The sequence below is a fragment of the Streptomyces sp. NBC_00370 genome (genome assembly GCF_036084755.1).
Classification (GTDB): domain Bacteria; phylum Actinomycetota; class Actinomycetes; order Streptomycetales; family Streptomycetaceae; genus Streptomyces.
The window spans coordinates 4115685-4231027 of sequence record NZ_CP107968.1 but is presented as its reverse complement, the minus strand read 5'-3'; the positions used below and the strand labels follow the sequence as shown (position 1 = coordinate 4231027).

92 protein-coding genes and 3 pseudogenes (2 of these 95 cut by a window edge) are annotated in these 115343 nt (G+C 70.9%); 54 read left to right on the top strand and 41 right to left on the bottom strand.

Annotation, left to right across the window (positions count from 1 at the left end):
• Positions 1 to 1559: the 3' portion of an NHL domain-containing thioredoxin family protein gene (locus OHS57_RS18790; protein ID WP_328582743.1), read on the top strand. The gene continues 355 nt to the left of window position 1, outside the view; the window shows 1559 of its 1914 coding nt (coding positions 356-1914); its start codon lies off the left edge, out of view; the stop codon is at positions 1557 to 1559.
• A gap of 62 nt (positions 1560 to 1621) precedes the next feature.
• On the opposite strand, the gene OHS57_RS18785 is transcribed toward OHS57_RS18790, so the two are convergent.
• The 3 genes from OHS57_RS18785 to OHS57_RS18775 form a co-directional block, all read right to left on the bottom strand.
• On the bottom strand, positions 1622 to 1864 hold the full coding sequence (locus OHS57_RS18785) for a hypothetical protein (RefSeq protein WP_328582742.1): 243 nt from the start codon (positions 1862 to 1864) through the stop codon (positions 1622 to 1624).
• A gap of 147 nt (positions 1865 to 2011) precedes the next feature.
• Complete coding sequence (locus OHS57_RS18780; RefSeq protein ID WP_328582741.1) at positions 2012 to 3349, bottom strand: M18 family aminopeptidase; 1338 nt, start codon at positions 3347 to 3349, stop codon at positions 2012 to 2014.
• Between the two features lie 258 nt (positions 3350 to 3607).
• Entirely contained in the window at positions 3608 to 5434 is a 1827-nt protein-coding gene (locus OHS57_RS18775; RefSeq protein WP_328582740.1) for an acyl-CoA dehydrogenase, read from the bottom strand.
• Between the two features lie 197 nt (positions 5435 to 5631).
• Here OHS57_RS18775 and OHS57_RS18770 point away from each other — a divergent pair, with 197 nt between their 5' ends.
• Entirely contained in the window at positions 5632 to 6132 is a 501-nt protein-coding gene (locus OHS57_RS18770) for an SseB family protein (RefSeq protein WP_041987577.1), read from the top strand.
• 93 nt (positions 6133 to 6225) lie between these two features.
• Here OHS57_RS18770 and OHS57_RS18765 read toward each other — a convergent pair whose 3' ends face one another.
• Both OHS57_RS18765 and OHS57_RS18760 read right to left on the bottom strand, forming a co-directional pair.
• Entirely contained in the window at positions 6226 to 6840 is a 615-nt protein-coding gene (locus OHS57_RS18765) for a hypothetical protein (protein WP_041987578.1), read from the bottom strand.
• Positions 6841 to 6938: 98 nt separating this feature from the next.
• Positions 6939 to 7604, bottom strand: coding sequence for a hypothetical protein (locus OHS57_RS18760; protein WP_328582739.1), 666 nt, complete (start codon positions 7602 to 7604; stop codon positions 6939 to 6941).
• Positions 7605 to 7882: 278 nt separating this feature from the next.
• Between OHS57_RS18760 and OHS57_RS18755 the strand changes: the two genes are divergently transcribed.
• Entirely contained in the window at positions 7883 to 8836 is a 954-nt protein-coding gene (locus OHS57_RS18755) for a pirin family protein (RefSeq protein ID WP_328582738.1), read from the top strand.
• Positions 8837 to 9750: 914 nt separating this feature from the next.
• Here OHS57_RS18755 and OHS57_RS18750 read toward each other — a convergent pair.
• Positions 9751 to 10467 carry a class I SAM-dependent methyltransferase gene (locus OHS57_RS18750; RefSeq protein ID WP_328582737.1) on the bottom strand — a complete coding sequence of 239 codons (717 nt, stop codon included), beginning with the start codon at positions 10465 to 10467 and terminating at the stop codon, positions 9751 to 9753.
• An 896-nt stretch (positions 10468 to 11363) separates the two neighbouring features.
• Here OHS57_RS18750 and OHS57_RS18745 point away from each other — a divergent pair.
• The 3 genes from OHS57_RS18745 (at position 11364) to OHS57_RS18735 (ending at position 13589) form a co-directional block, all read left to right on the top strand.
• The gene (locus tag OHS57_RS18745) at positions 11364 to 12455 is read left to right on the top strand and encodes an LLM class flavin-dependent oxidoreductase (protein ID WP_328585102.1); all 1092 of its coding nucleotides are present in this window, start codon (positions 11364 to 11366) and stop codon (positions 12453 to 12455) included.
• Positions 12456 to 12460: 5 nt separating this feature from the next.
• Positions 12461 to 13090 carry an FMN reductase gene (locus tag OHS57_RS18740; protein ID WP_328582736.1) on the top strand — a complete coding sequence of 210 codons (630 nt, stop codon included), beginning with the start codon at positions 12461 to 12463 and terminating at the stop codon, positions 13088 to 13090.
• 61 nt (positions 13091 to 13151) lie between these two features.
• Complete coding sequence (locus OHS57_RS18735; protein WP_328582735.1) at positions 13152 to 13589, top strand: universal stress protein; 438 nt, start codon at positions 13152 to 13154, stop codon at positions 13587 to 13589.
• A gap of 432 nt (positions 13590 to 14021) precedes the next feature.
• Here the strand turns inward: OHS57_RS18735 and OHS57_RS18730 are convergent.
• A pseudogene (locus OHS57_RS18730) lies at positions 14022 to 15146 on the bottom strand (MerR family transcriptional regulator); the annotation flags it as partial.
• A 157-nt stretch (positions 15147 to 15303) separates the two neighbouring features.
• Positions 15304 to 15744 (bottom strand): hypothetical protein, encoded by a 441-nt coding sequence (locus tag OHS57_RS18725; protein ID WP_241778531.1) that lies wholly within the window; start codon positions 15742 to 15744, stop codon positions 15304 to 15306.
• Positions 15745 to 15904: 160 nt separating this feature from the next.
• Here OHS57_RS18725 and OHS57_RS18720 point away from each other — a divergent pair, with 160 nt between their 5' ends.
• The 4 genes from OHS57_RS18720 to OHS57_RS18705 all read left to right on the top strand — a co-directional run bounded on the left by OHS57_RS18720 (position 15905) and on the right by OHS57_RS18705 (position 19834).
• On the top strand, positions 15905 to 16744 hold the full coding sequence (locus tag OHS57_RS18720; RefSeq protein ID WP_328582734.1) for a hypothetical protein: 840 nt from the start codon (positions 15905 to 15907) through the stop codon (positions 16742 to 16744).
• A gap of 64 nt (positions 16745 to 16808) precedes the next feature.
• Positions 16809 to 17342 (top strand): DUF7144 family membrane protein, encoded by a 534-nt coding sequence (locus OHS57_RS18715; RefSeq protein ID WP_443042916.1) that lies wholly within the window; start codon positions 16809 to 16811, stop codon positions 17340 to 17342.
• 115 nt (positions 17343 to 17457) lie between these two features.
• A complete protein-coding gene (locus OHS57_RS18710; protein ID WP_041987591.1) occupies positions 17458 to 17715 on the top strand; it encodes a DUF2630 family protein in 258 nt (85 codons plus the stop codon).
• Positions 17716 to 17824: 109 nt separating this feature from the next.
• A complete protein-coding gene (locus tag OHS57_RS18705; RefSeq protein WP_328582733.1) occupies positions 17825 to 19834 on the top strand; it encodes an FUSC family protein in 2010 nt (669 codons plus the stop codon).
• An 83-nt stretch (positions 19835 to 19917) separates the two neighbouring features.
• Here OHS57_RS18705 and OHS57_RS18700 read toward each other — a convergent pair whose 3' ends face one another.
• A complete protein-coding gene (locus OHS57_RS18700) occupies positions 19918 to 20139 on the bottom strand; it encodes a hypothetical protein (protein ID WP_328582732.1) in 222 nt (73 codons plus the stop codon).
• Between the two features lie 209 nt (positions 20140 to 20348).
• Between OHS57_RS18700 and OHS57_RS18695 the strand changes: the two genes are divergently transcribed.
• The gene (locus tag OHS57_RS18695; protein WP_241778533.1) at positions 20349 to 21461 is read left to right on the top strand and encodes an AI-2E family transporter; all 1113 of its coding nucleotides are present in this window, start codon (positions 20349 to 20351) and stop codon (positions 21459 to 21461) included.
• Here the strand turns inward: OHS57_RS18695 and OHS57_RS18690 are convergent.
• Entirely contained in the window at positions 21404 to 23644 is a 2241-nt protein-coding gene (locus OHS57_RS18690) for an ATP-binding SpoIIE family protein phosphatase (RefSeq protein WP_041987598.1), read from the bottom strand. The genes OHS57_RS18695 and OHS57_RS18690 overlap by 58 nt on opposite strands.
• A 168-nt stretch (positions 23645 to 23812) precedes the next feature.
• Between OHS57_RS18690 and aspS the strand changes: the two genes are divergently transcribed.
• Both aspS and OHS57_RS18680 read left to right on the top strand, forming a co-directional pair.
• Positions 23813 to 25585 carry an aspartate--tRNA ligase gene (gene aspS, locus OHS57_RS18685; RefSeq protein ID WP_041987600.1) on the top strand — a complete coding sequence of 591 codons (1773 nt, stop codon included), beginning with the start codon at positions 23813 to 23815 and terminating at the stop codon, positions 25583 to 25585.
• Positions 25586 to 25816: 231 nt separating this feature from the next.
• Positions 25817 to 26635 (top strand): L,D-transpeptidase family protein, encoded by an 819-nt coding sequence (locus OHS57_RS18680; RefSeq protein WP_041987602.1) that lies wholly within the window; start codon positions 25817 to 25819, stop codon positions 26633 to 26635.
• Between the two features lie 76 nt (positions 26636 to 26711).
• On the opposite strand, the gene metG is transcribed toward OHS57_RS18680, so the two are convergent.
• Positions 26712 to 28316 (bottom strand): methionine--tRNA ligase, encoded by a 1605-nt coding sequence (metG, locus tag OHS57_RS18675; RefSeq protein ID WP_041987604.1) that lies wholly within the window; start codon positions 28314 to 28316, stop codon positions 26712 to 26714.
• Between the two features lie 216 nt (positions 28317 to 28532).
• Between metG and OHS57_RS18670 the strand changes: the two are divergent.
• Both OHS57_RS18670 and OHS57_RS18665 read left to right on the top strand, forming a co-directional pair.
• Positions 28533 to 28850, top strand: a pseudogene (locus OHS57_RS18670) (response regulator transcription factor); the annotation flags it as partial.
• Positions 28841 to 29647, top strand: a pseudogene (locus tag OHS57_RS18665) (sensor histidine kinase); the annotation flags it as partial. The pseudogenes OHS57_RS18670 and OHS57_RS18665, both read left to right, overlap by 10 nt.
• Before the next feature lie 15 nt (positions 29648 to 29662).
• Here the strand turns inward: OHS57_RS18665 and OHS57_RS18660 are convergent.
• The 3 genes from OHS57_RS18660 to OHS57_RS18650 all read right to left on the bottom strand — a co-directional run bounded on the left by OHS57_RS18660 (position 29663) and on the right by OHS57_RS18650 (position 34017).
• Complete coding sequence (locus OHS57_RS18660) at positions 29663 to 31261, bottom strand: VWA domain-containing protein (protein WP_328582731.1); 1599 nt, start codon at positions 31259 to 31261, stop codon at positions 29663 to 29665.
• Positions 31262 to 31436: 175 nt separating this feature from the next.
• Positions 31437 to 32480 (bottom strand): hypothetical protein, encoded by a 1044-nt coding sequence (locus tag OHS57_RS18655; protein ID WP_443043077.1) that lies wholly within the window; start codon positions 32478 to 32480, stop codon positions 31437 to 31439.
• Between the two features lie 58 nt (positions 32481 to 32538).
• Positions 32539 to 34017 carry an APC family permease gene (locus tag OHS57_RS18650; RefSeq protein ID WP_328582730.1) on the bottom strand — a complete coding sequence of 493 codons (1479 nt, stop codon included), beginning with the start codon at positions 34015 to 34017 and terminating at the stop codon, positions 32539 to 32541.
• A gap of 186 nt (positions 34018 to 34203) precedes the next feature.
• On the opposite strand from OHS57_RS18650, the gene OHS57_RS18645 reads away from it, so the two are divergent.
• On the top strand, positions 34204 to 36768 hold the full coding sequence (locus tag OHS57_RS18645) for an ABC transporter permease (protein ID WP_328582729.1): 2565 nt from the start codon (positions 34204 to 34206) through the stop codon (positions 36766 to 36768).
• Between the two features lie 132 nt (positions 36769 to 36900).
• Positions 36901 to 37299, top strand: a complete 399-nt coding sequence (locus OHS57_RS18640; protein WP_041987610.1) for an RNA-binding S4 domain-containing protein — start codon at positions 36901 to 36903, stop codon at positions 37297 to 37299.
• On the opposite strand, the gene OHS57_RS18635 is transcribed toward OHS57_RS18640, so the two are convergent.
• A complete protein-coding gene (locus OHS57_RS18635) occupies positions 37286 to 38977 on the bottom strand; it encodes a cytochrome c biogenesis protein CcdA (RefSeq protein WP_328582728.1) in 1692 nt (563 codons plus the stop codon). The two genes, OHS57_RS18640 and OHS57_RS18635, sit on opposite strands and share 14 nt — an antisense overlap.
• 234 nt (positions 38978 to 39211) lie before the next feature.
• Between OHS57_RS18635 and OHS57_RS18630 the strand changes: the two genes are divergently transcribed.
• From OHS57_RS18630 to OHS57_RS18615, 4 genes are all read left to right on the top strand, one after another.
• Positions 39212 to 40108, top strand: coding sequence for a D-alanyl-D-alanine carboxypeptidase family protein (locus tag OHS57_RS18630; RefSeq protein WP_241778534.1), 897 nt, complete (start codon positions 39212 to 39214; stop codon positions 40106 to 40108).
• 168 nt (positions 40109 to 40276) lie between these two features.
• Positions 40277 to 40834, top strand: coding sequence for a hypothetical protein (locus tag OHS57_RS18625; RefSeq protein ID WP_157874318.1), 558 nt, complete (start codon positions 40277 to 40279; stop codon positions 40832 to 40834).
• A 192-nt stretch (positions 40835 to 41026) separates the two neighbouring features.
• Positions 41027 to 42643 carry a pyridoxal phosphate-dependent decarboxylase family protein gene (locus OHS57_RS18620; protein WP_328582727.1) on the top strand — a complete coding sequence of 539 codons (1617 nt, stop codon included), beginning with the start codon at positions 41027 to 41029 and terminating at the stop codon, positions 42641 to 42643.
• The gene (locus OHS57_RS18615) at positions 42640 to 44103 is read left to right on the top strand and encodes a lysine N(6)-hydroxylase/L-ornithine N(5)-oxygenase family protein (protein ID WP_328582726.1); all 1464 of its coding nucleotides are present in this window, start codon (positions 42640 to 42642) and stop codon (positions 44101 to 44103) included. The genes OHS57_RS18620 and OHS57_RS18615 overlap by 4 nt, the downstream gene beginning before the upstream one ends.
• Before the next feature lie 23 nt (positions 44104 to 44126).
• Here OHS57_RS18615 and OHS57_RS18610 read toward each other — a convergent pair whose 3' ends face one another.
• From OHS57_RS18610 to OHS57_RS18600, 3 genes are all read right to left on the bottom strand, one after another.
• Positions 44127 to 45119 carry an ABC transporter substrate-binding protein gene (locus OHS57_RS18610; protein WP_328582725.1) on the bottom strand — a complete coding sequence of 331 codons (993 nt, stop codon included), beginning with the start codon at positions 45117 to 45119 and terminating at the stop codon, positions 44127 to 44129.
• Positions 45120 to 45218: 99 nt separating this feature from the next.
• Positions 45219 to 46094, bottom strand: a complete 876-nt coding sequence (locus tag OHS57_RS18605; protein WP_328582724.1) for a glycosyltransferase family 2 protein — start codon at positions 46092 to 46094, stop codon at positions 45219 to 45221.
• A gap of 187 nt (positions 46095 to 46281) precedes the next feature.
• Entirely contained in the window at positions 46282 to 46512 is a 231-nt protein-coding gene (locus OHS57_RS18600; RefSeq protein WP_041987617.1) for a hypothetical protein, read from the bottom strand.
• Positions 46513 to 46752: 240 nt separating this feature from the next.
• Here OHS57_RS18600 and OHS57_RS18595 point away from each other — a divergent pair, with 240 nt between their 5' ends.
• Entirely contained in the window at positions 46753 to 47628 is an 876-nt protein-coding gene (locus OHS57_RS18595) for a helix-turn-helix domain-containing protein (RefSeq protein WP_328582723.1), read from the top strand.
• A gap of 18 nt (positions 47629 to 47646) precedes the next feature.
• On the opposite strand, the gene OHS57_RS18590 is transcribed toward OHS57_RS18595, so the two are convergent.
• Positions 47647 to 48879, bottom strand: coding sequence for an acyltransferase family protein (locus OHS57_RS18590; RefSeq protein WP_328582722.1), 1233 nt, complete (start codon positions 48877 to 48879; stop codon positions 47647 to 47649).
• Between the two features lie 139 nt (positions 48880 to 49018).
• Between OHS57_RS18590 and OHS57_RS18585 the strand changes: the two genes are divergently transcribed.
• The 3 genes from OHS57_RS18585 (at position 49019) to OHS57_RS18575 (ending at position 50950) form a co-directional block, all read left to right on the top strand.
• On the top strand, positions 49019 to 49555 hold the full coding sequence (locus OHS57_RS18585; protein ID WP_041987622.1) for a GNAT family N-acetyltransferase: 537 nt from the start codon (positions 49019 to 49021) through the stop codon (positions 49553 to 49555).
• Entirely contained in the window at positions 49552 to 50196 is a 645-nt protein-coding gene (locus OHS57_RS18580; RefSeq protein WP_328582721.1) for a class I SAM-dependent DNA methyltransferase, read from the top strand. Before OHS57_RS18585 ends, OHS57_RS18580 begins: the two co-directional genes overlap by 4 nt.
• 235 nt (positions 50197 to 50431) lie before the next feature.
• On the top strand, positions 50432 to 50950 hold the full coding sequence (locus OHS57_RS18575) for a metallophosphoesterase family protein (RefSeq protein ID WP_328582720.1): 519 nt from the start codon (positions 50432 to 50434) through the stop codon (positions 50948 to 50950).
• A 30-nt stretch (positions 50951 to 50980) separates the two neighbouring features.
• On the opposite strand, the gene OHS57_RS18570 is transcribed toward OHS57_RS18575, so the two are convergent.
• The 3 genes from OHS57_RS18570 to OHS57_RS18560 form a co-directional block, all read right to left on the bottom strand.
• Positions 50981 to 51421 (bottom strand): TIGR03668 family PPOX class F420-dependent oxidoreductase, encoded by a 441-nt coding sequence (locus tag OHS57_RS18570; RefSeq protein WP_328582719.1) that lies wholly within the window; start codon positions 51419 to 51421, stop codon positions 50981 to 50983.
• A 7-nt stretch (positions 51422 to 51428) separates the two neighbouring features.
• Positions 51429 to 52256, bottom strand: a complete 828-nt coding sequence (locus tag OHS57_RS18565) for an LLM class F420-dependent oxidoreductase (protein WP_328582718.1) — start codon at positions 52254 to 52256, stop codon at positions 51429 to 51431.
• A 149-nt stretch (positions 52257 to 52405) separates the two neighbouring features.
• A complete protein-coding gene (locus OHS57_RS18560) occupies positions 52406 to 53419 on the bottom strand; it encodes a trypsin-like serine peptidase (RefSeq protein WP_328582717.1) in 1014 nt (337 codons plus the stop codon).
• Positions 53420 to 53749: 330 nt separating this feature from the next.
• Here OHS57_RS18560 and OHS57_RS18555 point away from each other — a divergent pair, with 330 nt between their 5' ends.
• The gene (locus OHS57_RS18555) at positions 53750 to 54286 is read left to right on the top strand and encodes a hypothetical protein (protein ID WP_052457069.1); all 537 of its coding nucleotides are present in this window, start codon (positions 53750 to 53752) and stop codon (positions 54284 to 54286) included.
• Positions 54287 to 54385: 99 nt separating this feature from the next.
• Positions 54386 to 54850, top strand: coding sequence for an SRPBCC family protein (locus OHS57_RS18550; protein WP_041995741.1), 465 nt, complete (start codon positions 54386 to 54388; stop codon positions 54848 to 54850).
• Between the two features lie 48 nt (positions 54851 to 54898).
• On the opposite strand, the gene nadE is transcribed toward OHS57_RS18550, so the two are convergent.
• From nadE to OHS57_RS18530, 4 genes are all read right to left on the bottom strand, one after another.
• Entirely contained in the window at positions 54899 to 55750 is an 852-nt protein-coding gene (gene nadE / locus OHS57_RS18545; RefSeq protein WP_328582716.1) for an ammonia-dependent NAD(+) synthetase, read from the bottom strand.
• Between the two features lie 147 nt (positions 55751 to 55897).
• A complete protein-coding gene (locus tag OHS57_RS18540; protein ID WP_328582715.1) occupies positions 55898 to 56932 on the bottom strand; it encodes a chitinase in 1035 nt (344 codons plus the stop codon).
• A gap of 132 nt (positions 56933 to 57064) precedes the next feature.
• Entirely contained in the window at positions 57065 to 58369 is a 1305-nt protein-coding gene (locus tag OHS57_RS18535; RefSeq protein ID WP_328582714.1) for an FAD-dependent monooxygenase, read from the bottom strand.
• A 93-nt stretch (positions 58370 to 58462) separates the two neighbouring features.
• Positions 58463 to 62044 (bottom strand): choice-of-anchor D domain-containing protein, encoded by a 3582-nt coding sequence (locus tag OHS57_RS18530; RefSeq protein ID WP_328582713.1) that lies wholly within the window; start codon positions 62042 to 62044, stop codon positions 58463 to 58465.
• A gap of 549 nt (positions 62045 to 62593) precedes the next feature.
• On the opposite strand from OHS57_RS18530, the gene OHS57_RS18525 reads away from it, so the two are divergent.
• The 5 genes from OHS57_RS18525 (at position 62594) to OHS57_RS18505 (ending at position 65788) form a co-directional block, all read left to right on the top strand.
• Complete coding sequence (locus tag OHS57_RS18525; RefSeq protein WP_157874319.1) at positions 62594 to 63031, top strand: helix-turn-helix domain-containing protein; 438 nt, start codon at positions 62594 to 62596, stop codon at positions 63029 to 63031.
• Positions 63032 to 63114: 83 nt separating this feature from the next.
• Positions 63115 to 63585: a hypothetical protein gene (locus tag OHS57_RS18520; RefSeq protein ID WP_052457072.1), complete on the top strand. Its 471-nt coding sequence runs from the start codon at positions 63115 to 63117 to the stop codon at positions 63583 to 63585.
• Entirely contained in the window at positions 63578 to 64825 is a 1248-nt protein-coding gene (locus OHS57_RS18515) for an MAB_1171c family putative transporter (protein WP_328582712.1), read from the top strand. Before OHS57_RS18520 ends, OHS57_RS18515 begins: the two co-directional genes overlap by 8 nt.
• Positions 64822 to 65607, top strand: a complete 786-nt coding sequence (locus OHS57_RS18510; RefSeq protein ID WP_328582711.1) for an oxygenase MpaB family protein — start codon at positions 64822 to 64824, stop codon at positions 65605 to 65607. The genes OHS57_RS18515 and OHS57_RS18510 overlap by 4 nt, the downstream gene beginning before the upstream one ends.
• Before the next feature lies 1 nt (position 65608).
• On the top strand, positions 65609 to 65788 hold the full coding sequence (locus tag OHS57_RS18505; protein ID WP_328582710.1) for a hypothetical protein: 180 nt from the start codon (positions 65609 to 65611) through the stop codon (positions 65786 to 65788).
• 31 nt (positions 65789 to 65819) lie between these two features.
• On the opposite strand, the gene OHS57_RS18500 is transcribed toward OHS57_RS18505, so the two are convergent.
• The 5 genes from OHS57_RS18500 to OHS57_RS18480 form a co-directional block, all read right to left on the bottom strand.
• On the bottom strand, positions 65820 to 66494 hold the full coding sequence (locus OHS57_RS18500; protein ID WP_328582709.1) for a response regulator transcription factor: 675 nt from the start codon (positions 66492 to 66494) through the stop codon (positions 65820 to 65822).
• On the bottom strand, positions 66491 to 67645 hold the full coding sequence (locus tag OHS57_RS18495) for a sensor histidine kinase (RefSeq protein WP_328582708.1): 1155 nt from the start codon (positions 67643 to 67645) through the stop codon (positions 66491 to 66493). The genes OHS57_RS18500 and OHS57_RS18495 overlap by 4 nt, the downstream gene beginning before the upstream one ends.
• On the bottom strand, positions 67642 to 68490 hold the full coding sequence (locus OHS57_RS18490; protein ID WP_328582707.1) for a CPBP family intramembrane glutamic endopeptidase: 849 nt from the start codon (positions 68488 to 68490) through the stop codon (positions 67642 to 67644). Before OHS57_RS18490 ends, OHS57_RS18495 begins: the two co-directional genes overlap by 4 nt.
• 156 nt (positions 68491 to 68646) lie before the next feature.
• On the bottom strand, positions 68647 to 69351 hold the full coding sequence (locus OHS57_RS18485; protein WP_328582706.1) for a DUF998 domain-containing protein: 705 nt from the start codon (positions 69349 to 69351) through the stop codon (positions 68647 to 68649).
• 74 nt (positions 69352 to 69425) lie between these two features.
• A complete protein-coding gene (locus OHS57_RS18480; protein WP_328582705.1) occupies positions 69426 to 70103 on the bottom strand; it encodes a hypothetical protein in 678 nt (225 codons plus the stop codon).
• A 172-nt stretch (positions 70104 to 70275) separates the two neighbouring features.
• Here OHS57_RS18480 and OHS57_RS18475 point away from each other — a divergent pair, with 172 nt between their 5' ends.
• The 3 genes from OHS57_RS18475 (at position 70276) to OHS57_RS18465 (ending at position 74945) form a co-directional block, all read left to right on the top strand.
• Positions 70276 to 71493 (top strand): HupE/UreJ family protein, encoded by a 1218-nt coding sequence (locus OHS57_RS18475; protein WP_328582704.1) that lies wholly within the window; start codon positions 70276 to 70278, stop codon positions 71491 to 71493.
• Between the two features lie 134 nt (positions 71494 to 71627).
• Positions 71628 to 73601: a purple acid phosphatase family protein gene (locus OHS57_RS18470; RefSeq protein WP_041987665.1), complete on the top strand. Its 1974-nt coding sequence runs from the start codon at positions 71628 to 71630 to the stop codon at positions 73599 to 73601.
• A gap of 258 nt (positions 73602 to 73859) precedes the next feature.
• Positions 73860 to 74945, top strand: a complete 1086-nt coding sequence (locus OHS57_RS18465) for a WxL protein peptidoglycan domain-containing protein (protein ID WP_328582703.1) — start codon at positions 73860 to 73862, stop codon at positions 74943 to 74945.
• A gap of 68 nt (positions 74946 to 75013) precedes the next feature.
• Here the strand turns inward: OHS57_RS18465 and OHS57_RS18460 are convergent, their stop codons facing one another.
• Entirely contained in the window at positions 75014 to 76486 is a 1473-nt protein-coding gene (locus tag OHS57_RS18460) for an arabinofuranosidase catalytic domain-containing protein (RefSeq protein WP_328582702.1), read from the bottom strand.
• A 264-nt stretch (positions 76487 to 76750) separates the two neighbouring features.
• Here OHS57_RS18460 and OHS57_RS18455 point away from each other — a divergent pair, with 264 nt between their 5' ends.
• The 3 genes from OHS57_RS18455 to OHS57_RS18445 are packed head-to-tail and all read left to right on the top strand — an operon-like array spanning position 76751 to position 81679.
• On the top strand, positions 76751 to 80548 hold the full coding sequence (locus OHS57_RS18455; RefSeq protein ID WP_328582701.1) for a CHAT domain-containing protein: 3798 nt from the start codon (positions 76751 to 76753) through the stop codon (positions 80546 to 80548).
• A gap of 20 nt (positions 80549 to 80568) precedes the next feature.
• Complete coding sequence (locus OHS57_RS18450; RefSeq protein ID WP_328582700.1) at positions 80569 to 80955, top strand: CATRA system-associated protein; 387 nt, start codon at positions 80569 to 80571, stop codon at positions 80953 to 80955.
• A gap of 46 nt (positions 80956 to 81001) precedes the next feature.
• The gene (locus tag OHS57_RS18445) at positions 81002 to 81679 is read left to right on the top strand and encodes a hypothetical protein (RefSeq protein WP_328582699.1); all 678 of its coding nucleotides are present in this window, start codon (positions 81002 to 81004) and stop codon (positions 81677 to 81679) included.
• Positions 81680 to 81736: 57 nt separating this feature from the next.
• On the opposite strand, the gene OHS57_RS18440 is transcribed toward OHS57_RS18445, so the two are convergent.
• Complete coding sequence (locus OHS57_RS18440; protein ID WP_041987677.1) at positions 81737 to 82108, bottom strand: hypothetical protein; 372 nt, start codon at positions 82106 to 82108, stop codon at positions 81737 to 81739.
• Between the two features lie 409 nt (positions 82109 to 82517).
• On the opposite strand from OHS57_RS18440, the gene OHS57_RS18435 reads away from it, so the two are divergent.
• Positions 82518 to 83435, top strand: a complete 918-nt coding sequence (locus OHS57_RS18435; protein ID WP_328582698.1) for a helix-turn-helix domain-containing protein — start codon at positions 82518 to 82520, stop codon at positions 83433 to 83435.
• A gap of 25 nt (positions 83436 to 83460) precedes the next feature.
• Here OHS57_RS18435 and OHS57_RS18430 read toward each other — a convergent pair whose 3' ends face one another.
• Entirely contained in the window at positions 83461 to 85809 is a 2349-nt protein-coding gene (locus tag OHS57_RS18430; protein ID WP_328582697.1) for an ATP-binding protein, read from the bottom strand.
• A 211-nt stretch (positions 85810 to 86020) separates the two neighbouring features.
• Positions 86021 to 88246: a CATRA conflict system CASPASE/TPR repeat-associated protein gene (locus OHS57_RS18425; RefSeq protein WP_328585101.1), complete on the bottom strand. Its 2226-nt coding sequence runs from the start codon at positions 88244 to 88246 to the stop codon at positions 86021 to 86023.
• 66 nt (positions 88247 to 88312) lie between these two features.
• Between OHS57_RS18425 and OHS57_RS18420 the strand changes: the two genes are divergently transcribed.
• From OHS57_RS18420 to OHS57_RS18410, 3 genes are all read left to right on the top strand, one after another.
• On the top strand, positions 88313 to 88699 hold the full coding sequence (locus OHS57_RS18420; RefSeq protein WP_328582696.1) for a CATRA system-associated protein: 387 nt from the start codon (positions 88313 to 88315) through the stop codon (positions 88697 to 88699).
• Entirely contained in the window at positions 88696 to 92064 is a 3369-nt protein-coding gene (locus OHS57_RS18415) for a CHAT domain-containing tetratricopeptide repeat protein (RefSeq protein WP_328582695.1), read from the top strand. Before OHS57_RS18420 ends, OHS57_RS18415 begins: the two co-directional genes overlap by 4 nt.
• 201 nt (positions 92065 to 92265) lie before the next feature.
• A complete protein-coding gene (locus OHS57_RS18410; protein ID WP_328582694.1) occupies positions 92266 to 92649 on the top strand; it encodes a hypothetical protein in 384 nt (127 codons plus the stop codon).
• A gap of 86 nt (positions 92650 to 92735) precedes the next feature.
• Here OHS57_RS18410 and OHS57_RS18405 read toward each other — a convergent pair whose 3' ends face one another.
• Positions 92736 to 94409 (bottom strand): esterase-like activity of phytase family protein, encoded by a 1674-nt coding sequence (locus tag OHS57_RS18405; RefSeq protein ID WP_328582693.1) that lies wholly within the window; start codon positions 94407 to 94409, stop codon positions 92736 to 92738.
• Positions 94410 to 94689: 280 nt separating this feature from the next.
• Between OHS57_RS18405 and OHS57_RS18400 the strand changes: the two genes are divergently transcribed.
• A complete protein-coding gene (locus tag OHS57_RS18400) occupies positions 94690 to 96066 on the top strand; it encodes a PP2C family protein-serine/threonine phosphatase (RefSeq protein WP_328585100.1) in 1377 nt (458 codons plus the stop codon).
• A 149-nt stretch (positions 96067 to 96215) separates the two neighbouring features.
• Here OHS57_RS18400 and OHS57_RS18395 read toward each other — a convergent pair whose 3' ends face one another.
• The gene (locus tag OHS57_RS18395) at positions 96216 to 98507 is read right to left on the bottom strand and encodes a PAS domain-containing protein (protein WP_328582692.1); all 2292 of its coding nucleotides are present in this window, start codon (positions 98505 to 98507) and stop codon (positions 96216 to 96218) included.
• A gap of 114 nt (positions 98508 to 98621) precedes the next feature.
• Entirely contained in the window at positions 98622 to 99398 is a 777-nt protein-coding gene (locus OHS57_RS18390; protein WP_328582691.1) for a TetR/AcrR family transcriptional regulator, read from the bottom strand.
• 125 nt (positions 99399 to 99523) lie between these two features.
• Between OHS57_RS18390 and OHS57_RS18385 the strand changes: the two genes are divergently transcribed.
• The 5 genes from OHS57_RS18385 to OHS57_RS18365 all read left to right on the top strand — a co-directional run bounded on the left by OHS57_RS18385 (position 99524) and on the right by OHS57_RS18365 (position 104476).
• Positions 99524 to 100579, top strand: a complete 1056-nt coding sequence (locus OHS57_RS18385) for a medium chain dehydrogenase/reductase family protein (RefSeq protein WP_328582690.1) — start codon at positions 99524 to 99526, stop codon at positions 100577 to 100579.
• Positions 100576 to 101253 (top strand): TetR/AcrR family transcriptional regulator, encoded by a 678-nt coding sequence (locus OHS57_RS18380; protein ID WP_328582689.1) that lies wholly within the window; start codon positions 100576 to 100578, stop codon positions 101251 to 101253. Before OHS57_RS18385 ends, OHS57_RS18380 begins: the two co-directional genes overlap by 4 nt.
• A gap of 29 nt (positions 101254 to 101282) precedes the next feature.
• The gene (locus OHS57_RS18375; RefSeq protein WP_328582688.1) at positions 101283 to 101954 is read left to right on the top strand and encodes an ABC transporter permease; all 672 of its coding nucleotides are present in this window, start codon (positions 101283 to 101285) and stop codon (positions 101952 to 101954) included.
• Between the two features lie 96 nt (positions 101955 to 102050).
• Positions 102051 to 102644 carry an SRPBCC family protein gene (locus OHS57_RS18370; protein WP_328582687.1) on the top strand — a complete coding sequence of 198 codons (594 nt, stop codon included), beginning with the start codon at positions 102051 to 102053 and terminating at the stop codon, positions 102642 to 102644.
• 161 nt (positions 102645 to 102805) lie between these two features.
• Positions 102806 to 104476, top strand: coding sequence for a serine/threonine-protein kinase (locus tag OHS57_RS18365; protein ID WP_328582686.1), 1671 nt, complete (start codon positions 102806 to 102808; stop codon positions 104474 to 104476).
• Between the two features lie 67 nt (positions 104477 to 104543).
• Here OHS57_RS18365 and OHS57_RS18360 read toward each other — a convergent pair whose 3' ends face one another.
• Positions 104544 to 104969, bottom strand: a complete 426-nt coding sequence (locus OHS57_RS18360) for a Rid family hydrolase (RefSeq protein ID WP_328582685.1) — start codon at positions 104967 to 104969, stop codon at positions 104544 to 104546.
• 128 nt (positions 104970 to 105097) lie between these two features.
• On the opposite strand from OHS57_RS18360, the gene OHS57_RS18355 reads away from it, so the two are divergent.
• Entirely contained in the window at positions 105098 to 105616 is a 519-nt protein-coding gene (locus tag OHS57_RS18355; protein ID WP_328582684.1) for a MarR family winged helix-turn-helix transcriptional regulator, read from the top strand.
• 12 nt (positions 105617 to 105628) lie between these two features.
• Here OHS57_RS18355 and OHS57_RS18350 read toward each other — a convergent pair whose 3' ends face one another.
• On the bottom strand, positions 105629 to 106138 hold the full coding sequence (locus OHS57_RS18350) for a GNAT family N-acetyltransferase (RefSeq protein WP_328582683.1): 510 nt from the start codon (positions 106136 to 106138) through the stop codon (positions 105629 to 105631).
• A gap of 75 nt (positions 106139 to 106213) precedes the next feature.
• Between OHS57_RS18350 and OHS57_RS18345 the strand changes: the two genes are divergently transcribed.
• The 3 genes from OHS57_RS18345 to OHS57_RS18335 all read left to right on the top strand — a co-directional run bounded on the left by OHS57_RS18345 (position 106214) and on the right by OHS57_RS18335 (position 110500).
• Positions 106214 to 107032 carry a DUF1963 domain-containing protein gene (locus OHS57_RS18345; RefSeq protein ID WP_328582682.1) on the top strand — a complete coding sequence of 273 codons (819 nt, stop codon included), beginning with the start codon at positions 106214 to 106216 and terminating at the stop codon, positions 107030 to 107032.
• Positions 107033 to 107131: 99 nt separating this feature from the next.
• Positions 107132 to 109531 (top strand): tetratricopeptide repeat protein, encoded by a 2400-nt coding sequence (locus tag OHS57_RS18340; RefSeq protein WP_328582681.1) that lies wholly within the window; start codon positions 107132 to 107134, stop codon positions 109529 to 109531.
• Between the two features lie 186 nt (positions 109532 to 109717).
• Complete coding sequence (locus OHS57_RS18335) at positions 109718 to 110500, top strand: polysaccharide deacetylase family protein (RefSeq protein WP_328582680.1); 783 nt, start codon at positions 109718 to 109720, stop codon at positions 110498 to 110500.
• A gap of 102 nt (positions 110501 to 110602) precedes the next feature.
• Here OHS57_RS18335 and OHS57_RS18330 read toward each other — a convergent pair whose 3' ends face one another.
• Positions 110603 to 112201, bottom strand: coding sequence for a cell wall-binding repeat-containing protein (locus tag OHS57_RS18330; RefSeq protein ID WP_328582679.1), 1599 nt, complete (start codon positions 112199 to 112201; stop codon positions 110603 to 110605).
• 811 nt (positions 112202 to 113012) lie between these two features.
• On the opposite strand from OHS57_RS18330, the gene OHS57_RS18325 reads away from it, so the two are divergent.
• Together OHS57_RS18325 and OHS57_RS18320 are read left to right on the top strand one after the other, a co-directional pair.
• On the top strand, positions 113013 to 114329 hold the full coding sequence (locus OHS57_RS18325) for a sensor histidine kinase (protein WP_328585099.1): 1317 nt from the start codon (positions 113013 to 113015) through the stop codon (positions 114327 to 114329).
• Between the two features lie 395 nt (positions 114330 to 114724).
• A protein-coding gene (locus OHS57_RS18320) for an ABC transporter ATP-binding protein (protein WP_328582678.1) crosses the window boundary here: on the top strand, positions 114725 to 115343 show its 5' portion. Its footprint extends 290 nt past the window's final position; 619 of the gene's 909 nt are visible here — the first part of the coding sequence; its start codon is at positions 114725 to 114727; its stop codon lies beyond the right edge, outside the window.

Sequence of the window (115343 nt, the reverse complement as noted above, 5' to 3'; positions counted from 1 at the left end):
GGGCCTGGCCCACGCTGGTCGTCGTCGACCCCGAGGGGTACGTCGTCGCGCAGCACGCGGGCGAGGGCCATGCGCACGCCATCGAGAAACTGGTCGAGGAGCTGGAGGCCGAGCACGCGGCGAAGGGCACGCTGCGCCGCGGCGACGGACCGTACGTGCCGCCGGAGCCGGTCGCGACCGATCTGCGGTTCCCGGGCAAGGCGCTGGTGCTGCCCTCGGGGAATCTGCTCGTCTCCGACTCGACCCGGCACCAGCTGGTCGAGCTGGAGCCGGACGGCGAGAGCGTCGTACGCCGCGTCGGCAGCGGTGATCGCGGCTTCCGCGACGCCACGGCCGTCGACGGCTCCTTCGCCGCCGCCTCCTTCGCCGAGCCGCAGGGGCTCGCGCTGCTGCCCGACGGCCGGGTGATCGTCGCGGACACCGTGAACCACGCGCTGCGCACGTACGACCCGGTCAGCGGCGCCGTCGAGACCGTCGCGGGAACCGGCAGGCAGTGGTGGCAGGGGTCGCCGACGGCGGGGCCCGCACGCGAGGTGGACCTGTCGTCGCCGTGGGACGTGGCGTGGTGGGCGGACCGGGTGTGGATCGCGATGGCCGGCGTCCACCAGCTGTGGACGTACGACCCGGCCACCGGCACCGTCGAGGCGGTGGCGGGGACGACCAACGAAGGCCTGGTCGACGGCCCTGCGGCCGAGGCGTGGTTCGCGCAGCCGTCCGGGCTCGCTGCGGCGGGGGACCGGCTGTGGATCGCCGACTCCGAGACGAGCGCGCTGCGTTACGTGGAGCGCGTCGCTGAGGAGCGTGCGGGCGAGGCGGGGAGCGGGGAGAGTGCGAGCGAAGCGGGGAGCGAGGGGTACGGCGCCGGATTCGTCATCCGTACTGCCGTCGGGTCCGGCCTGTTCGACTTCGGCCACCGCGACGGCCCCGGCGCCGAGGCGCTGCTCCAGCACCCGCTCGGCGTGACGGCGCTGCCCGACGGCTCGGTCGCCGTCGCCGACACGTACAACCACGCGCTGCGCCGCTTCGACCCGGCGACGGGTGACGTGACGACCCTCGCGACGGATCTGCGGGAGCCGTCCGACGCCGTGCTCGTCGGGGACGACATCGTCGTCGTCGAATCGGCCCGGCACCGGCTGACCCGGCTGCGGCTGCCCGAGGAGGCGGTACGGGTCGAGTCGGTCGCCCACCGTACGCAGCGCACGGCGACCGAGGTGGCGCCGGGTGCGTTCGAGCTGGCTGTGGTCTTCACCGCGCCGACCGGCCAGAAGCTGGACACCCGCTACGGGCCTTCGACCCGGCTGCTGGTGTCGGCGACCCCGCCGGAGCTGCTGGTCTCCGGGGAGGGCGCGGGCACGGACCTCAGCCGTGAGGTGGTGCTCTCCGACCAGGTCGCCGAGGGCGTCCTGCATGTGTCGGCGATGGCCGCGTCCTGCGACGACGACCCGGCGAACGAGTACCCGGCGTGCCATGTGCACCAGCAGGACTGGGGTGTTCCGGTCCGGCTCGCGGCCGACGGCACGTCACGGCTCGCTCTGGTCCTGGCAGGGATGGACTCCTGACGGGGTGTCAGTACGGAGTGTCAGTCAACATCGGCGACGCTGCCGATGGCTGACGGGGCGCCTCAGTAGCTGCCCGGACCTCCGAAGCCGCCGCCGGCGCCGCGGTCGTCCCGCTGGACGACGGTCTCGGACACGACCGCGCGCCGCCGCCTGGCGATGCTGGTGAAGGTGGCGATCCCGATGATGCCGACCGCCATCATGATCACGCCGACCAGGTCGATGTTGACGCTGTCCGAATGCCAGTCGGTTGCGAAAGTGAGGATCGCACCAACCCCGATAAGAGCGATACATCCGCCGATGCCCATGAATCCCGCCTCCTGATACGAGTGGTGGCCGTTCCGGGCCACTGCTCGGGTACCCCCGACTCGATCGGGCATGCGAGCGTTGGCGGTTGATCGGTCGTCAGGCGGGACGGAAGGTGTTCAGGGGGCCGTTGGCCGAGGTCTGTCCCCTCAGCCTTCCAGGAACGCGGCCAGCACGTTCGCCAGGAGGTACGGGTCGTCGGCGCCGCACAACTCGCGCGCGCTGTGCATCGACAGGATCGCCACGCCCACGTCGACGGTGGTGATGCCGTGCCGCGCCGCCGTGATCGGGCCGATCGTCGTGCCGCAGGGCATCGCGTTGTTGGAGACGAACGTCTGCCACGGGACGTCCGCCTTCTCGCAGGCGGCGGCGAACACGGCCCGGCCACCGCCGTCCGTCGCGTACCGCATGTTCACATTCACCTTGAGGATCGGGCCGCCGTTGGCCCGGGGGTGGTGCGTCGGGTCGTGCCGCTCCCCGTAGTTGGGGTGCACGGCGTGGCCGGTGTCCGAGGAGAGACAGATGGAGCCGGCCAGCGCACGCGCGCGGTCCTCGAACGTCCCGCCACGGGAGAGCACCGAGCGCTCCAGCACCGTGCCGAGCAGCGGGCCGTCGGCGCCGGTGTCCGACTGGGAGCCGCTTTCCTCGTGGTCGAAGGCGGCGACCACGGGGATGTACGGCAGGGGCTCGTCGGCGGCGGACGTCCCGTCCGGGGCGGGGGTGTCGTCAGGGGTGAGGTTGGCGACGGCGGCCAGCGCGGCGGTGGCCGCGTGCACCGAGAGCAGGTTGTCCATCCGGGGACCCGCCACCAGCTCGCGGTCGCGGCCCAGATAGCCCGGCGGCTCGACGGGATACGGCATCAGGTCCCAGCCGGTGATCTCGGCGGCGCCGACGCCGCTCTCCTCGGCGACGAAGCGGATCAGATCGCCTTCGTCCGGCTCCCCGAGGCCCCAGATGGGCTGCATGTGCCGCTGCCGGTCCAGCTTGAGCCCGTCGGTGTTCACCGAACGGTCCAGATGCACCGCGAGCTGCGGGACGCGCAGCACGGCGCGGTCGACGGCGACCAGCCGGTGGGTGCCGTCGCGCAGCGAGATCCGCCCTGCGAGGCCGAGGTCGCGGTCGAGCCAGGTGTTGAGCAGCGGTCCGCCGTAGATCTCGACGGCGACCTGACGCCATCCGTAGGCGCCGATGTCGGGCTGCGGCTTCACCCGCAGGCTCGGCGAGTCCGTGTGCGCGCCGATGATCCGGAACGGCGTGTGCGCCGCCGCGCCCTCCGGCACGAACCAGGCGATCAGGGCCCCGCCGCGCAGCACGAACTTCCCGCCGGCCGCGCCGTCCCACGCGTCGGTCTCCGACACCTGCCGGAAGCCCGCCTTCTCCAGGCGCGCCGCGGCGTTCGCCACAGCGTGGTACGGCGACGGGCTCGCCGCCAGGAAGGACATGAGGTCGTCGGTGTGGCCGCGGTCGAAGCGGGGGGAAGAACGCATGCCTTCACCTTAACGACGGCTTATGACACCTGCTCTGCGCCTGCCAAGAGCCTTGACAGGCGGCTCCGCCCATGGGCGGAGGTTTGGTGCGACAGGCGTCAAAGCGGTCGGGAGCGGGAGGAACACAGGGTCCGGGGCGCTGGGCCCGGGGCGCCGCTGGGCGCTGGGGGGTTGCTGCGGCCGCACACAACTGTGGGGCGTTCCTCCGGACCGAGGACCCGGTCCGAACGAACGCCCCACACCTGACAGTTGCGCCGGTCAGAAGGCCGACTCGGCCAGCTCCATCAGCGAGCTGTCCACCGACTCCGCCAGCGCCCGCGCGGCCGAGACACCCGGCAGCACGTTCGCCGCGAAGAACTTCGCAGCGGCGATCTTGCCCTGGTAGAACGCGACGTCCTTGGCCGCCGCCGTCTCCAGCTTCTCCGTCGCCACCGCGGCGCCGCGCAGCAGCAGGTAGCCGACGACGACGTCGCCCGAAGCCATCAGCAGGCGGGTCGTGTTGAGCCCGACCTTGTAGATGTTCTTGACGTCCTCACCGGTGGAGGTGAGGTCGGTCAGCATCCGCCCGACGATCGCCTCCAGGTCGACGGCGGCCTTCGCGAGCGCGTCGCGGGCCGGCGCCAGCTCCGTACCGCCCGTGCCGACGGCGAGGAACTGCTTGATCTCCTCGGCCAGTGTGTTCAGCGCCACACCCTGGTCGCGGACGATCTTCCGGAAGAAGAAGTCCTGGCCCTGGATGGCCGTCGTGCCCTCGTAGAGGGTGTCGATCTTGGCGTCCCTGATGTACTGCTCGACCGGGTACTCCTGCAGATAGCCGGAGCCGCCGAAGGTCTGCAGCGACTGCGCGAGCTGCTCGTACGAGCGCTCCGAGCCGTAGCCCTTCACGATCGGCAGCAGCAGGTCGTTCAGGCCGTTGAGCGCCTTCACGTCCTCCTCGGCCGCTTCCTTGACCGCGATCTCGTCCTGGAGCGCCGCCGTGTACATCACCAGGGCGCGCATGCCTTCCGCGTACGCCTTCTGCGTCATGAGCGAGCGGCGTACGTCGGGGTGGTGCGTGATGGTGACCTTGGGCGCGGTCTTGTCCATGAACTGGGCCAGGTCGGGGCCCTGCACGCGCTCCTTGGCGTACTCCAGCGCGTTCAGGTACCCGGTGGAGAGCGTGGCGATGGCCTTCGTGCCGACCATCATCCGGGCGAACTCGATGATGCGGAACATCTGGCGGATGCCCTCGTGCTTGTCACCGATCAGCCAGCCCTTGGCGGGGTGCCGGTCGCCGAAGGTCAGCTCGCAGGTGTTGGAGACCTTCAGACCCATCTTGTGCTCGACGTTCGTGGCGTAGACGCCGTTGCGCTCGCCCAGCTCGCCGGTCTCGAAGTCGAACTCGTACTGCGGCACGAGGAAGAGCGACAGGCCCTTGGTGCCGGGGCCGGCGCCCTCGGGGCGGGCGAGCACGTAGTGAAGGATGTTCTCCGAGAGGTCGTTCTCACCGGACGTGATGAACCGCTTCACGCCCTCGATGTGCCAGGAGCCGTCCTCCTGCTCGACGGCCTTCGTCCGGCCCGCGCCCACGTCGGAGCCCGCGTCCGGCTCGGTGAGCACCATCGTGGAGGTCCACTGCTTGTCGACGGCGATCTCGGCGATCTTCTTCTGCGCCTCGTTGCCCTCCTCGAAGAGGACGCCGGCGAAGGCGGGGCCCGAGGCGTACATCCACACGGCCGGGTTCGCGCCCAGCACCAGCTCCGCGTACGCCCAGATCAGGGAGCGGGGCGCGGTCGTGCCGCCGATCTCCTCGGGCAGCCCGAGCCGCCAGTACTCGGCGTCCATGAAGGCCTTGTAGCTCTTCTTGAAGGAGGCCGGGAGGGGGGCGGTGTTGGTGTCGGGGTCGAAGACCGGGGGGTTGCGGTCGGCGTCGGCGAAGGACTCCGCGAGATCGTTCTCGGCGAGGCGGGTGACCTCGGCGAGGATGCTCTTCGCTGTCTCCGCGTCCATCTCGGCGAACGGACCGGTGCCGTACAGCTTGTCGCGTCCGAGGACCTCGAAGAGGTTGAACTCGATGTCGCGGAGATTCGACTTGTAGTGCCCCATGGCGACGGCTCCGTAAGGCTCGTGTGGCTCGTGGCTCGTGTGTCGGCTGTCCAAGTATGGGCTTCGCACGTGGTTGTGTACGCGGCTGTGTACTTGGCTACGTACGATGATGCTACCCATGGGTAATAAGACGCAACCCCGACAGGTCATCTGTGACGAGGCTCCCTCGGGGCCCATTCGTCAGTACTCTTGCGTGCATGTACGGCTACGACCAGACCCCGGGCGCACAGCAGCAGTACGCCGCGCCGCCCCAGCAGCCGATGGGCGGCCAGCCGATGGGCGGCCAGCCCATGGGTGGCGTCGGCGGGTACGGCGAGCAGCCGCTCTACCCGGAGCCGTCGCCCCCTTCGCTCGGTGACGCCGTCCGGGCCTTCACGACGGGCTCGCTGGCGGCCGAGGACTTCCAGCAGATCTTCGCGACGTCGAAGGTCTACTGTCCGCGCGGCGACAACCCGGGGTTCCTGGCGCTGCACAACACGCAGCAGCCGGTGATCCCGATGTTCAGCACGCTGAAGGAGCTGCGCAGGTACGCGGGCAAGGAGTCCAAGTACTTCGTGATCACGGGCGCCGAGGTGATCGACCTGCTGCCGACGGGGTACGGCTTCGTCCTGGACATGGAGGGCGACCACCGGATGGTCTTCGACGCGAAGGCGGTCGAGCAGATGGTGGACTTCGCGATGCGGCGGATGTACGGCTGAGGTTTTCCTGACGGCGACGGCCCGGCCCCCGCGTAGAGGTACAGGTACGCGGGGGCCGGGCCGTCGTGGTGTTCTGTGTTCTGCGGGCTGTGGTCAGGCGCAGTGTTCCGCGCGCTCCTGGTCCGTCATCGCCCGGGTGTGCTGGGTCTTGGTGCTGGGCGCGTCGGGCAGCGGGCCGGTCGCGTCGAACGGCACGTACCAGTAGTAGTGGCCGTAGAACGGGTCACCGAAGTGCAGCTCGTAGGTGCCAGAGACGTGCTGCATCTGGGCCTCGCGGGTGATCCAGCCGACCTCGCCGGGACGGACGTCGACGTTCGTCTGCTCGGACTCGGTGTGGGAGCTCTCCCAGGTGTGCTGGTAGCTGGTCTCGATGGTCACCTTGAAGACCTCGGAGAAGCCGTACTCCGCGCTCAGGGAGACGCCGAGGCTGTTCGACTCGCCTGTGGTGTCCGACCAGCCGACGGTGGAGCGCTGGAGGTCGGCGGTGCAGTTGTAGGCGCTGTCGCCGACCTGGTGGGCCTCACCCATGGAGACGGAGGGGGGCCCGTCGGGGTGGAAGACGCAGAGGTCGCTGCCGTTGTCGCACTTGTCGAGCAGCTCGCGGGAGGTGGGGGTCTCCTCGGCGGAGGCCGTGCCCGTGGAGAGGGCGGCGCTGCCCGCTGTCGCGAGGGCCACCAGCAGCATGGACAGGCGTGCTCTTTTCGTCATGGATTTCTCCGAACGGTGTGGGGGGATATGTGCGAGGGTGTGGGGGTTTCCTTGGGGGTTTTTGTGGGGGTTTTCGTCGGCGTGTTGACGTGTACGTGTCAACTAAACCCGACGGACTGGGCGCGGTCGTTCATGAACGAGCCCACGTCGGCGGTGTTCTCGTCGAACGGACCGTCCCTGTCACCGGTGAGGTTCGGCTCCGGGTAGAGCCAGATCCAGCAGTCGGCCCAGGGCTGCACGGACGAGACGCGGTTCTTCCAGTCGTCCGGGAAGTCGTACTGGTACTCGATCCAGCCGTCCTTCACGCAGGGCGCGGTCCCGGTGATCGTCAGTGACGATCCGCCGAACTGGACCTCGTCGAAGAAAGTGCCCTGGACGACGGAGTCGGCGGCGGCGAGCGTCGACGATTCCGTCGACTTCGATTTCGACTCCGACTGCGACGTCGACTCCGACTGCTTTGACTGCTTCGACCGGGTGGGCGCGTTGAAGCGCTTCATCTCCGTACGGAACGACTGGTCGCCGGCGGCCGCCTTCGCGGAGGCGGGGGTGTCGGTGACCTGTCCGCCGGTCGCCGCCTCGATGGCGTCGGGGAAGGCGGCGAAGCAACTCTCCGCGCCGGTGGCGCTGTTCACGACGCAGTGCCGGGCGGAGGTGCCGGAGGCTGTCTCGTCCGGGGCTGCGGCGCCGGCGGACGGCGCGGCGAGCGCGCCGGTGACCAGGAGCGTCGCAGCGACGAATGCGGTGGTGCGGGCGGTTCTTACCACGATAAGCAACTCCGTTCTTTCGAAAGGTAGTTGGTCGCAGAGCGCCTGCTCGAAACGGCGGAAGGGCAAACCGGAAGCCCGCTATTGCCCGCTATTGGGGCGGGAAGTCCCTGGTGGGGCTGGAGTACCTGCCCGATCGCCGTGGTTTTCGCGGACGGGGCTACGCGCGTCGCGGGCGGGGGAGAAGGCGCCGGGGGGCGGCGGGGAATGAAGTGCGCCTTGCGGGATGTTCACCGTTCAACTAAATTGGAACGCGAAGACTCCCGAGGAGGGCCCTCATGCCTGCTGTGACCGTCGAGAACCCGCTGACTCTGCCGCGGGTGTCCGCCGCGGCCGATGCCGTGGCCCGCCCCGTGCTGGCCGTGACCACCGCGCCCGGCGGATTCGAGGGCGAGGGCTTCCCGGTGCGCCGCGCCTTCGCCGGGATCAACTACCAGTACCTCGACCCGTTCATCATGATGGACCAGATGGGCGAGGTGGAGTACGCGGCGGGCGAGGCCAAGGGCACGCCCTGGCACCCGCACCGCGGCTTCGAGACCGTCACGTACCTGATCGACGGCACCTTCATCCACCAGGACAGCAACGGTGGCGGCGGCACCATCCAGAACGGTGACACGCAGTGGATGACGGCGGGCTCCGGTCTGCTGCACATCGAGGCGCCGCCGGAGGCGCTCGTCATGGCGGGCGGACTCTTCCACGGGCTGCAGCTCTGGGTGAACCTCCCGGCGGCCGACAAGATGATGGACCCCCGGTACCAGGACATCCGCGGCGGCCAGGTCCAGCTGCTCACCTCGCACGACGGCGGCGCGCTGCTGCGCGTCATCGCGGGCGAGCTGGACGGCCACGAGGGCCCGGGCATCACGCACACCCCGATCACGATGATCCACGCGACGCTGCGCCCCGGCGCCGAGGTCACGCTGCCGTGGCGTGAGGACTTCAACGGCCTGGCGTACGTGCTGGCCGGCCGCGGTTCGGTCGGCACGGACCGTCGGCCGGTGCACACGGGTCAGACGGCGGTCTTCGGCGACGGCGCGTCGATCACGGTCCGCGCGGACGAGACCCAGGACGCGCACACCCCGGACCTGGAGGTGGTCCTGCTGGGCGGCCGCCCGATCCGTGAGCCGATGGCGCACTACGGCCCGTTCGTCATGAACAGCCAGGCCGAGCTCAAGCAGGCATTCGAAGACTTCCAGGCCGGCCGCCTGGGAACGGTCCCGGTGCCGCACGTATAAGGCCTTCCGGCTCACGCCCGCCGCCCCGCCGCAGCTCGCTGCGACGGGGCGGCGGGCGTTGATGGGCCGGGGGCTGTGCGGGCCGGGAGTTAGGTGAACCGGGGGCCGCCCCTTTCTGTTGAGTGTCGCGGTTGCGGTCCGGGCGTCAAGGGCGCTCCTTCGTCGCGTCGGCTGCGCCGATTGCGCTTCGCTTAACCCTTGACGCCCGGCCCTCCACCGCAAGTGCTTCTTTGAGGGGGGGCGGCCGGGGGGCTCCACGGGGGAGCTGGGCTCGTGGTGACGGGTGCTTGGCCGACTGGCGGGTGCCGCGCGGCGGTTGCGTGGGGGGACTCGGGCTGGCTAAGCGTCCACCCCCGCCGGGTATCGGTTGCGACTCATGCCCCGCTGGTCACTGGGGTGGGGCGGGTGCGGGTCAGGGCGGCATGAGCCAGGAGCTGTGCGGGCCGGGAAGTTAGCTGGTCGGAGGGCCGCCCCTTTCTGTTGAGTGTCGCGGTTGCGGTCCGGGCGTCAAGGGCGCTCCTGCGTCGCGTCGGCTTCGCCGATGACCTGCGGTCACCCTTGACCCCCGGCCCTCCACCGCAAGTACTTCTTTGAGGGGGGCGGCCGGGGGGCTCCACGGGGGAGCTGGGCTCGTGGTGGCGGGTGCTTTGCCGGGTGCGGGTGCCACGCGGCAGTTGCATGGGGGGACTCGGGCCAGCTCGGCGTCCGCCCAGGCCGGGTAGTGGCTGAGACTCATGCCCCGCTGGTCACTGGGGGTGGGTGTAGGGCGGGATGGTCTGCTGGCGGGGGTAGGTGGGCGGGGCAGCGGGTCGGTGGGTGGGGCGGGTGTGACTGTTGTGACGGGGGATGGCCTGTGGGGCGGCCCTGGAGCGTCTTTTGCGTCCTGTGTTGCGTTAGGCGCGCCGCAGGGAGCATCAGGTGGGTGAAGGGCCCTGGGTGTCGGGGCGGGTGTGACTGGTGGGGGCCGTCCAGACCATGGCCAGGGCGAAGCCGAGGTCGTCGAACCGGGCGCCGGGGAAGACACTTCCGTAGAGCTCCCGGAACTGTTCGCGCGACAGGTAGCGATCGGAGAGCAGGTGCGCCAGCCACGGTCGGCTGTGCCAGAAGCGCAGTTGAAACCAGGCGTCGCGAAGCCCGATGCGGCGGATCTGGTGGGGGAAGCTCCACAGCGCGGGCCAGGTGTAGGCCTGACGCGGCGGGGTGGGGTAGAGATCGCAGACGTTGTCGACGATCGCGACGGTGCCGCCGGGCCGCACGAGACTCTTCAGGCGTCGCAGTCCCGCGTGGTAGTCCGCCAGGTGGTGCAGCATCGTGTGGCTGTAGACCAGATCGAAGCTGCCGTCGTCCAACTCGAACAGGTCCTTCACCGCGTAACGCACGTTGGGACGTGCCCTCTTGGCCTCGGCGATCTCGATCAGGGGCCCGCTGAGGTCCAACCCGACGACCTCCTCAAAGCGGTCCGCCAGGGCGACCGCCGCATGCCCGGAACCACAACCGGCATCAAGAGCGCGCCCGCCACCTGGCCCTAGGCCGAGCAACCAGGCGGTGTTCTGCCCGGGCAACAGGCTCACGAAGCGGTCGTAGTCGCGGGCGAACCGGTCGAATGACTGAGGATCAACCACCTGCGCCATCACTCTCCCTACACGCCACAACCACCAACCGCCGGACGTATCCGGGGGCAGGGGCCCACCGCCTGATGCGCCCTATGGCGCGTCTAACGCAACCACCCACGCAAAAGGCGGCCGAGGGCCGCCCCCCAGGCCATCCCCCATCACCCCAGCCACACCCGCCCCACCCACCGGCCCGTTGCTCCACCCAACTACCCCCGCCAGGGCGCCCTCCCGCCCTCCTCCACTCGGAGTGACCAGCGGGGCATGAGTCTCAGCCGATACCCGGCTTGGGTGGACGCTTGGCCGGGCCGAGTCCCCCCATGCAACTGCCGCGTGGCACCCGCACCCGGCCAAGCCGCCGTCACCACGAGCCCAGCGCCTCCGTGGAGCCCCCCCCCGGCCGCCCCCCCCTCAAAGAAGTACTTGCGGTGGAGGGCCGGGGGTCAAGGGTGACCGCAGGTCATCGGCGAAGCCGACGCGACGCAGGAGCGCCCTTGACGCCCGGACCGGAACCGCGACACTCAAAGCCCAGGGGCGGCCCTGCGGCCGGCCCCAATTCCGGGCCCGCCCAGTTCCCGGTTCATGCGTCCTGACCTGCACCCGCCACCCTCCAGTGACCAGCGGGGCATGAGTGGCAACCGCTGCCCGGTGGGGGTGGACGCCGAGCCGAGCCGAGTCCCCCCATGCAACTGGTGCGTGGCACCCGCCGCCCGGCCACGCACCCGTCACCACGAGCCCAGCTCCCCCGTGGAGCCCCGCGGCCGGCCTCAATCCCGGCCCGCCCAGCCCCCGGCCCATGCCCCCCGCCCCCCCCACCCCCCGTCGGAATACAAGCCCGCCCCCTCCCGTTACACTCCCCGAAGGAAGTTTAACGTTCAACCATACGAGCCATGCGAGCCATACGAGAGGTGAGCGCGATGCAGTTCGGGATCTTTACCGTTGGCGATGTCACCGCCGACCCGACCACCGGACGTACGCCGACCGAGCACGAGCGGATCAAGGCGATGGTCGCCATCGCGCAGAAGGCCGAAGAGGTCGGGCTCGACGTCTTTGCCGCCGGGGAGCACCACAACCCGCCCTTCGTCCCCTCGTCGCCCACCACCATGCTCGGCCACATCGCCGCCACCACCGAGCGGCTGATCCTCTCCACCTCCACCACCCTCATCACCACCAACGACCCGGTGAAGATCGCCGAGGACTTCGCGATGCTTCAGCACCTGGCCGACGGGCGGGTCGATCTGATGATGGGGCGCGGCAACACCGGGCCCGTCTATCCGTGGTTCGGCCAGGACATCCGCCAGGGCATCCCGCTCGCCATCGAGAACTACGCCCTGCTGCACAAGCTGTGGCGCGAGGACGTCGTCGACTGGGAAGGCACGTTCCGTACGCCGCTCCAGGGCTTCACCTCGACGCCCCGCCCCCTCGACGGCACCCCGCCGTTCGTGTGGCACGGCTCCATCCGCTCCCCCGAGATCGCCGAGCAGGCCGCGTACTACGGCGACGGCTTCTTCGCCAACAACATCTTCTGGCCCAAGGGGCACTTCCAGAAGCTGATCCGCCTCTACCGGCAGCGGTACGCGCACTACGGCCACGGCACCCCCGAGCAGGCCATCGTCGGTCTCGGCGGCCAGGCGTTCATCCGCAAGAACTCGCAGGACGCCGTCCGGGAGTTCCGGCCGTACTTCGACAACGCGCCGGTCTACGGCCACGGTCCCTCGCTGGAGGAGTTCACCAGGGACACGCCGCTGACCGTCGGCAGTCCGCAGGAGGTCATCGAGAAGACGCTGGCCTTCCGCGACGCCTTCGGTGACTACCAGCGTCAGCTGTTCCTGATGGACCACGCGGGACTGCCGCTGAAGACCGTGCTGGAGCAGCTGGACCTGCTGGGCGAGGAAGTCGTTCCCGTACTGCGCAAGGAGTTCGCGAACAACCGTCCGCTGTCCGTGCCCGACGGTCCGGTCCACCCCTCCGTCGCCTCGTCCGTCGCCAACTCCGCGAAGGGAGCTTGAGTCCCATGGAGACCCTGAAGCTCGTCGTCGTGTCCGCGGGTCTCGGCAAGCCCTCCTCCAGCCGGCTCCTCGCCGACCGGCTCGCCGAGGCGGCCACCGGCGCGCTCGCCGGCGCCGACCGTAAGACGGACGTACGGGTCGTCGAACTGCGCGACCTGGCCGTCGCCGTCGCGAACAACCTCGTCACCGGCTTCCCGGCGGCCGACCTGCGTGACGCGCTGGCGGCCGTCGGCGAGGCCGACGGGCTGATCGTCGTCACGCCCGTCTTCGCCGGCTCGTACAGCGGGCTGTTCAAGTCGTTCTTCGACCTGATCGAGCCGGACGCCTTGACCGGGACACCCGTCCTGCTCGCGGCGACCGGCGGCACCGCGCGCCATTCGCTCGTCACGGAGCACGCGCTGCGCCCGCTCTTCTCGTACCTGCACGCCCTGACCGCCCCGACCTCCGTGTTCGCCGCCACCGACGACTGGGGCGCCGGGGCCGACACCCACGCCGGCGGTCTGCCCGCGCGGATCCGGCGGGCGGCCGAGGAGCTGGCGGGGCTGCTGGGCGGCACCGCGAAAGCGCCCACAGCCGACGCGGACGACGACGCTGACGAGATCGTTCCGTTCGAGCAACTGCTGCGCGGGCATTAAACGGGCCGCGCGCCCGTTGCCTGGGTAGACGTTTGAATGATCGATCAAAAGGGAGTGCGCCATGGGCAGGATCGTTGTCGGGGTAGACGGCTCGGAATCGTCGTTGAAGGCGCTGCGCTGGGCCGCACGGCAGGCCAAGGTCACCGGGGACCGCATAGAGACCATCATCAGCTGGCAGTACCCGGCGACCAGTTGGGCCTCGATGACCCCCGGCGTGCCGGCCGAGTTCGACCCGGAGAAGCTGGCGCGGACGATCCTCGACGAGGCCGTCGACAAGACGCTCGACGCCGAGGCCGCCGCGGCCGTCGACCGTCAGGTCATCACCGGCCATCCCGCGCAGGTCCTGGTGGACCGCTCGGAGGGAGCGACGCTGCTGGTGGTCGGCGACCGCGGGCACAGCGACTTCACCGCCGCGCTGATCGGTTCGGTGAGCCTGCACGTCTCGCAGCACGCGAAGAGCCCGGTCGTGGTGGTCCGCGGCGAGATCGTCGAGGACTGACCGCTCCGGCGGCCCGCGTCACAGCTCGACGGTCAGGTCCCCGATCAGGCCGTCGCGCAACGCGAACCGGTAGTGGAGGTCGACGATCCCGCCGGGGAAGTCGCCCTCCAGCCGGTTCGTGACGACGTAGTGCGTCTCGTCCAGCCGTTCCACGCCGGTCAGTTCGACCGTGTACGTGTACTCGCTGCCGGCCGCACCCAGCCACTCCTCGACGGCGCCGATGCCGGTGTACGTCGCGCCGTCGTCGGTGACGGTGGCGTCCCGGTGGAAGGCGGCCGCGGCCGTCTTCGCCTGCCCGGCGCGCTGGGCGGCCAGATAGCGGCTGACGACGCCGGGCAGCTGCACGCCGCGCGGCTCCCCACCCGACAGCTCCCCACCCGGCAGCTCCACAGCCGACAGCTCCCCACCCGGCAGCTCCGCACCCGCCGGCTCCTCCGTCACGTCCGCCACCACGCACGCGATGTTGTCCGGACCCCCGGCCGCCCGTGCCAGCTCGACCAGTTCGCGTACGGCGGCCGCCGGCTCGTCCGTGTCCGCGACGACCCGCCGTACCTCCGCCGTGTCCACCACCCTGGACAGGCCGTCGGAGCACAGCAGATAGCGGTCCCCCGCCCGCGCCTCGCACATCCGGAGATCGGGAGCCGCCTGGCTCGCGTCGCCGTCCAGTGCCTTGAGCAGCATCATCCGCTGCGGGTGCGACAGCGCCTCCTCCTCGGTGAGCGTGCCCGCGTCGATCATCGACCTGACCACGGAGTGATCCTGCGTGAGCTGGAAGAACTCCCCGTCCCTCAGCAGATACGCACGGGTGTCGCCGATGTGGACGAGTCCCAGCTCGGCGCCCGTCCACACCATCGCCGTGAGGGTCGTGCCCGAGTCGGCGAAGCCGTCGACCGCGTGGTTCGCCCGCTCGAAGGAGTCGGCGAGCGCGCCGAGCAGATCGCCGCTGTCGACGGTGTCCGGCAGCGCCTTCAGCGCGTCGACCGCCGCCGTACTGGCCGGGGCGCCTTCCGCCCCGAAGCCGTCGGCGACGGCGAGCAGCCGGGCACCGGCGTACGCGGTGTCCTGGTTGGTCTCGCGGACGAGTCCGCGGTCGGACAGCGCCGCGTAGCGCAGCCCCAGCGAGTTGGATGACGTCGACGACGGTATGGACGGCATGGACGGCATAGGAATAACGCCCTTTCCTGCGTGGTCCGTCGGCCGGACAGCACCGGCCGACAGATGGCCGATGAGGAAGGTCGCCAGGTCACGCCGCGCCGCTGTCTCGGCTTCCACCTGTGCCCAGTACGCCCTGAGATCGCGGGCGGCGGCCGCCGCGTCCGTCTCGTACACGTCGCATGCGTGGCGGATCCTGGCCAGCGGCATCCCGACGCGGCGCAGCCAGGCGACCAGCCTGGCCCGCTCCAGCTGCGTCTCGTCGTAGTACCGGTATCCGGTGTCCGCGTCGACCCGGGCCGGCGGCAGCAGCCCCAGCTCGTCGTAGCGGCGCAGCGCCTTCGCCGACAGCCTGGACAGGCGCGCGAAGACGCCGATCGTCAGTCCCGCCGCCGGCGCATCCATGGCTTCCCTCCTCGTACCGGGCCCCTCGCCCGGTACGACCCGATGCTGGGGCTTCCCCGAGGAGGAAGGTCAAGCAGCGAATGCCGCGCCTTTCGGCGCGGCGTTCGCATGGGGGGACGGAGCCGGAGCCCGCGACGGCGGAAGGGTCATTGGTGGGTCATTGTTCTCGCATGTAGAACGCGTAGAACGTCGCAGCGATCGTACCGACCGCGACGAAGAACCCCACCGCGCACGACCGCAGCACGCTCTGGTCGGTGAGGCTGTACAGGAAGCCGATGGAGCCGCCGACCAGGACGCCCCAGGCCGCGGCGCGCAGCTCGCGGGGGAGGGCCGGTGCGACGCGTAGCAGGCCGAAGACGAGCAGGGCCATGCCGACGCCGGAGATCAGCGCGAGGGCGAGCTGGCCGTAGGTGGCGGGGCCGCCGCTGCGGGCGATGAACGACGCGTAGGCGCCGTACGCGATGCCCAGCAGGACGGGTACGGCGACGGCGAGCCGCGAGATGTGCCGGTGATCGTTCCGCTGGTCCTGCCCGTGGTCCTGCCCGTGGTCCTGGCGGTAGCGGTGTCGGCGTCGCGTCGGTATCGCTGCGTGTGCCATGGCAGGCGCTCCTTCCGTCGTACCCCCGTCGCACCCCCCGTTCGTTCCAGAGCACACCCGGACGCGGGACCCGGCAACCCGTGGCGACCGCGGCGGCCGGACCGTGGCGATCGGACGCGGTCCGATCGCGGCCCCGGGCCCCGCCCCGTTCACTTGAGGGGTGCGGACCTTGCGGAACTCCCTCTCCATGACGCTGATCGTCCTGTTGGCATTGCTGACGCCGGTCAGCGCCGTCGCCGCGTGGGCCCGTCTCGAACTCGACGACTCCGACCGCTTCGTCGCCACGATGGCGCCGCTCTCCTCCGACAGGGACGTGCGGAACGCGGTCACGGACCAGGTCACCGAGGAGGCCCTGCGGCAGCTCGGTCCAGGGCCGCTCCGCGACGCGGTGCGCGCGCCGCTGCACGACGCCGTGCACGCCTTCACGACCAGCGGCGCCTTCGCCACCGTGTGGAAGGCGCTCAGCCGCGCCGTGCAGAGCAGCACCCAGCAAGCACTGGAAGGCGACTCCGACAAGTCGGTGACCATCGATCTTGCGCCGGTGAGCCGGGCGGTGAAGCGGCAGCTCGTCGCCGACGGGGTGCCGTTCGCGGGCCGGATCCCGGTCCGGCACGCGAGCATCACCGTGCTGGACCCCGCCGATCTGGGCGTCTCGCGCGAAGCCGTACGCGGTCTGCAGCGGGCCGGGATCTGGCCGGGGGTGGCGGCGCTCGTGGTCGCCGTCCTCGCCGTGCTGGTCGCCGTACGCCGGCGGCGGGCGGCGATCTTCGTCGGCGCCGCCTTCGCCGTGGGGGCCGTCGTGCTGATCGTGCTGATCACGGTGGGCCGCGGGCTGTCCCTGGACGCGCTGCCGTCCGACGTGGACCGCTCGGCGGGCGGGGCCGTGTACGACGCGCTGACCGGTTCGCTGCGTACGGCCTCCTGGATCGTTCTGGTCTGCGGACTGATCGTCGCCGCTGCTTCTTGGCTGGTGGGAGCCTTGCGAGGGCGCCTTTACTGAATCTTTATACCCAAACGCTTCGTCTCAAATGTCGTAATTGCACCATTCGGAGCACAGTGGAGACATGAGCCAGAACACAACGCATCGCCCCCCTTCAACGGGCATGGGCGCAGGCACCAACCAAGGCACCGGAAACGGCAACGGCAGCATGAACGGGATGGGCAGCAGGGCGGGAACCGGCACCGGTTCCGGGACCGGCTCCCATACGACGAGGAACGCCGCCTGGGCGATGGGTGGCACTCTCTTCGCCGGTGTTCTGATGCTGGTCTCCGGTGCGACCGACATCCTCCAAGGCATCGTCGCGATCAAGAAAGATGCTGTGCTGAACAGCACCGGGAACTACGCGTACGCCTTCAACATCACGTCGTGGGGCTGGATCCACCTCGGCCTCGGAGTTCTGATCGCACTGGCCGGTCTCGGCATCCTGACCGGAAACCGGATAGCGAGGTACGTCGGCATCGCCCTCGCCTCGCTGAACATCGTCGCGCAGTTCATGTATCTGCCGCACCAGCCCGTCTGGGCGGTCGTAGGCATGGCACTGTCGGCGTTCGTGATCTGGGCACTCGCCTCGGACCACTACGTGCCGAAGCCCCGGTGACGAAAGTCCCGGTGACCGACCGTCAACAGCACTCTCCCTCCACACCGTCCTTGCCCCCGTCGCGACCCAGCGGCGGGGGTAAGGTGCGAGCCCGGCTCCGAAGGAGGAGGCAGTCATGAACGCCCCCAGTGACAACGGCGACATCCTCGCCAACATCAACGACCTCGTCGCCGAGGAGCACAGCCTGCGCTCGCGGTCGACAGGGAATCTCGGTCTCGACGCCGAGGAGCGGGTACGGCTGCGCGCCGTCGAGGTGCAGCTCGACCAGTGCTGGGACCTGCTGCGCCAGCGCCGCGCCAAGACCGAGTTCGGCGAGAACCCCGACGAGGCGCGGGTGCGCCCGGAGGGCGAGGTCGAGGGGTACCAGGGCTGAGACCCCCGGCAGGCCAGCGCACCCTTCGGCAGGCCCGCGCACCCTTCCGCAGGCGCTCCCGCGCTGTCAAAGCTGACGTCACCCCGCCCCGTAGGCCAAGGTGGCGCCCATGGGAGACCGGGACCGAGACCGAGTACGCACCGACGCGCGAGCCGCCCTGCTGGCACCGCCCGCATGGCTGGTCGCCGGGCTGCGGCCCAAGAAGGCGCCCGTCCCCTGGGCCGCGGCGGCCCGGGCCTCCGTCGCCATGGCCGTACCGATCGTCGTCGGCCTCGCCACCGACAAGCCCGCGTACGGCGCGCTCGTCTCGATGGGCGCCCTGACCGGAGTCATCGGCGACACCGCCGACGCGTACCGGATGCGGGTCTTCAACATCGCCCTCCCCCAGTTCTTCGGCGCCGTCGGCGTCACGCTCGGCACCCTCGTCTACGGGGAGGGCTGGCTGGCCGTCGGGATACTGACGCTCATCGCGCTCGTCTCCGGCATGATCTCCTCGATCGGCGCCGTCGCCAGCGTCTCCGGGCTGCTGCTCCTGCTCAACGCCGTGGTGGGCGCGGGCCTCCAGATGCCGGACCCCTGGTGGAAGGCCCCGCTGCTGCTCTCCCTCGGCGGTCTTTTCGTCCTCGCGCTGTCCCTGCTGGCCTGGCCGCTGCGCGGCCGGGTGCCGGAGCGCGGCGCCGTCGCGGCGACGTACGGCGCGGCGGCCGATCTGCTCGCCGCCGCGGGCACCCCGGCGTACGAGACGCGCAGACAGGCCGTCACCCAGGCGCTGAACCACGCGTACGACCTGGTGCTGGCCCGCCGCGCGCACGACCACGGCAGACGCAGCTCACTGGTGCGGCTGCTCGCCCAGCTCAACGTCGTCATCCCGCTCGTCGAGGCGGCGCCCGCCGCGCATCTGCACGGCAGCCCGCTGCCGGACGCGATCCCGGCGGCGGTGCGGGAACTCGCCGCGACCGTGGCGGCAGGACGCGGCGGCGGCGACCCCACGCTCGAACTGCCCGCGCCCGCCACCCCTTCGCAGCGCGCCGTGGACGTCGCGCTGCGGTACGCGTCAGCCGTGGTGCACAACGCCGACGCCGACCCGCCCGCCACCGGCGACGACCCGCTCGGCCGCCCCGCCGCCCTGCGCATCCGGGCCCGCCGCGCGACCCGCGACGTCCTGCTGTCGGAGGCGTCCTGGCGCTACGGGCTGCGGCTCGCGCTGTGCATCGGCCTCGCGCAGAGCCTGGTCTCGCTGATCCCGGTGCCCCGCTCGTACTGGGTCGCCCTCACCATCACCTTCGTGCTCAAGCCCGACTTCGGCTCGGTCTTCTCCCGCGCCGTGCTGCGCGCGCTCGGCACGGCGGCGGGGGTCGTGGTGGGGGCGGCCGTGCTCGCCGAAGTGCCGCGCGGCTGGTGGGACGTGGCGGTGATGGCGGTGCTCGCGCCGCTCATCCCGGCCCTGTCGGTGAAGGGGTACGCCTTCCAGACGGCGGCCATCACGCCGGTGATCCTGCTGCTGTCGGACATCCTCAACCACCAGGGCTTCGACCTGGTGGTGCCCCGGCTCCTGGACAGTCTGATCGGCTGCGGCATCGCGCTGATCGCCGGCTATCTGCTCTGGCCGGAGAGCTGGCACACCAGGATCGGCGACCGGCTCGCGGACGCCGTCGACGACGCGGCGGACTACGTGAGTTACGCGTTCGGCACGGCGGGCGAAGGTGACGGTGGAGGCGGCGGCGCGGACCGGGCGGAACGCGTGCGCAGGCGGCGGCGTATCTACCGCGACCTGTCGCTCGTACGCTCCGAGTTCCAGCGCGCCCTGACCGAACCGCCGCCCACCGGCCGCCGGGCAGCCGCCTGGTGGCCGCTGGTCGTCGCCGTCGAACGGGTCGTGGACGCCACGACGGCGGCCCGCGTCCGCGTCAACCACGGGGCGCCGCCGCCCGCGCCCGCCGAGGTCGCCGCCATCGAGCGGCAGTTGCGCGGGATGGCGGAGGGCGTGCGGTCGAGTACGACGCTGACGCAGGTACGGGCCGAGCTGACCGGCGACGAGACCGGCGTCCTGGCCCCGCTGCGCCAGGAAGTGACGGCGGCCCGCGCGATCACCTCACCGGGCCGGCACCGGGCGACCTAGGGAGTGTCCGCGAAGTATCGTCGTCCGCCCTATGGGCGGGGCTGCCGGGCATCGCGAGCCAGACGAGACTTCGCGGACACGACCTAGGCGCGAGGCGCGCGCGCCTCGGCGTCCCGCCTGCTGTGGGCCCGCCAGGCGGCCCACAGCAGATAGATGCCGACCAGGGCCACCACCACGCCCAGCAGGGCGTACTGGGAGTGGCCCGACATGGCCGAGCCCTTCATCGACCCCGACCCCTGGGCGATCCAGACCGCTCCGAGCACCACCAGTACGATCCCGCCGATTCCGCGGCCCCAGACCTGCATGCGTACGCTCCCGCCCTGCGATGCCGGCCCCTCGCGGTACGCGTACGGCCGGCCGGCTCCAGCTTCGCGCAGTCCCCGGACGCGGATGCCGTGGAAGTTCTTACGGATTACGAACGCCCGACGGCACCCGCGGCGGCACGTCACCCGCGTGGCGGTGCGCACGCGACCAGGACGGGACAAACAGGCCTCCGGCGTGGTCGGGTGGGCCCGTGTCCCCGCCCACGCCGCCGTCTCCTTCGCTGCCGCCGTCCCCGCTCCTGCCCGTCGGCGTCCGGCGCTTCGCCGCCTGGTGCGGGGTGCTGCTGCTCGCCTCGGGCGTCGTGGCCGTCGCGGTCTGGCTGTGCGTCACGTTCAAGACGGCCGTCACGCCGCTGCTGCTCGCGCTGCTCGGCACCGCGCTGCTGGGGCCGCTGCACCGGCGGCTCGTCGCGCTGCGGCTGAACCGGTCGCTGGCCGCCGCGCTCACCTGCGCCGCCGTCGTCGCCGTGGTCGGCGGGGCCGGGTACATCGTCGTCAACGCGATCGTGGACAGCGGCGACCAGATCGTCTCCTCGCTCAAGCAGGCGGCGAAGGACGTGTCCAAGCACTTCGGCGCCGCGGGGACCTCGCTGGACGACATCGCGAGCAACGCCAAGGAGCTGCTGGGGAAGTTCGGCGCGACGGCGGCGTCCGGGGTGGTCACCGGGATCAGCGTCATCGGTGAGCTGATCGCCACCTCCGTGCTGGCGCTGCTGCTGATGTTCTTCTTCCTGCGGGACTCCGACAAGGCGGCGGGGGCGCTCAGGTCGCTCGCGCCGCGTGCGACGGGTGAGGCCGTCGAGGCCATGGCGCGCCGCGCCTTCCACGCCGTCGAGGGGTTCATGCGCGGGACGACCGTGATCGCCCTGATCGACGCCGTCTGCATCACGGTGGGCCTGCTGATCCTGCGGGTGCCGGGCGCCGTCGGGCTCGGCGCGCTGGTCTTCGTCGGGGCGTACATCCCGTACCTGGGCGCCCTCATCTCGGGCGCCGTCGCCGTGCTCGTCGCGCTCGCCGACCGGGGCTGGCCGATCGCGCTGTGGGCGCTGGGGGTGGTGCTGGCCGTGCAGGTGCTGGAGGGGCATGTGCTCCAGCCGGCGGTGCAGAGCCGTACGGTCCAGATGCACCCGGCCGTGGTGATGGTGACGATCACTGCGGGCGCCGCCGTCGCCGGGATCCTGGGGCTGCTGCTGGCCGTACCGCTGACGGCCGCGGTGTTCGGGGTGATCTCCGAGCTGCGGGGCCGCTACAGCGCCCCGGGCGAACCGGGGCCGCCGGACGGCGCGTCCTCGCCGTCCTCGTAGAGCTCGAACCAGATCGACTTGCCCTCGCCGCGCGGGTCGACGCCCCACGCCGTCGCGAGCACCTCCATCAGCACCAGTCCGCGCCCGCTGGACGCCAGCTCCCCCGGGCGTCTGCGGTGCGGCTGCTCGTCGCTCGCGTCGGTGACCTCGACGCGCAGCCGCCGCTTGCCGCGCTTGCCCGCGGCCTCGGCCGTCAGCAGCGCGTCGCCGTCGGTGTGGACGAGGACGTTGGTGACCATCTCGGACAGCATCAGCACGGCGGAGTCGATCTGGTCCTCGTCGGCCCAGTCGTGCAGCAGGTCCCGCAGCTGCTGCCGGGCGTCGGCGATCCGCTCGGGTTCGGCCTGGGCGATGCTCAGCGCGGTACGCCGGGTGACCGGGGTGCGGGGCCGGTCGGGCGAGTCGTTGCGGGCGAGCAGCAGCAGCGCGATGTCGTCCTCGCGGCGGTCGGCCAGCGGCCCCGTCGTGTAGTGCGAGGTCGGGCCGATGACGGATTCGACGAGCGCGTCGGCGAGCTTCTCCATGGAGCCCTTGGTGCCTTCGAGCACCGGCTGGAGCCTGCCCCAGCCGGTGTACATGTCGTGGCCGCCGGTCTCGATGAGGCCGTCCGTGCACAGCATCAGCAGCTCGCCCCTGCCCAGTACGAGCCGGGTCGTCGGATAGTCCGAGTCCGCCTCGATGCCGAGCGGCAGACCGCCGGCGGTCTGCCGGATGACGGCTGTGCCGTCCGCCATGCGCAGCACCGGGTCGGGGTGGCCCGCGCGGGCGATGTCGAGCGTGCCGGTCGCCGGGTCGACCTCCAGGTAGAGGCAGGTCGCGAAGCGCGGGGCGCGCGCGTCGTAGTCCAGCGTCGCGTTGTCGGAGGAGTGCGTGACGCCGAAGGGCGGCCGTTCGTCGGGCTCGGAGTCCGGGTCGGGTCCGGTGCCCGGGTACTGCTGGAGGCCGGCCAGGAAGCGGGAGGCGCGGGAGAGCACGGCGTCGGGGCGGTGGCCCTCGGACGCGTAGGCGCGCAGGGCGATCCGCAGCTGCCCCATCAGCCCTGCCGCCCGTACGTCATGGCCCTGGACGTCGCCGATGACCATGGCGAACCTGCCGCCCTCGCCGCCTTCGCCGTGCGGCCCCGGGCCCGGGAGCGGGATCATGTCGTACCAGTCGCCGCCGACCTGGAGCCCGCCGCCGGTCGGCACGTACCGGGCGGCCACGGTCATGCCGGGGATGTCGGGGCCGATGGTCGGCATCATCGAGCGCTGGAGCCCGAGGGACAGCTCACGCTCGGTCTCGGTGATCTCGGCGCGGGCCAGCGCCTGCGCGAGCATCCGGGCGACGGTGCTCAGCACGGACCGTTCGTCGGGGGAGAACGTGACGCGGTGCTTGAACGCGGCCATCCAGGCGCCGAGCGTGTGCCCGGAGACGATCAGCGGGAGGAAGGCCCAGGAGCTGCGCCGGAACGGCTCGACGGACGGCCAGATGGCCGGGTAGCGCTCCGCGTAGGCCTTGGGCGTGGGCAGGTAGATGGCCCGGCCGGTGCGGATGACCTCGGACGCCGGATAGTCGGAGCCGACCAGCAGCTCGGGGAAGTTCTCGGCGTCGAGCACGGTGTTGCCGTGCATGCCGATGATCCGCAGCCGGTCCCCGTCGGTGCCGAAGAGGGTGAGCGCGTCGGGCGAGAACCCGGGCATCGAGAGGGAGGCGGCGACCCGCAGCACCTCGGCCGTCGATCTCGCCTCGGCCAGCGCGCGCCCCGCGTCCAGCAGGAACGCCTCGCGGGAGCGCCGCCAGTCGCCCGTGACGGTGGTGGCGTCGACGGTGGTGCCGGGCTGCGGCTCGGCGACCTCCTGGAGGGTGCCGACCAGCTCGTAGTGGTGCTTGCCCGCCGCATCCGTACGGGTGTACGGCTTCGAGCGGGACCGTACGGTGCGCAGCACCCGGCCGCCCCGGTCGACGATCCGCAGCCGGGCCTCGGCGAGCCCGCCCTCGGTCAGGGCGAGCTGCACGATCCCGTCAACCTCGTTCCAGTCGACGGGGTGGAAATGGGCGCGGACCTCCGCCGCGGTGAGGACCGCTGCCTCCTCGGGCCGTCCGAGCAGGCGGGCCGCCTCCGCGTCGACACTGACAGCTCCTGAGCTGTCGTCCCAGCGCCACAGGCCTGTCGCGATCGCGGCAAGGACGTCCTCGGTGCGCATTTTCCCACTGTATGAACAGGTTACGAACCCTCGCCACCGAGAGTGGCGCCGGAACCGGGCGCTAACCTGGTGTCTCCGTGTCCCACCCCGGCTCGACCCAGCTCCACCCGAACCGGCTCCACCCAGCTCCACCCCCAATCCCGACTTGCTAAGACTGGATGAACGACGATGCATCGGTACAGGTCCCACACCTGCGGCGAGCTCCGCGCCTCTGACGTCGGCACCGACGTCCGGCTGAGCGGCTGGCTGCACAATCGCCGAGACCTGGGCGGCATCCTCTTCATCGATCTGCGCGATCACTACGGACTGGTCCAGTTGGTGGCCAGGCCCGGCACGGCCGCCAACGAGGAGCTGTCGAAGCTCACGAAGGAGACCGTCGTCCGGATCGACGGGCGGGTCTCCGCGCGCGGCGCCGAGAACGTCAACCCGGAGCTGCCGACCGGCGAGATCGAGATCGAGGTCTCGGAGGTCGAGATCCTGGGCGCGGCCGCCCCGCTGCCCTTCACCATCAACGCCGAGGACGGGGTCAACGAGGAGCGCCGTCTGGAGTACCGCTTCCTCGACCTGCGCCGTGAGCGCATGCACCGCAACATCATGCTGCGCTCGGCCGTCATCGCCGCCATCCGGTCCAAGATGGTGGCGCTCGGCTTCAACGAGATGGCGACCCCGATCCTCACGGCGACCTCGCCCGAGGGCGCCCGTGACTTCGTGGTGCCGTCCCGGCTGAACCCCGGCAAGTTCTACGCGCTGCCGCAGGCGCCGCAGCAGTTCAAGCAGCTGCTGATGATTTCGGGCTTCGACCGCTACTTCCAGATCGCGCCGTGCTTCCGCGACGAGGACGCCCGCGCCGACCGCTCGCCCGGCGAGTTCTACCAGCTCGACGTCGAGATGAGCTTCGTCGAGCAGGAGGACGTGTTCCGGCCGATCGAGAAGCTGATGACGGAGCTGTTCACGGAGTTCGGCGGCGGCCGTGAGGTCACCTCGCCGTTCCCGCGCATCCCGTTCCGCGAGTCGATGCTGAAGTACGGCAACGACAAGCCGGACCTGCGGGCCAAGCTGGAGCTGACCGACATCTCGGACGTCTTCGACGGCTCCGAGTTCAAGGCGTTCGCCGGCAAGCACGTACGCGCGCTGCCGGTGCCGGACACGGCGGGCCAGCCGCGGAAGTTCTTCGACGGGCTCGGGGACTTCGCGGTCGAGCAGGGCGCGAAGGGCCTGGCCTGGGTGCGGGTCGGCGAGGACGGCGCGCTGAGCGGCCCGATCGCGAAGTTCCTCACCGAGGAGAACGTGAAGGTCCTCTCCGAGCGGCTGTCGCTGGCCCCCGGTCATGCCGTGTTCTTCGGCGCGGGTGAGTTCGACGAGGTCTCGAAGATCATGAGCGCGGTCCGCGTCGAGGCGGCGAAGCGCGCCGGCCACTTCGAGGAGGGCGTCTTCCGGTTCTGCTGGGTCGTCGACTTCCCGATGTACGAGAAGGACGAGGAGACCGGCAAGATCGACTTCTCGCACAACCCCTTCTCGATGCCGCAGGGCGGGGTGCGTGACCTGGAAGAGAAGGACCCGCTGGACATCCTGGCGTGGCAGTACGACATCGTCTGCAACGGCATCGAGCTGTCGTCGGGCGCGATCCGTAACCACGAGCCCGAGGTCATGCTGAAGGCGTTCGAGATCGCGGGCTACGACCGCGAGACCGTCGAGCACGAGTTCGCCGGCATGCTCCGCGCCTTCCGGCTCGGCGCCCCGCCGCACGGCGGGATCGCCCCGGGCGTCGACCGCATTGTGATGCTGCTGGCCGACGAGCCGAACATCCGCGAGACGATCGCCTTCCCGCTCAACGGCAACGCGCAGGACCTGATGATGGGCGCGCCCACCGAGCTGGACGAGTCGCGGCTGCGTGAGCTGAACATCGCGCTGCGCAAGCCGGTCGCCAAGTCGGGCGAGTAACGACGTCGGGCGGCTGACGACACACGGCTGAGGCCCGGAACGAGCCGGTTCCGGGCCTCTTTCGCGTTCCGGGTCATGGCGTGTATATCGCGATTTCCATGCCGGTGGCTGGATAAGCTCGCGGTGCGACTGCCCGGACGCTGGGGGACACTGGAGCAGCCCGAAAGACGCCTCCAGCAAGACCGGACCGCGAGGTTCCTCCCTCGTCGCGTCAAATGAAGGGCCCACTCCATGTCGTCCGTCCGTTCCCTCGGCCCCGCCGCCGCGCTGCTGACCGCCGGTCTGCTGCTGACCGGCTGCGCCGGCGCGGCCGGGACCGCAGGACACGCCGACCCGGCGCCGGCGGCCACCACCACGACCTCGGCGAAGGACAGGGGCCTGATCGGCAGGGCGGGCCCCGAGGCGCGGACCGCGTCCTCCGGGGAGATCCCGGGCCTCGGCCCGCGGACCCGCGCCGAGATCCCGCAGGACACCCGGCAGGCCGTCGTGGTGACCGGCGCGGGCAGGGACGCCAACCGCTCCACGGTCCGCGTCTGGGAGCGCGACAGCGGCTCCGAGTGGGCCGCGGGGACCTCGGGAGTGGCGCCCCGCCTGGGCTGGCACCCGGTCGCGGGACCCTGGCCCGCGCACAACGCCCTGGACGGCTGGACCGGGCACCACGTCCAGAGCGACCGCCGCTCACCGATCGGCGTCTACGGCCTCACCGACGCGGGCGGCTCGCTGCCCGACCCCGGCACGAAGCTCCCGTACGACAGGTCGGACGCCTTCTACGCCGACGGCACCGGCTTCCACGGCGAGTCGCTGGAAGGCTCCTTCGACTACGTCGTGGCGATCAACTACAACCGCGAGGCGGGCACCACCCCCCTGGACTGGACCCGCCCCCTCGGCGGCGACCGGGGCGGCGGCATCTGGATCCACGTGGACCACGGCGGCCCCACCCAGGGCTGCGTCTCACTGCCGCGCGACCGGGTGAAGCAGCTGCTGGAACTGCTGGACCCGGACAAGGAGCCGGTGGTCGTGATGGGTGACGCGACCTCGCTGGAACGCTGAGCCGTACGGTCCGTCACACGGCGGCAGGCCCGGAACCGTCGCGGTTCCGGGCCTGCCGTACGTCACGCGGACGCGGTTACGCGGGCTTCTCCTCCAGGCGGGGGAAGAGCACCGCGCCCTTCGTCACCTTCGTGCCCGGGGCCAGCCGGCCCCAGTCGGCCGCCGACGCCACCCGCTGGTCCGCCAGCGCGCCCAGCGACTCCTCGGCGCCCAGCGACTCCCACAGCTTCTGGGACGTCTCCGGCATCACCGGGTTCAGCAGGACGGCGCAGGCGCGCAGCGACTCGGCCGCCGTGTAGAGGATCGTCGCGAGCCGGGCCCTGCCCGCCTCCGACTCGTCCTTGGCGACCTTCCACGGCTCCTGCTCGGTCAGATAGCCGTTGACCTGCTTGACGAAGTCGAAGACCGCGGCGATACCGCCCGCGAAGTCCAGCTCCTCGCCGATCCGCCGGTCCGCCTCGGCGACCGCCTTCGTCAGACCGTCCCGTACCGCCTGCTCGGCCGGACCGGAGTCCGTCGCCTGCGGCAGCGCACCGCCGTAGTACTTGCCGACCATGGCGGCGACGCGCGAGGCGAGGTTGCCGTAGTCGTTCGCCAGCTCGGAGGTGTAGCGGGCGCTGAAGTCCTCCCAGGAGAACGAGCCGTCCTGCCCGAAGGCGATGGCCCGCAGGAAGTACCAGCGGTAGGCGTCCACGCCGAAGTGCGTGGTCAGGTCCTGCGGCTTGATGCCGGTCAGGTTCGACTTCGACATCTTCTCGCCGCCGACGAGCAGCCAGCCGTTGGCGACGACCTTGCCGGGCAGCGGCAGCCCCTGCGCCATCAGCATGGCCGGCCAGATGATCGCGTGGAAGCGCAGGATGTCCTTGCCCACGAGGTGCACGTCGGCGGGGAACGTCCCGTCGAACTTCTCCTGGTTCGCGCCGTAGCCGACGGCCGTCGCGTAGTTCAGGAGAGCGTCGATCCACACGTAGATCACATGCTTCTCGTCCCACGGCACCGGGACGCCCCAGTCGAAGGTCGAGCGGGAGATCGACAGGTCCTGGAGCCCCTGCTTGACGAAGTTCACGACCTCGTTGCGCGCGGACTCGGGCTGGATGAAGCCGGGGTTCGCCTCGTAGTGCGCGAGGAGCTTCGGGCCGAACTCACTGAGCTTGAAGAAGTAGTTCTCCTCCTTGAGGATCTCCACCGGCGTCTTGTGGATCGCGCACAGCTTGACGCCGTTCTCGTCCTCGATCAGCTCGCCGGGGAGTTTGTACTCCTCGCAGCCCACGCAGTACGGGCCCTCGTAGCCGCCCTTGTAGATCTGGTCCTTGTCGTACAGGTCCTGCACGAACTCCCGCACCCGGTCGGTGTGGCGCTTCTCCGTCGTCCGGATGAAGTCGTCGTTGGCGATGTCCAGGTGCTCCCAGAGGGGCCGCCAGGACTCGTCCACCAGCTTGTCGCACCACTCCTGCGGGGTCACCCCGTGGGCTTCGGCGGTGCGCATGATCTTCTGACCGTGCTCGTCCGTGCCGGTGAGGTACCACACCTTCTCACCGCGCTGGCGGTGCCAGCGCGTGAGCACGTCCCCTGCGACGGTCGTGTAGGCGTGGCCCAGGTGAGGAGCGTCGTTGACGTAGTAAATGGGGGTGGTGACGTAGTACGCCTTCCCACCCTGCTCTTCGGATCCATTGGCCGCCATGCCGGAAATCCTAACGGCCCCGCGGAGATCACTTCACCCGCATAAAGGCCGGTGAATACCCGGCGGAGAGCTTTGCGAAACACCCGGTGCCGTAGGACGGGCGCATCCTGGGAGGAGAAGGACGTCATGTACGAGGCAGGGCGCAAGGAGTCGGTACGCGAGGTGGGGGACGAGAGCATGCGGGTACTGGGTCGCCCAGGACGATGAGCCACGGCGATACTCGCCGAGCTGGTCGCCACCGGACTGCGGCGGGCCGGCTTCGCCACCGTGTACAGCGGTGACGCGGCCCTCGCCTACCTCGGTCTGCACGACTACGACGTGGTCGTCCTCGACCGGGACCTGCCGCGCGTCCACGGCGACGACGTGGCGCGCAAGCTCGTCGCCGATGCCTCCCGTACGCGGATACTGATGCTCACCGCGTCCGCCTCCATGGAGGACCGCGTCGAAGGCCTCGACCTCGGCGCCGACGACTATCTGGGCAAGCCCTTCGAATTCCCCGAGCTGGTCTCCCGGGTCCGCGCGCTGCGGCGGCGCGCAGGCTGTCGGAGCGCAACCTCCACGAGCGGATCGGCGCGAGCGGGCCCGACGACGAACTCAAGGAGCTGGGCGACACGCTCGACGCGCTGCTCGGCCGGCTCCAGACGGCTTTCGACAGCCAGCGCCGCTTCATCGCCAACGCCTCGCACGAACTGCGGACCCCGCTGGCGACCCAGCGCGCCGCGATCCAGATCGGCCTGGACGACGGCTGCTCGGCCGCCGATCTCGCCCGTACGAAACAGACCCTGCTCGACAACAACCGGCGCAGCGAACAGCTCATCGAGGGGCTGCTGGTGCTCGCGCGCAGCGAGCGCGGTCCTGCGGCGGGGCCCGGGGCAGGGGGCGAGGACCAGGAGGAGCTGGACCTCGGGACGCTGGTCACCGACGAGGCGGCCGGGCACGGGGTGCGGGTGTCGGTGACGGGCGCGGGCGCGGTCCGTGGCAGCCGGCTGCTGCTGGGGCGGCTGGTGGCGAACCTGCTGGCCAACGCCGTGACGTACAACGTGCCTGGCGGGACGGTCGACGTCAGCGTCGAGGGCACGACGCTCGTGGTGCGCAACACCGGGCCCGTGGTGGCGTCCGGCGAGATCCCGGGCCTCTTCGAACCGTTCCGGCGCGGCGAGGGACGCGACCGGATGGGCCCGGGGGCCGGCCTCGGGCTGTCGATCGTCCGGTCGATCGCCGTGGCGCACGGCGGTTCGGTGACGGCGCTGCCGGGCGGTGCGCGCGGCGGCCTGGAGGTGACGGTGGAACTGCCGCCGGCCGGCACCGAAGCGGTGCCGGCCGGCGGGTGAGCGGGGTACCGGGGATCAGCTGGTGGTTTCCGGCTTCCAGACGGCGAGCAGCTCGCGGTACACGTCGGCGTGCGGCAGCTCGGCCGGCGCCGGGCCCGCGTGGAAGAACCCGACGTGGTCCAGCTCCTGCTCGGTCTTGCGGAGGAAGTCGAACGCCTTCGAGTCGTACGGGCCGAAGGCCACGAACGCCCAGAACAGGCCCTTGCCGGCGACCTCGTTGAGCGCCAGCCGCGCGGTCTGCTTGGCGTCGGGGGCGCCGTCGGTCTGGAAGACGACGAGCGCGGGCCCGGTGGCACCCGACTTCTCGCGGTGCGCGACGACCTCTTCGACGGCCCGGTGGTAGCTGGTACGGCCGAGGCGGCCGTAACTGGCGTGCGCCTTGTTCACGGCGTCGGAGAAGTCCGTGAGGGACAGGTCGGTCGTGCCGTCGATGTCCGTGGAGAAGAACACCGTGTGGACGACCGGCTCGTCACCGAGATGCGCGGCGAGCGCGAGCGTCTGCTCGGCGAGATGCTGCACGCTGCCGCTCTTGTAGAACTCCCGCATGGAGCCTGACCGGTCGAGTACGAGGTACACGTCGGCCCGCTCGCCGGTGAGCCCGCGCGCCTTGAGGGCGGCGTCGGCGGCGTTGTAGGGAGCGACGAGCGCGTCGGGCACGGTGCCGGGGACGGCGGGCGCGGGCGCCTCAGCGACGGGTGCGGATTCGGGGGCCGCGACGACCGGGTCGGCCTCGGCCTGCTGGGTGGCGACGGGCTCGGCGACGGGGGCGGGGGCGACCGGCGTGGCCTTCTTGGCCGCCGTGGTCTTCTTCGCGGGGGTGGCCTTCTTGGCAGCGGCCTTCCGGGGGGCGGCCTTCTTCACCGGCGCGACGGGCGCGACGGGCGTGGCCTCGGGCTCAGGCAGGGTCTCGGCCACGGGCAGCGTCTCGGGCTCGGACTCCACGACCGGCGCGGCAACGGGCTCGGGCTCCACGACCGGGGTCGGTTCGGCAGCCGCCGGTGCGGGCGTCGGCTCGGGCTCCACGACCGGTTCGGGCTCGACGACCGGTGCGGGTTCCACGACCGGGTCCGTCTCCGCGATCCGTGCCGCCTCGGCCGCCGGCGACTCCGGTGCCGGCTCCGCCGCCACCGGCTCGGATTCGGCCACCGGCGTCGGCTCGGCCTTCTCCGCCACCTGCTCCGGCTCCGGCACCTGCTCCGGCTCGGGTTCCGGCGTCGGCGTCGCCACCGGCGTCGGTTCCGTCGTCGTCTGGGCCGGGACCGTCGGGGCCGGGTCCGCAGGGGCCGGGTCCGCCGATCGCGGTGCCGTGGCCTGGGCCGGGACGCTCCGGGGGGTGGGGTTGTCGAACGACTCGGCCACCAGCTTGGCCGCCGCGTCCTCGTGCGGCGCCGGACGCCGCTCAGGGGCGGGCGCCTTCGCCGGGACCGTCACCGATTCCGTGACCGTTTCCGTGACCGGCTCCGTCACCGACTCCGCGGCCGGGTCCGTCGTCGTGGCCGATTCCACGCCGGACGACGAACGGTCGGCCTGGGGCGGTACGGAGGCTGCCGCCGACTCGTTACGCTCCTCGCGGTCGCGACCGAACACCTTGCGCAGCAAGCTCCGAATGCCCATGGGTGAGCCTTTCAGACGAGTTGGGTGCCGTGTATGTCCATACCTGGGAACAGGGGTGCGGGAGACATTCCCCGCGACAACCCCGCATCCCTGGCCAGGGCGGATACGTAAGGTTAGCGGCCGTCCGGGACGATCACCGGCAGGGGCGCCCCAACAGATGGCCGGTCACGGCCGGTCAGGACAGCCGCGCCGCCTTGCGGTACGAGGTGAACTGCTCGGCCGGGTCGCCCGTGTAGGACCACGGCACCCGCGCCGCACGCCACCCCAGCAGCCGGAACAGCTCGCACGCCTCGCCGTCCAGACCCGCGTAGCAGGCCGCGTGGGTCAGGTAGTTGAGCTCGCTGACCTCTTCGGGACGTACGGGTCCCGCGGGGCGCCAGCCGATCCACCGGTCGAAGGTGCGGCGCACCTCGGTCACCGCCAGTTCGTGGTGCCAGTGTTGCTCCTGGCCGAAGTTGCGGCCGACGAGGTCCCTGGCCCTGCGCCGTTCGTGCGCCGTCTCCGCGACATGGCGGTACTCCTCGACGCGGGCTATCTGCACCAGGACCGGCAGCGGCGAGCCCTTGGGCGCCACGCCGGCGGCGTCGCGCGCGAAGTCGTACATCCGGCCGTGGGTGCCGTGCCAGCGCGCCGAGAGGTAGCGCAGCAACTGCACATGGCCCTCCATGTTGTACGGGTCGCGCCGGCGCAACTCGTCCCACCAGCGCTGCAGCTCGCCCCGGCTGACGCCCTTCTCGTAGAGCCGGGCGACGGTGAGCAGCGAGACCCAGGGCATCGGGTCGTCGCGGCGGGCGCGCGCCGCGTTCACGCACGACAGCACGACCGCGTCGAGCCGGGTCTCGTCGATCATCCCGGGGCCGCGGCCCGCAGCGATGGCCTGGTTGAAGACGCGTACCACCTCGGTGGCCGCGCGCAGCACCGCGGCGTCGGGGCAGTCGGGTTCGGCGGCCCGCCAGGTCTCGGCGGCCGAGCTGTCGGCGGCGGCGTGGGAGAGGATCCGCAGCCGCTGGGTGCGCAGCGGCCAGTTGTCGCCGGTTTCGCGCAGCAGGTCGCGTACGCCCTGCCAGCGGCCGATAACGATGTCTTGGCGCGCCGCTGTGAGCTGTCGGTCGCCGAAGTCCGGGTCGAAGTCGGGGCCTTCGTTCTTCCCCGGCTGGCGCTCCGGACGCTCGGGGCGGTCCGGGGCGCTCTTCGGTGCCCGGTGCCGGTGTGTGGTGATGGCGGCCCCCCTCCCTCGGACGTGGATACAAGCTCAACGGACGTGGCACCGACTCGGATCAGAAGTCGGTCGCCATCGCCTCCTCGGGGCGGCCGGCCCCCGCCGTCAGCCCCGTGTCCGCGTACGCCCCGTCGTCGTCGGCGGAGCGTGTGGCGTCCAGTGTCGCCGGACGGTAGTACGAACTGCCCTTCCGCCAATACCAGAACATCGGCACAAGTCCCGCCGCGAGCCCGCCGATCCCGATGCAGATCGCGGTCGTCGTCAGTTCGCCCAGCGACTCGAAGAAGATCCAGAACATGAACACCGCGCCGACCAGGGGCCACAGGCCCGCGAGGAAGAACGTGCGGAACGACCGCAGCAGGAGCTTGCGGTACGCGACGACGACGGCGAGCCCCGCGAGGCCGTAATAGACCGATACCTGGAGGGAGATGGCGGTGACGGCGTCGGAGATGATCTCGGTGACCGAGCCGAGCACGGTGGCGGCGGCGAGCATGCCGATCCCGGCGCACCCGACGACCGTGATCGCCACCCAGGGGGTGTTCCAGGTGCGGTGCACCTTGCCGAGCGAGGCCGGCAGGGTGCGGTCGCGGCCCATGGCGAACAGCGAGCGCGTCACCTGAATGAGTGTCGTCTCCAGCGTCGCCACGGTGGACAGCAGCACGGCGACGATGAGGAACTTGCCGCCGACGCCCGGCCAGATCACATCGCCGAGCACACCGAGGACGTTGGCGCTGCCCGCCGAGATCTGCCGCTCCGTCAGGATGATGTTGGTGGCGATGGTGAACGCCTCGAACAGCAGGAAGACGATCCCGACGCCGACGAGCGCGGCGAACCCGGAGTTCCTGCGGCTGTTGCGGGTCTCCTCGCTGAGGTTGCTGGTGACGTCCCAGCCCCAGTAGTAGAAGGCGGCGATCAGCGCGCCGGACGCGAACCCCGAGGGCCCGTCGAAGTGGCTGAAGCCGAGCCAGGACCAGTCGAAGGCGTGCGCTGTGCCGTCGTGCAGGAGGGCGGCCAGCAGGAAGACGACCAGCAGCGTCACCTCGACGCCGGACAGCAGCAACTGCGCCCGTACGGTGAGCCGCGCGCCGCCGAGCACGATCAGCACCATCAGCGCCAGCCAGCCGGCGCCCACCAGCGCGGCGAGTGACGTGTGGGTGGCGAGGCCCGGGTCGAAGATCGCCAGGGTCATGGCACCGGCCGGCAGCGACCCGGCCACCATGAAGATCGTCGTGGAGATGACCAGCGCCCAGCCGGAGATGAAGCCGAGGAACGGGTGCAGGGTGCGGGCCACCCAGGAGTACGCGGCGCCCGCGTTGGGGTCCAGTCTGCCGAGCCTGCCGTAGGCGAGCACGATCCCCAGCATGGGTATCGCGCAGTACAGGAGCGCGGCGGGGCTGGCGAGTCCGACCGTGGCGACGAGCACGGCGGTGGTGGCCGCGATCGAGTAGGCCGGCGCACTTCCTGCGACCGCCATCACCACGGTGTCGAACCTGCCGAGGACATTGGGCTGCAGCCCTCTGCGGGAATTGCTGCGCATGGCGTTCACTGCTTCCGTGTTTGGAAGGAAGCCTTCTTAAAAGAAGATCGAGCCGCATGGTAGCGGTGTGCGGCCCGCCCTGTGGGGGCGAGCCTGTCGGTCGCCGCCCACCTGGGGTTTGCCCCACCCCGAGGTCGCCGGGAGACCCCATGGGCCGGGGCGGCCCGGCTCCGTAGCGTCGTAGCCATGACTAAAGGCGGCGGTACGGGGCGGTTGGCGGTACGGACTCTGAGGTTCCGGAAGAGTGGCTTCCTCGCCACCTTCGTCGCGCTCTTCTTCGGCACGGCCATCGTCATGGCCTGCGGCGGACTGATGGAGACCGGGATCCGCAACAACGTGCCGCCCGAGCGGCTCGCCGGTGCCACGGCCGTCGTCGTCGGCGACCGGTCGTACGAACTGCACCCGGGCAACTCCGAGGACAGCGAGAGCGCCGTCCTGGCGGAGAGCGTGCCGCTGGATGCCGCGCTGGCCGGGCAGCTCGCGCGGACGCCTGGGGTGGAGCGGGTCGTCGGTGACGTCACGTTCCCGACGACGCTACTCGGTGCGCACGGTCCGGCACAGACGCGGGCCGAGGGTCACGGCTGGGATTCCGCTTCCCTCGCGCCGTACACGCTCGACGGCGGCCGGGCGCCCGCCGGGCCCCGCGAGGTCGTCCTGGACGCCGGGACCGCCGCGCGGGCCGGGGCGGCCGTCGGTGACACCGTCACGGTCGCCGCGCACGGCGGCGCCGCCAGGTACCGGGTCAGCGGCATCGCCGCCGCCCGGGACACGTCCCCGGAGCCCGCGCTGTTCTTCGCCCCCGCCGAGGCGGCCCGGCTCGGCGGCCACCCGGGCACGGTCGGCGCTTTCGCCGTCGTGGCGAAGCCGGGCACCGACGCGGCGCGGCTCAAGGGCGCGCTCGCCTCGGCCGTGGGCACCCCCGTCACGGTCCTCACGGGCGACGACCGCGGCCTCGCCGAACACCCGGACGCGGTGGCGCAGCGCGAGGACCTGATCGCCGTCTCCGGTGTCTTCGGCGGTACGGCCGTGATGGTCTCGCTGTTCGTCACCGCGGGCACGATGACCCTCGCGGCGGCCCGGCGCAGGCGCGAGCTCGCGCTGCTGCGGGCGATCGGCGCCACCCCGCGCCAGCTGCGCAGGATGCTGCTGACCGAGACCCTGGCGGTCGCCGTCGGCGCGATCCTGCTGGCCTGGCTGCCTGGGAAGTGGCTGGGCCGTGAGCTGTTCGACCGGCTGGCGGGCGGCGGGGTCACCGACCGGGCCGTCGAGTTCAGCCAGGGGTGGATCCCGGTGGTCACCGCCGGCGGTGCGCTGCTGCTGACGGCGCTCGGCGCCGGATTCGTCGGCGCGCGCCGCGCGGTCAAGGCGAAGCCCGTCGAGGCCCTCGCCGACTCGGCGCTCCAGCAGCGCTGGTTCAGCGTGACCCGGCTGGTGTTCGCCCTGGTGTTCCTGGCGGGCGCCGCCGCCCTGTCGATCGTGACCTGGGCGGTCATGGACGGTCCCACGGCGGCCAGTACGGCCGTCCCGACGGTCATCTGCGCCGCCATCGGTCTCGCGCTGATCGCCCCGGCCCTGACCAAGGTCTGCGCGGTGCTGCTGCACGGACCGGTGCGGGCCCTGACCGGTGTCTCCGGCCGGCTCGCGATGCTCAACTCCCGTGCCCGTACGGTGCACATCGCCGGCGCCGTGGCACCCGTCCTGCTCGCGGTCGGCTTCACCACCGCTTCCTTGTACGTGCAGACCACCACGACCGAGGTCAGCGAGCGCTCCTTCACGGAGAACCTGCGCGCGGACGCCGTCCTGACCTCCGCATCCGGCACGGTCGACGCCGGACTCGCCGACCGGGCCGCCCGGCTGCCCGGGGTCGCGGCGGCCAGTGCGTACGTGACCAGCGTCGGGTACCTCGAACTGCCGGACGGGAAGGGCTCGCAGACCGACGAGGACGGCATCCCGCTGCAGGGCGTCAGCGCCCGTGGGGCCGCCGGTACGACGGCGGTCGCGGCGAGCAGCGGCAGCTTCGACGGGTTGCGCGGTGACACGATCGCGCTGCCCGAGGGCGACGGGCACCGCACCGGCGACACGGTCACGATGCGGTTCGGCGACGGCGGCACGGCGCGGCTGCGGGTCGTCGCCACGTACCGGCCGAAGGGGACGTCGGAGGCGGCGCTGCTGCCGGTCGGGCTGCTGGCGCCGCACACGACGGCCGGACTGCCGCAGCAGGTCCTGGTGACGGCGAAGCCGGGCACCGATGTCGTACCGGCGCTGGCGAAGCTGGCGGCGGCCGAGCCGGGGCTCGCGGTCGCCGACCGGGACGCGCTGGTCGCGGCGAACACGGAGAACAGCGACACCCAGGCGGCGGTCAACTACCTGATGGTCGGCGTGATCATCGCGTACACCGCGATCTCGGTGATCAACAGCCTGTCCCTGTCGACCGGCGGCAGGCGCGGGGAGTTCGGGCTCCAGCGGCTGACCGGCGCGACCAGGGCGCAGATCATGCGGATGATGACGATCGAGGGTCTGGTCGTCGCCGCGATCGGGGTGCTGCTCGGCACGGCCGCCTCGCTGACGACCCTGGTGCCGTACGCGCACGTGGCGGGCGGCAGCCGCGGGTGGCTGCCGTCGGGTCCCGGCTGGATCTACGGGACGGTGGTGGGCGTCGCGGTGCTGCTGTCCCTGTCGGCGACGCTGGTGCCGACCTGGCGGGCGCTGCGGATCCGGCCCGCCGAGGCGGCGGGCGCGGCGGCCCTGTAGCCGCCGCGCCGCCCCACCGGGGTCCGTGCCCGTGGGGTCCGTCCCCGGGGGCCGTGCCCTGGGGTCCGCGCCGCCGGGGTCCGCGTCCGAATTTCACGAGCCGGGTCCTGGTGTGGTCGTTACCCTCGGAGTATGGCTTCTGAGGGAACGAGCGAGGGCACGGCGCGGGTCGACACCTGGATCTGGTCCGTACGCCTGACCAAGACGCGCTCCCAGGCGGCGGCGGCCTGCCGCGCGGGCCACGTCCGCGTCAACGGGGAGCGGGTGAAGCCCGCGTACACGGTCAAGGCGGGCGACGAGGTCCGGGTCCGGCACGCGGGCCGTGAGCGGGTCGTGGTCGTCTCCCTGATCGTCCGCAAGCGGGTCGGCCCGCCGGTCGCCGTGACCTGCTACGTCGACAACAGCCCCCCGCCGCCGCCCCGCGAGTTCGTCCTCCCGATCGCGATCCGTGACCGGGGCGCGGGCCGGCCCACCAAGCGGGACCGCAGGGAGCTGGACCGGCTCCAGGACCCGGGCTCTAACCGAACGTGAACGAGTAGGCGCTCAGCCCCGGCGACAGCGTGACGTCGAGCGTGCCGCTCTGCTGGTCCTCGGCGCTGAGCAGCGGATAGATGTCGGGTGCGCCGGAGATCCGGTAGGTGGTCGTCCTGCCGTTGATCTTCGCCGTCACCGTGCCCGTACCGCCCACGTCGAGGTAGATGTCGTTCGCCAGGTAGTTGAGCCGGACGCCCGAGCGTCCCTCGGCGGTGACGGCCTCGCCGCCGACCTTCCAACTGCCGCTGAGCGCGAAGGTGTTGGGCGGCTGTGAGGCGGGATAGCTGAAGTCCCGGGTGCCTGCGGGCAGTGGCGTGCCGGCCGCGTAGGTGTTGGCGCGCTCCGAGCCGAGGTAGGTCTCCGGCGTCATCTGCGGGGAGCTGGGTGTCGTGTCGCTGACGTGTGTGGCGGGCGGCAGCTTCACCGTGGGGTGCGCGGCGGTGAGCAACTGCCGGATCAGCGCCTCGGTGCCGTCGTAGTCGCCCTCGCCGATCGCGACGTGCCGCACCTCGCCCTTCGCGTCGATCAGATACTCGGCGGGCCAGGAGTCGTTACCGAAGTTGTCCCAGGTCGTGTACTTGTTGTCGAGCGCCACGGGATAGCTGACACGCAGCCGCTTCGCCCCCGCAGCGACATTGCCGGGGACGTGTTCGAAGGCGTACTCGGGGGTGTGCACGCCGATCACCTCGAACCCGGCGGCCTGGTAGGTGTCGTACCAGGGTTCGACATGGGTGATGGCGCGCTGGCAGTTGATGCACGAGTACGCCCAGAAGTCGACGAGGACGACCTTCCCCTTGAGTGAACTCGCGCTGACCGGCGCGCCGTTCGGGGTGTTCAGCCACTGCTGGATCCCGGAGATCGCGGGCGCCTTTCCGCAGTCCTCCAGGGTCTCGGACGGCTGCTGGGCGCAGTCCGCGAGCGACGCGCTCCCGCCGGAGCCGCCGAGCCGGGCCGCGGCCCCGCCCTGGCCGTCGAGCGCGTTGTTGAGGGTGGCGGTGTAGTCGGGCACCGCGCGCTGGAGCACGTCGGTGACGTTGAACGTGAGCGCGACGGCGAGCGCGATCACCACGACCCCGGCCAGCACCCGCAGCCCCCGCTGGCGTTCGCGGAACGCCCGTACCCGCTCGGCGACGCCCTGTCCCGCGAGCGCGAACCCGAGCAGCGGCAGCGCGGTCCCGACGGCGAAGGCCACGGTCAGCAGCACGGTCCTGACGCCGATCTTCCCGGTGGCGCCGGCGACGGTGATGGCGGCGAGCACAGGACCGGCGCACGGCACGTACACCGCGCCGAGCGCGAGCCCGAGCACGAACCCGCCGTGCTCGGCCCGTACCCGGCGCTGCGGGATCCAGTTGAACGGCTTCTCCAGCAGATGCTGCACGGCCGGCACCATCATGGCGACCCCGAGCACGACGAGCACCACGAGCCCCGCCCACCGGACGGTGTCGTCGGGCAGCGGCAGCGCACTCAGGATCAACGTCCCGAGCAGGGTGAACACACTGAAACTGAGGGCGAGTCCGAGCACGATCAGATACGGCCGACGGCCGGGCCGGCCCGCCGGCCGTTCCCCGGACCGCACCCCGCCGGACAGGAACACGACGGGCAGCACCGGCAGGACACAGGGCGAAATTCCCGTGATCAGCCCGCCGACGAGCCCGATCAGCACCAAAGTGACCACAGGCGACCTCCCGCACGGACGGACAGGCCGAGCCTACGACCCTAACCTGTGCGCCCGGGGCCGTGCCCGGTTCGTACGGGGGCGTCGACTGAGGGGCCGGCCATCGGGTACAACATGGCTCGTACACCCGGAAAATTCTCATGAAACGCACATCCATTGGTCCGTCTCGCGCATCTCATGAGCAAGCGGCGACCTCAGACAGCCGCACCGCTTTGGGTATTTGGAGTATTCATCTTGAAAACCGGCATTATGGGCATCCGGCGCCTGTCCGCTGTCGTCGTGGTCACCGCGGGCTCCGTCGCCGCCGCCGGGGCGTTCGCCCTCCCGGCGCAGGCCGCCGCCGCGCCCAAGACCCCGACCATTGTCGCCAAGGGCGGCTTCGTGATGAACAACGGCACCGGCAAGAGCCTTTACACCAAGGCCGCCGACACCCGTCGTTCCACCGGGTCGACCACGAAGATCATGACGGCGCGGGTGGTGCTCGCGCAGAAGAACCTCAACCTGGATTCCAAGGTCACGGTCCAGAAGGCGTACAGCGACTACATCGTCTCGAAGAACGCCTCGTCGGCCCGGCTGATCGTCGGCGACAAGGTCACCGTGCGGCAGCTGCTGTACGGGCTGATGCTGCCGTCCGGCTGCGACGCCGCGTACGCGCTGGCCGACAAGTTCGGCACGGGCTCGACGCGGGCCGCGCGGGTGAAGTCGTTCATCGGGAAGATGAACTCCACCGCCAAGACGCTCGGTCTGAAGAACACGCACTTCGACTCGTTCGACGGCATCGGCAGCGGTTCGAACTACTCGACCCCGCGCGACCTGACGAAGCTCGCCAGCAGCGCCATGAAGTACTCCACCTTCCGTACGGTCGTGAAGACCAAGTCGACCAAGCAGAAGGTCACCACCAAGACCAACGGCTACCGCTACATGACGTGGACCAACACCAACAAGCTGCTGGGCAGTTACTCGGGCACCATCGGCATCAAGACGGGCTCGGGGCCGGAGGCCAAGTACTGCCTGGTCTTCGCGGCCACCCGCAGCGGCAAGACCGTCATCGGTACGGTCCTCGCGTCCTCCTCGGAGGCCAACCGCACGGCGGACGCCAAGAAGCTGATGGATTACGGCTTCAAGAAGTAGCACCGCGCCAACTCCCGTACGCGACAGCGCCTCGCACACCCGGGCGATCTCCGGATCGCCCGGGGCCGGGGTTACCGCGATCCGCTGCGGCCTGCGACGATGGAAGCAGGCGCGCCGCGGGTTGGCGCACGTGTACAGCGGGCGGGAGGGCACGTGGCAGAGGTGTTCATGCGGCGCCTGAGTCGGTGGCAGGCGGAGCAGCAGCGGGAAGCCGTGGCTGACGTGTACGTCGAGGCGTACCAGCGGGTGCACGGCGAGGAGTTCCACGACCGGCAGCGATTCCTCGAAGCCTTCGCCAGGGACGTGCAGCGCCCCGGCTTCGACATGATGGTGGGCAGCGGCAGCGGGGGCGCCGAGTCGGCGGGTTACGCGTACGGGTTCCTGCTCGACAGGGCGGGCGAGTGGTGGCGCGGCATCGGCCGTGACACCCCGTGGGACGTGGAGGAACTGACCGTCTCCGGGCAGGTGTTCGCGCTCGCCGAGCTGATGGTCGTGCCGGCCTTCCGGCGGGACAAGGTGGCGACGCGGCTGCTGGAGCAGCTGCTCGTACGGACGGACGCCTCGCTGGTGACGGCGAGGGTCGACCCGGACAACGCGGCGGCGGTCGGCGCGCTCAGATCCTGGGGCTGGGTCCCGCTGGGGGCCGTCACCGGCACGGTCTCCTCGGTCCCCTCGCTCGGCTCGGGCACGGCGACCGAGATCTGGGGCCGCGCGCTCAAGGGGTGAGCGCTCAGGGGTGAGGCGTCGAAGGTGCGTGCGGCGCCAACTGCGCGCCCGTAGTGCGCGTTTCCCGCTGGGCCGCGGTGTGGCTTAGGCTCACCTAAGTATCTGGTGGCCGGTGCGTACGGGGGGACGTGGGGGGCTGCCGCGCGCCACCTCCGCCGTCAGTCTCCGTACCGCACATTCCGGAGTCGAGCCATGACCCTGTCACCCAGCACTCTGCCCGCGATTCTCCAGGAGGCGGCCCTCGGTCCTGCGGCCCCCGGGCCGGGAACCGGTCTGGCCGGCGGCACCGGGGGCGCCGCCGCGCTGGAGCCCCTGGTGCGTACGGTGCTGGACGCGCTCGCCGAGGGCGCGGCGCGCCGGGGCGGCCCCGTCCAGGGCGGGGAGCCCGACGAGATCGCCACGGCGGTCGCTGCCGCCTTCCGGAACGCGGCGGGTCCGGGCCAGGGAGCAGGTGCGGGCGCCGGTACGGGTACGAGCCCGACGAGGGCCGGGGGTGGCGACGCGGGCGCGCTGCACCGGCTCACCGAGCTGCTCGCCCACGGCAGCGCCGACCCGGCCGACCCGGCCTGCGCGGCCCATCTGCACTGCCCGCCCCTCGCCGTCGCCGTCGCCGCCGATCTCGCCGTCTCCGCGCTCAACCCGTCCCAGGACTCCTGGGACCAGGCACCCGCGGCCACCACCCTGGAGACCCTGCTCCTCGCCGAGCTGGCCCAACTCGTCGGGTACGAAGCGGAGTCGGCGGCCGGTGTGCTGACCTCCGGCGGCACCGAGTCCAACCTCATGGGGCTGATGCTGGCCCGCGACCGCGTCGTCGGCGGCTCGGCGGGACGCCAGGTCGAACTCACCGGGGTGCCGGGTGCCGGGCAGGGGAGCAGCCCCCGGATCCTCGCGTCCGTAGCGGCGCACTTCTCCGTCCAGCGCGCCGCCGCGCTGCTCGGGCTCGGCGAGAACGCCGTACTGCCGGTGGCCGTCGACCATCAACAGCGCATGGATCCCGTCGCGTTGGAGGCCGCCCTGGCGGGCTGCGCGCTCCGCGGCGAGCTGCCGGTCGCCGTCGTCGCCACGGCCGGTACGACCGACACCGGCGCGATCGACCCGCTGCGCGCGTGCGCGGCGCTGGCGGCAGCGCACGGCGCCTGGCTGCATGTGGACGCCGCGTACGGCGGTGGGGCCCTGCTGTCCGACCGGCTCGCACCGCTCCTGGACGGGCTGGCGCTGGCCGACTCGATCTCGCTCGACTGGCACAAGCTGGGCTGGCAGCCCGCCGCTGCCGGGGTGTTCCTGGTGCGCCGAGCCGAGACGTACGCCTCGCTCGCGCGCCGCGCCGTCTATCTGAACCCGGTCGACGACGAGGAGGCCGGCTACCCGAGTCTGCTCGGACTCTCGCTGCGCACGACGCGCCGCGCCGACGCGTTCAAGATCGCGGTCACCCTGCGCACGCTCGGCAGGGAAGGGCTCGGCCGGCTAGTCGACGCCTGTCACGACCTGGCGTGGTCGGGCGCGCGCGCCGTCGCTGACCACCCACGGCTCGAACTGCACGCCGAACCGGTGCTGACCGCCTTCCTGTTCCGCTACGTCCCCACGGGCCCCGCGGACCCGGCGCGCACCGACGCCATCAACGCCTCCTTGCGGCGGCGGCTGTTGCGCGAGGGCCGCGCCGTCGTCGGCCGCACCGAACTGCCCGGCGAGGACCCCGGACGGGTGCGCCTCAAACTGACCCTGCTCAATCCGCACACCACCCCGGAACAGGTGGCGGCGCTGCTGGCCGCCGTCGTGGCCGCGGGCGCCGCCGAGGAGGACGCGCGGTGACCGACTCACCGGCCGTGGAAGCCGTCGACGAAGGGCAGTCCGTGTACGAGGAAGAGCCGGCGCACGAAGACCAGGCGCACGAAGACCAGGCGTACGAAGAGCCGACGCGCGAAGAGGGATCCGTGTACGACCTGGTCGGGGTCGGGATAGGCCCGTTCAACCTCTCGCTGGCCGCCCTCTGCGACCGCGCCCCCGAGCTGCGCACGCTCTTCCTCGACGCGAAGCCCGCCTTCTCCTGGCACCCCGGGCTGCTCATGGAGGGCACGGTCCTCCAAGTGCCCTTCCTCGCCGACCTGGTGACGATGGCCGACCCCACCAGCCCCTGGTCGTACCTCAACTACCTGCACGCGCACGACCGGATGTTCCCGTTCTTCTTCTCCGAGCGGTTCCACATCCCGCGCCGTGAGTACGACCACTACTGCCGGTGGGTCGCCGACGGGCTGGCCAGCTGCCGCTTCGACGCCCGCGTCACCCAACTGGACTGGGACGACGAAGCGGGCGCCTTCGCCGTCACGTACCGCTCGGCCAAGGGCGGTACGACGCGGTTACTCGCACGCCAGATCGTGCTGGGTGTCGGCACCCTCCCGGTCGTCCCCGCACCGCTGCGCCCGCTGCTCACCCCGGCCCACGAGGGCCGGATCCTGCACAGCGCCGACTACCGCACCCACCGGGCGGAGCTGGCGGCGGCCGACGACGTCACCGTCATCGGAGCCGGTCAGTCGGGGGCCGAGGTCGCCCTCGACCTGCTGCGCCACCAGGACGGCGACGGCGCGGGCGGCCCGTACGTCCGCTGGCTCGCCCGTACCCCCGCGTTCGCGCCGATGGAGTACTCCAAGCTGGGACTTGAGCACTTCACCCCCGACTACATCCGCTACTTCCGCACCCTGCCCGCGCCCCGGCGCGACGAACTCGTGCGTGAGCAGTGGCAGTTGTACAAGGGCGTCAGCGAAGAGACGCTGGCCGAGATACACGACGAGCTGTACGAGCGCACCATCGGCGGCACGGAGCCGCGCGCCGCGCTGCACCCGGGACTCGAAGTCGTCGGCGTCGCACCGGAGAAGGGGCAAGGACCGGACGGCGCCGGCGGGTACGTACTGACCTGCCGGCACACCGAGCAGGACACGGTCATGGAGATCCGTACGTCCGCGATCGTCTCCGCGACGGGTTACGCGGCGGCCAGACCCGACTTCCTCGACGGCGACGGGCCGGCGAAGCTCATCGACTGGGACGACAGGGGCCGCTACCGGATCGACGGGACGTACCGGGTGGCCCTCGACCCACGGGTGCGGGGCGCGCTGTACGTGCAGAACGCCGAGCTGCACACGCACGGGGTGAGCGCCCCCGATCTGACGCTGGGGGCGTGGCGCGCCGCGACCATCCTCAACGCGGTCGCGGCGCGGACCGTCCTGCGGGTGCCGGAACGGGCAGCCTGGACGACGTTCGGGGCGCGGCGGTCCTGACGGGGCCTCCCGCGCCGACTCCGCTACTTCGAGAGGTCCTTCTGGATCTCGTCCAGCACCTTGTTCGCGCCGGTGTAGCCGATGCCGAGCATCCACAGGTTGTCGTCGACCTTGAAGGCCCTGCCCTTCCGCACCGCGTCGAGCTTCTGCCACAGCGGCCCGGCGACGGTGTCGGTCTCCTTGGCCTTCTTCGGGTCGCCGTAGGCGGAGTAGAAGATGACGCCCGCGTCGGCCTTGTCGATCTGCTCGGGGCTGACGTCGAGCGAGAAGCCGTCCTTGTCCTGGTTGGCTGGCCTGCCGACCTGGAGGTCCTTGAAGACGGAGCCGACAAAGGTGTCGTTGAGGTAGAGCCGGGTGTCGGCGCCCTCCACGAACCGTACGAAGCCGAAGGTGGTCCCCTTCGCCTTCGCGGCGCCGCCGAGCGCGTCCGTCGCCCGCCCCGCGTGGGCGGTGTAGTCGGCGACGACCTTGGCCGCCTCGTTCTTCTTGCCGAGCGCGTCGGCGTGCAGGTCGAAGTTCTCGCGCCAGGTCGGGCCGGTGGTGTCGGTGAAGACCGTCGGGGCGATCTGCGACAGCGCCGGGTAGCTCTTCTCGTCGCGCACCTTGCTGCTGAGGATGAGGTCCGGCTTCAGCGCGGCGACGGCTTCGAGGTTGGGCGCGCCGATCAGACCGACGGGCTTGACGCCCTTGACGGCGGCGGCCGGCAGATAGGTGGAGACGGGCGCCTTGTCGACGACGGTCGTGGCGCCGACGGGGGTGACGCCGAGCGTGACGGCCGAGTCCAGCGCGTCGGTGTCGAGCACGACCACGCGCTTCGGGGCGTTGCCGACCTTCACGTCGCCCATCACCGTGGACAGCGTGTGCGTACCGGCCGCCCCCGCGCCGTCCGACGCGCTGCCGCCGTCCGCCTGCTCGTGGTCGTCGCTGCCGCACGCGGCGAGGGAGACGGCGAACGCGGTGGCGGCCGCTGCGACGGTGATCCGGCGGGTGAAGGTTCTGGACGTGGTCGTGGACACGTGTAGCGGCCTCCCCGAAGTCACCCGGAGACCTTCCGGGCAAGGTGAGGGAAACCTAACCTCAGCGGCCCACAGGCAACAAGTCCGCCCGGCCGAGCGTCAGATGACGGGGGGTCGGCCCAGGGCCGTCATCCGCCGGACCGTGCGCCAGTGCATCGGCCGGCGCGCGCCGCACGCCGTCCGTACGCCTTCGAAGAAGCCGCCGAACCAGGCGCGCAGCCCGCTGAGCGAGCGCGTGCGGGCCACCGTCAGCAGGATCCACGTACCGAGGTAGAGCGGCACGAGCAGGGCGGGCAGATGGCGCCGCGCCAGCCATACGCGGTTGCGGGCGGTCATCCGGTAGAACTCGGCATGCCGCGCGGGGGACGTACGCGGGTGCTGGAGCACCAGCTCGGGCACGTACCGGATCGTCCAGCCGGCGTCGAGCGCGCGCCAGGCGAGGTCCGTCTCCTCGTGGGTGAGGAAGAACTCCTCGGGCCAGCCGCCGGTCTGCTCCAGCATCGGCATGGACAGGGCGTGCCCGCCGCCGAGGAAGGTGGTCACCTCGCCGCCGCGCATCGGGTCGTCGGCGCGCAGCCGGGGGACGTGCCGCCGCTGGGTGAATCCGGTCTCGTCCGCGATGCGGAAGCTGACGATGCCGAGCTTCGGGTCCGCCTCGTACAGATCGGCGACCCGGGTGATCACGTCGGCCTCGATGAGCAGGCCGTCGTCGTCGAGGTCGACCAGGATGTCGATGTCACCGGCCTCCTGGAGCGTGCGCATGGCCACGTTGCGCCCGCCGGTGACGCCGAGGTTCGACGGGAGTTCCACACCGATGACGCCCTCGGGCAGCTCGGGCAGCGGGGCGCCGTTGCCGACGACCACGATCCGGTGCGCGGACTCACGCTGCTTGGCCACGGAGTCCAGCAGTGCCCTCAGCTCGACGGGCCGGGTCCCCATGGTCAGTACCGCCACACCCACACGCGGTCGCGTCACTCCAGATCACTCCAGCTCTCGATAACGGCAGAGGCTGATTCTATCGGCCTCATCCATCAACCGGTCACTGGAAGGTACCTCTCCTGACGCCGGAGGTTCACTTTGGTGTCCTGTGCCGCCGCTCTTTGTCCGTACCGGTGCCCGACTTGTCCGTACCGGTGCCTGACTCACCCCGGAAGGGTGTCACTCACCCCGGTAGGTCCCGGAAGAGCATGGAACAGGCGTCTTCCGCCTCCACCTGGACCACCCGGCCCCATCGTTCGCTCAGCGCCCGGCCGACCTCGCGCAGCAGCGTGCGCTCCTCGGGGGTGGAGGCGGGGCAGCGTGCCCAGCCCTTGTCGGCGATCTCACTGCTGATCCGGCTGAGCAGCGCCCCGCGCAGCCGCTGCTCGTCGTCGGTGTTCGTGTCGCGATCCACGGAAGCTCCTCTGCCGGTGCCGAGTTGCGGAGTTGCGTAGGTGTGGATGCATGGTCCCACCAGTTGGCGCGACCCGGCGACGCGCTGATCGTCACCGGTGTGACCATGGCATATTCCAAATGGCTTGAAAGCGCTTACTCGACTCGTTTCGGTTCACAATTCAAGAACCACCGACAACAGAGGGTTCGTGTTGATCTCCCTATGGCAGACTGCGGCCATGGCGGTGCTGGGGGGTGGGGTGTGAGCGAAGCCAGATCGGCCCCGACAATAGGTCAACTCGTACTCAGCAGGCAGCTTCGCGCCCTGCGGGACAAGGCGGGTCTCACCCGTGAGCAGGCCGCGAAACTGCTGCATGTGACGGCCGCGACGGTCCGGCGCATGGAGATGGCCGAGGTCGCGCTGAAGATTCCGTACCTGCAGATCCTGCTGCCCGCCTACGGGGTTCCGGACGCGGACGTCAGCGCGTTTCTGCAGATGACGGACGAGGCGAACAAGCCAGGCTGGTGGCAGCGCTTCCACGACGTACTGCCGGACTGGTTCAGCGGTTACGTCAGCCTCGAAGAGGCGGCGAAGACGATCCGCTGCTACGAGCCGCACTTCGTGCCCGGCCTGCTGCAGACCGAGGCGTACGCCCGCGCGATCCTCACCAGCGGTGAGGTGGGGCGGGCCAATCCGGGACGTATCGACCGTACGGTCGCGCTGCGGCTGGAGCGCCAGGCGCTGCTGACGCGCGAGGAGAACCCGCCGACGTTCTGGGTGGTGATGGACGAGACGGTGCTGCGCAGACCTGTCGGCTCGTCACCCGACATCATGCGCGCGCAGGTGGAGCGGCTGCTGGAGGCGACGGAGCTGCCGAACGTGACGCTCCAGATCGCCGAGCTGGCCGCGGGCCACCATCCGGGTACGTACAGCCCGTTCGTCCTGTTCCGCTTCGACGTTCCCGAAGTCCCCGACATGGTGTACATCGAGTATCTGACCGGTGCGCTCTACCTCGACGAGGTGAACGAGGTCAGCGAGCACAAGGAGGCCATGGACCGCATGGTCGCGCTGGCCGAGTCGGCGTCCAACACGAAGAAGATCCTCATGGCGGCCCGCCGCGACCTGCACCGGTACTGACCGCGCTCCCGGTGCCGGCTACTGGGCTGTCGCCGGTACCGGACGGACGACCGCGGCCTTCGCGCGCCTGCTGTGCCGCCGGGTCAGCGGACGCTCGACGAGGTAGTGGGAGGCCGTCGCCGCGGCGAAGCTCGCGGCCAGGGTGGCGTACAGCAGCCAGGTGTCGCGGACGCCGAGGTCGTGCAGGAGCCGGCCGAGCGGGTAGTGCCAGAGGTAGAGCCCGTAGCTGAGATTGCGGCCGACCCAGGCGACGGGCGCGAGGGAGAGGCCTCGGGACAGCCAGGAGCGCGGCTGGAGTTCCAGCGAGGCGACCACCGTCGCCGACAGGACCGCCGTCACCAGGAAACCGACCGTGTACCAGGCCTGCGTCCAGCCGTTCGCGCTGGTCATCGGGATCTGCCAGACGATCAGGCCCAGCACCGCCAGCGCCGGCCAGGCCAGCCGCGCGGACCACTTCCGCAGCGCGACGAGGCGCCGGTCCTCGGCGTGCAGCCGGGCCACCACCACAGCCAGCAGCGCGCCGGCCAGCAGTTGGTCGGCGCGGGTGTCGGTGCCGTTGTAGATGCGGTGCGCCGCCGTCGGACTCCACAGCTCCCACCGCCACACCACGGGCAGCAGACACAGGGTCAGCGTCCAGAGCAGCACGGTACGGGGTCTGACCTTGCCGAGCAGCACCCGCAGCAGCGGCGGCCACAGCAGGTAGAACTGCTCCTCGACCCCGAGCGACCAGTTGTGCGCGAGCAGCGAGGTGCTGTCGGAGTAGAGCCCGGGCTGCACCGCCCGGACGATGTTGACGAGGAAGGTCGCCGACAGGGCGATCGACGCCCACGCGCCGTCGAAACCGGGCAGCCCGGTGAAGGCGAGCACCGCGCACACCACGCAGAGCGTCAGCAGCGCGGGGACGAGCCGGATCCAGCGCCGCCAGTAGAACGGCCGCATGGCGATGTCGCCCGTACGTGCGAACTCGGCGACGAGGAGCCGGGTGATGACGAATCCGCTGATCGTGAAGAAGACATCGACCCCGAGGGCGCCGCCGGGCAGCAGCTCCGGCTCCTGGTGGTAGACGATGACCAGCAGAACGGCCAGCGTCCGCAACCCGTCGACCCCGCCGACCCGCCCGCGCCCCCGCAGCGCGGAGGGATAGCCCCGGCCCCCGGCGACGGGCGGCGGCGCGGTGGCCACCGGCCGCGGCGGGGCGAGTACGGAGCCTTCGGCGGCTCTTCCGGAGTGTGCTGGAGAGATACCTTCCACTTCGAGCCCATGCCCGGGATCCAGTTTTCCACGCGAGCCTTAAGCCAATACTCATAAACGCCGCGCGGCTGCGCGCACCTCCCCCGGGCCGACACCAATTCGGTTGCCGCAGGTCAGCTCGGTCGGATAGGAAGCGTGCATGCTAATGGGCGACAAGGTCGGGCTCCGGGCCCGGCACGACGACGACATCCCGGTCCTTGAGACCCAGCTCTACGACGACGTGGTCAACGCCGCGCGGGCCGAGGGGCGGCCGTGGCGGCCGGTCACGCCCGGGTCGAAGGCGTCGCCCGCGGTGGTGGACGACGAGGACCAGGGGAACGTCCCCTTCTCCATCGTGGCGCTGGACGGGGGCGCGCTGCTCGGCGCCGCGTCGCTGTGGGGCATCGACAACCACAACCGGTACGCGCACGTCGGGCTCGGACTGCTGCCGTCCGCCCGCGGCAAGGGCTACGGCACCGACGCGGTCGGGGTGCTGTGCCAGTACGGGTTCGTCGTCCGCGGCATGCAGCGGCTGCAGATCGAGACCCTGTCGGACAACACCGCGATGCTCCGCTCCGCCGAGCGCAACGGATTCGTCCGTGAGGGCGTGCTGCGCTCCTCGGCCTGGGTGATGGGCGAGTTCCTGGACGAGGTGCTGCTCGGTCTTCTCGTCAAGGAATGGAAGCCTGCGGCATGACCGACGCCCGCCATCTGCTCACCACCCGCGACTCCTACGACGCCGCCGCCGGCCGCTACGCCACGCTCTTCCGCGACGCCCTGGCCGGCGCGACGCTGGACCGGGCCATGCTCGGCGCCTTCGCCGAGTTCGTGCTGGCCGGAGGCGGCGGGCCCGTCGCCGATCTGGGGTGCGGACCTGGGCGGCTGAGCGGGTATCTGCGGGATCTCGGGCTCGATGTGTTCGGGATCGACCTGTCGCCCGCCATGGTCGCGCTGGCCCGGGAGGCGCATCCCGGGCTGCGGTTCGACGAGGGGACCATGACCGCGCTGGATCTCCAGGACGGCGCGCTCGGCGGCATCGTCGCCTGGTACTCGGTCATTCACACCCCGCCCGGGGAACTGTCCCTGATCTTCGCCGAGTTCGGGCGGGTGCTGGCCCCGGGCGGCCATCTGCTGCTCGGCTTCTTCCACGCCGACGACGAAACGTCCGAGCAGCCGCAGGAGTTCGACCACGCGGTCGCCACCGGCTACCGCTGGTCGGCCGGGCGGCTGGCCGAACTGCTCGGCCCGCACGGTCTGGTGGAGGTGTTCCGGCTGGTGCGGGCGCCCGGGGAGGGCGAGCGGTTCCTGCAAGGGTGCCTGCTGGTGCGAAAGCCGTAGGGCATGGCTGCCGGACTAGTCTGCGGCCATGGTTTCTGACGCACGGCTGGCCGTCGCCGCCGCCCAGGCAGGCGCATCCGTCGTAGGGAGACGCTGCTCGCCCCTTCGGTCGCCACGACACTGCTGTCCCGGCTGCGCGGCGGCGCACCGGTCGGCCGTCACGACGGCCATGCGGCACGGCCTGTTGCCGTCGGACTGACCGGTCCTGACCCGCCGTACTCACTAGGGTGCGTACATGCGGCTGCTGATCATGTCCGACACCCATCTCCCCAAGCGGGCCAAACGCCTCCCTGCCGAACTGCTCGACGCCATTCCGCGGGCCGATGTGGTCATGCACGCGGGGGACTGGGTGGACACCGACACCCTGGATCTGCTGGAGGAGCGGTCCGCGCGGCTGGTCGGGGTGTACGGCAACAACGACGGCCCCGAACTGCGGGCGCGGCTGCCCGAGGTGGCGTCCGTGACGCTGGACGGGCTCCGCTTCGGTGTCGTCCACGAGACCGGACCGGCACAGGGGCGGGAGCGGCGCTGCGCCGAGCGGTTCCCCGATCTGGACGTGCTGGTGTTCGGGCACAGCCACATCCCGTGGGACTCGTACGCCGACGACGGGCGGCTGCGGTTGCTCAATCCCGGCTCCCCGACGGACCGGCGCCGTCAGCCGTACCGCACGTATCTGACGGCGGAGGTGGCGACGACGCCCTCGACGGGGCCGGAGTTGAGCGACGTACGCCTGCACCGGCTCACCGACGGCTGAGCGGCCGGGCGGGCGGCCGGGCGGCGGGGATCAGTCCGCCTCGGCCGCCGTCCAGCCGCTCCAGCCGCTGACCGCGACCTCCACCACCGGCCCGGCCGGCGGCCGGTTCGCGTACTGCCGTGGGTACTTGGCCACCAGCAGGGCCATGTGCCCCGCCGACACGGCGCTCTCGGACGCCGGCGGCAGCTCCCGGGCCCGGCCGTCGGCGCGGGCCCACCACAGCCGGTCCCAGTCCTCGTCGTAGCCGTCGGCGAGCAGGCACACGGCCGGATTGACGGCGATGTTGGCGAGCCGCTTCAGCCGGGTGGTGCGCTTCGGCTTGTGGTCGACCGCCAGCACCAGTGTGTCGCCGGACAGGGTGAAGACGACGGGCACCAGATGCGGGCGGCCCGCGGCGTCGGCGGTGGCGAGGCGCAGCACCCGGCTCGCCGCGAGCAGGTCCCTGGCCCGCGCGCTCGTCAGTGTCGGCACCCGCAGATCACAGGGCGTCGGCAGCGGCGACCGCCGCCATCTCGTCCAGCTGTGACAGCGTCTCGTCCTCGGGGCGCGGCTGGAGTTCGAACAGCAGCCGCTCCACACCGAGTTGGCGGTAGGCGGCGATGTCCTCGGGCTCGTACGTGGTGTCGAAGACCGTCACCGGCACCTCGCGGCCCGCCGTCTCGCGCATCCGCTCGATCTGCGCGCCGAGGTCGGCGGGCGGTACGGAGTTGGCGAGCCAGGCGTCCCCGAACTCGGCGACGCGCGGGAAAGCGGCCGGGCCGCCGCCGACGTAGATCGGCGGGTGCGGCCGCCGTACCGGCTTGGGCCAGGCGTACACCGGGTCGAAGTCCACGAACTCGCCGTGGAACTCGGCCTTCTCCTCCGTCCACAGCTTGCGGATGGCGGCCAGCCGCTCGTTCACCAGCCGGCCACGGCTCGTGGGGTCCGTGCCGTGGTTCTCCATCTCCTCGCGGTTCCAGCCGACGCCGACGCCGAACACGGCGCGCCCCGCCGACACGACGTCGAGCGAGGCGACCTCCTTCGCCGTGTGGATCGGGTCCCGCTGCGCCACCAGAGCGATGCCCGTGCCCAGCAGGATCCGGTCGGTGACGCTGGCGGCAGCGGCCAGCGCGACGAAGGGGTCGAGGGTGCGGTAGTACTTCTCCGGCAGCTCGCCACCGTTGGGGTAGGGGGTCCTGCGGCTGGCCGGGATGTGGGAGTGCTCGGCGATGAGCAGCGAGTCGAAGCCGCGTTCCTCGATCGCGCGGGCCAGGGCGGCAGGCGCGATGCCCTGATCGGTGATGAAGGTCGAGATGCCGAATTTCACTGCGCCTCCTGGGAGCGGACGGGGAAGGGACGGGCGGCGGTGCACCCCGACGGTACGGGGTGCACCGTCCGCCCTCCCTACCCGGCACTCCGGGCCGTATGCCCGGATTGCGGCTGCTTGCTCCTAGCGCCTGTCAGCAGGTCCGGCGGTCAGACGGCGCCGGCCTGCCGGTAGACGTCGAGCGCCTCGTTGCCCAGGGTCGGGTGGTACTCGTTCGCCCCGGCGCTGACGCTGATGTTGCCGACGAGGGCGCCCGCGCCCGCAGCGGTGTCGAAGTCGGCCAGGAAGCCGCCTCCGCTCGATCCGCCGCTCTGTACGCAGTCGATGCCCCACATCGTGGAGCCCGGCCGGCCGCCGTCGATGAACTCGTCGCCCTCGCAGTGGTTCAGCCGCTCGCCGCTGCCCTCCTCGGCGGAGCCGCCGTAGCCGAAGGAGTGCACATGCCGGCCCGTGGCCGAGTTGAACGCGATGCCCTGCGCGCCGACGGTGTCGACGAGCGAGCGTCCGTCGACCTGTCCGACCCGGGCGAAGGCGAAGTCCCAGTTGGCGTTGCCGCCCGTGGAGACGTACTGGTCGAGGTGGAAGAGCTGGGTGGCGGTGAACGTGCCGAACGGCCGGTTGCCGTTGGCGTAGCCGGGGATGAAGACCCAGTTCCGGTAGACCTCGCCGGTGCCCGCGTCGACCACGCAGTGTCCTGCGGTCAGGACGACGGACTTGTTGTCGCTGTTGGCGACGGTGGCCGAGCAGGTGAACGTGCCGCCGTCGGCGCGCTGGAAGAACACCTTGCCCGCCGTGGTGCTGATCAGTCCGCCGCCGGTCCAGGCGGTCGGCGCCGAGGCCGCGACGGACTTCGCCGACCGTACGGCCGCCTCGGCGGGCGCGGCGACCGGCGGTACTTCGGTGAGCGGCCGGGACACGGCGGCGGACGCGTGACCGGCGGGCGACGGCGCCGAGGCGGCGGCGGTGGCCGGGGCGGCCATCTCCCGCGCGCCGTGCAGCCGGTCGGCGGTCCAGAACCGGACCGCCGCACGCTGGTCGGCGGCGGAGACGGAGGTGCTGTGCGAGCCGGTGGGGGCGGGAGCGGGTGCCGCTTGGGCGGTGCCGATCAGACAGCCGGTGGCGGCGAGTGCGAGTGAGCCGAACAGGATGGCGGCGCGTCTCATGGAGGCAGCTCCTACTCTCCGGAGAGGTACGTCCTCCCCGGGTGGGGGGTGAGTACGTAAGGCCGTGTGGGTGCGCCGGGTTGAACGGGGTGGACAACGTTGTCGGCGTATCACCCGCACGGTCTGTGCCGCCGTCAGAATCCCACGCCGGTAATGGCATGTCCATGCTGCACGCGCCCGCCGCCTTCGGCGTCGGTCCGGAGAGATCGGCCTGACGTGCTGTTACATCTTTCGCAGCCGACGCTTGTCGGCCGTCCGCTTCCCGGCGGTCCGTTTGTCGGCCGTCCGCTTGCCGTCCCTTCGACCTGCTCCGCTCCGAGAGGTGGCGCCGTGCCCGCCAGTCCCCTGACCGACGACAGCTCCGCCCCCGTCGAAGAGCCGGGCCGGCGCGACGAGCCGTTGCAGCGCCTGCTGTTCGGCGGTGTGTACGGCACGGTGCTCGCCAGCGCGCTGGCGGCGGCTCTCGGCCATGACGAGGGTCCCGCCGACCCCGGGTACGACGCCGTCTGGGTGCTGCTCGCCGCCGTCGCATCGGCGGCGGCGCACGGCTACGCCCACGCCATCGCGCACCGCGCGCCCGCCGGCCGGAAGGCCACCGCCGACACCGTACGGTCCGTGCTGACCGAGTGGCCGCTGGTGGCGGCCGTGCTGCCGACCGTGGCCGCGCTGCTCGGCGCGTTCATCGGCTGGTGGAGCGAGGACGTCGGGATCGAGGTGGCGCTGGTCATCAACGTGGTCGCGCTCTTCGGCTGGGGCTTCTGGTCGGCGCGGGTGGCCAAGCGCGGCCGGTTCGCCGCCTGCCGGGTCGGCGGGGTGGATGTGCTGCTGGGGCTGCTGATCATTCTCGCGAACGTGCTGAGCAAGTAGCCGAGCAAGTAGCCGGGTAGGCAGCCGGGTAGGCAGCCGGGTAGGCAGCCGGGCGGGGAGCCTCGGGCGGCGACCGGCGCGCATGCGAGGGTGGGGACCATGACGAATGAGCGATTTGAGGTCCGGCGGGAGATCGCGGCGGCTCCCGCGAAGGTCTTCGACGTGCTGTGCGAACCCACCGGGCACGTGTCGATCGACAGCTCCGGCATGCTTCAGTCCGCCGAGGGCGAGCGGGTCGGGAAGGCGGGCGACGAGTTCGTCGTGCACATGGACCGCGAGTCGCTGAACGACCTCCCGATGGGCAAGTACGACGTCACGGTGATCATCACCCGCTTCGAGCAGGACGCGGCGATCGAGTGGACCATCTCCGGCACGATCCAGCCGCCGATCCGCCATCTCTACGGCTACCGGCTCGAACCCAGCACCACCGGGACGCTCGTGACGTCGTACTACGACTGGAGCCAGATCGCCGAGCGATACCGGGAGGCGGGCATCTTCCCCGTCATCCCCGAGGCCGGCCTGCGCGCCACGCTCGGCATCCTCGCCCGTACGGTCGAAGGCTGAGCCGCCGCGTGTGAGGCGGTCACCCGCCCGAATCCGCGGCTGAGGCGGTCACACGCCCGAATCCGCCTGGGCCGGGGCGATCGGCAACTGGCGCTTGTGCTCGGTGAGACGGTAGCGGCGCACGATCGACTCGTAAGCCGCCTCGCTCACCTCCTTGCCCTCCAGGAAGTCGTCGATCTGCTCGTACGTGACACCGAGCGCGTCCTCGTCGGCCTTGCCGGGGGTGAGGGTCTCCAGGTCGGCCGTGGGGATCTTGTGCACCAGCTCGTCGGGGGCGCCGAGCCGCGCGGCCAGCGCCCGTACCCGGCGCTTGGTCAGACCGGTGAGCGGTACGACGTCGGCGGCGCCGTCGCCGAACTTGGTGAAGAAGCCCGAGACGGCCTCGGCCGCGTGGTCGGTGCCCACGACCAGTCCGTCGTGCGCGCCCGCCACCGCGTACTGCGCGACCATGCGCTGCCGCGCCTTGATGTTGCCCTGCACGAAGTCCTGGTGACCCGCGTCGCGGAACGCCACGTCGGCGGCCAGGCAGGCGTCGAGCGCCGCGTCGCTGGCGGGCCGTACGTCCACGGTCAGCAGCCGGTCGGGACGGATGAACCGCACGGCGAGCTGTGCGTCGTGCTCGTCGGCCTGGACCCCGTACGGCAGCCGCATGGCGAAGAACGTGGCGTCGTGGCCCGCCGCCCGCGCCCGCTCCACGGCGAGCTGGCAGAGCCTGCCGGTCGTCGTCGAGTCGACGCCACCGCTGATCCCCAGGACCAGTGCGCGCAGCCCCGTCGACGTCAGCCGCTCGGTGAGGAAGGCCACCCGGCGGTCGATCTCCCGATCGGCGTCGAAGGTCTCGGACACCTGGAGATCGCGGGCGATCTCCTTCTGCACGGGGGTCGGGGCCGGCTCGTTCACAGTGCTTCCTCCTGGTAGGGCTGGTGCCAGGGGAGGCGGACCGCGCCGCTCCCGGCCCCACCGACCCTATGCGCCGGGTGCGGGCGGGGGGAACGGGGCCAGGAGTGGCGCGGGTCTCGTGTCGGTCAGGTGCTGATCAGCGGTCGGTCAGGAGCCGAAGATGTCGGTGAAGGCCAGCTGGTTCTGCGAGACGCCACTGCACGTGGGCGATGCGGCGGCGCCGACCGATCCGGCGCCGCAGGACTGGTCGCGGTTGATCGACCAGTACGACAGCCGTCCCACGCCGTTGGCCGATGCCCAGTCCTTGACCGTGGACGCGTTGTCCGTGGTGAAGACCGAACCGTCGTCGTTGACCCCGATCATCGGGGTGATCCCGAGGTTGTCGTAGCCGTAGCTCGCATCGACGGACCGGAGTTGGGCGAGGGTGCTGGTCGCGGCGCTGATCGCGGCCTGCCCCATGTCCTGGGAGCCCTGGTAGTAGTCCATCGTCATGATGTTCACGACGTCGATCTTGACGCCCGCGTCCTTGGCGGCCTTGATGATGTTGACGCCGTCCGCGGTCAGTCCGTCCGGCAGTACGGGCAGGGTGACCGAGAACGTCAGACCGGGGTTGGCGTCCTTGAGGCTCTTCATCGCCGTCATGTTGCGGGTGGCGGCCGCGGTGTCGGCGATGGCCCCGCCCTCGATGTCGAAGTCCAGGGAGCTGGGGTGGTACGAGTCGATGATCTTCTGGTAGCCGGCGGTGATCGCGCTCTGGTCCGTACAGCTCCAGGCGAGCGGCAGCCCTGCGGCGCCGCCCGAGGAGACGATGACGGAGGCGCCCTCGGACTGGGCCTTCTCGATGAGCGGGTCGGTGAAGGAGTCGTCGCCGACGGGCAGCGTGTCTCCCCAGATCTGGTTGCAGCCCGAGCCGATGACGAATCCGGCGGTGAAGGTCCGCACACCGTGCTGGGTTATCGCGGTGTCCAGCAGGCCTTCCTGCGAGTTGGACATGTCGGTGTACGGGGCGAAGCTTGCCGCCGCGTCCGGCCGTACGGAAGCGGGGGCGGCGGCGGTGGCCGCCGACGCGGCGCCCGTGGCGGCGCCGGCGAGGGCGAGTACGGCCGCCGCTGCGGCCAGCCGCGCGGCGGTGCGGGACGTGGCGATCGTCCGGCGTGACGTGGCGGGGGTACGTCGACGCATGATCTTGTCCTCTCGATGACAGTGGGGGGACGCCATCAAGGCAGACGCCTTGACGGCGCGCCCCCGAGATTGGACTAGACCAGGACGGGAGTCAAGACCCTTGGCACAGCCACCGAGTTCGGCGGCTTCGGCTCAGTCGGCGCGCGACACCTCGGCGGGCTGCTCCGCCATCGGCTGCCGGCTTGCCGGGATCGCCCGCCGGGCGTGCACGGTCCGCGCCAGCCGCGGGCCGAGCCAGCGCTTGAGTGTGCGCAGCGGGCCCAACCGACCTGCCAGTTGGTCGAGTCGGTAGTACAGCCGCGGCGGCAGGTGCGGCAGCAGCGGGGAGTGCCGCTGGCCGAGCAGCGCGAACATCTGCCGGGGCGGGAGGCCGAGGTAGCGGGGCAGGTTCTCGTACCACTGGGCGCTGTAGCGGGCCGCGCTCTGTACGGAGAGCAGGGCGGCGCGCCGCTCCCGCTCGTACCGGGCGAGCGCTGACGGTAGTTCGGCCGCGCCACCCGGCCCGCTGCTCCCCGGGCCGCCGCTCCCCGGCCCGCTGCCGCGCAGCGCGTCCGCCAGGGCGATGGCGTCCTCCAGCGCGAGGGTCGTGCCGGCGCCGATCGAGTAGTGGGTGGTGTGGGCGGCGTCGCCGAGCAGGACGAGACGGCCGTGCGACCACGCCCGGTTGGTGAGCGTGCGGAACGTGAGCCACTGCGCCGTACCGTCGGCGTGCTCCCGCCCGATCAGCCGGTGCCCTTCGAGGGGTTCGGCGAACAGCGCCTCCAGTACGGCGAGGCCTTCGGCCTCGGTCGCCCGGTCCAGCCCGAGGCCGGCCCAGGTGGCAGGGGAGCACTCGACGATGAAGGTGCTCCGGTCGGCGTCGAACCCGTAGCCGTAGCACCAGATCCAGCCGTGCGGGGTATCGACGAAGGCGAAGGTGAAGGAGTCGAAGACCTTGGTGGTGCCGAGCCAGCTGTAGACGTTGCGGCCGGGTGCGGCGGCGGGGCCGAAGTGCGCGGCGTGCTGCTCGCGCAGTGCGCTGTTGACGCCGTCGCCCGCCACCACCAGATCGGCGTCGGGCAGTTGCGCGAGGTCGGTGATCTCGCTCTCGAACTCGACCCGCACGCCGAGGGCCCTGGCCCGTTCGGCGAGGATGTCGAGCAGCGTGCGGCGGCTGATGCCGAAGCCCTCGTCGCCGTGGTGGACGGTCCTGACGCCGCCGACATGGGCGACGCCGTCGCTCCAGCGGACCGAGTGCTCGCCGATGGTGCGCGCCGACTCGGTGTCGTGGACGTGGAGTTTCTCGATGAGCCCCGCCCAGTAGGTGACGCCCCAGCCGTAGGTGGAGCCGGCCGGGTTCCGTTCGTGGACGGTGATGTCGTGGGACGGGTCCTGTCGCTTCATCAGGATCGAGAAGTACAGACCGGCGGGCCCGCCGCCGACACAGACGACCTTCATACACGCTCCCGCTCGTCACGCAAGGTAACTGATTGGCGACGAAGGGTAGCAAAAGGTCGGGTGCGTACGGCGGCGGGTGTGGAGCGCGTCGGATCAGTTGTTCCAGACCTGGAACTCCGACAGCTGTCCCGCCGGCCATTCGGTGTTGGCCGTGACCGTCACCCGGAAGTAGCGCTGGGTGGTGGCAGGGAAGGTGATGGTCACCTTGTTGTCGGCGGTCGGGTTGAAGGAGTAGGTGGCCGAGGCCTTGACGGTGGTGAAGGTGGTGCCGTCGGTGCTGCCCGACAGGGTCAGCGTCTGGTTACGGGCTCCCCAGCCGGCGGGGAGTTCGAGTACGACGCGGCTCGCGCTCTGTGCCGAGCCGAGATTCACCTGCGCCCACTGCGGGAACGCGTTGTTGGCGCTCTCCCAGTAGGTGCTCTGGTTGTTGTCCGTCACGTTCGACGACGGGTAGACGTCGCTGTGGCTGGACTCGGTGGTGGCCTTGCCGGCGGCCAGGTTGGTGCTGACCGTGCCGGTGCCGGTGCCGGTCAGCGCCACGGTGGTGGGGCTGTTCGACGCGTTGCTGGTGAGGGTGAGAGTGCCGGTGCGGGTGCCCGCCGCTGTCGGGGTGAACTTGACGGCGACCGAGCAGGTGCCGCCGGCGGCGATGGACGAGCCGCAGGTGTTGGTCTGCGTGAAGTCACCCGAAGCGACGACGGAGGAGACGGCAGCTGCCGCCGTTCCGGTGTTGCTGACGGTGACCGTCTGCGCCGCGCTGGTGGTGCCGGGTGCCTGGCTCGCGAAGGTGAGCGAGGAGGGCCCCGTCGTCAGCGTCGCCGGTGTGGACGTACCGCCGCTGCCGCTGGGGAACACCTCGAAGTCGGACAACTGGGCCGCTGCCCAGCCGCTGTTGGCGCTGATGTTGACCCGCAGATAGCGGGCGGTGGTGGCGCTGAACGGGATGGTGACCGTGTTGTTGTTGGCGCTCGGGTCGAAGAGGTGCCCGGCGGATCCCACGATCGTGGAGAAGGACGAGCCGTCCGTCGAGCCCTGCACCGTCAGGGTCTCGGTACGGGCGGACCAGGCGGCGGCCGGCGGCAGCTTGAGGACGACCTTGCCGACGCTGTAGTTCTTGCCGAGGTCGACCTGGGCCCACTGCGGGAGCGAACCGCTGCTCTCCCAGTACGTCGAGGCGTCCGGGTCGGTGAGGTTCCCCGGCACGTACGGGCTGCTGCTGGAGCTCGCCGAAGCGGGCTGCCCCGCCGCGATGTTGGTGGAGCTGTCGATGCCGCTGCCGCTCAGTCCGACGGTGGTCGGGCTGTTGTTGGCGTTGCTGGTGACGGTCAGGGTGCCCGCACGCGAGCCGCCCGCCGTCGGTTTGAACCCGACGGTCACGGCGCAGGAAGCGCCGACCGCCACGGTGGAGCAGTTGTTGGTCTGGCTGAAGTCACCGGTGACGGCGACGTTCGAGACGGTCGCCGATGTGGTGCCGGAGTTGGTGACCGTCACGGTCTGCGCCGTGGCCGACGAGCCGACCACCGTCGCGGCGAACGAGAGTCCGCCCGGGGTGGCGCCGAGCACCGGGCCCGGCGCTGTGCCGGTGCCGGACAGGGTGACCGTGTTGTTGTTCCCGCCGGCGTTGACCGTCAGGGTGCCACTGCGGGTGCCGGTCGCCGTCGGGGCGAACTTCACGCTGACGGCGCACGAGCCGTGCGCCGCGATGGACGAGCCGCACGTGTTGGTCTGGGTGAAGTCGCCCGAAGCGGCGACCGAGGAGACACTGGCGGCCGAGCTGGTCGGGTTGGAGACCGTCACCGTCTGCGCCGTGCTGGTCGAACCGGTCGCGACCGAACCGAAGTTCAGCGCGCTCGGGGTGGCCGTCACGCCTTCGGCCGGGTACGGCGGGAAGACCGGCGCGGGCCACGGGCCGCAGATCGGCGTCCCGCTGATGCCGGAGTTGCCGCCGCCGTCGGTCACCACGAAGTTGCCGCCCTCACAGCTGTACACCGGGGAGGAGGCACCGACCCCGGTCGCCGTGACGTTGGTGAACTTGGCCGCTCCGCCGGTCTGTTCCTGCAGGGCGAAGGTGCCGGTGCCCGCGATGGTCACGTTGTTGAGGTTGACCCCGCTGATCGTGCCCTCGACCCACTGGACCGCCTCGTACGGGCTCTGCTCGATCAGCGCGTTGGTCACGTTGATCGGCCCGGTGATGGCGCCCTGGCTGCCGTCGAACCACAGGGCGCCGACGCCGAACTGCCAGTTCGGGTCGAGCCCGCCGTCACGGATCATGGTGTTGTTGGCGATGGTGGTCGTACCGACGGGCGTCGAGGTGAACCGCTGCCCGACATGGATGCCGCCGCCCTGGGCGAGCCCGGTGTCCTGGACGAGGTTGCCGCTGACGGTGTTGTCGTGACCGCCGTAGATCGCGATGCCGTTGGCGAGGATCTGTGTCTCGACCGTGTTGTCGGAGATCGTGATGTTGGCGTCGGCGCCGAGGGCGGAATCCGCCCAGGTCGCGATGCCGTCGTCACCGGTGTTGCGCAACTCGCTGTTGGTGACGGCCGAGTTGGTGACGCCGCCGTGGAAGTTGATGCCGTCGGCCGTGGTGTCGCGGATCCGCATGCCGCTGAAGGTCAGCCCCGTCATCGGGCCGTCCATCCAGGCGCCGACCTTCATGTGGTCGATCCACAGGCTCGACACGGTGGAGCTGCTCATCGCCCCGCCGATCCCGTTGACCTGGGCACTGTCGTCCCGCTCCTGGACATCGCCGAAGATCGCGAAGTCCTTGAGATGGACGTTGGTGCTCGGGCTGGGCGCCGAGTTGCCGTAGAAGCCGGGCGCCGCGCCGGTCACGGTCGAGTACCACATACCGGCGCCCGCGACCGTCACGTTGTTGACGCTGATGTGGCCGGGGATCTTGTACGTGCCCGGCGGGATCCATACGGTGCCGCCCGAACCCGCCGCGCTGACGGCGGCGTTGAAGGCGCTGGTCGAGTCGCTGACGCCGCTCGCGTCCGCGCCCTTGCTGGTCACCGAGACCGAGCCCGACGGCTGCGGGAGGGCCGCGCCGACCTGCTCGAAGTCGGCGAAGTCGATCGTGTACGAGGACGCGGTGTCGCCCGCGTCGACCTGCAACTTGAAGGTGGTGCCCGCCGGGTACGACGTCGGGAGCAGCCGGTGCGCCTCGTCGTAGAAGTGGTGCGGGTTGCTGCCGGGGGAGTTGGTGAACGGGTAACTGCCGTAGTACCAGCTGTATGCGTTCGTCAGGCTGAAGTCCGGCTGCTTGGTGCCGTTGATGTAAAGCGACAGGGGTGCGCTGTACACCGAACCGCCCGAGGTGTCCGGGATGCTGTAGCGGAAGTCGATGGAGTTGGTCGCCACGGGGGTGGTGAACGTGACGTACTTCCCGGTGCCCTGGAGGGTCACCGCCTTGCGGTACGACGCTTCGTCGGCCAGTTGTCCGGCCGCGTAACTCGGGCCTATCGCGGTGCCGTTGGTGGCGGAGTTCTCCGCCTGCACCTCGGCGTACGGCAGGCTCGCCCCGCCACCGCCGGTCGCGGCGGCCGCCGCCGCGGCGAACGCCGGCTGGACCGCCAGTGCGATGAGGCCGACCGCGGCCACCATCGCCGACGTGACGACCAGGACGAGGACACGTCGTAGCTCTCGGAGTGGTTCTGGGATGGAACGGAACACCTTCTGCTCCTTTCGGCACGGAATGCCGGACTACGCCGTGTTTGACACAGGTCGGGGCTGGCGGCGCAGGGTGGACCGTAATCTCAGCGACATAGGAGCGCAATAACTTGATGCATCCTTGTCGAATCTATACTTTTCCTTGCAAGATCCAATGCGTGACAGGGCGTCAGCGATCCGGACGTGCGGGATCCGGCAGCGCGGGGCCGGGTGGCGGAAGGAAGCGGGAGGAGCGGGACCGGGAGGAGCTATGCCTCGACCGGTCGGGGGGTCGCGTGAACACGACGCGGCACGGCCTCCGAGCGGAAGCCGAAATGCCTTGGCGCCGGGCGCTGTTGCCCACCCCCGTGGGGCAGCAGACGCCCAGCGTCCACAGGTGCCGATCCTCCACTTGGGTCCGAGGTAAAGTCAACTAAAGTTGATTATTTTACGGATCCGCAGTAGCGATTCGGCGCCCTCTGTGACGTTTAGCCGGTTTATTCGCAACGATCGTGTAGATCATCGGGGGTGCGGGATCCCCCTCGGTGGGGGAAGAGTTCTATGATCCGGCACATGGCCACCGATTCTCCACGCCCGGACGCGGCAGAAGCGTCGGATCCGCTGGACTTCGCCGCCCGCTTCCGGCGAGTGATCTCGGTGATCTACCCGAAGGATCTTGGCCGGCCGTGGCGCGATACGGAAATCGCGGACGGAACGGGGCTGAGCGGTACATACATCGGCAACCTCCGTAAAGGCACCCAGAAGCCCAGCCTGGAGAATGCGGTGAAGATCGCCAAATTCTTCGGAATTCCGCTGGATTACTTCAGTGACTCCGCCACGGCTCAGGCCGTCGAGCGGGACCTGCGGAAAATTGAGACACTGCGGGATGCCAAAGTGGAGCGCATCGCGATGCGGGCCGCCGGGCTGCCGCCCGAGATGCAGGACGCTGCCCTCACCGTGGTGGAACAACTGCGAAAGGCAGTCGGGCTGCCCGACGCGCCCGAGACGTGAGCGACTACCGGCGGACGCGGTTGGGGCACTGGCAGCCGGTTGATGGGGATGACGTGCGAGATCTTGGACGTACCCGCCGCCGAATGCGGGCCATGGTCAAGGAGTTGGATCTGCCACGCCTCGGCACGGTCGAGGAGCTGTGCGCCGTCGTCGCCGAGCGGGCCGGGCGGCCCGTCCGGCTGGTCCCGCGCCGGATGCGGGTCGGCGAGCCGTCGGGCTTCGTCGAACGCCGCGCCGACACCGACTACATCTACTTCGAGCAGGAGACCTCGGGGCTGCACCGGGCCCACATCATCTGCCACGAACTCGCCCATCTGCTCTGCGGCCATCTGGCGGTCGCGCCCGAAGGGCCCGGCGACGAGGTCGAACTGCCCACCATCGACGCCGACATGCTCCGGCTCGTGCTCGGCCGCTCGCACTACGACGGCACGGCGGAAGAGGAAGCGGAGATCCTGGGGGCCGAGTTGACCCGGGCCCTGATGCTGGCGCCGGGAGCCGGTACGACCTCCCAGCTCGCGCCCGCGCTGGAGCACCGTAAAGGACAGCATGTCTGACATACCCGACACACCGTTCAATGTCGTCTACCTCGGCATCGGAACGGTGGCCGTGGCCGTTGCCGTGCTCAAACTCCGCGCCTGGTACCGCGATCCGTCCCCCGGGCTGCTCGTCGTCGCCCTCACGATCACGGCGCCCGCCCTCGCCTTCGTCGTGGCGTCGCCCGTGCTCTACCGGCTGATCGACCGGGCGGCGCACCGCGGCAACCTCGCCACCCTCTTCGTCTACCTGGGCATCACCGGCTTCTCCGCGGGCGCCGTGGCGCTCGCCCGGATCTGGACCCCGCCCAAGGACCGTCCCGACGAGGGGATCTGGGACGCGGCCACCACCGTCACGTGGCGCCAGGTGCGCAAGCGCCTCGCCGTGTTCGCCGCGCTGGCCGCCGCCATGACCGTGCTGTTCCTCACCGGTGGCGCCCACCGCCCTGAAACACCCCTGACGTTCGACACCACCTTCGCCACGAGCGGGCTCATCGCCGCGTTCCTCGTCCTCTACCAGGCCGGGTTCGGGTTCGCGCTGATCGACATCGGCCGGGTCTGCCTCGGCCACGCCGCCCGGCTGCCGGAGGGACCGCTGCGCCGCGGTATCCGGCTGATCGCCCTCGGCGCCGTCGTCGCCTGCGGATACGTGCTGTGCAAGCTCGTCGCGATCACGACGGCCGCCGCCGGTGTGACCGGCACGGACTGGCTCAGTACGGCGCTCGGCCCGGTCTTCGCCGCGCTCGGCGCCGCCCTGATCACCGCGGGCTTCGCCAGCCCGGCGTCCGCCGCCTGGACCCGGCGCCGCCGCGACTACCAGGCCCTGCGGCCGCTGTGGGACGTGGCGTATCTGGCCGACGAGCGGCTGGCCCTCGAAGCGCCGCCGTCCGCCTGGACCGAGCGGCTGGCCTTCCGCGACCTGGAGTGGCGCACGGCCAGGCGCGGCCTGGAGATCCGTGACGGTCAGCTGACCCTGCGGCCCTGGGTCGACCCGGCCGTCGTCAGCGCGGCGACCGAGGTCGCGGACCGGGCCGGGCTCGACGAGGCGGACCGGGCCGCGCTGATCGTGGCGGCCTCGCTGCGCGGCGCCGCCGACGCGCTGAGCGTGGGCCGTCCGCCGCGCCCCCGCGAGGACCAGGCCTCGCTGCCGGGCCTCGACGCGGAACCGGCGGGCGAGCGGGCGCATCTGGTGCGGGTGGCCCGCTATCTGAACGCCCCGCTGACCGGCGAGGCGCTGGCCCTCGCCGCCGCTGCCACATGACGGGCGCGAGGCGTACGGGGGCGAAGGGTACGGGCGCGAAGCGCGAGCGGCAGACGTACGCCGCGTCCGACCCGTACGCGCGGCTCGTCCTGCGGACGATGCCGGAGGAGTCCCGCACCGGGCTGACCCTCGGCTTCGTACGGACCTTCGGCGTACCGGAGATCGCCCGCGTGCTGCACGGCACGGGCCGGATGACCAGTGCGCCGCGCGCCCGTGCCAAGGCGACGGGGGCCGCCATGTTCGGGCTGATCGGGCACGGGGTCGACAGCCCCGAGGGCCGGCAGATCGTCGAGGCGCTGCGGGCGGTGCACGACCGCCCCGGCATCACCCCCGAGCTGATGCGCTACGTGCTGGCCTGCTTCACCGTGTGTCCGCTGCGCTTCATCGACCGGCACGGCCATCGGCAGGTCACCGGCGAGGAGCGGGAAGCGGCGTACGCCTTCCATCTGAGCCTGGCGCTCGCGCTGCGGCTGCCCGAGCCCCCGGACGGCCGGCTGGCCGACGTGGAGCGGTGGATGGGCGAGTTCGAGCGCGCCAGGTTCGCCCCCAGCGCGGAGGGGGCGGCGCTGTGGCGCTCCGCCAGCAAGGGGCTGCTGGCAGCCCGCCTGCCGGCCGCCCTGGCCCCGCTCGCCTCCGCCGTGGCGGCGTCCCTGCTGGACGGCCCGCTGAGCGCGGCGCTCGGGGTACGCCGCCCCGCGGCGCCGGTGCGCGCCGTTGTGACGTACGCGCTCAGAGCCCGTTCGGGGCAGGTAAGGCGTAAAATGACGGCGGAGAGGGGTTGAGATGACGCACTCAGAGAAGCCTGAAGACACCGCCGAGGCGGCTCGTCACGCTCGGTTCGGGAAGCTTCCGGAGCGGGTCCGTCCGGAGGACACCACCGAGGAGACCCCGGCGAGCACCGTGGACCCGGCGAGGGACCGCTACGACGACGACGATTGGCTCATCCGCAACGTCGCTCCGTAGGGGCCTGAGGGCCTGGGCCTGTCCCGCGCTGTCAGATCACCAGGCCGTGGCGGTACGCGTAGACCACGGCCTGCACGCGGTCGCGCAGCTGCAGCTTGGCGAGGATGCGTGACACGAACGTCTTCACCGTCTCCGGGCTGATCACGAGCGCGGCGGCGATCTCGCTGTTCGAGAAGCCGTCCGCGATCAGCCGCAGCACCTCCAGCTCGCGCGGGGTCAGCGGGTTGCTGTCGTCGGGCGTGGTGTCGGCGGGCCGGATCCGCGTCGCGTACCTGCCGACGAGCCGCCGTGTCACCTCGGGGTCCAGCAGCGCCGCGCCCGTGGCCACGGTCCTGATGCCGTGCAGCAGTTGGGCCGGGGGCGCGTCCTTCAGCAGGAACCCGCTCGCCCCGGCGCGCAGCGCCTCGTACACGTACTCGTCCAGGTTGAACGTGGTGACCACGAGCACCTTGACGGGGTCCGCGACCCCGGCGCCCGCGAGCAGCCGGGTGGCCTCCAGGCCGTCGAGTACGGGCATGCGGATGTCCATCACCACGACGTCCGGGCGCAGTCGGGACGCCAGGTCGACGGCGGTCCTGCCGTCCCCGCACTCGCCCGCCACCTCCAGGTCGGGCTGCGCGTCGATGATCGTCACCAGGCCGGTGCGGATCAGCATCTGGTCGTCGCAGACCAGGACCCGGATCGGCTCGGTGGCCTGGCCGCTCACGACGTGCTCCCCGCCGGTATCCGGGCCCGTACGACGAAGCCGCCGCCCGTCCGCCCGCCCGCGCTGAAGTCGCCGCCCAGCACGTCGACCCGCTGCCGCAGACCGGCGAGGCCCCGGCCGCTGCCGCCGGGGGACGCGCCGCGGGAGCCGCTGCCGAAGGTGCTGACCTCCACCGTGATCTCTCTTTCGCTGTGCCGCACCTGGACGGACGTGCGGATGCCGTGGGCGTACTTGAGCGCGTTCGTCAGGGCTTCCTGCACCACCCGGTAGGCGACGAGTCCCGCGCTGCCGACGGACTCCGCCGGTGTGCCCTCCTCGGTGAACTCCACCGGCTGCCCGGCCCGGCGGGCCTGTTCCACGAGGGTGAGGAGCCTGCCGACCGTCGGCGCCCTGGTCTCCGGGCCGTGGTCGGGGTTGAGCAGGTCGAGCAGATGGCGCAGGTCGGTGATGGCCCTGCGGCCGGTGTCGCTGACCGCGGTGAGCGTCTGGTCGAGGCGGTCGGGTGCCGCCGTCAGATACCGGGCGGCCTCGGCCTGGACGACCATGGCCGTCACATGATGGGTCACGACGTCGTGCAACTCCCGCGCGATACGCGTGCGTTCGGCGACGAGGGTGTCCTGGGCGACGCGCCTGCGGCGCTCGGCCTCCGCCGCCCGGGTGTCGCGCAGCCAGATCCCGATGCGCCACGGCAGGATCAGCGCCAGGTAGTACATGACGAAGTCGGCCGGCCCCTCGGTCGCGCCGAGCAGGCACAGCCCCGCCACAAGCGCCAGGTAAGCGGCGGTGGCGGTGAGCACGGTGGTACGGCGATGGCGCTCCAGATGCGACCCCGCGCTCAGCAGCGCGACGGGCAGCGCCGTACCGGCGAGGGAGTGGTAGCCGCGCAGTTGGTCGACGGCGAAGCCGAGCGACACCAGCGCGAGCGAGACAGCGGGCCAGCGCCTGCGTAGCGCGAGCGGGAGGCATTCGGCGGCGAGCGCCACGACCGCCAGGGTGTCGAAGGAGCGGTTCGGCAGCCCGCCGAACTGCGTTCCGTGGCTCTGGAACGACGGTACGAACGACGTGCCGAGGATCAGCAGGGCGAGCGGGAGGTCCCGGACCGGGACGCTCACCTTGCGCCACAGCTCCGGGACCCGCCGAAGGTCGATCACCGGGAAAGCGTAACGGCGGCGCCGGCCCGGCCCGCGACCCGGTCGGCGCGGCGGCGGGGCACGATGGTGCCGCGCTTGTGGGCGAGCCGCAGGAAGACGGCCGCCGTCAGCACGCAGAACAGGATCGCCCACACACTGCCCTCGGGGCCGAACTCGCCACCGGTGAGGAGCTTCGGGCCCGACGTCGTGGACTCCAGCAGCCCCCGGGTGCTGCCGTTGCCGGACACCTCGGTGCTGAAGATGCCGGCCGCGGCGAAGTTCCAGCCGAAGTGCAGACCGATCGGCACCCACAGCTTGCGGGTGGCGATGTACGCGGCGGTGAGCATGCCGCCCGCCTCGAAGACGATGGCGACGGCGCCCCACAGGCTCGCGTCCGGGTTGGCCAGGTGGTAGGCGCCGAACAGGACGCCGGTCAGCGCCATCGAGATCCAGGTGCCGGTGTGCTCCTCGATGATCCGGAACAGCACACCGCGGAACAGCAGTTCCTCCGTGACGGCCGCTGCGGCCATGAAGCCGAGCAGCCCCGCCGCTCCCTGCGCCGAACCCGCGCCGTCGACGTGGTAGTACCCGTTGGCCGCGAAGTTCGCGACGACGGCCCCGAAGACCCCGACGCCGATCAGTGTCCCCCGGCGGAACGCGGCTCCCGCGCCGCTCAGTTCGACCTCGGTGACGGTACGGTGCTCGGTCCGGCCCACCACCCAGCCGTAGACGAACAGCGCGAGCACGGCCGTCAGCGCACCGATGGCGAGTTCGAGCCAGGGGTTGCTGTCCTGCACGGCGGCGAGCCCCTGCCCGCCGAGGAAAGAGACGGCCGCGACGGCCACAAGCTGCCAGACAACCCGCATGATGACTCCCTTGCCGGACCCGCGAGCGGAGCGCCGCGGCACGCTCAGGACGCTACGGATCCGGGCAGCGGGAATCGTCACCTCGCGGTGGACACCTGCGCGTAGCTCGCACGGGGGACAACGCGCGCGCGGCGCCCCTGCGCACGCGCTCGCGGGCTACCAGCGCCCGGTTTTGGCCGGCTGCCGTTCGTGGTGCGGGTGGTAGAGGCACGACGAGACGACGAACAGCGGCCACACGGTCTGGGCGGTGGTCAGGACCCGCTCGGCGATGCCGTCGGGGCCGTCCGTCTGCAGTGTGATCACGAACCACAGCCCGCTGAGCCACATCAGCGCGCTCGCCACGACCGCCACCCGGGTTCGCAGCGCCCACGGCGGCGAACCGTTGTGATCGCCGAGACCGCTCTGCCGGCCCCAGCCGCTGAAGTGTGCCCAGCCGCCGTGCGCGCTCCAGGCGCTGATGCTCGCCCAATTGCCGTGGCCGACGGCCAGCACCGGCCATACGGCGAGCAGGGCGAAGCCCACGGCGACCACCGTCCCGTGCGGGAACGAGCCGCCGCTGGGCGGCGCCGGAAACACCGTCAGCAGGATCGCGCACACCCCGCCGGCGGCGAGCGCGAGCCGCCCGAGCGGTGCGGCCGGGTGCAGTCCGAGCGCCGTGATCACATGGCAGGTGCCGAGGCCGAGCACGGCGGAGGTCATCACCCAGTACCCCGGGGCGCCGTAGGCAGCCAGGATGCTGATCGTCTTCTTGACGGGGTCGTAGGTGGGCCCCTGGATCGCACCGGCGATCGTCCAGCCGGCGGTCAACAGGACGGGAGCAGTCCCCGAAGAGAGCAAGGCCCACCAGGGTACAGGTCGCATCACATCACCATAAGACGACCCATCGTCCAACTCGTGCGCACACGCGGAACGCGTCGTCACACGTCACATGGCCGTCATACGGCGTCGAGCCAGATCACGATCCCGGTCAGCTTGTTGAGTACGGCCGCCACACCGGCCCTGACGGCGGCGGCGCAGCGCGCGGCGGTGAACGAGGCGGGGTCGTACGCAGAGGACGCGCCGAGCCCTTCGCCGCGGAACGAGGCGCCGGTCCAGTCCACCGACGTGACGTTGTGGGTGGGCTCGGCCAGCTCCGCGCCGACGACGAGGAACTGCTGCGACAGGTGGTTCGGGGTGACCATCGCGAGGGGGTCGACGAGGTCGTTGCCCGCGCTGATGATCAGGTCGGGTTCCATCGTGAGGGCCTTGCTGGCGCTGGCCACCAGGGCGGTCGGGTCGTCGGCGGCCACCGTCCGCATGTCGACGTCCTCGTCGTCGGCCCACTTCTCGACCGCTTTCACGAGCGCCTTGGTGGGGCGGTCGTGGCCGGCCGTCAGCAGCACGACGCGGTAGTCGTCCGGCGGCCGTACCCCGTCCCAGGAGCCGGGGCGCGGTGTGGTGGTGGACTCGGGGGCCGGCGGGGAAGCGAGGTCGACGAACTCGGAGCCGAGTGTGCCGACGGAGGTGGGTTCGGGGTGCGGCCCCGACCAGTCGTCGCCGGAGCCGCAGCCGGTGACCAGGGTGGCGGCCGCGGCCACGGCCAGCGTGGCGACGGCCCGTAGCGAGGGGCGCAAGGCGATCTTCCTCCGAATGGTGGCGGATGGTGCGCCTCCATCCTGCTATCCCATTTTCTGTCTTTTTCCTTCACAGCTGTCGTTCGAGCGCTTGTTTTTCCAGGGTTCGCCGTTGGGTCCGTTGCTGTTCATCCGTGCCGTGGAGCGTGCGCTGGCAACCATGAGGAGCAACATGTCATCACGAGTCCGCCGCGCCCTTGTCGTCACCGTCACGGCGCTGATCGCCTTTCTGAGCCTTGGTGTCATCGGTCAGTCGGCGCAGGCACACGGATTCTCCTCCGTCGTGTACGTCCACGTCACCGCGGGTGACGACGGTCAGCTGCGTACGGAGCTGAAGCTGGAGTACGACCTCTTTGTCATATCCACCGCCGATTACGAGAACGACGACCCCCTCTACCGAACCGGCAACGCCGCCTTCGACGACCGTGACACCGAACGCATGGCCGCCGCCGTCAACGCGCACGCCGCCACCGCCGTCAAGTACGTCACCCAGCGCTTCAAGGTCACATCGAACGGCGCCGCCTGCACACCGAAGCAGGACGGCGCCTTCACGATGGGCGTCGAGGAGGGCGCCCCGTACACCACACTGCCCCTCGCCTGGGCCTGCCCCGAGGACAGCAGCGACCACGAGCTGCGCAGCGGGCTCTTCCCCGACTCGGAGACCTATGTCACCGGCACGAAGACGATCGTCACGTACGACGTCGACGGCCACTCCGGCAGCGGCGCGCTCGACGCCGCGCATCCGACGCTCTCGATCAGCCAGGCCTGGTACGAGCGGTTCTGGGAGTTCTTCCGGCTCGGCGCCGAGCACCTGCTGAGCGGGATCGACCACATCCTGTTCCTGCTCGCGCTGATCGCCGGCTCACGGCGGCTGCGCGAGATCGTCCTCGCCGCGACGAGCTTCACGCTGGCGCACTCGGTGACACTGCTGCTGGCCGCGCTGGGGCTCGTCGATGTGCCCAGCAGGATCGTGGAGCCGGTCATCGCGCTGTCGATCGCGGTGGTCGCGGGGTGGTACCTGTGGCGGCTCTGGCGGCGCGGCGGCCATGCCACCGACCTGGAGGCCATGGGCGAGGGGCACTTCAGCCTGGACCGGGCCGGCTGGGCCAGGCTCGGGGTGGTGTTCTGCTTCGGTCTCGTCCACGGCCTGGGCTTCGCCGGCGCGCTGGGAGTCCACCAGGCGTTCTCGTGGACCCTGCTGTGGTCGCTGCTGGTGTTCAACATCGGTATCGAGGGCGTGCAGTTGGCGATCATCGCCGTTGTGTTCCCCGTGCTGACCGTATTGCGGCACCGCACACCGACAGCCGGACTGTGGGCGACCGGCGCCATCTCCGCCGGTGTGTTCGTCATGGGCATGGTCTGGTTCGTCCAACGCGCCTTCGGCCTCTGAACATGCTCCGCCGCTGGTGAGCGACCGGATGTTCAGCTGAATCAACGGTCGCGTTTGCGAGTGATTTACCAAGCGATGGGAGGTTGATAACCCCACACTTCGCACTGATCCGTCCGCAAAAGGAACAGAAACTGATGAGATCCAGCAGACCGACGCAGGCCATGGGGCCTGTGCCGCGCCGTGTGGCCGCAGGTGCCACCGCCGCGTTTCTGGGCCTGACCCTCGCCCTCGGCAGTGGCCTGACATCGGCCGCCGTCGCGGCGGAGCCCACCGCACCCACCGGCATCATCCTCGGTGTGGGCGCCAACGAGACCCAGCGCACCGTCACCTGGTACACCTCGTCCGACACCGCCCAGAAGATCCAGGTCGCCCCGACCGCCGACCTCGTCAACAACGAGTTCCCGGCCGGCGCCGCCACCTTCGACGCCGCGGGCGGGGCGAACATAGCCACCAGTGGCGGCTTCAACCGGCACGCCACGATCACCAACCTGCAGGAGAACACGCAGTACTCCTACCGGGTCGGTGCCGAGGGCGCCTGGTCCACGGTGTACTCCTTCAAGACGCAGGACTTCGAGGGCGAGTACGACTTCCTGTTCTTCGGCGACCCGCAGATCGGCTCGTCCGGCGACACGGCCAAGGACCAGGCCGGCTGGCAGGACACCCTGGACGTCGCGCTGGGGGCCAACCCCAACTCCGAGCTGCTCGTCTCCGGTGGTGACCAGGTCGAGACCGCCAACACCGAGGCGCACTGGAACGCGTTCCTCGCGCCCGACAAGCTGCGCCAGTACCCGTGGGCCGCGACCATCGGTAACCACGACGTCGGCGGCAAGGCGTACGAGCAGCACCTCTACACCCCGAACACCGACCGCTCGGCGCCGTTCTACTCGAACGGCAACCCGGCGTCCAACACCTCGGGCGGTGACTACTGGTACATCTACAAGGATGTCCTGTTCATCGACCTGAACAGCAACAGCTACGACCCCGCCACCGGCGGCGGCGGCGACGCGGCGCACACCAAGTACGTCGAGGACGTCATCAACCAGCATGGTTCAGAGGCGAAGTGGAAGGTGCTCACGTACCACCACTCGATCTACTCGCCCGCCGACCACGCCAAGGACAGCGACAACAAGAAGCGTCGCGTCGACTTCCCGACCACCTTCTCGAAGCTCGGTGTCGACCTGGTCCTCCAGGGTCACGACCACAGCTACTCGCGCAGCTACGAGATCAAGAACGGCGAGAAGGCGAACCCGGCCGAGAAGCCCGGCGCCGCCGATGTGTACGCCGGTCCCGGCGGTGTCGTCTACGTGACGGCCAACTCCGCCTCGGGCTCGAAGTACTACGACATCACGGCCCCGGACAACAGCGGTACGAGCGGTGCGGGCAACGGCGCCGACCCGCTGAACATCAAGAACTACTGGTACAACTCGGTGCAGAACCAGGAGCACGTCAGGACCTACGTCAAGGTCCAGGTGCGCAACGACAAGCTCGTCGTCGAGAACCTGCGCTCCGGTACCTGCGCCGCCCCCAACTCGGCTGTTGAGCACGGATCTTCGTGCACCAACACCCCCGAGGGCCAGCCGGTCGGTTCGACCGTCGACAAGGTCACCGTGCACCCGTACCACGGCTCGGGCCAGGACCTCCAGGTCAACGTGCCGAAGGCTGCCCCGGGTGAGTTCGGCTGGACCATCGACGGCTACAACGGCCTCGTGGACCTCGGTACGGCGAAGGAGGCCGGCGACCACTTCCAGGCCAACGGCAAGATCAACCCCATCGCCGTCACGGACAGCCGCCGTTCGCTGGCGCCCTGGTCGATCTCGTCCAGCGTGAGCGACTTCAAGGACGCCGCCAAGACGTTCTCCGGCTCGTACCTGGGCTGGTCCCCGCGCGTCCTCCAGGACGGTGCGGGTGCCAAGGCGAGCGACTCCGTCGCCTCCGGCTTCGACGACAACGGCAAGGGCCTGTCGGTCTCGCGCAGCCTCGGTTCGGCCGCGCAGGGTCACCCGCGGGGTACCGCCAAGCTCGGCGCCGACCTGGATCTGAAGATCCCGGACAGCGTCGACAAGGGTGGCTACCGCGCCACGCTCACGATCACCGCGCTGAGCAGCTGATCCGAGCGTTCGCTCGCACGACCTGAATGACCGCACGACCGCACGACCTGCACAACCGCACGACCGTACAACGCGCATGACCGTATGACCCGTATGACCGCATGACCGGGTGGGGCGGGCGCCTCCGGGTGTCCGCCCCGCCTTCCGCCCCGCCCCGCCTCCCGGCCGGCTGACCGGGCCGTCCGACCGTCCCACCGGGCGTGGCAGCAGCCGCCTTTCGGTGGCCCGCCCCGCCTCTCGCGCCAGGAGACCCCAACCATGTACGCGCCCGTAACCCGCCGGAAGGCCAGAGCCACCGCGCCCGTCCGCGCCCTCGTCCTCGCCCTGCTCGCCGCTCTCGCGATCGTCGGCCTGCCCGCCGGCCTCGCCCGGGCGGCCGACGGCGGCGACGTCACCTGGACGGTGAGGACGGCCGAGAACGGGTACGGCGCCGACCGGTCGAGCTTCAGCTACACCGTCAACCCCGGTGCCGAGGTCAAGGACACCATGGTGGTGGCCAACCGCGGCAAGACCCCGCTCACGCTCGCGGTCTACGCGGCCGACGGCTTCACCACGGACACCGGCCAACTCGACCTGCTCCCGAAGGAGAAGAAGTCCGTCGGCATCGGCGCGTGGGTGCACGCGGCCCGCTCCAGCGTCACGATCCGGCCGGGGAAGAGCGCCAACGTCCCCTTCACGGCGGCCATTCCGGACAACGCCACGCCCGGCGACTACGCGGGCGGCATCCTCAGCTCCCTGAAGCAGTCCGACGAGGCCGAGGGCATCAACGTCGACCGGCGCCTCGGCATCAAGATCAAGCTGCGGGTCAGCGGGGCGCTCAGGCCGACCCTCGCCGTCGAGAACCTGCACACGGATTTCAACGGTTCGCTCAACCCGTTCGGCACGGGTGACGCCACCGTCACGTACACGATCCACAACACCGGCAACGCGATCCTGTCGGCCAAGCAAGGCGTGTCCCTCTCGGGCCCGTTCGGCTGGCTGAAGAAGGACGCGGGCGCCGTCGTCGCGCCGCCGGAGCTGCTGCCGGGCGAGAGCTGGCCGGTGAAGGTGGCCGTGCACGACGTACGGCCCGGTGTCAGCCTGACGGCGACCGTGAAGCTCACACCGCTGCTCACCGACGCGTCCGGCTCCACCACTCCGCTGAAGGTGGTCGAGGCGACGGCCCACGGCTGGGCCGTCCCGTGGACGCTGTTGCTGCTGGTCGTCCTGGTGATCGCGGCGGCCGTCGGGTCGTACCTGCTCAGGCGCCGAAACCGGGCGCGGCGCAAGGTACTTGAGGAGAAGCGGGTACGGGAGGCCGTGGAGCAGGCGCTCAGCGGCCAGGGGAGCGCGGGCGTCCGCTGAACGCGGGAGGACCGGCCCGCGGGGAGACGGACCGGTCCTCAGCTGTGGGGCAGTTGTCGTGCGCGGGCTCAGTGCAGGGTGAACTTCTGGGCGCCGGAGCCGTTGCAGTCCCAGATCTGCAGCCGCGTCCCGTTGGCCGTGGCGCCGCTCGGTGAGTCGAGGCAGCGGCCGGACTGCGGATTGAACAGCGAGCCGTCGGACCGCTGGTTCCAGACCTGGCCGCCCACCCCGTTGCAGTCCCACAGCTCGACCTGGGTGCCGTTGGCCGTGCCGTTGCCGTTGATGTCCAGGCAGCGGCCGATCGTGCTGAGGGACCCGTTGGTGTGGTGCGCCCAGAACTGGTCCTCGGCGTACGACTGGCAGTTCCACAGCTGGACGGGGGCCAGGTTCACGCCGGTGTCGTCGGCGGCGACGTCCACACACTGACCGCCGGGACCGGTGATCTGCCCCTGCGGTCCGTTGGGCACGTTCGTCTGGCCGGAGTAGCCGACCGAGACGACGTTGGACTGAACCGCGTTCTCCGCGGCGTCCGTCGGATAGCCGGAGACCATCACGCCCTCGAAGAACGTGCCCATGTTCCAGTTGCTGTTGTCCCCGCCGGTGCCCAGGATGATGCCGCCCTCCTGATGCATCGGCGCGTAACCGCCCCTGGTCGGCAGGGCGCCGTTCCACCAGGTGGTCAGCGCGCCGGACTGCGAGTTGCCGCCCTTCAGCGCGTAGGTGGTCTGCCCGTTGTTCTTGAGCACGGCGGTGACGAACGCGCTCTTGTTACCGGTGTTGGCCGTGTTGGAGCCGTTGTTGCCCTGGAACATCCCGTTCTCCAGGTCGGCCTCGACCCATGGCCCGGTGCCGGTGCACGGCGCGAAGTAGCAGGTGGTCGCGATGCTCACGGCGTCCATGTGCCCGTTGCCGGTGTCGGCGGGCGTGCTCTCGGCGTTGCCGTAGTCGAAGCAGCAGGCGGAGCCGACATGCGTACCGCTGGCCACCATGTAGGCGCCCTCGGCCTGCCCGTTGACGGCGACCCCGGCGGCGCGCCCGGTCGAGCGGTAGCCGACCCCCGGCGAGATCCAGATGCCGTACACCTTGTGCCCGCCGGCCGTGACCGACAACTCGGCGGCGTCGGCGCCCCGGTCGGCCCCCATACCGGCCGTCCCGGCGGGCCCTGGGGTGAGGTCGTTGTGGCGGGAGGTCTGGTCGTAGACCTTGGAGATGCTGCACGTGGTGTCCGCGCAGAACGAGTCCTGCTGCGCCGCGTTCGCGTAACCCCCTTGCGCCAGCAGCCCGATGTCGGCGGTCCCGCCGTTCGACGCCCGACGCACCTGGTAGAGGGGCCCGTTGTACGAGGAGAACAGAGCGCGCGTCGTACTGTGCGCGGCGACGCACGGCGTGTTGGCCGCGGCGTAGATGTCACAAGGCAACGACCCGGCAGCCTGCGCGGCCCCCGGCCCGCTGACGAACGCCCCGAGGACGAGCCCGAGGACCGCGAGGACGGCCAACAGACCCCGCCGATACCGAAGAGCCGAAGATCTCGTTCTGCGCATGGTGTGCTCCTGAATGGGAGGAGGGAGCTCTGACTCGTCTGCGCGGCAGTGCGGTTCGCACTACAGGGTGACGGCAGGGAAGCTACGACCGCTGTTCGGTTGCGTCAATAACTGTTGCTTTCATTTTTGTACAACCTTGTAAATCAGTCTGGATCTGTTGCTTTTACCGGCTGCGGGCGCGCGGCTGCCGCCGGGCGCCCGCTCCGTATGACGGAAATTTCCGGATGGCGCCTGCGAGGCATGTCACCGGGCAAGACTGAACGCGTGACAGACCTGAGAGCAGTCGTGGACCGCGCGTTGGCCCGCTGTGGCGTGGCGTGGTCGCCCGAGGCGGAGCGGCAGATCGCCACCGCCGGGACGGACCCGCAGAGCTGGCTTCCGGCCGCGACCGGACTGCTGCGCGCCTCGTGGAGCGGTGACGAGACGGGCAGGGCGTCGGCGGTCGCCGCCGCGGCACTGATGGAGTTCGCACTGGACACCGGTCCGCGCGAACATCCCGAGCGGCCCAGCTGGGTGCTGCACCTGTGGCTGGCCGAGCGCACCCTCTCCTTCCGTTACGGCGACTATCAGTTGTCCCGCGATGTGCACCACCACCTCGGCGCCCAGACGCAAGGACGCGCAGCCGACGACCCGGTCCTTGTGGCCGCCACCTACCTCGGACTCCCGCTGCCCCGCCACTTCCAGCCGGTCCAGCAGATCGAGCAGTCCGCGCTCCGGCTCGTCGCCATGCTGCCGCCGGACGACCTCGGCCGCTGCTGTGTCCTGGTCCGGCTCGCCCAGGCCGCCTGCTTCCGTTACGAGTCGGGGGACCAGTCGGCGCTCGACGACGCCTGGCAGCGGGCACGTGAGGCGTACGACTGCGTCACCACGGACCATCTGGAAGCGGAACTGGTCGGCCGCACCGCTGTGCACGCGGGTGTGAGCTGGTTCCGGGCGCACCCGCAGGACCGCTCGGCCGTCGACTTCGCGCTCCGCGCGGGGCGCGCGGCTGTGGCAGCCGTGGAGTTCGCGCGTGAGCGTGGCAGCCGGCACTCGGGGTACGAGACCGCCTCGGTACACCTGCTCATGGCCATGGCGCTGATGGCGGTGGTGAGCCATACCCTCGAAACCGCCGAGATCGACGAAGCGATGGAGCACCTTGAGGTGTTCCGCGCCGAAGGACCGCCCGACGACCGTGGGCTCTATGCGGTCAACATGGCACCCTTACTGGCCGTCCGAGCCTTCTTCGGCGGATCGGCCAAGGACATCGCACGGGCCGACGAGCTCATGGCAGCCCTTCAAGCCGATCTGCCGGCCGACAGTCCGCTCTACCCGCACATCGTCCAGAAGCGCCAGGCGTTCGCCGAACTTCCCCGGCTGATGAAGCTGTTCCCGTTCGGCACAGCCGGAGTGCTGCGCCAGCTGCGGCCCATGCTGGGCCCGCTGCTCGGCGGGGCCGCGCTGCCGTCGATCCAGATGTACGCCCCTCCTCCGTCCCCCGGATATCACTCGCCGGGCCCCGGACCGGAGGACTTCGCCGACATCCTGGGCCGGGCCCCACGTCCCGGCGCTGGACCGGGGGGCGCGTCCGGAGTCCCGCCTACAGGACGGCCCGACACCTTCAACTGGCCGGCCGGACCGCAGGATGTCCCGTCGCTGCGCGATCTGCGGACGCCGTTCGACCCGCAGAAGGAGTCGGACCGTACCGGCCTCCCGCCGCACGCCGAGGCGGTCTCCCGGGGGCTGTTCGGCAGCGCCCCGACCGCGAACGATCCGCGCCGACTGGCCCTCGCGGAAGATGAGTTACGAGCACGTCTGGCTGAACGGGGGCTGGACGACGGCCGTCGCGGCTGGACGGCGACGGTTCTGGTGTTCGCGCTCGCCGCCAAGTACCTCTTCAGCGAGAACGTCGACGAGCTGAGGACAGCCGTCAACGCCGGTGACGAGGTGCTGGCCACGCTGCCGCCCACCAGCTCCCGGTATGTCGACCTACTCTGCGCGGTGGAGTTCTACCGTCATGGGTACGGCTTTCTGCACCAGGACACGGAGACGGTCCGACGTGCGTGCGGCGCCCTGGGCTGGGCCCTCGGACGGCTGCCGGAGGGGTCGTGGCAGTGGCTGGGCTGCGCGCTCCAGTACGCGTCCGTCCTGGCCGACGAGGCTGTGCTGCTCCGCGATCCGGTCAAGGTGAGGGAGGCGCACCGGCTCTACACCGCGGCGGCGCGCGGATTGGAGGGGCCGCCGGACGGGATCCGGTTGCCGGGCGGAGCCGGCGACGAACTGGCGCGGCAGTGGCAGGTTCTCCATGTCCAGCTGGACATGCTCCGCACGAAGGTCGAACTCGCCGTTGCCGATGTCATCGGTGACCTGTACGCCGTCGAGGAGACCGACGTGCGGTGGGATCCCGATGCCGAGACGCGGCTGCCGCCTTGGGCGAGATTCGAGAACGCCCGCGCCGCGCTCGGCCGGGAGATGGAGCGTCCTGACTGGGACAGGGCCGCCGACGCCGCAGCCGTGGCGCTGGCCGTGCTGCCGCTGCTGACGTCGTCGGCGTTGCGCAGGGACGACCGGCAGGCCGTCGTGCGCTCCGCACTGCTGGGCCGTCGTTATCCGGACGCGTCAGCTGCCCGGCGGGCGGCCGACATACCGGATCAGCTCGCCGGGACGAGCCTTGGGCGTACCGGCTGTGCGGTGGCGATCACCGCGAACCGCATCGATCAGGCCGCCGTTCTACTGGAGCAGGGCCGGGCCGTGCTGATGAGCCAGGACCTGGAGGCGCGGACCGACATCTCGGTGCTTGCGGCCGCGCACCCCGCGGAGGCCGCCGAGTTCACCGCCGTCGGAGAGCGGATGTGGCGGGCCGAGGACGCCACGGCTCCCGACGAGGCGACGCGGGTCGGCACGCAGCACGCCGTGGCCGAGGAATGGCAGCGTCTGCTGGACCGGATCCGGTCGCTTCCCGGCTTCGGGGATTTCCTGCTGCCTCCCACCGTCGCGCAGATGCGGGCGGAGGCGGCACAGGGACCCATCGTGCTGGTCAACATCGACCGTCTGCGATGCGACGCGCTGGTGGTCACGCTCCACGACATCAAGCTCGTACCGCTCCAGATAAGCGAGGGCCAACTGGCCCACACCGCAAAGGAGTTCCTGGAGGCGGCGGCCGTTGACCGGGATGCGGCGCTCGACCGGAAGGACGCGGCCCGCGAGACGGTCTTCACGACCCTCGAGTGGCTGTGGGACACCGTCGCACAACCGGTGCTCGACGCGGCGGGCTTCACCGGCCCGATCCCGGACGGCACACCACGCTCCGAGATACCGCGGCTGTGGTGGTCCACCTCGGGACCGCTGGCGCACCTCCCGATCCATGCCGCCGGATACCAGCGCAAGGGGGCGCTGGGCGAGCGGCGCTCCGTCCTCGACCGGGTCGCCTCGTCCTACACCCCCAGCATCAGGGCGCTGCACCATGCCCGGCAGGCGCCGACGGCGCGCTGCGACGCTGGTGCGTTCCTGGCGGTAAGTCAGCCGACCGGCGACAACGGCTCGGACGGGGCGTCCGGAGACGAGGTCGACGCGATCACCAGGACGCTGCGCGGACTCCGTGTCATCGCGGGAGCCGACGCCGGTGTGGAGCATGTCCTCGCCGAACTGCGGTCGGCGGCCGCTGTGCACTTCGCCTGCCACGGCATCAGCGACCCCGACGACCCGTCGAAAAGCCGGCTGGAGCTCGCCGACGGGCCCCTCGACGTGCTGAGTGTCACCCGGCAGCGGTTGCCGCAGGCGCAGCTCGCCGTGCTGCTCGCCTGTCACACCGCGCGGAGCGACCGGCTGCCGGACGAGGCGATCCACGTGACGTCGGCCTTCTTGACCGCAGGCTATCCGCAGGTGGTCGGAGCGTTGTGGGGCTCGGCCGACCTGGCTTCGGTGTTGCTGACCGAGAAGCTCTACCGGTCACTGCGCCACTACGGGGCCGGGCTGGACGTCACCGACACAAGCCGGGCCTTGCACGGCATCGTCCGCCAACTGCGCAAACGCTATGTCAAAGCACCGGCGATGTGGGCTCAGTACATCCACACAGGCCGGTGACGGGCAAAAGGGGTTACGTCATGAACGCACCGGACACGCCGCCGCTCGTCGACCGGGAGAGGGCGCGAGCTGTGCTGCGCGCGCTACGGGCCGTGCTCGGCTGGGAACTGCCGGACGAAGGGTGGCAAGAGGTTGGCCAACTCGTTGCGGACCTGGCCGAGGCCGTCCGGACGTCGGACACCGATCTCGTGGACGAGCTGACGGCCGACCTGGAGACCGGCGGCTGGCGCGTGACCCGGCTGGGCGCCGCCGACGATGACGACCGGGTGACCTCCGGCAAAAGGAAGGCGCCCACGCCCGCACCGGTGCGCGAAAGGGTGGTGACGCTCATTCACGTCCTCGATACGACGTCCGACAGGAACGGCGGTCCGGCCGGGGGACCGGCAGCCGGGCCCGGCCGCAGATGAGGGGGCAGAGATTCTCGCGGTGCTCGCGAACATAGGAATCGGACTGGTGACCAGCCTGATCGGAGGATGTATCGGCTGGATGTGGGAGCGGGGGCGGCGATCGAGGGCGTTGAACAGGAAGGCGGGCTTCTTCGGCATCCGGCCGGGAGAGGACTGCCTGATCGTGCTCGGCAACAAGTACAATGCCCCGGGCACCGCACACCAGCGGGATGTGCAAGCCGTGGTGGAACTGGCGATGCTGGCCGGTGAACTGGGCTGCCGGGTGACGGTGGAGACCGGTGACTACCGCGGCAGCAACGAGGACCGCACCGAGTTCAGTATCGGCGGCCCGATCGGTGACTCCAACGTACGCACCGGCGGTCACCTGGCGGCCCATCTTCCGGGGGTGTCCCTTCGCCCGTACAGCGACCGGGCGGACTCGATGGCCGTCCTCGTGGACGGCGAGCGCTACCTGTTCGACCGTGGCAACCAGGAGTACGCCCTGGTCGCGAAGTTCACCCCGGCGGAGTCGAGCCGTCCGGTGGTCCTCGTCTGCGGGCAGAGCTCCGTGGCGAACCAGGCGGCCATCCACTTCCTGCGGCGCGAGCACGCGCGGGTGGCCGCGGTACTCGCATCGGTGGAGCGCTACTGCTTGGTGGTCAAAGTCTCGTACATCGGCGTCTACACCTTCCACCAGGCGGTCCTGGAGAAGGACGTCTCCCGGGCCGCCTTTGGAAACGAGTGAACCCCCGGTGTGCGACCGGGGGTTCACCCATCTCCGAAAACGGGCCGATCCCTTCGCTCAGATCCCCGAGTACTTGAGTGAGGGGTCTCCTTCTTCGAGGGCGGCGATGAACCGGCGGACCTTGCCGTTCGCCTTGATGCCCAGCGCCTCCAGGGTCCTGACGACCTGGACCGCGATCTCCCGCTGTTCGCCGCGGTCCCACACGTACATGTGGACCCCCGCCCCACGGCCGCCGAGAAGCGCGACCACGGCGAAGTCGGGCCGGTCCTGGTCGACATGGTCGAAGACCGATCCCGTGGGCTCCTCGAATCTCGTCCCGGCACCGGTGATGTTCTCGTTGATCCAGCTCACCCGCATCGACCTGCGGAAAAGCTCCGCGATCTCCTGCATGGACGCCTGGGTGATTATCTCTACAGGCTGTTTGGCCATTTGCTCGACTCCTTGATCTGGATTTTCCCGCCACGCACCGGAGTTACTTGTCCTCGAAGACCTTCTCGCTGAAGCAGTACCGATTTCCGCTGGCTATGTAGTTCTTGCAGGCGGGGTTGCGGCATTCGTAAACCACCCATGAACCCATGGGCTGCCGCTGCTCGCTCTTGACGGTCATGCGCTGTCTGCATACCTGGCAATTCAGTCCTTTGGCCACGGAACTGTTCTAAGCAATGGGCCGGTTGTCCGCAACGGTCTTCCCGTGAAGTGGACGATTACCGGAAAACGCCTTCTCCGCGCGGTGATCGCGATCCGGGGCGGGCCGCACGGGAATGTGGAACACTCGGTGATGTCGCCGGAACCGTGAGAAGGGTGGGTGATCATGGGTCGCCCGCAGAAGGAAATAATCTTGGACGGATCGCCGACCCGGCTCTTCGCGTTATGGCTGCGCGATCTCCGTAATACCGCGGGGCTGACGCTCGAACAGCTGGCGCGGCGCACGGGATACGGCCGGACGACCGTGAGTGACGCGATGCGCGGCAAGGATCACCCCTCGCGTCCGGTGACTCTGGCGGTCGTGGGCGCCTGCGGCGGCGACGTGGACCGGTGGGCCGTGTTCTGGGCGGAGGTGCGCCGTGCCCTGGACCCCAACGCGTACGGACCCGTGGACATCACCCCGCCCCCCTGGGACCCGCCGGCTCCCGAGAACGGGACACATGGTGTCCACGGCGAGCAGTGCCCGGCCGGCTGCACACGCACCGACCCGCACGGCTGGTACGTGGAGTCGGTCCATACCCAGGTACGTCTCGACACGCCGGCCGCCGAAGCGGTCGAGCGACGGGTGATCGTCGCGACCTGCGACGGTCTGACGGACATCCCGGTCGCCTTCAGCGTCCCCCGGCGCGCGGGGGACGTGACCGCCGGCCACGGGCTGGACGTCTCGGCCGTCCGGGGCGGCCGGCTGGAGCTGCGCGAACACCCCTACGAGAGCTACTTCCAGCAACGGCTGGTGCTGCCCGCACCACTGCGGGCGGGGATCCGGCACGAGTACGTGCTGCGGCTGCGGATACCCCCGGCGCAGCCGATGGCACCGCACTTCGTACACATTCCGCTGACCCGTAGCGAGCACTTCCGTCTGCGCGTCCGCTTCGACCCCGCGAGGGAGCCGCGTGCGGTCTGGCAGCTGACCGGGGTGCCGCCCGCCGTGATCTACCAGCAGAGCCCTGGGACCCGCCTGCTGAGCCCCGACCGACGCGGCACGGTGGCCGTCGAGTTCGAGGCGATGAAGGTGGGATACGGCTACGGGCTGTGCTGGCAGTACGAGTAGCACGGCTGCCGACCCCGGTCAGACCCTAGGGGACATGCGTGCGCCGCAGTTGGGCGCGTACCCGTGCGGCGTCCGGATGACGCAGTTCGTCGAAGAGGGCAAGCGCCTCATCGAGCAGCCGACGGGCGTCCTGGTGGTGGCCGAGTTCCGCCCGGGCGTCGGCCAGATGGTTCAGGGCGTGCGCTTCCCGGTACCGGTCGCCCAGCAGTCGGTCGAGCGCCAGGGACGACTCGTAGTGGCCGATCGCCTCGGCATGCCTGCCCAGCCCCTGCTCCGCACGTCCCATGCTGAGCAGGATCCCGGCACGGCCGTCCAAGTGATCCAGCTCCGTGTACAGGTCGAGGGCCCGTCTCCCGTGCTCCAGCGCGACGGCGTGGTGGTTCAGTTGTTCCTGTTGCTGGGCCAGGGCGGTGAGGCCCTCGGCGAGGGCCAGCGGTTCCCGGGTCTGTTCGGCCATTGCCAGGGCCAGCCTGGCGTGCGGTAGTGCGCGCCGGTGGTCGCCACGGGACGCGTACACCCGTACGAGAGACAGCCGCACCTCGCGTGTCCCTTCGCGGTCCTCGAGCCGGTGGCACTCGCGCAGCGCCGCGAACAGCAGGTCAAGGGCCTCTTCGGTGCGGTGCAGCCGGGACAGGGCGTCGGCGAACTGGCGGGTGCCGGTGGCCCACGCGAGCCGGTTTCCGGCGCGGGAAGCGGCCTCGCGGGCAAGGCTGTGGACGGAAGCGCGCTGGACGCGACGCCCTGACCGGCGCAGGTACACCGCACAGGCCCTGGCCAGCTCCCAGGCGTACGCCTCGAAGCTGTCGGTGACAGCGGCCAGTGTCATCACGTTCTGGAGCGTGGCCAGTTCGGCCTCGAACCACGCCATGGCCTGGACGTGGTCGCTGACGGGCGGCTCCGTACCTGTCCGCCGGCCCGCCGGGGTCAGCGGCGGCCTCCACGGTTCGAGATGGTGGTCGGCCAGCCGGGCCGAGTCCAGGTAGTGGCGGAACAGGCGCTCGGTCCCTGCGCGGTGCTCCTCGGCGGGCCCCAACTCCGTCAGCTCCTTCGCGTAGAGCCAAAGCAGGTCGTGCGGGGCGAATCTGCCCGGCGTCTGCTCCTCGACCAGGTGGGTCGCGCTCAGCGTGTCGAGCAGCACGCGCGGGGGCGTCCGCTCGTCCATCAGCGCGGCGCACGCGAGACCGTCGACGTCCGGACCGGGGTGGCAGCCGAGCAGCCGGAACAACCGGGCCGCTGCCGGAGGCAGGAGCGCGTACGACCCCTGGAACACCGTCCGGAGGTCGAGGTCGGCGTCCTGGAGTCCCAGGACGTCCAACCGGGCCTGCGCCTCGCGGAGTTCGGTGACGAGGTGGCCGATCGACCTCGCAGGAGCCATCGTCGCGCGCGCCGCCGCGACGCTGAGCGCCAGGGGCAACCGGGCGCAGAGGTCGACCAGTTCGTCCGTCGCGGCTGGTTCGAGGGCCGGACCCTGCGTGCCGATCCGGCGCTCCAGCAGGTCCCGGGCGGCGTGCCGGGGCAGTACGTCGAGGCTGACCCGCAAAGCTCCCTCCCGTACGACCAGGCCGTCGAGGCGGTTGCGGCTGGTGACGACCGCGACGGATCCGGCGTCGCTCGGAATCAGCGGACGCACCTGCTCGGCGGAGCGGGCGTTGTCCAGCAACAGCAGCATGCGCCGGCCGGCCAGCAGGGTCCGCAACAGCGCCGAGGCGACAGCCTGATCGGCTGGAACGGCGGCGGGTGCGACACCGAGCGCCTGGAGGAAGCCGTGCAGCGCCTCACCGGGGTCCATGGGTGCCTCGGAGCTGAAGCTCCGCAGGTTGACGTGCAGTTGGCCGTCCGGAAACCGGTCCTGGACGCGGCGGGCCCAGTGCAGTGCGAGGGACGTCTTGCCGACCCCGGCCGTGCCCTCGACTACAGCCACCACCGTGGACCTCGCGTCGGCGGCGTCCTGGGTCTCCAGCAACGAGTCGAGTCGGTCGATTTCGGCCTCCCGGGCCACGAATCCCGGCCTGGCGAGGGGAAGTTGGTGCGGCACTCGCGGCAGCGGCGGTGCTGCTCCCGCTCTCGTGGCACGCAGCCGCCGGGCGGTGTCGGCGGAGTCCCGCAGCGTACTCAGCCTGCCGGCCTCCGGGCCTGTCACACCGAGTGCGGAGAGCAGTTCGTCGAAGACCCGGACGCTCGCGAGCGTCGTGCCGTTGAGGTAGGCGTACACGCTGCTGGGGGAGACGCTGAGCCGTCTGGACAGTTCGTGACGGTCGATCGCACGGCCCCGCCGCTTCTCGGCGCGGACCACGGCCCGGGCCAGCTCGGCGGCCAGCCGCTGTCTGAGCGCCGCGGGGTCCGTGTCGTCCTGCCGGGACATGTCGCTCGACACCGTTCCTCCGCGCGCCGTTCGTGATTCCGCACCGCGAATTCCAGACCTTTCCAGTGTCGTCCAGAACAGCCGCGAGGTCAGCGGTTCCGCATGTTCCCGTGAGCACCGACGCCGCCGAGGAAGGCCCCCGCCGGTTTGCCCACAGGAGGACCGCCACCATGCAGACCCATTGATTTCCGGAGTCGGCGCCCTTCAGGGAAGACGCCGGCCGTCAGTCCGTGGGCGGCGCCGACTCCCGCGCACAGTCCAGCAACTTGGTAGCGGCGGCGTGCCAGGTCACGCGGTCGGCCATCGTCTTGCGTACCTCCGCCGCCTGCTGGAATGCCCCGGACACGCTCCACATCATGTTGCTGATGGCCCGCGCCCAGCGAGTGACGTCGTTCTTCACCTCGCGGGCCGTCGCGCCCACGTCCATCACCATCCGCTCCACCTGGTCGGGCGGCAACGTCTCGGTGAGCAGCATGCCGAGGCCGCTCCTGCTGCTCACCAGAACGGGCACTCCTGCGGTGATCGCCTCCAGTCCCACCAGGCCGAACGATTCGGCCCGGGACGGCATGAGCACCAGACTGGCCCGCGCGACATCGTCGATCACCTCCTGCGGATCGGAGCTGTAGGGCCGGGGGATGACGTGCACGGCGGGGTTGTCGATCCATTTCTCCGCCATGGTGCGGAATGCGTGGGACTCTCCCTCCGGCACTCCCCGGGCGACCAGTTCCCATCTCCCGGGGTGAGATCTTTCCGGCACGGCCTTGCCCAGTGCCCGGCAGGCGATGTCCAGTCCTTTGCCGCCGGCCACGTCCAGCCGTCCCATCAGCAGGATCTGCGGGACGGCTTCGGGCGGCGGTGGCCCGGTCACCGGGGTCCCGGTGTCGAATCCGGGGTAGATCCGCAACGGCGGCCCGAGGGCTTCATGTCTGCGCGCATGTCGCTCTCTGAGAAGCGCATTCTCCAGCCGTGCTCCTACCGGCACCGTCCGCAGGGCGCCCCGACACAGATCGAACTCCCGTTTGGTGCGTGCGGCGGTGTGGGCACCCACGTCGACTTCGCCGGGCAATTTGTACCACTCCCCCTGATCGGGCTCGACGTGGAGGAAGTGCAGCCGCTTCGAGCCCCGGAAGTGGTCCTCCGACTGCTGTCTCGCCGCCGGTCCCGTGACCCGGCCGTGGCCGATGACGAGTTCGGGTTCGAATCCGCCGGGCAGGTCAGGGCGGCGCATCAGCGTCTCAGCGCCGATATGGCCGGGGCGGGCTGCGTTGTGCAGCCGTACCCCGTGCTGCGCCGCGTGGGCACGCTCCTGGTCGGACAACTTCTCGACCAGGACATAGAGATCGGCTCCGGCCGCCACGAGCGCGATGCACAAATGCCGGTTGAACGTACTCAGACCGCCCTCCTTCGAGAACCACTCGTCGGCGACGACAAGCACCCGTACGGGCCGTTCCGACGATATGCGCCGCACGGCGGGCATCGTCTCGGTCCGGGAAGGAGCCTCTGCGCTGTGTGAGGGCTCGGCACGGCTCGCCTCCTCGGGCTGCTCCGTGCGCTCCGGAACGTCCGGCGCTTGCTTGTCACGGACCAGTTCGACCTGCGCCAGTTCGTCGTCGAGTACCTCGGTGAACCAGCCGACGAAGTTCCGGTCGTCATCGAGGACTTCGGTCGCGACGAGGGTGTCACCGGCCGGGTCGCAGACCCGAAGCGCGCGGCAGGCGTTGTCCCATGCCCTTTCCACGGAGTGGCGGGTCGCTCTCAGCTGCTCGGCCGGACCTGTCAGTTCCCGGTCCGTCCCTCCGCCGCCGTACGGCGGCCGGAGGAAGGCCCGTGAGCCGCCGTCGGCGAGACGGCTGTGGCCCGCCAACTGGTGCCGGACGGAGGTCATATGCATCAAGTACCGGACGAACACGGGCATCTCGGTCGCGTCGCCGTTCGACCACGCCCACGCGCCGAGCAGACTGTCCTCCGGAACGGTGCCGAGCAGCGACAGGTTGCGCATGGATTCCCTTTCGTCCCGCGTCCCCAGCTCCGACAGTTCCAGCTTGCCCGCCGTGGCGTCCGGTTTCTTCCCGAGCAGCAAGGTCACCCCGCCCAGGTGTGCGGGGCCGAGCGGACCGACCAGCTCGTCGAGTCGCCGGCGCAGATCCGGCCAGGTGCGCCCCGGAGCTGCGCCCAGCAGCAGCGACAGACCGAGGATCTCGTGGTCCCGGCGCACGATCGCCTGGTCGAGGCGCTTGTCGGCCTGCACGGCCGCCACCGGTACGGAGCCGTGCAGTGGCGCGTCGGGGAGGTGGTCCGGAATCCGGGTCGGAATCCAGGCGGTCACCGGTTCATCCGCTCCCTGACGCTGCCGGAACCGGTTCCAGATTCCGGCGAACGACCTCAGGCCCTGATCGGTGAGCGAACTGTCCAGAGGCACGAAAAGGTGGGCGGCGACTTCCTGCTGCACCACCGCGGGTTCGGACACGTGACAGCTCACCTCTGCGTCGCGCGAAGCGCTGGTTAGAGTAAGTCCATGCAGTCTAGAGGGGATTCACCCGGTTCGGGCATGGACGACGAGACGCTCACCCGGGCATGCGAAGTGCTCGGTGACCTCCAGGAGTGGCGGCTTCCTCCGGCGAACTGGGCGCGTCCCGCCGGCATCGTGGACAGGCTCGCGGACGCATGGAGCTCGGGTGACGCGGACGCCGTCGACGCCGCCACCGCCGCCCTGGAGATGCTCAGCCCGTACCGGGTCGAGCGCATGCGTGACTCCGCCGACGTCCCGCCGCCCAAGGTCCTCCGCGAGCGGGTGGTCACCCTGATCCATGTCATCGCGGGCGAGGACACAACTTCGGACGACGCGGTGACGGGTACGGAGGCCGCATCCCAGGACAGCGGTACGCGACCGGGCGGGCAGTGAGCGAGGCACCGGCGGGTCCGGTGACCGACTCCCCTGCCGTTGAGGGTGGTTCACCGCTGCACGTCGCCAACGACTGGCGGCTGCGGTACGAGCGGACCGGTGACGCCCACGATCTGGTACGAGCCGAGACGGCGGCCAGAGACGCCGTGCGACACCGCCGTGAACTGGGCCTCGAAGCGGTCGAGGAATTCGCGGAACTCGCCCAGATCCTGCGCTACGGCTTCGCGGCGACGGATGATCCCCGCACTGCCGCCGAGGCTGTTGCCGCCGGCCGCAGCGCGCTGGCGGAGAGCCACGGTGCCGGTCCCGACAGCGAGATCCACAAGCGACGCTGCCTGCTCGCCGGGACCCTTGTCGAGTGCCGTTTCGCGCTCCCGGACGGCGCGTTGACGGAGGCGGTGGACCTGGTGCGCGAGTCGATGGCCGCTGCTCCCCGCAGCCGTGACGTGGCGCAGATCTCCGCAGCCGTGCTCAGCGTATGGGCGGACGAGTACGGGGACCTCGACGTGTCCCGTGAGGCCGAATCGGCGGCGCGGCTCGCGGAGTCCGTGGCCGGATCCGACGAAGGGCGGAAGGCGCAGGCGGTCGACACCCTGGCGGACGTATTGCGCGAGCGCTACGACCTGACCCGCGAACTCGACGTGCTGGACGAGGCGATCGCACTCGGTGAGCGGGGTACGGAAACCGCGGACGGCCTGCCCGAGGACAGGGCGGCCCGCCTGGGGCATCTCGGCGTCACGCGGTTGATCCGCTACGAGGCGACCGGGGAGCGGGCCGACCTGGACGAGGCGATCCGGCTGCACGAGGAGGCGCTTGCGCTGATCCGGGCCGACCATCCCGATACCGGCATGCACCTGAACAACTTGGGGGCGGCGGTGGGCGAACGCGCCCGACTCCTGCGCACCGATGTTGAGTTGGACGCGGCGATCGAGCGGAGCCGCGCCGCCGTGCGCCGTCGCGCGGCCACACCGACCCGCGTCAAGCGCCTGAGCAATCTCGGCGGCGCCCTGTTCAACCGGTTCGTACGCTTCGGGGATCTGGCCGACCTCGACGAAGGCATCGACCATGAGCGTGAAGCGGTGCGACTGGCGCGTGGCGGCCCCGCCCGGTCCGGTCTGCTCGGGAACCTGGCCGGTGCGCTGGCCGAGCGGTACGACTGGCAAGGCGCCCGCGGTGACCTTGTCGAGGCGTTGGCCCTGCTGCGTGACGCCCTCGACGCCGGGCCGCGGCCCGGCACGCTCGCCAACCTGACGAACTCCTACGGTGTCGCGCTGCACGCGTGGTACGAGCTGACCGGCGACCAGGACGCGCTGGACGAGGCGCTCGGCCAACTGCGCAAGGGTGCCACGGTCGACAGCGTCACCGATCCGCAGTTCTCGCTCCGCCTGGCCAATTTGGTGACATCGTTGCAGGTGTCGTCAGCGCAGCGGGAGCACGCCGCGGCCGACGCGGTCGCCGTCGCTCGCCGTGCCCTCGTCACCCTGCGGGACGGCCCTGCGGCCGCCGCGATCCGCACCAGCCTCCTTCTCGCCCTGCATGCCCTGGGCGGGCAGGACGACGTGGACGAGGCGGTCGAGCTGGCCCGGACCCTGGTCGACGAAGCCCCCGAGGACGATCCCGGAGGCGGGCAGTCGCTGTCGAACCTCGCCTACGTTGTGAACAGCCGTTACGAGAACCGTGGTGACCCACGGGACCGCGCCGAGGTGTTGACCGCGTTGCGTGCCGCCGCCCTGAGCGAGGCCGCCGGACCCACCGTCCGGCTGCACGCGGCACGGTCATGGGGGCAGTTCGCCGCCCGGGAGGGCGACTTCGAACAGGCGGCCACCGCCTTCGCGGCAGCCGTCGAACTGCTGCCGGACGCGGCGCCCCGGCGCCTGGAGCGGCCCGACGCGCAACGATGGCTGGCCGAGTTCTCCGGACTGGCCTCCGACGCGGCCGCGATGTGGCTGGCCCGCGCCGAGCCGGAGCGGGCGATGAGCCTGCTGGAACTCGGGCGCGGAGTGCTGCTCCACCGCACCCTGGGCATCAGGGGCGACACGGCGAAGGTGCGGGAGGCGGACGCCGCCCTTGCCGACCGGTTCGAGGAGCTGCGCGACGAGCTGGACCAGCTGGATACGGTCCGGTCGCCGCTCCCCTCGATACCGTCGCCGCTCCGGGGCGGTGCGGGCGGCGTGCCCCGGCACGCCCCTGGGAGTGAGCGGAACCGTGAACGCCGCCGGGACCTGGAGGCCGAACTGGCGGCGGTGACCAGCCGGATCACCGCGCTCCCCGGCCTGGCGAGCTTCCGGCGTCCGCCGGAGACCACCGCACTGCTCGCCGAGGCGGCCGAGGGTCCGGTCGTCGTCGTGAACGTCAGCTCCTACCGTTGCGACGCTCTCCTTCTCACCTCCGGTGGCCTGCGGCACGTACCCCTGCCGGGGCTGACCGCCGAGGAACTCGACCGTACAGCCGTCGAGTTCCACCGGGACGCGGTGACCGCGCTGGATCCCCGCGCCGATCGGGGCGACGTCGAGGCCGCCGAGGCCAGACTCGGCGGAGTGCTCGACCTGCTGTGGCGGGAGGTGGCGGCCCCTGTCCTCGCCGAGCTGGGCCCGCCCGGTTCTGCCACGCGTCTTTGGTGGGTGCCGACCCAGGCGCTGTGCCAGTTGCCGTTGCACGCCGCCACCGCCGCCGACTCCGGCGAGTCGCTGGTGGACCTGACGGTCTCCTCGTACAGCCCTACCGTGACCGCACTGCATCACAGTCGGCGTCGCGCGTCAGCGGTGCTGCCGGGCGACGACGCCGTGCCCCGTGGTGCGGCTGTGATCCACGCGAGTGGCGACGGGATCGACGCACCGATGCTCCCGGCGGCGCGTCGGGAGGTACACGCGGCCGCGCGTTATCTGGGTGTCGATCCGCTCGACGCGGGGAACTGCGACCGCTCGGTCCTGACGAGTGCGCTGGTGACCTCTTCGTACCTGCACCTGGCACTCCACGCCAAGGCGGATGCCGAGGATCCCGGGGACAGCCGCTTCCTGCTCCCGGACATCGATCTGACCTTCGCCGACATCGCCGCACTGCGGAACGGATGGGGCCGCCTGGCCTACCTGTCTGCCTGCGAAACCGCACATACAGTACGGGAGTTGGTGGATGAGTCGATCAATCTCACTGCGGCGTTCCAGCTCGTGGGCTTCTCCGGCGTGATCGGAACCCAGTGGCGCGTCCCTGACGCCGTGGCCGAAACGGCCGCCCGCCGTTTTTACACCGAGCTGGCCCGCACCGACGGCGACCCGGCCCAAGCCCTTTCCCGTACCGCCCGCCATCTCAAGAGGCGCTATGCGGCCGCCCCGGCGGCGTGGGCGGCCCATCACCACGTCGGCGTCTGAGGCCGCCGGCCGCAATGAAAAGGCGTACGCCATCCGGAGGGCCGGGGCGTCCGCAGAGCGGGGCAGAGGAACTCGATTCCGCTGCCGGCGCTGTGACGGCAGGCGATGATCCGAGTGGTACGGCGCGTTCGCCGAGGTCGCGAACTCTTCCGGCGGTCCTTGGGACCGCGCCGGCCGACACCACGACATCATGGAGGCGTCATGCCGCTTTTCGGACGACGCAAGCAGCAGTCGGCCGGTCCTGTCGTACGGATCGGCCGGAAGTTCCATTCGGATGCCGGCATCGAGGCGTCCGTGGCGAACTTCCACGCCGCGGCCACCCAGCAGTTCGGGCAGGAGCCGGTCCTCACGGCGGCGCGGTGGACGGGCCCGCACCCCGCCCCTGAGCGCCTGATCGCCGCCCGCACGCCGAGTGGTACGTCCTACCTCGCTCTGTGGAGCGACGGCTCGATGTACTTCGTCGCCCCCGACTACCAGCAGCTGCCGACCCCGCCCCTGGTGGGCATGTGGAAGATGCGTGACAACTCCCTGTCCAGCACCGGCAGCGTCGAGGCGTCCGAATTCGGCGCCGACCGCGTGGGCTGAGCCGCCCCGCACCGTGCCGACGCGCCGTCGGGCCCGTCCAGTTGGCTGGGCGGGCCCGACGGCGGGGAGTGGCGGTACGCGGCGGGTCAGCGCACGCGGATGGTTACCGTGACGGTCTTGAGGACCGCCGGGAGCTTTGTCGTGTCGACCTTCAGGATCTCGCCGTTGTCGGTCTTGCCCGTGGACGGCAGCACCTTCTGGTGGACGGTCCACTTGCCGTCGGGGTCGACGGCGATGGTGTCGATGCCGAAGTCGTCGTCGTTGGACAGGTATAGCGTCTTGCCCGCGTCCGTCGTGGCGACGCCCTCGATCTTGTCGTGCGCGAAGAAGCGGCCGGTCGGGTCGAGTTGGCTGACCAGCGAGCCGACGTTGACGTACGGCTGCTTCTGCGCGACGTTGACGCCCGCGCCGGTGAGCGCGGTGAGCGCGGCGTTGGTGCCCGCGGCGCCGACGAAGGCCTCGGGGGACTTGCCGCCGATCGTCAGGCCGCTGACGTCGGTCGCGCCGTTGGTGTCGAGCTCGTAGAGGCTCTTCTGCGCGAACGGCTGGAACTTGCCGTCGCGTTCGTCGATGAGGAACTTCGTGCCGGACAGCGCGGTGATCTCGCTGTTGGCGTTGCCCGTGGTGCCCGGGTCGTCCAGCAGGTACAGGTACTGCTTCGACCGGTACGTGCGCAGGTCGATCGTGACGATGCGGCTGGGCGAGACGTTGGCGGCCTTGGTGGCGCCGAGGTCCGGCTGCTGCAGCGCGGACTGCATGACGCCGACCAGGGTCTTGCCGTCAGGCGTGACCGTCAGGCCCTCCATGCCCTTGTTCTTGACGCGGTTGGCGAGTTCGGCGGGGAGATATCCGACGATCTTGTGGTGCGCGTTGTCCGGGCTGTTCTTGTACGGGGTCAGCCGGCCCAGCTCGTAGCCGTTGGCGTCGAAGTGCGTGACGTACGGGCCGTACTCGTCCGACACCCAGAACGTACCGTCGCGCAGCGCGACGAGGCCCTCGGAATCGTAGCCGTACGCGTCCCTGGCGACGGGCACCGGCGTACCGCCGTTGGCGTTCGTCGCGGCGACGTCGTCGATGACCTCGCTCGTGTCGTGCGGCGGTCGGCCGCTGTACTTCGTGCCGCCGAGCTTCTTCGGCCCCTTCAGCGTGACCGTCTTGACCAGCCGGGCCTTGCCGTCGACGAGCTTGAACTCGCCGATCTCCGGGGTGAAGTCGAGCAGCATCTCGGACTTGTTGCCGTCGGGCGCGTCGGCGTTGGGGCCGCGGTCCGTGAGGCCGTAGAAGCGGCCCGGCTTGCCGGGCACCGGGGCGAGCGACGAGCCGAAGCCCTCGCCGGAGAGTTCGGTGGTGGTGCCGCCGGGCCCCGCGACGTGTCCGAGCGGCGGCAGCGGGGCCCCGTTCGACTGCGTGTCCTTGAACAGCTCCACGGCGTCGGTGGTGGTGTAGGTGAAGGTGTCCGTGCCCTTGAAGCCGGGCTTCGGTGTGTACGTGAACGAGCCGTCCGCCTCGACCGTCGCCGTACCGTCGGAGGGGGCGGTGTGCCGTACGACCGCGGTAGCGCCGTGGTCGTTGCGCAGCACGTTGCCGGTCAGCTTGCCGTGGCCGGAGAAGGAGTCGGCGGTCGCGCGGAAGTCGTGCGAGGGTGCCGACAGCCAGCCGGCGGCCTGAGCCGCGGCCGTACCTGCGCCCGCCACGGCAACGGTGGCGGTGATCGCTATGGCGATCCGGGTGCGCTTGCGTGAGAAGGGTCTTGAAGCCATACCCCTGAACTTGGCGGTCGGTGGTGAACACCGGGTCGGCCTTCGGTGAACCCTCGGTGCCAAAAGAAACGGTTCTGCGGAGGCAGTCCGTACCCTCGGCAGGGGGTCGCCGTACTCGCGCGCGGGCTACTGTTGCCGTGGGCCGGTGACGGCGGCGCCGAGTCTTGGCTCGCGTGCGGCGGACCGGTGGCGCCGGGCCGGCGGCGCCGGGTTTCGGACCGGCGGCGCCGGGTTTCGCCGGTCGCGGCCGGGCGGGGGGAGGGGTCCTGCGGTGCAAAGTGTGACGTTCCCCGGCGGGCTGCGCGGCGACGGTCTGCCGGCGGCCCTGTCCGACGAGCGGCGGCTTGCGGCGGTGGCGGCGACGGGCCTGCTGGACACCGGGCCCGAGCGGGAGTTCGACGATCTGGCGCGGCTGGCCGGTGCGGTGACCGGGTGTGCGCGGGCCTTCATCACCCTGGTCGACGACCGCCGTTCGTTCTGGAAGTCGTGCGTCGGTGTGGACATCCAGCAGATCGCCGGACGGCAGAACGCGGCGCGGGAGAGCTTCTGTTACTTCCTGGTCGGCCTCGAAGGCGCGCCGTTCGCCGTGGCGGACGCGGCGACCGACCCGCGCACCAGCGACCACCCCTCGGTGGCGCCGATGAAGATCGGCGCGTGGGCCGGCTACCCGATTCTGGCGCCGGGCGGCGAGGTGGTGGGCAGCATGTGCGTGATCGACGAGAACCCGCACCCCTGGCAGCCCGCCGAACTGGCCACGCTGGCAACCCTGGCCAGAGCGGTCAGCAACGAGATCAACCTGCGCACGTCGCTGGAGAACACCCGGGCCGCGCTGACGACCTCCAACCAACTGGCCCGCAGCCTCCAGGACAGCCTGCTGCCCCCGGCCCTCCCTTCGATACCCGGCCTGGACGCCGCCGCGTCCTACCTCCCCGCCGCCGGCGGCTCCGCGGTCGTGGGGGACTTCTACGACCTCTTCCAGGCGCGCGGCCCGTGGTGGTGCACGGTGATGGGCGACGTCTGCGGCAAAGGCACCGAGGCCGCCAAGGTCACGGCGCTGGCCCGCTACACGCTGCGCGCCCAGGCCACCGAGCATCTGTCGCCGGCGACCGTGCTGGACAACCTCAACACCGCGCTGCTCGAACAGCGCAAGGGCGAACGCTTCCTGACCGCCGCCTACGCCACGTTCCGCACCACCGCCACGGGCGTCTCGGGCCGGCTGTGCACGGCGGGACACCCGCCGGGGCTGATCCTGCGCGCCGACGGCCGCGTCCAGCGGACCGGCCGCCGCGGCAGCCTGCTCGGCGTCCTGCCGCAGGTGGACCTGACGGACGTACGCTTCCGCCTCGCCCCCGGCGACACCCTGCTCCTCTACACCGACGGCGCCCCGGAGGCCCGCCCCCGCCCCATCGTCCCCGGCGGCCCCCGCCCGGTCTTCGGCGACCAGGCCCTCGCCACTGCCCTGGCCGCCTGCCACGGCATGGACGCGGCGGGCACCGTACGCCACATCGGCCGCGTCCTGGCCGCGCACACCGGCGACTGGGCGAGCGACGACACGGCGCTCCTGGCACTACGCGTACGGGAACGCCCCCCGACGCAGAGGCAGACGCCTCCCGCGATCGCGACCCGGGGCCCGATACCGGCGCCGCGCCGCGCATGAGCCTGGAAGAACTCGGCGCCACGATCGGCCCCGCCACGGAGATCCTGACGGTGACGGAACCGGGCAACCGCCACAACTGGCGGCCTACGTAAGCGAACACCTCACGTCCTGGGCCCACTGAGCACCGGCGGCGGGCGGGTGCGCGGGGCTCAGTCCTCGTCTTCCAGGGGCTGTTCGGCCCAGATGGTTTTGCCGTTGGACGAGCGGCGGGTGCCCCATTTGTGGGTGATCTGCGAGACGATGAACAGCCCGCGACCGCCTTCGTCGGTCACCCTGGCGTGTCTGAGGTCGGGGGTCACGGTGCTGGAGTCGCCCACCTCGATCGTCAGGGACTGGTCGAGGATGAGCCGCAGCGTGATGGGCGGCGTGCCGTACCGCACCGCGTTGGTGACCAGCTCGCTCACCAGCAGGCCCGCCGAGTCGACGCTGTCGTCGGAGACGGGGTGGGGGAGTCCGGTCAGCCAGCGCCGGGTCAGCCGGCGGGCCTCGGAGGCGGCCCGGTCCTCCTGGGGCAGTTCCCACACGGCGGTGTTGTCGGACGACAGTTGGTGGGTGCGGGCCAGCAGCGCGGTGCCTGTGTGGCGCGGACTGGCTGCCAGCCGGGTGAACAGGCCGTCCGCCAGGTCCTGCGCCGAGTCGTACACGGCCAGGAGCCGGCTGACGACTTCCGTGCTCAGCGCCTGGTCCAGGTCGTCACCGGCGAGGATGAGGGTCGTACCGCTCTCCAGGTTACGGCCCGCCATCGCGAACGGCGCGGTGTCGGGGGCTCCCAGGCGCGGACCGACCGGTGCGTCGATCCGGTCGACACGGCCGTCCGGGCCGATCACCCGGGGCCCGCGCTGTCCGGCGCAGGCGACGCGGCAGGCCTGCGCCACCGGATCGTAGACGGCGAAGGTGCAGCTGGCGGTCAGTGCGTCGGCGGGGCCCGTCGTCCGCTGGTCGTCGGACAGCCGGGTCACGGTGTCGCCGAGCCGGGCGAGCAGTTCGTCCGGCTCGAGTTCCAGGTCGGCGAGGGCGCGCAGGGCCGTACGCATATGTCCCATGATGGCGAGGGCATGCGCCCCGGCGCCGTCGACCTCGCCCACGGCCAGCGCGCAGCGGGCGCCCGACAGCGGGATGACGTCGAACCACGTGTGGCTCTCCGAACTGGGTGACAGCGCCACGTACGCGGTGTCGATGCCCAGTTGCGGACTGGGCCGCTTCGGCAGGAGCTTGCGGTGCACGGTCGAGGCCAGGGCACGGTCGTGCGCGGCGCGGCGCGCGTTGTCGAGGCAGAGCGCCGCGTGCGTGGCGCTGTCCGCGACGGCCGTCAGGTCGTCCCTGGTGAACGGCTCGGAGTCGCCGCAGCGCAGCAGCCGTAGCAGTCCCAGCACCCGGCCGCGGACGGTGAGCGGGGCCACGATCATGGTGTGGGCGCGGGCCTGGGCCCGGGAGTCGGCGGGGTCGGTGCGGCTGCCGTCACCGCTCTCGTCGTCGGCGCCCGCCCGTACGAGTACCGGACGCTCCTCGCGCAGCGCCTTGTTGACCGCGGCCTCCTCCCCGACGGCGCTCACCTCACCGATGCCGATGCCGATGCCGATACCGGTCTCCACGTCTGCGTCGGCGGACCCGCTCGTACGGAAAGCAGCGCGGCGTAGCAGCAGCTTCTCGGTGTCCACAGGCCGCAACGGCGGATAATCGCCACCTGCGACCTGTTCGGTGAGCGTGACGAGAGCGATGTCCGCGAAATCGGGCACCAGCGCGTCGGCGAAGTGCTGGCAGCTCTCCGTCACTTGGAGGGAGCGGCCGACGAGTTCGCGGACCCGGGAGACGCAGTCCGCCCGCTCGCGGTCGCGTTCCCTGCGGGTCACTTCCAGCAGCGTCATGGCCAGTCCGAGCGGCTCCCCGTGCGGCCCGGACAGGCGGAAGGCGGAGACGGAGTAGTACTGCCGCCTGCGGGGACGGACCGTGGTGAAACTCGTGACCAGCCGGGAGAACACCGGTGTCCCGGTCTTCAGCACCTCGCGGGCCGCCGCGACCTCCCGCGCCGGGTCCTCCAGGTCGTACGCCTCGTCGAGCGGTCTGCCGAGGAGCTTGTCGGCCGAGTCGCCGTACATCGCCCGGGCCGCGGCGCTGGCCCGTACGAGCCGCAGGTCCTGGTCGAGGACGATCAGGCCCAGCTGCGACTCGGCGAAGAGCGCCCGTACGAGCGCGCCCTCCAGGTCGGGGCCGGCGGCGCGCTGTCCCGAGCCGGCGCCGTCGTACGGGTAGATCTCCCACCCTTCGGCATCCGGCCGGGGCACCGCGCGCAGTGGCACGCCGGATCCGGCGACGGCCTCCGCCGCGCCACGGTTCCGTACCCGTACCGCAGGACTGCCGAAGAGCCGGGCGGCGGCGTCGCTCCACGAGGTGACCCGTCCGGCGTCGTCCACGGTGAACAGCGGCTCCGGCGTCCGTTCCATCGATGCCTGCCGATCTGGCGTCCGATGTCCACGCCGGTGGCTTGTCCGTCCCCTCACATCATCGCCGCGAACGGGTCGTCCGTCCTGTTCGGAGGCTCGGAAGCGGCCCGGCCACTACGCCGGCGGCCGTACGTCCGTGAAGTGCGCGAGCGCGGTGATGACCCGCTCGGCGATGTCCGGCGGCCAGCGGAAGGAGGGGGCGACCGCCTGCTGGTGGGCGAGACCGTGCAGACCGAGCCAGAGCGCGACCGCGTCGGCGGCCAGATCGGTGCTGGTCGCGCGGCCGGCGGCGACACAGCCGCCGAGGGCTTCGGCGAGCCGCCGCATGCTGGCCTGACCGAGGGTCGCCACGTCCTCCTCGGTCACGGAACTCGCGTCCAGGTCGGGTGTCCAGAGCCCGCCGAACATGGCGCGGTAGCGGCCGGGGTGCGCGCGGGCGAACGCCAAGTAGCTGTGGCACAGGGCCGTCAGCCGTTCACGGGGCGCGTCGCCAGCAGAGTCCTCAGCCGGGTTCGCGGCAGAGTGCTCAGCCGGGTTCGCGGCGGTGTCCGCGGCAGCCTCTACGGCAGTGCCCGTGGCGGTGTCCGCGGCAGCCTGTGCGGAGGTGCCCGCAGCAGTGTCCGCCGCGCCCAACTGCTCGTCCAGCTCGGCGAAGGCGTTACGCACCACGGCCAGCATGATGGCGGGCTGGTCCGGAAAGTGCCGGTAGATCGACGGGGCCGCGATCCCGACGCGCCGGGCGACGGAGCGCAGGGTGACGGCGCCCGCGTCACCGGCCTCGTCGAGCAGGTCGACCGCCGCCGTCACGATCTCGTCGCGCAGCCGATCGCCCTGCCCGCGGCGATTGCGAACGCGGCTCCGCGTCGCTGCTGCTGATGTATCGGGTCTCATGGCTTCACCTTACGCTCTGAACCTTACGAGCGTTGCCTCTTGCGCACACCCCCTAACGTGCGTAGCCTTACGGTCGTAAGTTCAAGCGGGGCCGACCGGGTCCCGCCCAACCGATCGGACCTCTCATGAACACAACGACGCTCGTCACCCACGTCACCGAGATCGTCCTCCCCGGTGAGGTCGAGCCGGACGGTCTGCGGGTCACCACCCGCGACCTCCCGGACCCCGCAGCCGGGCAGGTCGTCCTGCGGATGGAGGCGACCGGAGTCGCGTTCGCCGAGCAGCAGATGCGGCGCGGCAAGTACTACGACCAGCCGCCGTTCCCCTTCGTGCCCGGGTACGACGTGGTGGGTACGGTCACCGCGACCGGGCCCGGTGTGGACACCGCGCTCGCCGGACGCCGGTTCGCGGCCGTCACGAAGACCGGCGCGTGGGCCAGCCATCTGGTGGTCGACGCCGAGGACCTGATGCCGGTGCTCGACGGGGTCTCCCCGGCTGCCGCCGAGACCGTACTCGTCAACGGCATCACCGCCTGGCAGATGCTGCACAGGACGGCCAAGGTCCGCACCGGCGGGACCGTCGTCGTGCTCGGTGCCAACGGCGGCGTCGGCTCCACCCTCGTACAACTGGCCCGGCACGCGGGCATCACCGTGATCGGCACGGCCTCGCCGCGCCACCACGCCACCGTGCGCGAGCTGGGCGCGACGCCGGTCGACTACCGCGACCCCGACATGTACGCCAAGATCCGGGAGTTCGCACCCGACGGCGTGGACGCGGTCTTCGACCACGTCGGCGGCGCCGGCCTGGAACAGTCGTGGCGGCTGCTGCGCCGCGGCGGCACACTCGTCTCGTACGGTACGGCGGCGACGAAGGACGACGAGGGCAACTCGCAACTCCCGGTGCTGAAGGTGTTCGCGCGGCTCGCGGCGTGGAACTCCCTGCCCAACGGCAGGAGCGCGCACTTCTACAACTACTGGGCGGGCCGCCGCCGTCGGGCGATGTGGCAGCGGCGGCTGAACGAAGACCTCGCCCAGGTACTGCGGTTGGTGGCCGACGGCTCCCTGGTTCCGCAGATCGCGGCGGAACTCCCCCTGACCGAGGCGGCGTCGGCGCTGGAACTCGCCGAGTCCCGTACGGTCCTGGGCAAGGTCATCCTCGTACCTGACCCGCACCAGGCATGAACGCGGAAGCGGGGACCGGTGCGGACGCGGGCGCGGAGTCGTCTGCGGGTACGGGGGCAGCCGCCGAACCGTCCAGGGTCCGGCCGAGGAACCGGCGGGGCGAGGGCGGCAGGCTACGCGCCGACATCCTCGCCGCCACGGCCGAACTGCTCGACGCGGAGGGCGGCGACGAACGCGCCGTCACCCTGCGGGCCGTCGCCCGCAGAGCGGGCATCGCCGCGCCCTCGATCTACCCGCACTTCCACGACAAGCCGGCCCTCATGCTCCAGGTGGTACGGCAGGCCTTCGCCGAACTCTCCGTCCGGATCAGGGCCGCCCTCGACCGCGCGGGCGACGATCCACGGGAGCGGCTGAGCGCCGTATGCCTGGCCTACCTCGCCTTCGCCCACGACCACCCCGAGCGGTACCGCGTCATGTTCGGCGGGTCGTGGAACCCCCTCGCCGGGTCCGGGAGTGAGGAAACGGTCGGCGAGGAGCCGATGCGGATCCTCGCCGACTCCATCGGCGACTGCGTCGCCGCGGGGCACTGCACCAGCACCGACCCGGCCGCCGACGCGGTCGCGCTGTGGCTGGGCCTGCACGCACTCGCCCACCAGCGGGCCGTCGCCACGGCGTTCCCCTGGCCAGCGGACATCGTCCAGCGCATCGCCGTATCCCTGTCCCACCTCGTGTGAACCCTCGCCCCTGCCCAGGAGACACCGCCATGACCCCCACCAGCCCCGCCACGGCCGCTGCCGCCGCGACCGATCCCGCTGCCACGCGTATCGCCGGCCCCGCCGCCATGGACAGCGCCGGCACCGGCCCCCGCCCCGCCCCCCGCCTCGGCCCCGGTCAGATCGACAACCGCGCCACGTACATCTCCTTCGGGCTCGCGTACCTCCTCGGGCACGGCGCCGCAGCACTCTCCCGGGGCGACGACCCCCTGGTCGGGCTGCCCGAGTGGCTGCCGACAACGCTGCTCGGGATTGGTCTCGCGATCGGCACGGTGTACGCCACGATCGCCGCGCTCCGCGCCCAACGCGGCGCAGACCAGCCGGAAGTGCTCAGCGGCAGGCTCCTCGGCCTCGCCTGGGTCGTGGCCTTCGCCGCCCTTTTCCTGGCCATCACGGGACTCACCGCCACCACCGATGTGCCCGACCTGGCCGACATGCTCTGGCCCGCCGGATCCGGCCTCGTCGTCGGCCTGATCTACATCGCGGAAGGCTCGGTGCGCCGCAACCTCCTCCACTACAGCCTCGGCACCTGGCTCGCCCTGACCTCGTCCGCCGCCCTCCTCCTCGGCACGCCCGGCCTGTACCTGGTCCTCACGGTCGCGGGTGGCGGTGCGTACGCGGTGGCCACGGTCCTGGAACACCGGCGCCTGGCTGCCGCCTGACCGCCGTACTTCACACCCCACACCTCACACCCCCTTTCGCAGACGCCACACCACCTTCTCCACACACCGATCTCCACACACCGAAAGAAGCGAACAATGCTGATCACCACACGACGCAGGCTTTTCATGGGCATCGGTGCCGCCGCCCTCGGCGCGACGGCGACGCTGGCCGTCCAGCCGGCCGCGGTGGCGGACGAGGCGCGGCCGAGTGCCCGTACGTTCCAGGAATGCCGGGGCCTGACCGTCGACAAGCACGCCCCCGTGATCAGCACGGCCAGTGTCTTCGTCAAGGCGTCGCCGAAGACGGTCTGGCGTCTGCACACGGACATCGACAACTGGTCCTCGTGGATCCCGGAGATCACCCCGGCCCAGAAGAAGACCCCAGGACCGCTGCGGCCGGGCTCGGTCTTCGAATGGTCCCCGCAGGGCATGCACGTCACCTCGACGGTCAAGAAGGTCAGGACCGAACGGTGCACTGCCTGGGCCGCACCGGTGAACGGCATAGCCGGCGTACACCTGTTCACCTTCAAACCGGTCAAGGGCGGCGTGATCGCCACCACGCAGGAGTCCTGGTCGGGCGCCCCCGCCGAAGCCGACATCCCCGGCAACCAGGCAAGCCTCGACACGGGCCTCAGGGACTGGGTGAACCGCCTGAAGGAAACAGCCGAGACGCAGCACGCCTGCCACTGACTGCGACAGTCGTCGACGAGAAGCCCCGGTCCACGTCGGCCCGGGGCTTCTCATCTTCGTGGCAGCCGCTTCAACGCCCCCGCCCCGGTCCCGCCGCGTCATGATCGTGCCCGTTAGGCTGCTGGCGTTGGCCCATGCGTCAGAACGGGGGGAGCAGGCCGATGGATCACGCGACGAATGTTTTCCAGCCCCTTCAGGCGGGCGACCCGCTGGTGGTGGCCGGTTACCGGCTCGCCGCCCGGCTGGGCGCGGGGGGTATGGGACGGGTCTACCTCTCGCACACCCACGGCGGCCGGCCCGTGGCGATCAAGGTGGTACGACCGGAGCTGGCGGACGACCCGGACTTCCGGCGGCGGTTCGGCCGGGAGATCAAGGCGGCCCGGCGGGTCCGGGGGGCGTACACGGCCGAGTTGATCGATGCCGACGCCGACGGCGTACCGCCCTGGCTGGCCACGTTGTATGTGCCCGGGCCGTCCCTGACGGACGCGGTGGCCCAGAACGGTCCGCTGCCGGTGCCCGCGGTGCTGTGGCTGATGGCAGGGGTCGCCGAGGCGTTGCAGGCCATCCACGCCGAGGGCGTCGTCCACCGGGACCTGAAGCCGTCGAACGTGCTGCTGGCGGCCGACGGGCCACGGGTGATCGACTTCGGTATCGCGACGGCCGCCGACGGAACCGCGTACACGGCGACCGGAAACGCGATCGGCACGCCCGCCTTCATGGCCCCGGAGCAGGCGTCGGGGGACGAGGTCACGGCGGCGACCGACATCTTCGCCCTCGCCCAGACGGCGGCGTTCGCCGCACTGGGCAGGCCGCTGTACGGCGAAGGCTCGGGCGTCCAGGTCATGTACCGGATCGTGCACTCGGAACCCGAACTGGACCTGCTGCCCGAGCCGTTGCGTCCGCTGTTCGCCCGCTGCCTGGCCGCCGATCCGGCGGAGCGGGCCACCCCGGCGGAGGTCGTGGAGTGGTGCCGTCAGCGCTTGGCGGCGGCCGACGCGGGCGGTGGTCCTGCGGTGTGGCGGGAGATCACCGGGCCGGAGATCGCGGTGCCGGCGCCGGTGTCGGCCCCCACCCCGGTGCACCCGCAGCCGTTCACCGGATCCCCGTACCCCCCGGCCGGGTGGATATCGCCGACGCTGGAGGACCAGAAGGTACGCAGGCGGCGTACCGCCCTGCTCACGGCCGCCGGTGTGGTGGGAGGCGTGCTGCTGGTGGGGCTCCTGGCCTGGGGAGTCATGGACGCGACGGGCCGGGACGACGATCACCGGAACACCGCCGACTCGTCGGCGTCCTCGCCGGCCTCCACGCGCGGATCCTCGTCGGATTCCGGAAGGTCGAGAGATTCGGGGGATGCGGGGGATGCGGCGGACTCCTCGAAGTCCTCGGGAGCTGTGGGCGCCGGTGAAAACGCGGCCGGCAGTTCGCCGTCCTCCCCGGCGTCGCCCTCGGATCCGCGACCCGAGGGGTACGGCCAGGTGACGCTGGACGCGAAGGAGCCGTTGAGCCTCAAGAACCCACGCAAAAAAACGAAGGCCGACAAGGGAGATATCCGTTTCGGCTGCCGGTCCTACGACTGTGCGCTGGAGAGCGACGCGAGCTTGTTCGTCCAGATCTTCGGCGACCCGGGTACCACCCTCGACGAGTGCCGTCTCATCGTCAACCACTCGAAGCAGCACCGCCTCCCGCTCGCCGCCGCAGCACGCGGCACCGAAATCTGCATCAAGGACCCGGCGGGGGACATCGCGCTGTTCGTGGTCGGGACGAAGTCGACCGCCATCCCGGACCTCGCCTTCCTCGACGGCGACTTGACGATCTGGCGAGGCGCCGCCTAAGCGCGGCCTGCGCGCCGCCTAGCCGCTGCCCGGTGGAGCGACCACCGCATGGCCGCCCACCGGTGGTTCAGTTCCCGGAGCCGACGATGGCGGTGACGCGGATCTCCACGCGCATCGCGGCGAGGCCGAGGACCGTCACACCGGTCTCGGTCCAGATCGGCGCGCGGCCGTCGAGGCGACGGCGGAACTGCTCGGCCATGACCCCGTTGTGGTCGTCGCCGATGACGTCATCTCCCGGCGCCACCTTGTGGTACGAGTTGATGTGGATGACGTCCTTCCATGTCGCGCCGACCGTGGCGAGTGTGCGCTCCACGTTGTCGAAGGCCAGGACGATCTCGTCCTCCAGCGCGTCGGGGACGACCAGGTCGTCATCCACCCCGGCCTGGCCGGAGATCTCGACCCGGTCGTCTACGCGGACAGCCCCGCTGTAACCGAGGGCCGCGTGCAGCTTCTCGCCGAAGCCCGGGGTGACGCCGAAAGTGACGGTGCTCATGATGCTTCTTCTTCCTGTTCGCAGGGGTGCGTTTTCACTCCGATGAGTTCACGCGTAAAGTGAGACTAGCGCGCGATGACTTCAAGCGCAAAGTCATGACGGGCTTCGCGGGAGGGGAAGGAAGATCCATGAGCGACACGGCAGGGCGCACAAGCGACACGGGCGGACACGAGGACGTCGTGGACGACGAGGAGCTGCGATGGCTCGACGAGCAGGAGAAGGCGGCGTGGACGGGGCTGATCTCACTCGTCCTGCTGCTGCCCGGCAAGCTGGAGTCGCCGCTACGGCAGGAACACGGCCTGACCCTGTTCGAGTACCTCGTGCTCAGCCATCTCTCCGAGGCCCCGCAGCGCAAGCTGCGGATGGGTGAACTCGCCTTCCTCGCCAGCGGGTCGCTCTCCCGCCTGTCCAACGTCGTCAAACGCTGCGAACAGCGCGGCTGGGTCGTACGGACACCCGACCCGGCCGACGGCCGCTACACCCTCGCCGAACTCACTGAAGCCGGCTTCGACATCGTGCGTCTGGCGGCGCCCACCCACCTGCGCTCGGTTCGCCGCACCGTCCTCGACTCGCTCAACACGACCGACCAGAAAGCTCTCGCCCGTATCGCGGAGAAACTCCACATCGTCCCCGACGACTTCGGCTGACGACGGAAGGCCCTAGGTCGTGTGGCCGTCGGTTCGGCGCAGGTCGTGGAGGTAGATGTGGAAGGGGTCGCGGGTGAATCCCTCGGCCTCGTAAAGGTGTTGGGCCGTGTGGTTGTCGTAGGCGGTGTCGAGCTGCACCCCGCTCATCCCGGCCTCGCGCGCCCTGCGGACCACGTCGCGCACCAACGCCCTGCCGACACCGCGGCGGCGGCCGGCGGGGGGCACGTACAGGTCGCTCAGCAGCCAGGACGGTGCCATGTCGAGTGACGAGATCATCGGATACACCTGCGCGAACCCGAGCGCCCCGGCCCCGGCCCCGGCCTCGGAGGCGGAGGCGGAGGCGAGCAGGATCAGGGAGTCCCGCTCCTTCAGCCGCTCGGCGATGAAGGCGCGCGGCCGGTCCGGGTCCTGCGGCTGCACCTCGTAGAAGTCGAGGTACAGCCGGAACAGTTCGGCTGCCGCGTCGAGGTCCGCTTCTTCAGCGACGCGGATCGCGACTTCGGTAGGACCAGGACCGTTCACACTCGACCTCCGTGTCGGCAAGCTCGGCTCATCTCTGAGGCTAAGTGTGTCAGTGCCTGCCGGTACGTTTCTCGCATGAAGCCAGAGATGCTGGACAAGCTCGGCCCATTCCGCGAAGAGGCACTGGCCCGGGGAATTCCGTCCGACGATGTGGAACGGTGGATCGGCATAGCCCGGCCCTGCGCGACGCTGTCCGAGGCCCGGAACGGACCGGTCGTTGCCCAGTTCGGCGGCCCTTTGCTGCTTCCCGTCGACACCCCGGATCCCCGGTTCCCGTTCGTCGCCTCCATCGACTGTGCGGCCCTGCCCGAGGGCGTGACGGATCTCCCGCTGCCCCCCGACGGACAGTTGCTGTTGTTCGCCTTTCCCGACAACGAGGACATTGCCTCCATGGGGGAGGTGGTCTACATACCGGCCGGTGCGGCCGTCGAAGAGCGGGCGAAGGATGCCCACTTCTTCGCCGAGATCCCCGACTACCGGGAGGTCTGCCAGGCTTTCCCGCAAGGCCCGCTGACTATCGCCGCCGCCAATGTGTCCCTGCCGTACCACTGTTGGATCGAGCTCCCCGACGAACCCTGGAGCGCACCGCTCCCCGGGCACCCGCACTCCGAGCAACTGCTCGCGGCGTGGCTGGACAAGGAGGAGGACATCACCACCCCCGGGGCGCTGCAGATCGGCGGATACGCCTGGGACGAGTACACCGAGATCGACCCGGTCGCGAAGGCGGCTTCGCTCGCCGCGGAGCAGCCGGGCGAGGACTGGGTGTTGCTCGCCCAATGGGATCCCGGCATCAGCGGCAGGGAAGGAACCTCCGTCCACTGGGTGATCCGGCGGGACGATCTGGCAGCGCGACGCTTCGACCAGGTGCAGGTCGGTGTGTTCTGGAATCCCTGACCGTCGCCGCCGGCCAACAGGGAGAGGACAGAGGACCGTCGCGCCACCTGCCGCCGCGCCGTCTGTCAGAGCCGTTGCCCCGCTGCCAGACTGAAGCGCATGGCTGGCAGTGCGCGTCCGTCGATGCAAGAGCTCATCAACCTGCGCCGACATGCGGGGTTCGTCGGACGGCGCAGTGAACTCGCGCTGTTCCGGGCGAACTTCGACACGCAGCCGGAAGACCTGGAGCACCGGTTCGTGTTCCACGTCCATGGCAACGCGGGCGTGGGCAAGACGACTCTGGTACGCGAGTTCGTCAGGACCGCGCGCGAGCGCCAGGCGCTCACCGCCACCGTCGACGAGTCCGTGAACAGCGTGCCGGAGGTGCTGGAGGCGCTGGCCGACCAGTTCGCACGGCTGGGGCACCCGCTCAAGGCTCTCGACCGGGCGCTCGCGACCTACCGCCGCCGGCGGGACGAGGCGTCGGCCGCGTCCCTCGCGCAGCCCGAGCAGGGTCCGACGGCAGGATCGCTCGCCGTCGCGCAGGCCGGGCTGGTCGGCCTCGGCATGGTTCCGGGGGTCGGAGCGCTCACCGGAGCCGTCGACCCAGCTCAACTCGCCCGCGGCGCCGACCACGTACGGGCCGCTCTCGGTACCCGTACGAGCAGGCAGGAGGACGCGCGGCTGCTCACCGACCCGCTCCGCGTCCTCACGCCGACCCTGGTCGCCGAACTGGACCGCGTCGCGTCCCAGGCTCCGTGGATCGCCGTCTTCTTCGACACGTACGAGCGCACCGGGCCGTTCCTCGACACGTGGCTGCGCGATCTCGTCATCGGCGGACCGTACGGCTCGCTGCCCGCGAACGCCGTGATCACCCTGTCCGGGCAGGGCCCGCTCGCCCCCAACTGCTGGGCGGACTGCGCCGACCTGGTGACCGAGGTGCCGCTCACGCCGTTCACCGAGTCCGAGGCGCGGCAGTTTCTCACCGCGAAGGGAGTGGTGGACGACACGGTGGTGCGGGATGTGCTCAGGCTGTCCCGGCGGCTGCCCGTCCTGCTCTCGACCCTCGCCGTCGCCGAGAACGCCGCAGGTCCGGGCGGTGTGGACGACCCCAGCGCCACCGCCGTCGAGCGCTTCCTGAAGTGGGAGCGGGAACCGACCCGCCGCGCGGCGGCTCTCGCCGGAGCGTTGCCACGGCGGTTGAACGAGGACATCTTCACGTCCGCTGTCGGCGACGCGGGCGGTGCCGACCCGACCGCGCTCTACAGCTGGCTGCGCACCATGCCCTTCGTGAGCGACAGCGGAGGCTTCGCGCACTACCACGACGTGGTGCGCGACCCGATGCTGCGGCTCCAGCGTTCCGTGTCGCCCGATCGGTGGCGTACGGCCCACGACCGGCTGGCGGAGTCGTTCGGACAGCGGCGGGAGTCGGCGGGGGCGGGGCTGCAGACCTGGGAGCAAGTGGAGTCGGAAGCATGGTGGGTCGAGCGCCTGGAGGAGATCTACCACCTGTTGTGTGCGCAGCCGCGCCTGGCCTTCGCGCGGGCACTGGGAGACGGTCCCGCTGCATGCGCGGCAGGAGCGGAGTCGGCACGACGGTGGGCTCACGTCTTCACCGAAGCCGGTGAGGCGGTGGCGGACGACGCGTTGCGCGACTGGGGATCCCACTGTCTGGCCGCGTTGGGGGACGAACAGCGCGGTGTCGAGAAGCTGCTCGGAATGCTCCTGTCCCGGGCGGAACTTGACGACGCGGGCCGCGCCCTCGCGTTCATGATTCGTGGTGAGGGCCACAGCGACGAGGCGAGGTACACGGACGCCTTCGAGGACTTCGACCGGGCGATCGGCCTGGCCCCGCGGTGGGCTCGGCCCTACACGGGGCGAGCACTGGTGCATCGGGCGCTCGGTGAGTACGAGAAGGCGCTGGAGGATCACGACCGGGCCGTCGAGCGGCGGGTGTTTGGTACGCGCCCCTTCTGGCACCGGGGCGAGACGAACAGGCTGGCGGGTCGCCCCGAGGCGGCGATCGCGGACTTCGACCAGGTGCTCGTCATCGACCCCGGCCATGTCCTGGCACTGGCCAGCCGGGCGCGTACGGCACACACCCAGGGTCGGTCCGCGGCAGCGCTGGCCGACCTCGATCTCGCCCTCGACATCAAGCCCGACCACATCTGGTCCCTGGTACGCCGTGCTCAGGTACGGCGCTCGCTCGACGACACCGGCGGCGCACGGGCCGACCTGGACAGGGCGCTGGCGCTGTCACCACGCAATCCCTGGATCGTGGGAGAACGAGGCGAACTGTTGCGACAGGAAGGGCGGTTCGAGGACGCGATCGCCGAGTACGACCGGGCGCTCGCCCTCGACCCGGGATACGCCTGGGCGGTGGGCAGCCGGGCGATGGCGCACGAGGCGCTCGGCAGACGGGTGGAGGCGCTGGCCGATCTCGACCGCGCCCTCACGATGAAGCCTTCTTACCGCTGGGCCGCCGACCAGCGTGAACGGATCCTCGCCGCAACGCTGTGACGGCTCGGTGTGCCGTGCCTGTCGTGCCTGTCGTGCCTGGGTGTCGTGGAACCGCTGGGTTTGTCGCCGCCCCCCTGCGGGTTCGTCCGTGATCGGTAACAGAGGGGACCACTACGGCCCTTCGTGTGTCTTCATGGGTGCACGGCAGCAACGGCACCGGCGGAGACAGCAAAGGGGCGGCCCGACATGGCAAGTCACAAGAGAATGGGATGGCACAGCCGGGTCCTCGCGGCTGCGCTCGGCGTGACAGCCCTGGCCGTCGGCACCTCGATGTGGACCGCGCAGGCCGATTCGGCCGGCGGCCGGCAGCCGGCGGCCCATGCCTCAGCGCCCGCCGCCGGAGACCGGAACCAGAAAGTGGCCAAGGTGTCGGAGGAGATCGCGCACGCCTCGGACCGTGGCGCCCGTGGTGTCAACATCACCATCGACGACGGCCCTGACCCGGCCTGGACGCCGCAGGTGCTGCAACTGCTGAAGGACAGCGGCGTGAAGGCCACGTTCTGCATGGTGGGTACGCAGGCGCAGGAATACCCGGACCTGGTCAAGGCGGTCGTCGCAGGCGGGCACCGGCTGTGCGACCACACGGTCTCGCACGACACCACCATGGACACCAAGTCCGAGGCCTACCAGTCCCAGCAGATCCTCGACGCCGAACGCATGATCACCAAGGCCTCCGGCGGCGTCCGCCCCCAGTACTACCGCGCCCCGGGCGGCGCCTTCACCCCGTACAGCCGGCACCTGGCGGCGTCCCGCGGGATGCGGCCGCTGGGCTGGAACGTCGACACGAAGGACTTCGAACACCCCGGCGTGGAAACCATCGTCGCCACGGTCAAGAGCGAGATCGCCGACGGCCCGACGATCCTCTTCCACGACGCGGGCGGAGACCGCGCCCAGACCCTGGCGGCGCTGCGCGAGGTGCTGCCGTGGCTGAAGGAGCAGGGCTACACCTTCGGCTTCCCCGTACGGTGAGTCTCGCCGAGCCCCACCCGCACCGACATGGGAACGAGCGCCGCAGGGGCGCCGACCCTGTGGTCGGCGCCCCCGTGGTTCGTGCCCCTGCGGCGGGTGTTGTTACTGGTGCTGGGTCGTCTTGAGTGAGTCGAGGTTCGGCTTGACGGTCGGCTGGGCCGGGGTGGTCGGGGACGTCGGGGACGAGCGTGGTGTGGCGCCCTTGAGTGGCGTTGTGGGTGCCTCGGCGCTCTTGCGCAGGCCCTGCGTGCCCGTGGCCGTGCCCGTGGCTGTGGTTGTGTTCTGGTCGCCGTTGTAGTCCGCGTGGTACAGGAACATGTTCCCGTTCGCGCTGATCGACGAGCCCGCCGTGTTCAGCGCGCCCAGGGTGACGGAGCCGGTGTTGCCGAAGGCGACGACGGACTGCGTGCCCGCGGACTCGCGCAGCAGGTAGCTCTTGACCTCGCTGGACAGGGCCGGCCGTGACGTCCACAGGATGGGCCCGTAGATGTTCATCGCCGCGCTCGCGGACACCCCGTCGCGCCAGGAGCCGGCGTACGCGAGGGTGGCCGTGTCGGGCGTGGTCCACCAGAACTTGGCGAGCGCCACCGAGAGGCCTTCGGCGGTGCCGGACGTGACCGGGTAGTAGTAGTACGACGACGGCCACTTCGTGAACGACGTATGCGTGAGCGCGTACTTCGCGTCGGCGCCGACCGGGATGATCATGGTCTTGTCCGGGTTCAGGCCGTTGAGGTACGTCTTCACGGACGCGGTCAGCGTGGTGCCGCTGCTGAGCACGAGGGTGCTCGCGCCGCTCGGGCCGTCCGAACCCGCCGCCGCAGCCGCGGGAAGCGCCGCCTTGTAGTCCTTGCCGCTGGCCAGGAACACGTACCGCGGGCTCTTGGTCTGCACCGCCGCCACCTTGACGGACGTCTCGTAGCCGTCCGCGCCGGAGACCCGCTTCGGGACGTAACCGAGGGTCCGCAGCTGCGTGGCGACGTTGCTGGAGAGCACGGACGTGCCGCCGACCATCCAGACGTTCGCGCCCGGCTTCAGCATCCGCTTCAGCTCGTTCTTCACCGGCGTCGACAGCGCGGTCTTCGGCGTCAGCAGCACCGGGGCCGACATTTTGCCGGCCAGCGCGGGCGCCGTGAGCGAGTCCGCCATGTCGTCCTGGCTGACCAGCACCGCCGACTTGGCGTCCAGCAGGCCCGGTTGGGTCTTGCCGACGGTGTTCCAGCTGAAGCGGGAGGAGGCCACGGCGGTGGCGTACTCGTCGTCGCCCCACACCCGCGCGGTGATGTTCTTCCGCAGCGGCTGCCAGCTCGGGTTCGAGCCCTGCCCCTCCGCGACCTTCGTCAACTCGCCGCTCGCCACGTCGATGTACTCGGTCGTGTGCGCGTCGCCGCTGTCCGGCGACGTGTGCGCGTCGAAGAGGATCCGGGCGCCGTTCGGCGACCAGGAAGGGTTCGCGTACGAACGCGGGCCCGTGGTCAGCTGCTTGACGTCGCTGCCGTCGGCGTTCGCGGTGAAGATCTGCGACTTGCCGTCGGCGTCCGCGCGGACGAAGGCCAACTTCGTCCCGTCGGGTGAGAATTCGGGCTGCTCGCCGTTGGTGATGACACGCTTGACGGTGGTCCCGTCGTACACCTCGATGCCGACGTTGTCGTAGCAGCCGTAATTGATGTTGCGCTGGAACGCGACCACGCCCGCCCAGGTCACCGTCGGGTGGGTGTCGCACGCGGTGGCCGGTCCCAGCTTGCTGCTCAGCAGCGGCTCGGGGGCCCACGCGCCGTCCGACGGGCCGTAGGCGAGCTGTCCACCCGTGGAGAAGACGACGTAACGGCCGCCCCCACCCGTAGGCCAGGTCTTCGTACGACGCGCTGGAACGGACGCCGGTGGCCCACGGCAGGGTGATCTTGGTGGAGCCGCTGGGGCGGAAGCTGCCGATCTGGCTCTGGGTGACGACCAGCCGGCTGCCGTCCGGCGCCCAGGCCGCGGACGAACCGCCCGCGTTGGGGATCTGGGTGGCCGCGCCCGTCGCCGGGTCGATCAACGTCCCCCCGTCGACGAGGATCTGGCCCTCGGTCCCCCAGTCGTCGGCGTCGTCGGCGTCGTCGGCGACGGCGCCCGGTGCGATCGCCACTGTGCCTACTGCGGCGAGGACCGCAGCAGTCGCGAGCGCCGCGGCATGGCGGCGCGTGAACATTCTCAAGTTGTTGACCCCCCACGGATCACACGGATCAGATGACTTCTCAGTCTTGGATGCCGCCTACGGCCCGGTCCGCCTACGGCCCGGTCGGCGTCTGGTCCCCCCAGGCGACACAGGGCTGCATCACGGATCACGGCAGCTGACGAACTCTAGAGCCGCGAAAGGTGAGAGAACGGAGGTGCGGATGAACAGTTCGCTTACGCAAGATGAAGATCATCCGGCAGCGGTCGCGCCGGGTCCGGCGTCGGTGCTTCCCGGGACACCGCTTTTCCTGTCGCCGTCCCGCCGTCGCGCCGCGCATAGGGTGGACGCGTGGAGGCCATGACACCGGTGGAGGAGAAACACCCGCGCGCGCTGCTCGCGGGGGCGTCGCGTCGGTGGGTACGGCTGCTGCCATGGGGCGTGGCGTTCGTGCTGTGCGTCGCCCTGCTGCCCACCACCATCCGGGTGCTCAGCGTCGACTACGGCCTGAACGGCGGCATCGCGAGCGTGCTCGCCGTCGCGCAGGCGGCGCCGCTGCTGCTCGCGGTCGTCTACCCTCTGCGCGCCTGGTACGTGATCTTCGTCGCGGACGTGGCAGGGGCGCTCACCCTGCTCACCGTCGACTTCGCCGACCAGCGCGTCTGGCCGTTCCCCGCCATGGTGATCGTCGGGTACGTCGGACTCTGCCTCGCCCTCGGCCTGCGCGAGCGGCGCCGGACGCTGCTGCTGGTGTGGCTCGCCACGGCGGCAGCGAGCATCGGCCTGGCGTTCGCCGCACCCCACGGCACGACCGGTAACAGCACGGTGATGATCGTGCTCAGCGGCGCCGCGCTCCTGCTCGGTGGTGCGCTCCGCGAGCGGTACGAGGTGCAGCGCAGGCTGGCCGAGCAGGAGACGATCAGCGAGGCGGAGCGCAGCCGCCGCACGCTGCTGGAGGAACGCGCCCGTATCGCGCGGGAGTTGCACGACGTGGTGGCGCACCACATGTCCGTCATCACGGTGCAGGCGGACACAGCGGCGTACCGCCTCGACGGCCTGCCGCCGCACGTGCAGGAGGAGTTCACCTCCATCGCGGCGACAGCGCGCGAGTCGCTGGGGGAGATGCGGCGGCTTCTCGGGGTGCTGCGGAACGAGGAGACGCACGGCGAACTCGCCCCGCAGCCGGGCCTGACGCGGATCGGGAAGCTGGTGGAGGCGACGGTACGGACGGGGGTGCCGGTCGAGTTCACCCCGTGCGACGCCGAGGTGCCGGAGGCGGTGGGCCTCTCCGCGTACCGGATCGTGCAGGAGGCCCTGGCGAACGTCGTACGGCACGCCCCGGGTGCTCCGACGCGGGTGTCGGTATCGGTGTCGGACGACCGGGACGGGGACGGGACCGGGGACGGAGCCGGGTCCGGGTCCGGGTCCGGAAGCGGGTCCGGGTCCGGAGGCGGGGCCGGGGAGCGGCGGCTCACCGTACTCGTCGTCAACGGCCCCCCGCCCGAGCCGCCCGCCGCACCGCTGGAGGAGGGCCGCACCGGACACGGCCTCGTCGGCATGCGCGAGCGGGTGCGTCTGGTCGGCGGCGAGCTGGACACCGGCCCGCTGCCGGACGGCGGCTTCCGGGTGGCGGCGCGGCTGCCGGTGACGCGGGGCGACGCCGAAGGCGCGGCATAAGCGGTACGGACGCCGCGACACCCCGCCGTCAGAGGCCCGAGGCGAGCCGCCCCGAACGAGGCCGCGTCCGCCGGGCGTGGCCTCGGGGGTACCGGTGCGCGCACCAGCACCGTACGAGCGCCAAGGGGCGCAGGGCCCCGCCACCTCCGGCGGCAAGGGCGCGTGCGACGTACCCCGCCAGGCGGGCCGGCCTGAGCGCCCGCAATCACCCTGCGACGAGGGTGAAGCCCCGCGTGCCCGCCGGGGCAAGCCCCGCCGACCGCCCAGGTAGTGGCCGCCCTCCTCCACCCCCTACCTCGGTACTACCCCCACGTTGGCTCCCGGGTATGACGCCCGGCGCGCGGCCGTCCCCGCACACTCCCTCGCGTCAGCACGAGAATCGCGAAAGGGCGGACATGAGGCTACGCAGCCGCAAGCAGCCGAAGACGGACGGACAGCCGAAGACGGACGGGCAGCCGAAGACGGACGGGCAGCCGAAGACGGACGGCCAACCGCAGGGCCAGCGTCCTGCGGGCACGCCCGGTCTCGCCGTCGAGCTGCGCGGGGTCCGGCGGCAGTACGGCCGTGGCGCGAGCGCGGTGCACGCGCTCGACGGCGTCGACCTCGCCCTCCCGCGCGGCACGTTCACCGCCGTCATGGGCCCGTCAGGGTCGGGCAAGTCCACCTTCCTGCAGTGTGCCGCCGGTCTCGACCGGCCCACCTCGGGGTCGGTGTGCCTCGGCGGTACGGAGATCACCGGCATGAAGGAGAACCAGCTCACCGAGCTGCGCCGCAGCCGCCTCGGGTTCGTCTTCCAGGCGTTCAACCTGCTGCCTTCGCTGACCGTGGAGCAGAACGTCCTGCTGCCCGTGCGTCTGGCCGGACGGCGTCAGGACCGCCGCCGGGCGGCCGACGTGCTCGCGCAGGTCGGGCTCGCCGACAAGGCGCGGCGCCGGCCCGGCGAGCTGTCCGGCGGCCAGCAGCAGCGGGTGGCCGTCGCACGCGCCCTGGTGACCAGCCCCGACGTGATCTTCG

Bases quoted from the DNA above. Each gene is read 5' to 3' on its own strand.
- OHS57_RS18785 (WP_328582742.1), bottom strand. From the start codon at position 1,864: ATGGGCATCGGCGGATGTATCGCTCTTATCGGGGTTGGTGCGATCCTC.
- OHS57_RS18780 (WP_328582741.1), bottom strand. From the start codon at position 3,349: ATGCGTTCTTCCCCCCGCTTCGACCGCGGCCACACCGACGACCTCATG.
- OHS57_RS18775 (WP_328582740.1), bottom strand. From the start codon at position 5,434: ATGGGGCACTACAAGTCGAATCTCCGCGACATCGAGTTCAACCTCTTC.
- OHS57_RS18770 (WP_041987577.1), top strand. From the start codon at position 5,632: ATGTACGGCTACGACCAGACCCCGGGCGCACAGCAGCAGTACGCCGCG.
- OHS57_RS18765 (WP_041987578.1), bottom strand. From the start codon at position 6,840: ATGACGAAAAGAGCACGCCTGTCCATGCTGCTGGTGGCCCTCGCGACA.
- OHS57_RS18755 (WP_328582738.1), top strand. From the start codon at position 7,883: ATGCCTGCTGTGACCGTCGAGAACCCGCTGACTCTGCCGCGGGTGTCC.
- OHS57_RS18750 (WP_328582737.1), bottom strand. From the start codon at position 10,467: ATGGCGCAGGTGGTTGATCCTCAGTCATTCGACCGGTTCGCCCGCGAC.
- OHS57_RS18745 (WP_328585102.1), top strand. From the start codon at position 11,364: ATGCAGTTCGGGATCTTTACCGTTGGCGATGTCACCGCCGACCCGACC.
- OHS57_RS18740 (WP_328582736.1), top strand. From the start codon at position 12,461: ATGGAGACCCTGAAGCTCGTCGTCGTGTCCGCGGGTCTCGGCAAGCCC.
- OHS57_RS18735 (WP_328582735.1), top strand. From the start codon at position 13,152: ATGGGCAGGATCGTTGTCGGGGTAGACGGCTCGGAATCGTCGTTGAAG.
- OHS57_RS18725 (WP_241778531.1), bottom strand. From the start codon at position 15,744: ATGGCACACGCAGCGATACCGACGCGACGCCGACACCGCTACCGCCAG.
- OHS57_RS18715 (WP_443042916.1), top strand. From the start codon at position 16,809: ATGAGCCAGAACACAACGCATCGCCCCCCTTCAACGGGCATGGGCGCA.
- OHS57_RS18710 (WP_041987591.1), top strand. From the start codon at position 17,458: ATGAACGCCCCCAGTGACAACGGCGACATCCTCGCCAACATCAACGAC.
- OHS57_RS18705 (WP_328582733.1), top strand. From the start codon at position 17,825: ATGGGAGACCGGGACCGAGACCGAGTACGCACCGACGCGCGAGCCGCC.
- OHS57_RS18700 (WP_328582732.1), bottom strand. From the start codon at position 20,139: ATGCAGGTCTGGGGCCGCGGAATCGGCGGGATCGTACTGGTGGTGCTC.
- OHS57_RS18690 (WP_041987598.1), bottom strand. From the start codon at position 23,644: ATGCGCACCGAGGACGTCCTTGCCGCGATCGCGACAGGCCTGTGGCGC.
- aspS (WP_041987600.1), top strand. From the start codon at position 23,813: ATGCATCGGTACAGGTCCCACACCTGCGGCGAGCTCCGCGCCTCTGAC.
- OHS57_RS18680 (WP_041987602.1), top strand. From the start codon at position 25,817: ATGTCGTCCGTCCGTTCCCTCGGCCCCGCCGCCGCGCTGCTGACCGCC.
- metG (WP_041987604.1), bottom strand. From the start codon at position 28,316: ATGGCGGCCAATGGATCCGAAGAGCAGGGTGGGAAGGCGTACTACGTC.
- OHS57_RS18660 (WP_328582731.1), bottom strand. From the start codon at position 31,261: ATGGGCATTCGGAGCTTGCTGCGCAAGGTGTTCGGTCGCGACCGCGAG.
- OHS57_RS18650 (WP_328582730.1), bottom strand. From the start codon at position 34,017: ATGCGCAGCAATTCCCGCAGAGGGCTGCAGCCCAATGTCCTCGGCAGG.
- OHS57_RS18645 (WP_328582729.1), top strand. From the start codon at position 34,204: ATGACTAAAGGCGGCGGTACGGGGCGGTTGGCGGTACGGACTCTGAGG.
- OHS57_RS18640 (WP_041987610.1), top strand. From the start codon at position 36,901: ATGGCTTCTGAGGGAACGAGCGAGGGCACGGCGCGGGTCGACACCTGG.
- OHS57_RS18625 (WP_157874318.1), top strand. From the start codon at position 40,277: ATGCGGCGCCTGAGTCGGTGGCAGGCGGAGCAGCAGCGGGAAGCCGTG.
- OHS57_RS18620 (WP_328582727.1), top strand. From the start codon at position 41,027: ATGACCCTGTCACCCAGCACTCTGCCCGCGATTCTCCAGGAGGCGGCC.
- OHS57_RS18585 (WP_041987622.1), top strand. From the start codon at position 49,019: ATGCTAATGGGCGACAAGGTCGGGCTCCGGGCCCGGCACGACGACGAC.
- OHS57_RS18580 (WP_328582721.1), top strand. From the start codon at position 49,552: ATGACCGACGCCCGCCATCTGCTCACCACCCGCGACTCCTACGACGCC.
- OHS57_RS18575 (WP_328582720.1), top strand. From the start codon at position 50,432: ATGCGGCTGCTGATCATGTCCGACACCCATCTCCCCAAGCGGGCCAAA.
- OHS57_RS18560 (WP_328582717.1), bottom strand. From the start codon at position 53,419: ATGAGACGCGCCGCCATCCTGTTCGGCTCACTCGCACTCGCCGCCACC.
- OHS57_RS18550 (WP_041995741.1), top strand. From the start codon at position 54,386: ATGACGAATGAGCGATTTGAGGTCCGGCGGGAGATCGCGGCGGCTCCC.
- OHS57_RS18540 (WP_328582715.1), bottom strand. From the start codon at position 56,932: ATGCGTCGACGTACCCCCGCCACGTCACGCCGGACGATCGCCACGTCC.
- OHS57_RS18535 (WP_328582714.1), bottom strand. From the start codon at position 58,369: ATGAAGGTCGTCTGTGTCGGCGGCGGGCCCGCCGGTCTGTACTTCTCG.
- OHS57_RS18525 (WP_157874319.1), top strand. From the start codon at position 62,594: ATGGCCACCGATTCTCCACGCCCGGACGCGGCAGAAGCGTCGGATCCG.
- OHS57_RS18520 (WP_052457072.1), top strand. From the start codon at position 63,115: ATGCGGGCCATGGTCAAGGAGTTGGATCTGCCACGCCTCGGCACGGTC.
- OHS57_RS18515 (WP_328582712.1), top strand. From the start codon at position 63,578: ATGTCTGACATACCCGACACACCGTTCAATGTCGTCTACCTCGGCATC.
- OHS57_RS18510 (WP_328582711.1), top strand. From the start codon at position 64,822: ATGACGGGCGCGAGGCGTACGGGGGCGAAGGGTACGGGCGCGAAGCGC.
- OHS57_RS18505 (WP_328582710.1), top strand. From the start codon at position 65,609: ATGACGCACTCAGAGAAGCCTGAAGACACCGCCGAGGCGGCTCGTCAC.
- OHS57_RS18490 (WP_328582707.1), bottom strand. From the start codon at position 68,490: ATGCGGGTTGTCTGGCAGCTTGTGGCCGTCGCGGCCGTCTCTTTCCTC.
- OHS57_RS18485 (WP_328582706.1), bottom strand. From the start codon at position 69,351: ATGCGACCTGTACCCTGGTGGGCCTTGCTCTCTTCGGGGACTGCTCCC.
- OHS57_RS18475 (WP_328582704.1), top strand. From the start codon at position 70,276: ATGTCATCACGAGTCCGCCGCGCCCTTGTCGTCACCGTCACGGCGCTG.
- OHS57_RS18470 (WP_041987665.1), top strand. From the start codon at position 71,628: ATGAGATCCAGCAGACCGACGCAGGCCATGGGGCCTGTGCCGCGCCGT.
- OHS57_RS18465 (WP_328582703.1), top strand. From the start codon at position 73,860: ATGTACGCGCCCGTAACCCGCCGGAAGGCCAGAGCCACCGCGCCCGTC.
- OHS57_RS18460 (WP_328582702.1), bottom strand. From the start codon at position 76,486: ATGCGCAGAACGAGATCTTCGGCTCTTCGGTATCGGCGGGGTCTGTTG.
- OHS57_RS18450 (WP_328582700.1), top strand. From the start codon at position 80,569: ATGAACGCACCGGACACGCCGCCGCTCGTCGACCGGGAGAGGGCGCGA.
- OHS57_RS18440 (WP_041987677.1), bottom strand. From the start codon at position 82,108: ATGGCCAAACAGCCTGTAGAGATAATCACCCAGGCGTCCATGCAGGAG.
- OHS57_RS18420 (WP_328582696.1), top strand. From the start codon at position 88,313: ATGCAGTCTAGAGGGGATTCACCCGGTTCGGGCATGGACGACGAGACG.
- OHS57_RS18410 (WP_328582694.1), top strand. From the start codon at position 92,266: ATGCCGCTTTTCGGACGACGCAAGCAGCAGTCGGCCGGTCCTGTCGTA.
- OHS57_RS18405 (WP_328582693.1), bottom strand. From the start codon at position 94,409: ATGGCTTCAAGACCCTTCTCACGCAAGCGCACCCGGATCGCCATAGCG.
- OHS57_RS18395 (WP_328582692.1), bottom strand. From the start codon at position 98,507: ATGGAACGGACGCCGGAGCCGCTGTTCACCGTGGACGACGCCGGACGG.
- OHS57_RS18390 (WP_328582691.1), bottom strand. From the start codon at position 99,398: ATGAGACCCGATACATCAGCAGCAGCGACGCGGAGCCGCGTTCGCAAT.
- OHS57_RS18385 (WP_328582690.1), top strand. From the start codon at position 99,524: ATGAACACAACGACGCTCGTCACCCACGTCACCGAGATCGTCCTCCCC.
- OHS57_RS18380 (WP_328582689.1), top strand. From the start codon at position 100,576: ATGAACGCGGAAGCGGGGACCGGTGCGGACGCGGGCGCGGAGTCGTCT.
- OHS57_RS18375 (WP_328582688.1), top strand. From the start codon at position 101,283: ATGACCCCCACCAGCCCCGCCACGGCCGCTGCCGCCGCGACCGATCCC.
- OHS57_RS18370 (WP_328582687.1), top strand. From the start codon at position 102,051: ATGCTGATCACCACACGACGCAGGCTTTTCATGGGCATCGGTGCCGCC.
- OHS57_RS18365 (WP_328582686.1), top strand. From the start codon at position 102,806: ATGGATCACGCGACGAATGTTTTCCAGCCCCTTCAGGCGGGCGACCCG.
- OHS57_RS18360 (WP_328582685.1), bottom strand. From the start codon at position 104,969: ATGAGCACCGTCACTTTCGGCGTCACCCCGGGCTTCGGCGAGAAGCTG.
- OHS57_RS18355 (WP_328582684.1), top strand. From the start codon at position 105,098: ATGAGCGACACGGCAGGGCGCACAAGCGACACGGGCGGACACGAGGAC.
- OHS57_RS18345 (WP_328582682.1), top strand. From the start codon at position 106,214: ATGAAGCCAGAGATGCTGGACAAGCTCGGCCCATTCCGCGAAGAGGCA.
- OHS57_RS18340 (WP_328582681.1), top strand. From the start codon at position 107,132: ATGGCTGGCAGTGCGCGTCCGTCGATGCAAGAGCTCATCAACCTGCGC.
- OHS57_RS18335 (WP_328582680.1), top strand. From the start codon at position 109,718: ATGGCAAGTCACAAGAGAATGGGATGGCACAGCCGGGTCCTCGCGGCT.
- OHS57_RS18325 (WP_328585099.1), top strand. From the start codon at position 113,013: ATGACACCGGTGGAGGAGAAACACCCGCGCGCGCTGCTCGCGGGGGCG.